The sequence below is a fragment of the Pseudomonas sp. DC1.2 genome (assembly GCF_034351645.1).
Taxonomy (GTDB): domain Bacteria; phylum Pseudomonadota; class Gammaproteobacteria; order Pseudomonadales; family Pseudomonadaceae; genus Aquipseudomonas.
On record NZ_CP133782.1, the window covers coordinates 3,681,487 to 3,796,829 of the forward strand.

The 115,343-nt window shown below is 59.1% G+C and carries 83 protein-coding genes, 2 tRNA genes and 3 rRNA genes (2 of these 88 only partly in view); 49 read left to right on the top strand and 39 right to left on the bottom strand.

Annotation, left to right across the window (positions count from 1 at the left end):
• The 6 genes from RHM68_RS16560 to RHM68_RS16585 all read right to left on the bottom strand — a co-directional run.
• A protein-coding gene (locus RHM68_RS16560; protein ID WP_322216691.1) for a non-ribosomal peptide synthase/polyketide synthase crosses the window boundary here: on the bottom strand, nucleotides 1-11,690 show its 5' portion. Its footprint begins 1,927 nt before the window's first position; 11,690 of the gene's 13,617 nt are visible here — the first part of the coding sequence; it begins with the start codon at nucleotides 11,688-11,690; its stop codon lies off the left edge, out of view.
• A 13-nt stretch (nucleotides 11,691-11,703) separates the two neighbouring features.
• Complete coding sequence (locus tag RHM68_RS16565) at nucleotides 11,704-19,533, bottom strand: non-ribosomal peptide synthetase (RefSeq protein ID WP_322216693.1); 7,830 nt, start codon at nucleotides 19,531-19,533, stop codon at nucleotides 11,704-11,706.
• Nucleotides 19,530-22,931: an amino acid adenylation domain-containing protein gene (locus RHM68_RS16570; protein ID WP_322216695.1), complete on the bottom strand. Its 3,402-nt coding sequence runs from the start codon at nucleotides 22,929-22,931 to the stop codon at nucleotides 19,530-19,532. The genes RHM68_RS16565 and RHM68_RS16570 overlap by 4 nt, the downstream gene beginning before the upstream one ends.
• Before the next feature lie 287 nt (nucleotides 22,932-23,218).
• Nucleotides 23,219-24,211 (bottom strand): TauD/TfdA family dioxygenase, encoded by a 993-nt coding sequence (locus RHM68_RS16575; protein WP_322216697.1) that lies wholly within the window; start codon nucleotides 24,209-24,211, stop codon nucleotides 23,219-23,221.
• Nucleotides 24,212-24,252: 41 nt separating this feature from the next.
• Nucleotides 24,253-24,993, bottom strand: a complete 741-nt coding sequence (locus RHM68_RS16580; RefSeq protein WP_322216699.1) for a thioesterase II family protein — start codon at nucleotides 24,991-24,993, stop codon at nucleotides 24,253-24,255.
• A 94-nt stretch (nucleotides 24,994-25,087) separates the two neighbouring features.
• Nucleotides 25,088-26,260, bottom strand: a complete 1,173-nt coding sequence (locus RHM68_RS16585) for an MFS transporter (protein WP_322216701.1) — start codon at nucleotides 26,258-26,260, stop codon at nucleotides 25,088-25,090.
• A gap of 230 nt (nucleotides 26,261-26,490) precedes the next feature.
• Between RHM68_RS16585 and RHM68_RS16590 the strand changes: the two genes are divergently transcribed.
• From RHM68_RS16590 to RHM68_RS16605, 4 genes are all read left to right on the top strand, one after another.
• Complete coding sequence (locus RHM68_RS16590; protein ID WP_322216703.1) at nucleotides 26,491-27,291, top strand: SDR family oxidoreductase; 801 nt, start codon at nucleotides 26,491-26,493, stop codon at nucleotides 27,289-27,291.
• The gene (locus tag RHM68_RS16595; protein ID WP_322216706.1) at nucleotides 27,284-29,110 is read left to right on the top strand and encodes a glycoside hydrolase family 15 protein; all 1,827 of its coding nucleotides are present in this window, start codon (nucleotides 27,284-27,286) and stop codon (nucleotides 29,108-29,110) included. The genes RHM68_RS16590 and RHM68_RS16595 overlap by 8 nt, the downstream gene beginning before the upstream one ends.
• A 182-nt stretch (nucleotides 29,111-29,292) precedes the next feature.
• Nucleotides 29,293-29,682: a hypothetical protein gene (locus tag RHM68_RS16600; RefSeq protein WP_322216708.1), complete on the top strand. Its 390-nt coding sequence runs from the start codon at nucleotides 29,293-29,295 to the stop codon at nucleotides 29,680-29,682.
• Between the two features lie 81 nt (nucleotides 29,683-29,763).
• Nucleotides 29,764-30,666, top strand: a complete 903-nt coding sequence (locus tag RHM68_RS16605) for an alpha/beta hydrolase (protein WP_322216710.1) — start codon at nucleotides 29,764-29,766, stop codon at nucleotides 30,664-30,666.
• On the opposite strand, the gene RHM68_RS16610 is transcribed toward RHM68_RS16605, so the two are convergent.
• Nucleotides 30,635-31,618 carry a GlxA family transcriptional regulator gene (locus RHM68_RS16610; RefSeq protein ID WP_322216712.1) on the bottom strand — a complete coding sequence of 328 codons (984 nt, stop codon included), beginning with the start codon at nucleotides 31,616-31,618 and terminating at the stop codon, nucleotides 30,635-30,637. The genes RHM68_RS16605 and RHM68_RS16610 overlap by 32 nt on opposite strands.
• Nucleotides 31,619-31,708: 90 nt before the next feature.
• Between RHM68_RS16610 and inhA the strand changes: the two genes are divergently transcribed.
• The gene (gene inhA, locus RHM68_RS16615; protein WP_322216713.1) at nucleotides 31,709-32,404 is read left to right on the top strand and encodes an isonitrile hydratase; all 696 of its coding nucleotides are present in this window, start codon (nucleotides 31,709-31,711) and stop codon (nucleotides 32,402-32,404) included.
• A 547-nt stretch (nucleotides 32,405-32,951) separates the two neighbouring features.
• Here inhA and RHM68_RS16620 read toward each other — a convergent pair.
• Entirely contained in the window at nucleotides 32,952-33,431 is a 480-nt protein-coding gene (locus RHM68_RS16620) for an SRPBCC family protein (RefSeq protein WP_322216715.1), read from the bottom strand.
• 261 nt (nucleotides 33,432-33,692) lie between these two features.
• Here RHM68_RS16620 and RHM68_RS16625 point away from each other — a divergent pair, with 261 nt between their 5' ends.
• Nucleotides 33,693-34,094, top strand: a complete 402-nt coding sequence (locus tag RHM68_RS16625; protein ID WP_322216718.1) for a lysozyme inhibitor LprI family protein — start codon at nucleotides 33,693-33,695, stop codon at nucleotides 34,092-34,094.
• A 117-nt stretch (nucleotides 34,095-34,211) separates the two neighbouring features.
• Here RHM68_RS16625 and mrdA read toward each other — a convergent pair whose 3' ends face one another.
• The 6 genes from mrdA to RHM68_RS16655 form a co-directional block, all read right to left on the bottom strand.
• Entirely contained in the window at nucleotides 34,212-36,104 is a 1,893-nt protein-coding gene (gene mrdA / locus RHM68_RS16630; protein ID WP_322216721.1) for a penicillin-binding protein 2, read from the bottom strand.
• Between the two features lie 303 nt (nucleotides 36,105-36,407).
• Nucleotides 36,408-36,523: ribosomal RNA gene (gene rrf, locus RHM68_RS16635) — 5S ribosomal RNA — on the bottom strand.
• 168 nt (nucleotides 36,524-36,691) lie between these two features.
• A 23S ribosomal RNA gene (locus RHM68_RS16640) occupies nucleotides 36,692-39,583 on the bottom strand.
• Nucleotides 39,584-39,819: 236 nt separating this feature from the next.
• Nucleotides 39,820-39,895: transfer RNA gene (locus tag RHM68_RS16645), tRNA-Ala, on the bottom strand.
• Nucleotides 39,896-39,925: 30 nt separating this feature from the next.
• Nucleotides 39,926-40,002, bottom strand: a tRNA-Ile gene (locus tag RHM68_RS16650).
• Between the two features lie 83 nt (nucleotides 40,003-40,085).
• Nucleotides 40,086-41,624: ribosomal RNA gene (locus RHM68_RS16655) — 16S ribosomal RNA — on the bottom strand.
• Together the 16S, 23S and 5S rRNA genes with 2 tRNA genes alongside form the textbook arrangement of a ribosomal RNA operon.
• 668 nt (nucleotides 41,625-42,292) lie before the next feature.
• Here RHM68_RS16655 and rhtA point away from each other — a divergent pair.
• Both rhtA and RHM68_RS16665 read left to right on the top strand, forming a co-directional pair.
• Nucleotides 42,293-43,180 (top strand): threonine/homoserine exporter RhtA, encoded by an 888-nt coding sequence (rhtA, locus tag RHM68_RS16660; RefSeq protein WP_322216722.1) that lies wholly within the window; start codon nucleotides 42,293-42,295, stop codon nucleotides 43,178-43,180.
• 167 nt (nucleotides 43,181-43,347) lie between these two features.
• Nucleotides 43,348-43,629, top strand: a complete 282-nt coding sequence (locus RHM68_RS16665; protein ID WP_322216725.1) for a hypothetical protein — start codon at nucleotides 43,348-43,350, stop codon at nucleotides 43,627-43,629.
• Here RHM68_RS16665 and RHM68_RS16670 read toward each other — a convergent pair.
• Nucleotides 43,616-44,194, bottom strand: a complete 579-nt coding sequence (locus tag RHM68_RS16670; RefSeq protein WP_322216728.1) for a TetR/AcrR family transcriptional regulator — start codon at nucleotides 44,192-44,194, stop codon at nucleotides 43,616-43,618. The genes RHM68_RS16665 and RHM68_RS16670 overlap by 14 nt on opposite strands.
• A gap of 92 nt (nucleotides 44,195-44,286) precedes the next feature.
• On the opposite strand from RHM68_RS16670, the gene RHM68_RS16675 reads away from it, so the two are divergent.
• Both RHM68_RS16675 and RHM68_RS16680 read left to right on the top strand, forming a co-directional pair.
• Nucleotides 44,287-45,015, top strand: a complete 729-nt coding sequence (locus tag RHM68_RS16675) for an SDR family oxidoreductase (RefSeq protein ID WP_322216730.1) — start codon at nucleotides 44,287-44,289, stop codon at nucleotides 45,013-45,015.
• 36 nt (nucleotides 45,016-45,051) lie between these two features.
• Complete coding sequence (locus RHM68_RS16680; RefSeq protein ID WP_322216734.1) at nucleotides 45,052-45,642, top strand: 2-hydroxychromene-2-carboxylate isomerase; 591 nt, start codon at nucleotides 45,052-45,054, stop codon at nucleotides 45,640-45,642.
• A 50-nt stretch (nucleotides 45,643-45,692) separates the two neighbouring features.
• Here the strand turns inward: RHM68_RS16680 and RHM68_RS16685 are convergent, their stop codons facing one another.
• From RHM68_RS16685 to RHM68_RS16700, 4 genes are all read right to left on the bottom strand, one after another.
• On the bottom strand, nucleotides 45,693-47,501 hold the full coding sequence (locus tag RHM68_RS16685; protein ID WP_322216737.1) for an aminopeptidase P family protein: 1,809 nt from the start codon (nucleotides 47,499-47,501) through the stop codon (nucleotides 45,693-45,695).
• Between the two features lie 53 nt (nucleotides 47,502-47,554).
• Nucleotides 47,555-48,721 (bottom strand): cysteine desulfurase family protein, encoded by a 1,167-nt coding sequence (locus RHM68_RS16690; protein ID WP_322216739.1) that lies wholly within the window; start codon nucleotides 48,719-48,721, stop codon nucleotides 47,555-47,557.
• Between the two features lie 162 nt (nucleotides 48,722-48,883).
• Nucleotides 48,884-49,498: a LysE family translocator gene (locus RHM68_RS16695; RefSeq protein ID WP_322216741.1), complete on the bottom strand. Its 615-nt coding sequence runs from the start codon at nucleotides 49,496-49,498 to the stop codon at nucleotides 48,884-48,886.
• A gap of 101 nt (nucleotides 49,499-49,599) precedes the next feature.
• Entirely contained in the window at nucleotides 49,600-49,869 is a 270-nt protein-coding gene (locus RHM68_RS16700; RefSeq protein ID WP_322216743.1) for a hypothetical protein, read from the bottom strand.
• 422 nt (nucleotides 49,870-50,291) lie between these two features.
• Here RHM68_RS16700 and msuE point away from each other — a divergent pair, with 422 nt between their 5' ends.
• From msuE to RHM68_RS16720, 4 genes are all read left to right on the top strand, one after another.
• On the top strand, nucleotides 50,292-50,855 hold the full coding sequence (gene msuE, locus RHM68_RS16705; RefSeq protein WP_322216745.1) for an FMN reductase: 564 nt from the start codon (nucleotides 50,292-50,294) through the stop codon (nucleotides 50,853-50,855).
• A 10-nt stretch (nucleotides 50,856-50,865) separates the two neighbouring features.
• On the top strand, nucleotides 50,866-52,011 hold the full coding sequence (gene ssuD, locus RHM68_RS16710) for an FMNH2-dependent alkanesulfonate monooxygenase (RefSeq protein WP_322216749.1): 1,146 nt from the start codon (nucleotides 50,866-50,868) through the stop codon (nucleotides 52,009-52,011).
• Between the two features lie 120 nt (nucleotides 52,012-52,131).
• Nucleotides 52,132-53,319, top strand: coding sequence for an acyl-CoA dehydrogenase family protein (locus RHM68_RS16715; RefSeq protein WP_322216752.1), 1,188 nt, complete (start codon nucleotides 52,132-52,134; stop codon nucleotides 53,317-53,319).
• Between the two features lie 25 nt (nucleotides 53,320-53,344).
• Nucleotides 53,345-54,448: a sigma-54 dependent transcriptional regulator gene (locus tag RHM68_RS16720; RefSeq protein ID WP_322216755.1), complete on the top strand. Its 1,104-nt coding sequence runs from the start codon at nucleotides 53,345-53,347 to the stop codon at nucleotides 54,446-54,448.
• Here the strand turns inward: RHM68_RS16720 and RHM68_RS16725 are convergent.
• Nucleotides 54,445-54,810, bottom strand: coding sequence for an antibiotic biosynthesis monooxygenase (locus tag RHM68_RS16725; protein ID WP_322216757.1), 366 nt, complete (start codon nucleotides 54,808-54,810; stop codon nucleotides 54,445-54,447). The genes RHM68_RS16720 and RHM68_RS16725 overlap by 4 nt on opposite strands.
• A gap of 94 nt (nucleotides 54,811-54,904) precedes the next feature.
• On the opposite strand from RHM68_RS16725, the gene soxR reads away from it, so the two are divergent.
• From soxR to RHM68_RS16770, 9 genes are all read left to right on the top strand, one after another.
• Complete coding sequence (gene soxR, locus RHM68_RS16730; protein ID WP_322216759.1) at nucleotides 54,905-55,369, top strand: redox-sensitive transcriptional activator SoxR; 465 nt, start codon at nucleotides 54,905-54,907, stop codon at nucleotides 55,367-55,369.
• A gap of 233 nt (nucleotides 55,370-55,602) precedes the next feature.
• Nucleotides 55,603-56,814: a PepSY domain-containing protein gene (locus RHM68_RS16735; protein ID WP_322216761.1), complete on the top strand. Its 1,212-nt coding sequence runs from the start codon at nucleotides 55,603-55,605 to the stop codon at nucleotides 56,812-56,814.
• Complete coding sequence (locus RHM68_RS16740) at nucleotides 56,811-57,353, top strand: thiamine pyrophosphate-binding protein (RefSeq protein WP_322216764.1); 543 nt, start codon at nucleotides 56,811-56,813, stop codon at nucleotides 57,351-57,353. The genes RHM68_RS16735 and RHM68_RS16740 overlap by 4 nt, the downstream gene beginning before the upstream one ends.
• Nucleotides 57,350-57,685, top strand: coding sequence for a hypothetical protein (locus RHM68_RS16745; protein WP_322216766.1), 336 nt, complete (start codon nucleotides 57,350-57,352; stop codon nucleotides 57,683-57,685). The genes RHM68_RS16740 and RHM68_RS16745 overlap by 4 nt, the downstream gene beginning before the upstream one ends.
• 2 nt (nucleotides 57,686-57,687) lie before the next feature.
• Entirely contained in the window at nucleotides 57,688-58,263 is a 576-nt protein-coding gene (locus tag RHM68_RS16750; RefSeq protein WP_322223823.1) for a DUF6162 family protein, read from the top strand.
• 34 nt (nucleotides 58,264-58,297) lie between these two features.
• Entirely contained in the window at nucleotides 58,298-59,227 is a 930-nt protein-coding gene (locus tag RHM68_RS16755; protein WP_322216768.1) for a metal ABC transporter substrate-binding protein, read from the top strand.
• Nucleotides 59,224-59,967: a metal ABC transporter ATP-binding protein gene (locus RHM68_RS16760; protein ID WP_322216770.1), complete on the top strand. Its 744-nt coding sequence runs from the start codon at nucleotides 59,224-59,226 to the stop codon at nucleotides 59,965-59,967. Before RHM68_RS16755 ends, RHM68_RS16760 begins: the two co-directional genes overlap by 4 nt.
• Nucleotides 59,967-60,866, top strand: coding sequence for a metal ABC transporter permease (locus tag RHM68_RS16765; RefSeq protein WP_322216773.1), 900 nt, complete (start codon nucleotides 59,967-59,969; stop codon nucleotides 60,864-60,866). Before RHM68_RS16760 ends, RHM68_RS16765 begins: the two co-directional genes overlap by 1 nt.
• On the top strand, nucleotides 60,867-61,772 hold the full coding sequence (locus tag RHM68_RS16770) for a metal ABC transporter substrate-binding protein (protein ID WP_322216775.1): 906 nt from the start codon (nucleotides 60,867-60,869) through the stop codon (nucleotides 61,770-61,772).
• Nucleotides 61,773-61,922: 150 nt separating this feature from the next.
• Here the strand turns inward: RHM68_RS16770 and RHM68_RS16775 are convergent, their stop codons facing one another.
• The 5 genes from RHM68_RS16775 to RHM68_RS16795 form a co-directional block, all read right to left on the bottom strand.
• Complete coding sequence (locus RHM68_RS16775) at nucleotides 61,923-62,150, bottom strand: MbtH family protein (protein ID WP_322216778.1); 228 nt, start codon at nucleotides 62,148-62,150, stop codon at nucleotides 61,923-61,925.
• Between the two features lie 82 nt (nucleotides 62,151-62,232).
• A complete protein-coding gene (locus RHM68_RS16780) occupies nucleotides 62,233-63,645 on the bottom strand; it encodes an aspartate aminotransferase family protein (protein ID WP_322216780.1) in 1,413 nt (470 codons plus the stop codon).
• Between the two features lie 142 nt (nucleotides 63,646-63,787).
• On the bottom strand, nucleotides 63,788-64,273 hold the full coding sequence (locus RHM68_RS16785) for a GNAT family N-acetyltransferase (RefSeq protein ID WP_322216783.1): 486 nt from the start codon (nucleotides 64,271-64,273) through the stop codon (nucleotides 63,788-63,790).
• A 150-nt stretch (nucleotides 64,274-64,423) separates the two neighbouring features.
• Nucleotides 64,424-65,749 (bottom strand): ATP-binding protein, encoded by a 1,326-nt coding sequence (locus RHM68_RS16790; RefSeq protein WP_322216787.1) that lies wholly within the window; start codon nucleotides 65,747-65,749, stop codon nucleotides 64,424-64,426.
• Nucleotides 65,746-66,426, bottom strand: coding sequence for a response regulator (locus RHM68_RS16795; RefSeq protein ID WP_322216790.1), 681 nt, complete (start codon nucleotides 66,424-66,426; stop codon nucleotides 65,746-65,748). Before RHM68_RS16795 ends, RHM68_RS16790 begins: the two co-directional genes overlap by 4 nt.
• 153 nt (nucleotides 66,427-66,579) lie before the next feature.
• Here RHM68_RS16795 and dsbD point away from each other — a divergent pair, with 153 nt between their 5' ends.
• The 3 genes from dsbD to dsbG are packed head-to-tail and all read left to right on the top strand — an operon-like array spanning nucleotide 66,580 to nucleotide 69,931.
• A complete protein-coding gene (gene dsbD / locus RHM68_RS16800) occupies nucleotides 66,580-68,322 on the top strand; it encodes a protein-disulfide reductase DsbD (protein WP_322216793.1) in 1,743 nt (580 codons plus the stop codon).
• Entirely contained in the window at nucleotides 68,322-69,188 is an 867-nt protein-coding gene (locus RHM68_RS16805) for a TlpA disulfide reductase family protein (RefSeq protein WP_322216795.1), read from the top strand. Before dsbD ends, RHM68_RS16805 begins: the two co-directional genes overlap by 1 nt.
• Nucleotides 69,164-69,931, top strand: coding sequence for a thiol:disulfide interchange protein DsbG (dsbG, locus tag RHM68_RS16810; RefSeq protein ID WP_322216797.1), 768 nt, complete (start codon nucleotides 69,164-69,166; stop codon nucleotides 69,929-69,931). The genes RHM68_RS16805 and dsbG overlap by 25 nt, the downstream gene beginning before the upstream one ends.
• A gap of 39 nt (nucleotides 69,932-69,970) precedes the next feature.
• Here dsbG and RHM68_RS16815 read toward each other — a convergent pair whose 3' ends face one another.
• Both RHM68_RS16815 and RHM68_RS16820 read right to left on the bottom strand, forming a co-directional pair.
• Complete coding sequence (locus RHM68_RS16815; protein ID WP_322216799.1) at nucleotides 69,971-70,783, bottom strand: alpha/beta fold hydrolase; 813 nt, start codon at nucleotides 70,781-70,783, stop codon at nucleotides 69,971-69,973.
• 363 nt (nucleotides 70,784-71,146) lie between these two features.
• Complete coding sequence (locus RHM68_RS16820) at nucleotides 71,147-84,142, bottom strand: non-ribosomal peptide synthetase (RefSeq protein ID WP_322216801.1); 12,996 nt, start codon at nucleotides 84,140-84,142, stop codon at nucleotides 71,147-71,149.
• A 382-nt stretch (nucleotides 84,143-84,524) separates the two neighbouring features.
• Here RHM68_RS16820 and RHM68_RS16825 point away from each other — a divergent pair, with 382 nt between their 5' ends.
• Complete coding sequence (locus RHM68_RS16825; RefSeq protein WP_322216804.1) at nucleotides 84,525-85,073, top strand: RNA polymerase factor sigma-70; 549 nt, start codon at nucleotides 84,525-84,527, stop codon at nucleotides 85,071-85,073.
• Between the two features lie 57 nt (nucleotides 85,074-85,130).
• Here the strand turns inward: RHM68_RS16825 and RHM68_RS16830 are convergent, their stop codons facing one another.
• The 3 genes from RHM68_RS16830 to RHM68_RS16840 all read right to left on the bottom strand — a co-directional run bounded on the left by RHM68_RS16830 (nucleotide 85,131) and on the right by RHM68_RS16840 (nucleotide 87,752).
• On the bottom strand, nucleotides 85,131-86,144 hold the full coding sequence (locus RHM68_RS16830) for a GNAT family N-acetyltransferase (RefSeq protein ID WP_322216806.1): 1,014 nt from the start codon (nucleotides 86,142-86,144) through the stop codon (nucleotides 85,131-85,133).
• 96 nt (nucleotides 86,145-86,240) lie between these two features.
• The gene (locus RHM68_RS16835; RefSeq protein WP_322216810.1) at nucleotides 86,241-87,035 is read right to left on the bottom strand and encodes an ABC transporter substrate-binding protein; all 795 of its coding nucleotides are present in this window, start codon (nucleotides 87,033-87,035) and stop codon (nucleotides 86,241-86,243) included.
• A 90-nt stretch (nucleotides 87,036-87,125) separates the two neighbouring features.
• Nucleotides 87,126-87,752, bottom strand: coding sequence for a TetR/AcrR family transcriptional regulator (locus RHM68_RS16840; protein ID WP_322216813.1), 627 nt, complete (start codon nucleotides 87,750-87,752; stop codon nucleotides 87,126-87,128).
• A 179-nt stretch (nucleotides 87,753-87,931) separates the two neighbouring features.
• Here RHM68_RS16840 and RHM68_RS16845 point away from each other — a divergent pair, with 179 nt between their 5' ends.
• From RHM68_RS16845 to RHM68_RS16880, 8 genes are all read left to right on the top strand, one after another.
• Nucleotides 87,932-89,734 (top strand): acyclic terpene utilization AtuA family protein, encoded by a 1,803-nt coding sequence (locus RHM68_RS16845; RefSeq protein WP_322216815.1) that lies wholly within the window; start codon nucleotides 87,932-87,934, stop codon nucleotides 89,732-89,734.
• 12 nt (nucleotides 89,735-89,746) lie between these two features.
• Nucleotides 89,747-90,616 carry an SDR family oxidoreductase gene (locus RHM68_RS16850; RefSeq protein ID WP_322216817.1) on the top strand — a complete coding sequence of 290 codons (870 nt, stop codon included), beginning with the start codon at nucleotides 89,747-89,749 and terminating at the stop codon, nucleotides 90,614-90,616.
• Between the two features lie 3 nt (nucleotides 90,617-90,619).
• Nucleotides 90,620-92,236, top strand: coding sequence for a geranyl-CoA carboxylase subunit beta (atuC, locus tag RHM68_RS16855; RefSeq protein ID WP_322216820.1), 1,617 nt, complete (start codon nucleotides 90,620-90,622; stop codon nucleotides 92,234-92,236).
• A gap of 71 nt (nucleotides 92,237-92,307) precedes the next feature.
• Nucleotides 92,308-93,465 (top strand): citronellyl-CoA dehydrogenase, encoded by a 1,158-nt coding sequence (gene atuD, locus RHM68_RS16860; protein WP_322216822.1) that lies wholly within the window; start codon nucleotides 92,308-92,310, stop codon nucleotides 93,463-93,465.
• Entirely contained in the window at nucleotides 93,462-94,259 is a 798-nt protein-coding gene (locus RHM68_RS16865; protein ID WP_322216824.1) for an enoyl-CoA hydratase/isomerase family protein, read from the top strand. Before atuD ends, RHM68_RS16865 begins: the two co-directional genes overlap by 4 nt.
• A gap of 106 nt (nucleotides 94,260-94,365) precedes the next feature.
• The gene (locus tag RHM68_RS16870; RefSeq protein WP_322216826.1) at nucleotides 94,366-96,327 is read left to right on the top strand and encodes an acetyl/propionyl/methylcrotonyl-CoA carboxylase subunit alpha; all 1,962 of its coding nucleotides are present in this window, start codon (nucleotides 94,366-94,368) and stop codon (nucleotides 96,325-96,327) included.
• Nucleotides 96,328-96,397: 70 nt separating this feature from the next.
• Complete coding sequence (locus RHM68_RS16875; protein WP_322216828.1) at nucleotides 96,398-96,949, top strand: exonuclease domain-containing protein; 552 nt, start codon at nucleotides 96,398-96,400, stop codon at nucleotides 96,947-96,949.
• A 61-nt stretch (nucleotides 96,950-97,010) separates the two neighbouring features.
• Entirely contained in the window at nucleotides 97,011-97,295 is a 285-nt protein-coding gene (locus tag RHM68_RS16880) for a pyrimidine/purine nucleoside phosphorylase (RefSeq protein WP_322216830.1), read from the top strand.
• 68 nt (nucleotides 97,296-97,363) lie between these two features.
• On the opposite strand, the gene RHM68_RS16885 is transcribed toward RHM68_RS16880, so the two are convergent.
• Both RHM68_RS16885 and RHM68_RS16890 read right to left on the bottom strand, forming a co-directional pair.
• On the bottom strand, nucleotides 97,364-98,170 hold the full coding sequence (locus tag RHM68_RS16885; RefSeq protein WP_322216833.1) for an MOSC domain-containing protein: 807 nt from the start codon (nucleotides 98,168-98,170) through the stop codon (nucleotides 97,364-97,366).
• 91 nt (nucleotides 98,171-98,261) lie between these two features.
• A complete protein-coding gene (locus RHM68_RS16890) occupies nucleotides 98,262-99,197 on the bottom strand; it encodes a chemotaxis protein CheV (RefSeq protein ID WP_322216836.1) in 936 nt (311 codons plus the stop codon).
• A gap of 444 nt (nucleotides 99,198-99,641) precedes the next feature.
• On the opposite strand from RHM68_RS16890, the gene RHM68_RS16895 reads away from it, so the two are divergent.
• The 3 genes from RHM68_RS16895 to RHM68_RS16905 all read left to right on the top strand — a co-directional run bounded on the left by RHM68_RS16895 (nucleotide 99,642) and on the right by RHM68_RS16905 (nucleotide 102,104).
• Nucleotides 99,642-100,112, top strand: a complete 471-nt coding sequence (locus tag RHM68_RS16895) for a hypothetical protein (protein WP_322216838.1) — start codon at nucleotides 99,642-99,644, stop codon at nucleotides 100,110-100,112.
• A 442-nt stretch (nucleotides 100,113-100,554) separates the two neighbouring features.
• On the top strand, nucleotides 100,555-101,448 hold the full coding sequence (locus RHM68_RS16900) for a sensor histidine kinase (RefSeq protein ID WP_322223825.1): 894 nt from the start codon (nucleotides 100,555-100,557) through the stop codon (nucleotides 101,446-101,448).
• On the top strand, nucleotides 101,445-102,104 hold the full coding sequence (locus RHM68_RS16905) for a response regulator transcription factor (RefSeq protein ID WP_322216840.1): 660 nt from the start codon (nucleotides 101,445-101,447) through the stop codon (nucleotides 102,102-102,104). Before RHM68_RS16900 ends, RHM68_RS16905 begins: the two co-directional genes overlap by 4 nt.
• Here the strand turns inward: RHM68_RS16905 and yegS are convergent.
• Complete coding sequence (yegS, locus tag RHM68_RS16910; protein WP_322216844.1) at nucleotides 102,088-103,005, bottom strand: lipid kinase YegS; 918 nt, start codon at nucleotides 103,003-103,005, stop codon at nucleotides 102,088-102,090. The two genes, RHM68_RS16905 and yegS, sit on opposite strands and share 17 nt — an antisense overlap.
• 323 nt (nucleotides 103,006-103,328) lie before the next feature.
• Here yegS and RHM68_RS16915 point away from each other — a divergent pair, with 323 nt between their 5' ends.
• Nucleotides 103,329-103,637, top strand: coding sequence for a hypothetical protein (locus tag RHM68_RS16915; protein WP_322216847.1), 309 nt, complete (start codon nucleotides 103,329-103,331; stop codon nucleotides 103,635-103,637).
• A 64-nt stretch (nucleotides 103,638-103,701) separates the two neighbouring features.
• On the opposite strand, the gene glp is transcribed toward RHM68_RS16915, so the two are convergent.
• Nucleotides 103,702-104,928 carry a gephyrin-like molybdotransferase Glp gene (gene glp, locus RHM68_RS16920; RefSeq protein WP_322216849.1) on the bottom strand — a complete coding sequence of 409 codons (1,227 nt, stop codon included), beginning with the start codon at nucleotides 104,926-104,928 and terminating at the stop codon, nucleotides 103,702-103,704.
• Complete coding sequence (gene moaB, locus RHM68_RS16925) at nucleotides 104,912-105,451, bottom strand: molybdenum cofactor biosynthesis protein B (RefSeq protein WP_322216851.1); 540 nt, start codon at nucleotides 105,449-105,451, stop codon at nucleotides 104,912-104,914. The genes glp and moaB overlap by 17 nt, the downstream gene beginning before the upstream one ends.
• 81 nt (nucleotides 105,452-105,532) lie before the next feature.
• Here moaB and mobA point away from each other — a divergent pair, with 81 nt between their 5' ends.
• Entirely contained in the window at nucleotides 105,533-106,135 is a 603-nt protein-coding gene (mobA, locus tag RHM68_RS16930; protein WP_322216853.1) for a molybdenum cofactor guanylyltransferase MobA, read from the top strand.
• A gap of 76 nt (nucleotides 106,136-106,211) precedes the next feature.
• On the top strand, nucleotides 106,212-106,433 hold the full coding sequence (locus RHM68_RS16935; protein WP_322216855.1) for a YgdI/YgdR family lipoprotein: 222 nt from the start codon (nucleotides 106,212-106,214) through the stop codon (nucleotides 106,431-106,433).
• A gap of 218 nt (nucleotides 106,434-106,651) precedes the next feature.
• Here RHM68_RS16935 and RHM68_RS16940 read toward each other — a convergent pair whose 3' ends face one another.
• The 3 genes from RHM68_RS16940 to RHM68_RS16950 all read right to left on the bottom strand — a co-directional run bounded on the left by RHM68_RS16940 (nucleotide 106,652) and on the right by RHM68_RS16950 (nucleotide 108,332).
• Nucleotides 106,652-107,542 carry a pseudouridine synthase gene (locus RHM68_RS16940; RefSeq protein WP_322216858.1) on the bottom strand — a complete coding sequence of 297 codons (891 nt, stop codon included), beginning with the start codon at nucleotides 107,540-107,542 and terminating at the stop codon, nucleotides 106,652-106,654.
• A 70-nt stretch (nucleotides 107,543-107,612) separates the two neighbouring features.
• Nucleotides 107,613-107,933: a transcriptional regulator gene (locus RHM68_RS16945; protein ID WP_322216860.1), complete on the bottom strand. Its 321-nt coding sequence runs from the start codon at nucleotides 107,931-107,933 to the stop codon at nucleotides 107,613-107,615.
• A 162-nt stretch (nucleotides 107,934-108,095) separates the two neighbouring features.
• A complete protein-coding gene (locus tag RHM68_RS16950; protein WP_322216863.1) occupies nucleotides 108,096-108,332 on the bottom strand; it encodes a glutaredoxin family protein in 237 nt (78 codons plus the stop codon).
• Between the two features lie 215 nt (nucleotides 108,333-108,547).
• On the opposite strand from RHM68_RS16950, the gene RHM68_RS16955 reads away from it, so the two are divergent.
• Entirely contained in the window at nucleotides 108,548-108,736 is a 189-nt protein-coding gene (locus RHM68_RS16955) for a hypothetical protein (RefSeq protein WP_322223957.1), read from the top strand.
• On the opposite strand, the gene RHM68_RS16960 is transcribed toward RHM68_RS16955, so the two are convergent.
• A complete protein-coding gene (locus RHM68_RS16960; protein WP_322216866.1) occupies nucleotides 108,733-109,941 on the bottom strand; it encodes an ammonium transporter in 1,209 nt (402 codons plus the stop codon). The two genes, RHM68_RS16955 and RHM68_RS16960, sit on opposite strands and share 4 nt — an antisense overlap.
• 308 nt (nucleotides 109,942-110,249) lie before the next feature.
• Between RHM68_RS16960 and RHM68_RS16965 the strand changes: the two genes are divergently transcribed.
• From RHM68_RS16965 to RHM68_RS16995, 7 genes are all read left to right on the top strand, one after another.
• On the top strand, nucleotides 110,250-110,564 hold the full coding sequence (locus RHM68_RS16965) for a YqjD family protein (RefSeq protein ID WP_322216868.1): 315 nt from the start codon (nucleotides 110,250-110,252) through the stop codon (nucleotides 110,562-110,564).
• A gap of 1 nt (nucleotide 110,565) precedes the next feature.
• The gene (locus tag RHM68_RS16970; RefSeq protein WP_322216870.1) at nucleotides 110,566-110,955 is read left to right on the top strand and encodes a phage holin family protein; all 390 of its coding nucleotides are present in this window, start codon (nucleotides 110,566-110,568) and stop codon (nucleotides 110,953-110,955) included.
• On the top strand, nucleotides 110,952-111,293 hold the full coding sequence (locus RHM68_RS16975; protein ID WP_322216871.1) for a hypothetical protein: 342 nt from the start codon (nucleotides 110,952-110,954) through the stop codon (nucleotides 111,291-111,293). The genes RHM68_RS16970 and RHM68_RS16975 overlap by 4 nt, the downstream gene beginning before the upstream one ends.
• A 126-nt stretch (nucleotides 111,294-111,419) precedes the next feature.
• Nucleotides 111,420-112,583 carry an EAL domain-containing protein gene (locus RHM68_RS16980; protein ID WP_322216874.1) on the top strand — a complete coding sequence of 388 codons (1,164 nt, stop codon included), beginning with the start codon at nucleotides 111,420-111,422 and terminating at the stop codon, nucleotides 112,581-112,583.
• Nucleotides 112,584-112,775: 192 nt separating this feature from the next.
• Entirely contained in the window at nucleotides 112,776-114,107 is a 1,332-nt protein-coding gene (locus RHM68_RS16985; RefSeq protein ID WP_322216877.1) for a deoxyguanosinetriphosphate triphosphohydrolase, read from the top strand.
• A 512-nt stretch (nucleotides 114,108-114,619) separates the two neighbouring features.
• A complete protein-coding gene (locus tag RHM68_RS16990; protein ID WP_322223827.1) occupies nucleotides 114,620-115,246 on the top strand; it encodes a response regulator transcription factor in 627 nt (208 codons plus the stop codon).
• Between the two features lie 8 nt (nucleotides 115,247-115,254).
• A protein-coding gene (locus RHM68_RS16995) for a transporter substrate-binding domain-containing protein (protein ID WP_322216880.1) crosses the window boundary here: on the top strand, nucleotides 115,255-115,343 show its beginning. Its footprint extends 3,556 nt past the window's final position; 89 of the gene's 3,645 nt are visible here — the first part of the coding sequence; its start codon is at nucleotides 115,255-115,257; the stop codon falls past the right edge of the window.

Below are 115,343 nucleotides of genomic sequence, written 5' to 3' on the forward strand. Positions count from 1 at the left end.
CCGTCCGGGCGCAAGCGCACCAGGTCGCCGGAGCGATAGAGCCGCTCGCCCGCGACAAAGGGGTTAGGCACAAAACGCTCACCGGTCAAATCCGGCCGACGGTGATAACCACGGGCAATCCCGTAGCCGCCGATATACAACTCGCCGCAAAAGCCTGGCGGCAATGGATTCAGGTCGTCGTCGAGGACGTACAGCGAGCGAGCGCCTACGGCTCGGCCAATCGGTGCATAGGCGGCTTCGCAGTGCTGACTGACCGGCACTTTCCAGAGCATCGGCGTGACCACGGTTTCGGTCGGGCCGTAGCCGTTGGTGAAGTATTCCGGGCGCAGCGCGGCCTTGACCTTTTCGAAGGTCTGGTCCGGCACCGCGTCGCCGCCGAAGCAGTAAATCCGCACCGGCGGCGGCGCGATACCGCTGTCGGCGGCGTATTCGGCCAGTTGCTTGAGGTAGGCCGGTGGGAAGCAGGCAATGGTGACGCCGTATTGGTGCAGGGCCGCGTAAGTCTGTTCGGGGGTCCACAGGCAGCCGTCACGAATCACCAGGCGAGCGCCGCTGTACAACGTACTCAACCAGCGCTCATGCGCCCCATCGAAGGCGAACGACATGAAGTGCAACTCACAACTGCGGGTGTCCATCTCGTACAACTTGGCGATGGCCTGGCAGTGCATGCTCAACGGCCCTTGAGTGACCGCGACACCTTTTGGCCGACCGGTAGAACCTGAGGTGTAGACCAGATAGGCCAACCCTTGCTCTTGAACCCGGCACACCGGCGCCTCATCAGCGTAACGCGAGGCATCGAGATGATCGATTTCCAGGCGCAGCAGTCCCTCCGGCGCCGGTAACGTGGCCCGTAGGCTGCTTTGACTGAGCAGCAGCGCCATGCCTGAATCCTCGATCATGTACGCCAGTCGCTCCGGTGGATAATCGATGTCCAGCGGCACATAGGCCGCCCCGCTCTTGAGCACCGCCAGAAAGCTGACCAGCATTTCCAGTGAGCGTGGCAACGCTACGCCGATCACCACTTCGGGCCCTGCGCCGTGCTCGATCAGGCAGTGCGCCAATCGATTGGCCCGTTGCTCCAGCTCGCCGTAGCTCAGGCTCAACCCGGCGCACTGCAAGGCAATCGCTTCAGGCTGACGCCGGGCGTGCTGGCTGATCAGTTGCGGCAACAGCGTTGCCTGATGATCCGCCACAGGCTCGGCGCTCCAGGCCTGCATCGCCTGCCATTGCTCACCCGACAAACGCTGCAAATTACCCAGGCGTTCGTAAGGCGCGCTCATCATCGCTTCAAGGGTGTTTTCCAGGGTCAGGCGAATATTCTCGACCGCATCGGCGCTGAAATGGCTGCGCAAGTACAGGTATTCGATGGACAACTCGTCGCCGAGCATTACGGCCAAGTCCATTGGCACGTTGGTCACACCGTGGCCGATGGACTTACCGAAGGTCAGGTCAGTGTCGTTCTCTTCTTGCAGGCGATCATCGATCGGGAAATTCTCGAACACGATGATGCTGTCGAACAACGCCTGGCCACCCAGGTTCGACCAGCGCTGCACATCCGCCAGCGGCGCCTGGGAATAGTCGCGGATGTCGAGGTTGTAAGCCTGGACCTGGTTCAGCCAGTCAGCCAGCCGTTGATCCGGCTCGGGGGTCTGAATGATTGGCAAGGTGTTGATGAACAACCCGAGCATGTTGCCGACATTCGGCAAGCTTTCGGGGCGACCGGATACGGTGGCGCCGAACGTCACCGTGCGCTGGCCGGTATAGCGCTGCAACAGCAACAGCCAAGCCCCCTGAATAAGCGTATTGGGGGTAATGCGCAGGTCACGGCAGAACTGCAACAGCCGTGCGGTTTGCGGCACATTCCAGTTTGAGTAAATCGCCTCGTGCCCCGACACATCGACCGAGTGGCGCGGGTGAATGGACTGGCTCAACGCGGTAGGCTCGGTGACGGCCGCCAAGCGCGCTTTCCAGAACAGTTCCTGGGCATCCTGGTCCTGCGCGTGCAACCAGGCGATAAAGTCGCGATAGCGGCCATTCTCGCCGCTGACCATGCCCTTGGAGTAGAACTGCAACACCTCGCCAAACAGCCGCGAGCTGCTCCAGCCATCCATCAAAATGTGGTGACTGGTCCAGATCATCTGGTACTGCTCATCACTCAGGCGCAGCAACGTCAGTCGTTGCAAGCGCGCCTGGGACAGGTCGAACCCCAGCGCACGGTCCTCAGTGGCAAACTCGGCAATCTGCGTTTCGCTGACGCGCAGCTCGCGCCAATCGAATACCTGCATCTGCAACGCTGCGTGGACGTGAACGATCTGCAACGGCTTGGCCAGGCCGTCCTGCCAATGGAAGCTGGTGCGCAAAATGGCCTGACGCTCGATGACGTAGTCCCACGCCGCTCGGAAGCGCTCCACCTCAAGTCCCTTGATTGGCAGGCTGACCTGTTGCACGTACAGGCTGCTGCCGTTGTCCGACAGGGTGTGGAACAGCATGCCTTCCTGCATCGGCGACAGCGGGTAGATATCTTCGATGGTTGCCGCTGCGACGGGCAGTGCATCCAATTGCGCCTGATCGAGGCGTGCCAGCGGGAAGTCCGACGGCGTCAGGCCTCGCGTGCCGGGCTGGCAGCAATGCTCGATCACGGCACCGAGTTCCTCGGCGAAGTCATCGGCCAAACGCTGAAGGGTCGAAGGCTTGAAGGCCTGATCATTGGACGACCAGCCGAACTGCAATTGACCATTAAGCAACTGCACCTCAAGCTTCAGCCCATGGCGCGAAGACGACACGGCCGTGCCAGGGCTTTGCCCCGCCACCGTCCATAGGCTATCGCCAGCGGATTCGACACGGCGGTTCGGCACCTCGTCGAAGCTGAAACCGATTCGCGGCGCACCGACTGTTGCCGCGCCCTCGATGTGTTCGCGCAACACGCCGTAACCCAGCCCCTGATTCGGCACCGCACGCAGTTGTTCCTTGATCTGCTTGATCGAATCACCCAGCGGCTCGACCGTGGTCAGGCGCACCGGGAAATGCTGGTGGAATCCACCCACGGTGCGCGTCAGGTCCAAGTCTTCGCCCAACGCTTGGCGTCCATCACCTTCAAGCTCGACCACGTTTGAGGCCTGGCCACTCCAGCGTGAAAGAACGCGCGCCAGTGCCGTCAGCAACAGCTCACGGGGCTCAGTGCTGTAAGCGGCGCAGGCCTGTTCCAACAACGAAGGCGTGGCAACCTGGTCGAGACAACTCAACCGCGCTTCAGCGCCATTGAGGATCGGTGCGGGAACCCAACACCACTCAGCAGCCTCGACGGCGTGTTGTGCCTGCCAGAATGGCAACTGAGCCCGCAATTTTTGGCTGTGGCCGAAGTCCAGTACCTGTTCGCTCCAGCGTTTGAACGAGGCGGTTTTAGCCGGGAACACCAAGGCTTCGCCAGCCATCAGTTGCGTGCAGGCATGGTGCAAGTCCTGCAACAGCAGCGGCCACGCAACGGTGTCCACCGCCAACCAATGGCCGACCACCAGCAAACGCTGCTCGCCCTCGGGCAGTTCGAACAGCACCGCTCTCAGCAACGGCCCGTGTTCCAGATCAAGGTCGTGTTGCGCCTGTTCGGCCAGGGTCTGCAACTGGTCAATGTCCCTCACACGTTGCTGAAGCAACAGCGGCGCCGCGCCGGGCGGTGCCTCATCGCGATAGCGCGCGAGTCCATCCTTGAAGGTCAACCGCAAGCTGTCATGCTGCGCCAGCAACGCCTGCAACGCGTGTTCAACACACTCGGGCATCAGTTGCACCCGAGGTTCAAGCAACGCCGACCGGTTAGGCGGGCGCTGCTCCAGCGCGGCATTCACGTAGTCCTGTTGCAGCGGCAACAACGGCGTACTGCCGGTCACCGGCCCTTGATCGCGGGTGAGCCTCAGCGGATCGACACTCACCACCGTGGCCAAGCCTTGTACGGTCTGCTGCTGAAACAGGTCTTTGGGCGTGAAGCGAATGCCCAGTTGGCGTGCGCGGCTGACCACTTGAATGGAGATGATCGAGTCACCGCCCAAGGTGAAGAAGTTGTCGGTAATCCCCACCCGGTCGATTTTCAGAATGTCTTGCCAGACACCGGCAATCTGCTGTTCCAGCCCTGTGCGCGGTGCCACGTAATCGCGCTGTGCCTGATGGGTATCCGGCGTCGGCAAGGCCTTGCGGTCGAGTTTGCCGTTAGGCGTCAGGGGCAACTGATCGAGGAACAACCAGTGGGCGGGCACCATGTAATCGGGCAAGTGCGTGTTGAGTCCGGCCTTGAGTGAGTCACTCAAATCGTCCTGTTCCTGTAGGCTCAGGTCGGTCTGCGTCGGCACCACATAGGCCACCAGTTGTTGCCCACTGTGACCCTCCACCGCCAGCACCACGCCTTCGCGCACGCGGTCGTGGGCCAGCAGCCGAACTTCGATTTCCCCCAGTTCGATACGCAAGCCACGGACCTTGACCTGATGGTCGATGCGGCCGACGTATTCGATCAGGCCATCGTCGCGGTAGCGTGTCAGGTCACCGCTGCGGTACATCCGCTCGCCGTTGCTCGACGATGGGTCGGGCACGAAGCGTTCGGCAGTCAGGCCGGGGCGGAACAGGTAACCACGGGTAATGCCCTCACCGGCCAAGTACAACTCGGCGGCCACGCCGAGGGGCGCGGCGTGCAATTGCGCGTCCAGCAACTGCGCGGTGCTATTGACCAACGGCCGGCCAATGTTGGCCTGACCACCGGCTTCGCGTCGGGTCCAGGTCGAATACGTGGTGTCTTCGGACGGCCCGTACAGGTCGTAGACGTGTTGCACCGACGTGTCCCGATACAGCGTATCAACCAGCGTTTGCTTGAGCGGTTCGCCGGCCAGGTTGATGATGCGCACGCCCTGCGGAATTTGCCCGATGCGCTGCAACGCGGCGATGGCCGACGGTACCGTGTTGATCAGGCGAACCTGATCGCGCTCTGGCAAGTCCGGCAGTTCGAGGGCGTTACGGGCCATGAGGATCGAGCCGCCACGGGCCAGGGTGACGAAAATCTCCCACACCGACAAGTCAAAACACACCGACGTCGAGGCCAGCACGCCTTGCAGGTCTTCCTCACTGTAAACCTCGCGGGACCAGTGAATCAGCGCCTGTACGTTGCGATGCGCGATGGCCACGCCTTTGGGTTTACCGGTGGAGCCGGAGGTGTAAATCACGTAAGCCAAGTTAGCGCTGGCGCAGCGCACATCGAGGTTGTCCGCCGCCAGGTCGGTCACCGCGCTCACCCCGGCCTCAAGCAACACCACGTGGGCCTGGGTCTGCGGCCATTGCGCGAGCAACGCTTGCTGGGTCAGTAAGACTTTCGCCTGACTGTCGTCGAGCATGTACGCCACGCGATCCGCCGGGTAGTCGGGGTCCAGCGGCACGTAGGCGCCACCGGCCTTGAGCACCGCCATCAGTGCAATCACCAGTTCAGCCGAACGCGGCAGCGCCACGCCCACCCGTACTTCAGGACCAACGCCCAAAGCCACCAGACGCCGGGCCAGTTGATTAGCGCGGCGGTTGAGTTCGGCATAGCTCAGGGCAACACCGGCATGACTCAGCGCCATGGCGTGCGGCCGTTCCTGAACCTGAGCCTCAAAGCCCTGATGAATCAGTAACTGGGTCGGGTACGCGGCCTCAGGTGCATTCCACTGCGCCAGGCTGTGCTGTTCGGCACTGGGCAGTAGGCCGATCTCGCCCAACAACCGTTGCGGCGCTTCGAGGAACTGGCGCAGCACTTCTTGCAGATGACGGGCCAGGCCCACAATGCTGCGCTCGTTGAAATGCTCGGTGAGGTAGTTGAAGTCCAGGTTCAACACGTCGCTGGCACCGGCGATCAGGGTCAAGCCATAGTTGGTTTGTTCACGGTGTTCGAGGCCGCTGAAACGCAAGCCGCCGGGATTGGCCTCCAGGGTTTGCGAAACCGGGTAGTTTTCGAACACCAACAGTGTGTCGAACAGCGCCTCACCGCTGAGCTGGGCCAGGCGCTGAATGTCCTGCAACGGCGTCTGCTCGTAGTCGCGTAACAGTAGATTTTTGTCCTGCACGCTACGCACCCAGTCGCGGACGCTGAGGGTGGCTTGCGGCGTGGCGATCACCGGTAACGTGTTGATGAACAGCCCCAATTGTTGCTCGATACCTGGCAAATCCACCGGACGTCCGGACACCGTCGCCCCGAAGGCGACGCTGTCCTGCCCGGTATAGCGTTGCAGCACCAGCAGCCATGCGGCTTGCACCAGGCTGTTGAGCGTCACTTGTTGCTGACGGGAAAAACCGTTCAAACGCTGCGTAAACACCGCGTCGAAGTTCAGGCGATGCACGCCCTTGCCCGGTCCCGGCACGGTCTGCCCGTGACAGGCCGACGCCAATCGGGTCGGCTCGCTCAGCTCGGCCAGTTGCCTGCGCCAGAAGGTTTGCGCCGCGCCTTGATCCTGGCGTTGCAACCAGGCCAGGAAATCGCGGTAACGCCCTGGTGAACTCGGCACCGGATGACCGGCGTAATCCTGCAATACCTCGCCGAACATCAGCGAGTTACTCCAGCCATCCATGAGGATGTGGTGGCAGGTGAAAATCAACCGATGCCGATCCTGCGCGGTGCGCAACAGGCACAGGCGCAGCAACGGTGGGTTCTGCAAATCGAAGCCGCGCTCAAGGTCAGCCCGCGCCCGGCGCTCAAGGGCAGTGGCCTGGTCCGGCTCATCGCGAACGTCCACTTCCGGCATTTCCAGCGCTAACTGACGATGGATCACTTGCAGCGGCGTATCGAGACCGTCACGGCCCCAGATGAAACCGGCCCGCAACACTTCATGGCGATCCACCACGCGCTGCCAGGATTGCTGAAAGCGCGCGACGTCCAGCCCATCGATGTCCAGCAGCATTTGATAAACGTAGGCACTGGCATCAGCGTCGTACAGGCTGTGGAACAAAATACCCTGCTGCATCGGCGCCAGCGGATAAAGGTCCTCAATCTGCTGTGGCGCAATCGGCAGGCTGTCCAGATGGGCCTGGGACAAACCGGCCAGCGGCACATCGGACGGCGTCAGGCCGCCACGCGGGTGGCTCAGGCAATGGTCGATCAGTTCGCCCAACGCCACTTCATAGGCATGGGCCAAGGCGTTGATGGTCGCGTCTTCAAAGACATCGCCACTGTAAGTCCAGGTCAGGCTCAACTGGCCCTGATAGACGCGTCCGTCGATGGTCAACCAGTTGCTCATCGGCGCCTGCGGGTCTTGGCCGGCCCCCTTGTCTTCGGTGGCCGGCACCCAAAGGGCCGCCTCGTCGAAGTTGTTATCGAACTGGCCGAGGTAGTTGAACGTGACAGTGGGCTGTGCCAGGTCCTTGAGCGCCGCTTGCGCATCGGCGCTGCCGAGGTAACGCAACAGCCCGTAACCGATGCCTTTGTGCGGAATCGCCCGCAGTTGTTCCTTGATACCCTTGATCGACGCTTCAAGGCTGGCTTGGGGTTTGAGGCGTACCGGGAACATGCTGGTGAACCAGCCGACTGTGCGGCTCAGGTCGAGGTCGTCGAACACGTCTTCGCGGCCATGACCTTCGAGTTGCACCAGCACGCTGTCGCTGGCGGTCCATTGACACAGAACCTGGGCCAGTGCGGTCAGCAGCAAGTCATTGACCTGCGTGCGATAGACCGCCGGGGCCTGTTGCAGCAATTGCCGGGTGCGTGCGGCATCCAGGCGCGTGTCGACGCTGCGTTCAAAGCGGTTTTGCAACTGACCTTGCGGGTGGTCCAGCGGCAAGTCGGACGATGCTTCGGCCAGTTGCTCGCGCCAGTAACCCAGCTCGGCTTCGAGGGCCGCGCTGCGGGCATAGCCTTGCAGGTGTTCGCCCCAATCCTTGAACGCGGTGGTCTTGGCCGGCAGCCGCAGCACTCGGTTGGTGGTCAGTTGCTGATACGCGGTTTGCAGGTCCTCAAGCAGAATGCGCCACGATACGCCGTCTACCACCAAGTGATGGATCACCAGCAACAGGCGCTGGCTGGCATCCGGCAAGTCCACCAACAGCGCCTGGAGCAGCGGCCCGTTGTGCAGATCAAGGCTGCGTTGCAACTCCATGCACAGCGCCGGCAGGGTCTGGCTATCGGCCAAGGTGACGGTGCGCAGCAACACAGGTGGCTGATCGACAGTCGCATGCTCTTGGACCCAGCCACCGTCAGTGTCGCGATAGCGCAGACGCAAGGCGTCGTGATGCCGTTGCAGATGCATCAGCGATTGTTCCAACAGCCCTCTGTCCAGGTGCTCGGCGGGGGTCAGCAGGATCGACTGGTTCCAGTGCTGACGTTGGGGAATGTCGAGGCCGAAAAAATACTGCTGAATCGGCGTCAGCGGTGCAGCACCCAAGACGTCGCCCTGCATCGCCTGCACGGCGTCGCTCTGTTGCGCGACGGTAGCCAGGCGCTGCACGGTCTGGTGCTGAAAGATGTCCTTGGGCGAAAACTTGATGCCCGCCTGACGGGCGCGGCTGACCACTTGAATCGAGATAATCGAATCACCGCCCAACTCGAAAAAGTTGTCATTGAGCCCTATACGCTCGACGCTCAGTACGTCCTGCCAGATCTCCGCCAGACGCTGTTCAAGGTCACTGCGCGGTGCGGCGTAGGCCTCTTGCACCTGATGGGTATCCGGACTCGGCAACTGTTTGCGGTCCAGCTTGCCGTTGGCCGTCAGGGGCAGGCGTTCGAGGAACACCCAGCTCACCGGCACCATGTAGTCGGGCAAGGTCTCGCGCAGGTGCGCCTTGATCGCGTCGCGCACAGCGACGTGGGCATCGCCCACCAGCGCCTCGGTCGGCACAATCCACGTTGCCAATTGCTGGCCGCTGAGCCCTTCGACGGCGAGGACCACCGCCTCACGTACCGCCGGATGTTTGAGCAACCGGGTTTCGATTTCCCCCAGCTCAATGCGAAAACCACGGACCTTGACCTGATGGTCTATGCGGCCGATGTACTCGATTACACCATCGCCGCGCAGCCGTGCCAGGTCGCCAGTGCGGTACAGGCGCTCGCCGCATTGCGGGTTAAACGGGTCGGGCACGAAGCGGGCAGCGGTCATGCCCGGCTGATTCAGATAACCCCGAGCCAGGCCGGCACCGGCGATATACAACTCACCGATACAGCCTTGGGGCACCAGGTTGAGTGCGCCGTCGAGCAAATACCACGAGAGGTCGACAATCGGCTCGCCAATCGGGCTGCTGTGGCTTTGCTGCAAGTGCGTCATGGACAGCGGCCGGTAGGTGACGTGTACGGTGGTTTCGGTAATCCCGTACATGTTGATCAACGTCGGCGCGCGGTCGCCAAAGCGCTCGAACCACGGGTGCAGGCTCTGCACTTCGAGGGCTTCGCCGCCAAACACCACATAGCGCAGCGCGTTGTGGCGCGCGGAGGCACAGGCCACTTGCATCAGTGGCTTGAACGCCGACGGTGTCTGGTTCAATACCGTGACGTTTTCGTCGCACAGCAAGCGGTAGAACTCTTCCGGCGAACGGCTGACGTCATGCGGTACGACCACCAATTTGCCGCCATGCAGCAGCGCGCCGAAAATTTCCCAGACCGAGAAATCGAATGCGTAGGAATGGAACAGGGTCCAGCTGTCGTCGGGGCCAAAACCGAACCAGTGGTCGGTGGCGCTGAACAGGCGCATGACGTTGCTGTGAGGCAGCAATGCACCTTTGGGTTGCCCGGTGGAGCCCGAGGTGTAGATGACGTAAGCCAGGTTGTCCGGCGTGGTCTGGCATGCCGGGTTAACGCTATTGCCGCTGTGCAGCGGCTGGCTCAGGTCCAGACAGGCGAGCCCCTGTGGGATCGGCAACTGCGCCAACAAGTGGCCCTGGGTCAGCAGCAACGCGATGCCGCTGTCCTCGATCATGTAGCGCAGTCGGTCGTCGGGGTAGCTCGGGTCCAGTGGCACATAGGCGCCGCCAGCCTTCAGCACCGCGACGATGGCGACGATCATGTCCAGCGACCGCTCAACCGCAACGCCTACCCGCACCTCCGGACCGACGCCTTGGGCGATCAATCGATGTGCGTACTGATTGGCCCGACGGTTCAGTTCGGCGTAGGTCAGGCGTTGCCCATCGAACACCACCGCCACCGCGTCGGGATGACGTTCGGCCTGGGCTTCGAAGGCTTGCTGGAGGCACTGACTGACCGGGTGCTCGATCCGCGCCGGGTTCCAGTGCGCCAGCAACTGCTGTTGCCGAGCGTTATCCAGCAGGGGTAATTGTGCGATGCGCTGGGTCGGGTCCTGGGCAATCCCCTGCAACAGCAGAGTCCAGTCCTGGGCCAGACGTTCGAGTGTGGCGGCATCAAACAGGTCGGTGGCGTATTTTAACACCGCTTCGATGCCATGGGCCTGCTCGGTTGTGTTGAGTACCAGGTCGAACTGTGCGGTCTGGCTTTGCCATTCCAGCGGCTCGATGTGCAGCCCGTTCAGACGGGTTTCGACGCTGGCCCTGCGTTCCGCGGTGTGATTGAACATCACTTGGAATAGCGGGCTGTGACTCAGGCTGCGGCCCGGTTCAAGGGCTTCCACCAGTTGCTCGAACGGCAGGTCTTGATGAGCCTGGGCCTCTTGGGCTGTGTGCTTGACCTGACGCAGCAAATCGACAAAACGCGCCTGCCCGTCGACATCCGCCTTGAATACCTGGGTGTTGACGAAAAAACCGATCAGACGCTCTATTTCCACACGCCCACGGTTAGCCACTGGCACGCCGACGCGAATGTCGGCCTGGCCGCTGTAGCGGTGCAACAGGACCTGGAACGAGGCCAGCAACAGCACAAATAGGGTGACGTTTTGTTCTCGAGCAAAGGCCTTGAGGCTTTGGCTCAGCGCCGGGTCGAGAATCAGGTTGTGACTGGCCCCGGCAAAACTCTGCTCAACACTGCGTGCGCGGTCGGTGGGCAGTTCGAGCACCGGTTGCTCGCCACCGAGTTTCTCCTGCCAATAGGCCAGTTGACGCGCTTGCTCACCGGCCTCCATCCACTGCCGCTGCCACAGCGCGTAGTCGGCGTATTGAATCGGCAAGGGCGGCAGGCCAGCGTCGTGCCCGAGGTTGAAACCGGCGTACAACTGCACCAGTTCCTCAATCATCACTTGCAACGACCAATCGTCAGAAACAATGTGATGCAGGGTCAGCACCAGCACATGGTCATCAGGGGTGATCTGCAACAGTGCCGCGCGCAATAGCGGGCCGTTCTGCAAATCGAAAGTCTTCTGGCTCTGGGTCTGGACGAAGGCCTGGATGGACGCCTCCAGGTCAATCGCCTGTTCCGGGCTCAGGGGGTGGATCTCAAGGGTAAAGGGCCCTGCGGGCAGGACCACTTGCAAGGGTTGTTCGGCTTCCTGGGTGAACACCGTGCGCAAGGTTTCGTGACGTTCGGTCAGCGCTTGGAGGCTATTTTGCAACGCGCCAACGTCCAACAGACCCCGCAAGCGCAGGGCCGTCGGTATGTTGTAGGCCGCGCTGTGCGGCGCCCATTGCCACAAAAACCACTGGCGTTGCTGAGCGTAGGACAGCAACAACGGTTCTTCGGCCGTGCGTTTGAAAACCGGGGCAATGTCAAAAAGGTTGACACCTTTGCGCTTGAGCAGCACCGCCAGAGCCTTTCTTTGCTTAGCCGAAAGTTGTCCTACCGACTCGATTAACTCTTGCACGCGTTGTTCCCTCTCAAGAAATCAGTTTTTCCAGATCATCGAGGGATAGACGTTTGAGGGCCTCCAGGGATTTAGCCAATTCGTCCTGAACCGGCGATAAATCGACGCGCAAGGCTTCGATCCGATGGCAGAACGCGTGCAGTGTGTCGGCTTCGAACAGCGCCTTGAGCGCGACCTTATCCCCCAGGCGTTCCTTGATCCGAGTCACCACCAGCGTCGCCAACAACGAATGCCCACCGAGCTGGAAGAAGTTGTCGGTGAGGCCTACACGTTCTACCTCCAGCACCTCTTGCCAGATCGCCGCCACTTGCCGTTGCACATTGCTGTGCGGCGCTTCGTAGTGCTGCTGACTTGAACTGCCGCCCAGGGCAATCAGGGCCTTGCGGTCCAGTTTGCCGTTGGGGGTCAGCGGCACGGCATCGATCAGGTGCAAATGCCCCGGCACCATGTACGCCGGCAACCGACTGGCCAACGCCGCTCGCAACTGTTGCGCCAGCGCGGGAGAGTCCGCACCTGACTCCGACGGTACGACATACGCCTGCAACTGCTTGCCCGCCGTCCCGTCCTGGGCCAGCACCACGGCCTCTCGAACCTCGACCTGCTCCAGCAGACGCGCTTCGATTTCGTTCAGCTCGATGCGGAAGCCGCGAATTTTCACCTGATGATCGGCGCGACCGATGTACTCGAGGGTGGCGTCCGGCCCCTGGCGAACCAGATCGCCGGAACGGTAAAGCCGTTCGCCATTACCGGCGAACGGGTTTGGCACAAAGCGCTCAGCGGTCAGCCCCGCACGCATCAGGTAACCCCGGCTCACCCCGGCACCGGCCAGGTACAACTCGGCGGCCACACCGGCCGGCAGCACCTGCAACTGACTGTCGAGCAGGTACGCCACGGTGTTATCCAGCGGCCGCCCGATGTTCGCCTGCCCCTGCGCGGTGCGCAGGGTGAACGTCGAGTAAGTGGTGTCTTCCGATGGCCCGTACAGGTCATAGACCTGCTGGATCGAGGGGTTCGCGTAGAGCGTGTCCACCAACGTCTGCTTGAGCGGCTCACCGGCCAGGTTGAGGGTGCTGACCGACGCGGGAATCTGTCCGGCACGCTGCAATGCAGCAATCGCCGACGGCACCGTATTGATCAGCGTGACCCGCTCGCGGGCTGGCAAATCGGCCAGCGCCAGGGCGTTGTCGGCCAAGACCATGCAACCGCCACAGGCCAGGGTGACGAAAATTTCCCAGACCGAGAGGTCGAAGCAAATCGAGGTCGAGGCCAGCACGCCGCGTAATTGCTCAGGGCGATACACACCCTCGGACCACTGGATGAGCGCGGCGAGGTTGCCATGGGTTATCGCCACGCCTTTGGGCTGGCCAGTGGAACCCGAGGTGTAGATGACATACGCCAGGTTCTGCCCCTCGATGCCGATGGAAGGTGCCGTAGACGGGAACTCATGCAGCCAGTCAGGCCGTGCTTCAACCAGCAGCACCTGCGACGACAACGTCGCGGGCAGCAGCGCCTGTGCCACCGGTTCGGTCAGCAGCACTGCCGCGCAACTGTCCTCCAGCATGTGCAGCAAACGCGCTTGCGGATAGTCCGGGTCCAGCGGCACGTAGGCGCCGCCGGCCTTGAGAATCGCCAGCAGGCCGACCAGCATTTGCGGGGTCCGGCGCAGGCACACGCCGACCCGCACTTCGGGGCCGACGCCCAACGCTTGTAACTTGTGCGCGAGGCGATTGGCACGGGCGTCAAGGTCGCGGTAGTCGATCTGCTGATCGGCAAACAGAACCGCCGCCGCCTCTGGTTGGCGTCGAACCTGCGCGTCGATCCGCTCAAGTACCGTGCGCGAATCGCGCGGCATGACCAAGGCCTTGCCCCAGTCGATGGCAGCCTGACGCTCCTCGCCATGCAACAGGTGCAGCGCTCCCAACGCTTGCGTGGCGTCCGCGAGAAACTGCGTCATCAAGCTTTCAAGCTGAGCACTCAACCGGGCAATGGTCGGTGCGTCGAAACAGACCTGATCGAAGCTCACCCCCAGGCTCAGTTGACGACCGGTGACCGCCACCAGCGTCAGCGGATAGTGGGTCTGTTCCTGACGGCTGATGCTTGAAAACACCAGCCCTGTGGCCTGGCCCTGCTCCAGCGCTTCAGCCATCGGGTAGTTTTCGAACACCAAAATGCTGTCGAACAGCGCACCGCCCCCAGCCCAACGCTGGATCTCGTAAAGCGGCGTGTGTTCGTGCTCACGCAGGGCCAGGTTCAGGCCCTGCACCTGCTGCAACCACTGGCTGACCGTTAGCTCGGCGGACGGCGACGCCACCACCGGCAAGGTATTGATGAACAGGCCGATCTGTTGTTCGACGCCGGGTAAATCGGTGGGGCGTCCGGCCACGGTGGCACCGAAAGCCACGGTGGCCTGGCCGGTGTAACGCTGCAACAGCACCAGCCAGGCGGCTTGCATCAAGGTGTTGAGGGTGACTTTCTGTGCCCTGGCAAAACGGTTCAGGTCGGTGGTCAGTTGTTCACTGAAGACGTGCTGGTGATCGGCATAACCGCGGCTAAGTTGCTGCCCAGGCGCCATGGCACTGGCCAGCCGGGTCGGCTCTTCAAGGCGGGTAAGCGCCGACACCCAAAATGCCTGACTGAGCGGCGCGTCACGCTGCGCCAGCCACTCGATGTAATCGCGATAACGCCCCGGCGCCTTGGCCGGGGTGATGCCGGCGTAGCGCTGCAGCACTTCACCAAACAACTGCGAGGTGCTCCAGCCATCCATCAGAATGTGGTGGCTGGTGTAGATCAAGTGATGCTGCGATTCCCCGGTTTGCACCAACAACACTCGCAACAACGGCGCCCTGTGCAGTTCAAAACCATTGGCCAGATCGTCCTGTGCCAGCTGCGTCAACGCCGTATCAAGATCATGGCGAGCGCGCCAGTCATGCTCGACCCACGGCATCTGCACGCTCTGACGGACCAGTTGAACCGCGGCGGCGGCCGCGTCCGGCCAGACAAACACAGTGCGCAGAATCTCGTGCGCGTCGAGGGTTTGCTGCCAGGCCTGACGGAAACGTTCGGCATCCAGGTGCTGCACATCAACCCGCAACTGGTTGGTGTAGGCCGGGCCATCGGGCTCATTGATGCTGTGAAAGAGGATGCCTTGCTGCATCGGCGACAATGGGTACAGGTCGCTGATGTCGCGGGCCGGCACTGACAGCGCAGACAATTGCGCCTGGGTCAGGTCCACCAGCGAAAAGTCTGACGGCGTGACACCAGCCTGTTCGCTGTCACAGCAGTGTTCAATCAACTGTTCAAGCTCGTGACGATAAGCATCGGCCAGGGCCTGAATGGTTTGCGGGCGGTACATGCCCACGCCGAAGGTCCAGGTCAATTCCAACTCGGCGCCATACACCTGACCATCGATACTCAACCCATTGCCCAGCGGCGCGGCGGCGTCTTGGTTGGCCCCGGTACTTTCCCCGGTGGGCACGAACAACGCCTCCTCGGCGGCGTTGAATGCGCCGTCAAACTGCCCCAGGTAATTGAACGTCACTTGCGGCTGCCTCCATGCGCGCAAAGGCTCGTCCCGCGTCAGGTAACGCAGCACGCCATAGCCTATGCCTTTGCCCGGCACCGCACGCAGTTGCTCCTTGATCGCACACAGCGAGGTGCCGCGTTCGGTGTGCGGCGTCAACCGGACCGGGAACAGACTGCTGAACCAGCCGACCGTGCGGCTCAGGTCGAGGTCATCGAACAGGTCTTCACGGCCATGACCTTCGAGCTGAATCAGCACCGATGGGTGTTCACTCCAGTCACACAACACCCGCGCCAGCGCCGTGAGCAACAGGTCGTTGATCTGGGTCCGATAGGCGGCGGGCGCCACTTTGAGCAGTTTGTGGGTCAGCGCCTTGCTCAGGCGCGAGGTCACACGGGCCGCCTGAGCCTGGGTCTGGGTGGTCGTTGCAAAGTCCTGGGGCAGCGGCGTCTCGTCAGCGGCCAGGGTTTGTCTCCAATAATCGCGCTCCGCCCCCAGCACCTCACTCTGTGCGTAGCGATGCAGGTGCTCGGCCCACTGTTGCAGCGAGCTGCTTTTGGCTGCCAAGGCCAGGGCATTACCCGCCGCCAACGTCGTGTATGCCTGCTGCAAATCTTCGAGCAGGATGCGCCAGGACACGCCGTCCACCACCAGGTGATGGATGACCAGCAGCAAGCGTTGCGCACCGTCCGGCACGTTCACCAGCACCGCGCGCATCAGTCGCCCCTGTTGCACATCAAGGCTGCGTTGAGCGGTGCTCGCCAGCGCCGGCAGGTCCGCCAGCTCGTGGAGTTCTCGCACCCACAACAATTCAGGGTCGCGCTGAGCCTGGAACGTTGCCTGCCAGGCATCGCCTGCGGGCTGGAAGCTCAAGGCCAGCGCAGCGTGCTGCTCGATCAGGGCCAACAAGGCGTTGTGCAGGTGCCCGGCGTCCAGAGTTGTCTGCGGTTGCAGCATGACCGACTGGTTCCAGTGCTGACGTTCGGGGATGGGCAGCTCAAAGAAACGCGCCTGGATCGGCAGCAACGGCAGGTTGCCAGCGACCTGTTGCGTCACCTCGACCGTCGGCTTGGCCACGATCAGTTTCGCCACGGCAGCCAACTGGCCGATGGTCTGTTTCTCGAACACCTGCTTGGGGCTCAACTTGATGCCTTGGCGCTTGGCCCGGGCAATGATTTGCAGGCTGAGAATCGAGTCGCCGCCCAACTCGAAGAAGTTGTCGGTGCTGCCCACGCGCTCAAGCTTGAGCACCTGCGCCCAGATCGCCGCCAGTGTCTCTTCGACCTCACCCACCGGCGCGACAAAGCGCTGGGTGACCACGCCCGGCACCGGCAAAGCGCGTTTGTCCAGTTTGCCGTTGGCGGTAAGCGGCAGGTGTTCGAGCAGGACAATGTGCGCCGGCACCAGATAGTCCGGCAGGCAGGCCTGCAACTGCTGGCGCAGCCCCTCCACCGACACCGACCCGCGCGCAACACCTACGCAATACGCGACCAATTGCAGCCGCGACTCATCGCCGTCCAGCGCCAGCGCCAACACGACGGCGGCGCTGACGTCGTCGAACCCCAGCAGAACCTGGGCCACTTCTGCCGGCTCCACCCGATAGCCCCGGACCTTGACCTGATCATCGGCACGGCCGATGAATTCCAGCGCCTGCTGTCGGTTGCGTCGCACCCGATCACCGCTGCGGTAAACCCGACGGCCCGCCGCGCCAAAGGGATCGGGCACGAAGCGCTCGGCGGTCAGCCCCGGCTGCTGCAAGTAGCCCAAGGCCACGCTGTCGCCGCCGATGTACAACTCGCCAGCGACCTGATCGGCCACGGCGTTGAGCACATCGTCCAACACGTACACCTGCGCGCCCGGCAGTGGCGCGCCCACCGCAATGCAGCGGGCGCTTGGGTCGAGGTCGATGACCTCATGGGTCAATACGCCAACCGTGGTTTCGCTGGGGCCATAGTGGTTAATCAAACGACAGCCCGGCTTGAGCTGCCGGACCTGCGCCAGCAGCGCGGGCGAGCAAGCCTCACCGCCGACGATCAGTGCGTGTTGCGGCAACACGTCAGCGGGCCGCGAGGCCTGCAACAGCGCCGACAAATGCCCCGGCACAATTTTCAATACGCCCACCTGGTGCTCGGTCATGTACTCGGCAAAACGGTCCGGGTCAAAGCCCAACGCTTGCGGCAGCACGTGCAACAAACGCCCCGAACACAGCGCCCCGAACAACACGGTAAAGCCCAAGTCGGCCGCGTTGGTGGAGACCAGCGCCATGCTTGTGTCCGGTGCCAGCGCCAGGCGTTCCAGCGCGCCGCGCACGTAACTGGCCAGCGCCGCGTGGCTGACCAGCACCCCTTTGGGTTGCCCGGTGGAACCGGAGGTGTGAATCACATAGGCCGGCGAATCCGCCAACAGCGTCAACGCTGGACGGGTCGCAGGCTGGTCCTGCCAGTGCGGCGGCGCAAAGGCCACGCCTTGGCAACCGGATACCGCCAGGCTGGCGATGCGCGGGTCACCGTCGGCGCACAACAGCACCCGCGCCTGCGCCCTGCCGAGCATCTGCTGCAACCGCGCCTCGGGGGCCTTGACGTCCAGCGGCATGTACACCGCCCCGGCCTTGAAAATGCCCAGCACGCAGGTCAGCCAGTCCAGGGAGCGCTCCATCAGCACCGCCACCGGTTGGCCCTCGCGCACACCTTGAGCCCGCAGATAATGCGCGAGGCGATTGGCCGCCTGATCCAGCGCCTGAAAACTCAGGGTCTGCTCAAGACCTCGGGCCGCCAGTGCCTGGGGTTGCCGTGCGACTTCTCGTTCCCAGTGTTGCAACACCAGCAAGGCCGGCTCAGCACAGGCATCGGCGGCTGGCGGCGGCGTGGTTGCGACGCTGTGCAGCGGCGCTTGCGGGGCCTTCAGCAGCTCAGCGAACACACCGAGTAGCGCCGGGACAAACCCATCGACGGTCGAACGCCGGTAAAGGTCGCTGGCATAGGTGATTTGCCCATGGATCAGCGCGCCATCGTCGGTGATGTCCAGCGCCAGGTCGAAGTGGGTGCCGTCCTTATGCAGTGGGTATTCCGTAACGCTCAGGCCCGGCAACGCCAGCGAGCGCTGCTTGTGCATGCCCACGTTCTGGTTGAACTTGACCTGAAACAGCGGGTTATGGCCCAGGGTGCGCTCCTCCACCAGTTCATCCACCAGTTGCTCGAACGGTAACTCCTGATGAGCCTGGGCGCCGAAAGAGGCTTCACGAACCTGAGCCAGCAAATCATTGAAGCTAGCGCGTTCATCGACCTGGCAGCGCAGCACTTGGGTATTGACGAAGAAACCGATCAAGCCCTCGACTTCGGCGCGCCCGCGATTGGCGTTCGGTACGCCGACCCGAATGTCCCGCTGCCCTGCCTGACGTGACACAAACAACGAAAAACCGGCCAGTACCAGCATGAACAAACTGATGCCCTGGGCTCGGGCAAAACCGTTGAGTTGGCGGGACAGGTCCGAGCCAAAATCAAAGCTCAGGGTCTGGCCTTCAAAGCTCTGGGTCGGAGGCCGCGCATAATCCGCGGCCACGTCCAGTAGCGGGTGTTCGTCACCCAACTGCTGGCGCCAGTAGTCGAGCTGTCGCTCGCCTTCGCCGGCTTCTAGCCAGCGACGCTGCCAGATGGCGTAATCGGCGTATTGCAACGCCAGTTCTGGCAATGTCGGCTCGCGCTCAAGGCTGAAAGCCTGATAGCACTGCACAAACTCCTTGACCATCACGTCCATCGACCAGCCATCGGAGACGATGTGGTGCATGCTCACCACCAGCACGGATTCGTCCGCAGACAGGCAAAACAGGCTGGCGCGCAACAACGGACCGTGACGCAAATCGAAGGGCTGCGCGGTCACGGCCTGCACCCGTTGCGCCAGCTCGGCCTCTCGCTCTTGCGGGGCGTGACCGGATAAATCGATGCGTTGCAGCGGCACGTGTTGCTGATCGAGGATCACCTGAGCCGGCTGATCGCCGTCCGTCTGGAACACCGTGCGCAGCACTTCGTGGCGGGCCACCAAGTGCTCGAAGGAGCGCAGCAACGCCCCCTCGTTCAACTGCCCGTGCAAACGCAAACCGGCGGCCATGTTGTAAGCGGCGCTCTGTGGGTCGAGTTGCCACAGAAACAACAGGCGCTGCTGGGCAAACGACAGCGGTATCAGCGGGCAGTCATGACGACTGACGGGCAGGGGCAGCAGACTGAAATCCTTGCCCTCCTCCCGCAGTTTGGCCAGAAATAATCGACGTTGCTCCAGTGGCAAACCGACGAATCTTTTAGCAATACGCTGCGCCATGCTGCCACTCATACGTCAACTCCTTCCAGGGAACTCATGAACTGGTCCATATCGGACCAGTCGTTACTCGCAGCACCACCGATCAGTTGTGCCAACTCCAGCGCCAGATCACCCAGCAGCGGTTTTTCAAACAAGCTGCGCAACGGCAGGCTTACGCCCAATTGGTTTTTGATCCGGGCGATCACTTGCGCAGCCAGTAAAGAATGGCCGCCCAACTCGAAGAAGTGGTCGTCAAGACCGGCTTGGGGAACCTGCAACACCTCCCTCCAGATCTGCGCCAGGCAGCGTTCGGTCTCGGTGTGCGGCGCCCGATAGTCAGCCTGTAACTGACGTGGGTCGGGCGCCGGCAGCGCCTTGCGGTCCAGCTTGCCGCTGGGTGTCAGCGGCAAGTGCGGCAAGATCAGCCAGTGACTCGGCACCATGTAGTCCGGCAGACTGGCTTGCAACGAGGCGCGGACCTGCTGACGGAACGCCGCCTGCTCGGCCACGCTATCGAGCACGGCATCATCGGCGACCAGGTAAGCCACCAGTTGCAGCCCGGTGGTCAGCGTAAGGGCCAGCACCACCGCTTCGCGAATCCCCGCGCACTGCTGCAAGCGCGACTCGATCTCGCCCAACTCAATGCGGAAACCGCGAATTTTCACCTGATGGTCCACCCGACCGACGTACTCCAGCGCCCCGTCGGTCCGCCATCGGGTGCGGTCACCGGTGCGGTACAGGCGCTCACCGACAGCAAACGGATCGGCGATAAAGCGCTCGGCGCTGAGGGTCGGCTGCTGGTGATAACCACGGGCCAGGCCCGGACCACCGATGTACAACTCGCCCACCGCGCCTTGGGGCAGCACGTTCAAATCATCGTCGAGCACATACAGTCGGCGTTGAGCCAGACCGTGGCCGATCGGTATACCGCGCCACGACACGGCGTCGGGCGTCAGGGCGCTGCAATCGTGAATCGTCGAGACCACCGTCGCCTCGGTCGGTCCGTAGGTATTGAGCAGGCGCACATGGCTCAACCCGGCGCGCTGCCACAGGTGCAGACCCTCCACCGCCATGGCCTCGCCGCCCACGTGAATCTGGCGCAGGGCGCCGAAATGGGTGGGCGGGTTGGCCGCGTAATCCTGCACCAGCCAGTGCCAGTAAGCCGCCGGCAAATCGGCCAGGGTAATGCCGTGTTCGAGGATCACTTGATGCAGTGTCGCGCTGTCCCACAGCCGCGTATCGCGCAAAACCACGCAGGCGCCGTGGCACAGCGGCGGGAAAAATTGCTCGACGAAACCGTCGAAACTGCTCGTGGCAAACTGCAACACCCGGTCGCCTTCGTGCAGATCGCTGTAGTCGATGGCGCGCTCGATGAACTCGCTCAAGGCGCCGTGACTGACCGCGACGCCCTTGGGCCTTCCGGTAGAACCCGAGGTGTAGATCACGTAAGCCAGGTTCTGCGCGTCAACCGCCACCTGCGGGTTATCTGTTGCCTCATCGCATGGCAAACGGTCCACGCACAGGCAGTCGATACCCGCTAGATTCGGCAGACTGACCAGCGACTCACGGTCGGTCAGTAGCAGTTTCAAACCGCTGTCATCGAGTACGTGACGCAGGCGTTCGGCGGGTGTTTGCGGGTCCAGCGGCACATAAGCGCCACCGGCCTTGAGCACTGCCAGCAACGCGACCGCCAATTCTATTGAGCGACCGAGCGCCACCCCGACCAGTACATCCGGACCAACGCCGTGGGCGCGCAAATGATGGGCCAGGCGATTGCTGCGAATATTGAGCTCGGCATAACTGAGTGACGGCGCTTGATCCGTCGCCAGAATCAGTGCTGATGCGGCGGGAGTACGCGCGACTTGTGCTTCGAACAACTGCTGCACGCACGCCATTCTGGCCGAGGCTTGAGTGTGCTGGATCAAGCCTTCGCGTTCGTCTTCGGCCAGCATCGACAACGCACCCACGGCTTGCTGCGGATCGCGGCACACCGACGCCAGCAGGTTGTGCCAATGCCCGGCCAGCGCGGCGATGGTCGACTCGTCGAAGAGATCGGTAGCGTAGGTGAAGGCCGCAAACAACTGTTCGCCCTCCTCCCGTGTATCGAGCATCAAGTCGCTGGTGGCGGCGTGTTGGCGCCCGCTGCCGGCCAATTGTTCTTCACTCAAATAGCCCACCTGCAATCCACAGTCGAGCGTCACGTCGTGCAGGTCGGTCACCAAGGGCTGATGGTTGAACATCACCTGGAACAACGGGTTGTGGCTTTGGCTACGGGCCGGTTGCAGGGCCTCGAGCAACGCGTCGAACGGCAACTCTTGATGGGCCTGAGCACCGAGCGCCGCTTGGCGCAGGCTCTGCAACAGGTCGGCGAAACGGGTCTGCGCCGTGACCTCGCTGCGCAGTATCTGAGTGTTGACGAAAAAGCCGATCAAGCCTTCAGTTTCACTGCGGGTACGGTTGGCGATTAACCCACCAACGCGGATGTCGGTCTGGCCGCTGTAGCGGTGCAGCAAGGTCTTGAACGCCGCCAACAGCACCACAAACAGCGTCACCCCGTGGCGTTGAGCGAGGCTTTTCAGACCCTGACGCAGGCTTGCATCAATAACTTTTTCCAGGCGTGCGCCCTGATGGCTGGACTGGGCCGGATAGGCACGGTCGGTGGGCAATTCCAGGATTGGATGTGCTTCGCCCAACTGCTGACGCCAGTAATCCAGCTGACGTTCGCGCTCTCCGGCTTCCAGCCAACTGCGCTGCCACAGGGCATAGTCGCGATAGTGTACGGCGAGGGCCGGTAACGTCGGCTGCCGACCCGCAACCAAGGCGTCGTAGGTCCGCATGAATTCGTCGATGAGGATGTTCATCGACCAGCCATCCGCAATGATGTGATGCAGCGTCAGCAACAACACGTGCTCCTGCTCGGCCATGCGCAGCAAGCGCAGGCTCAGCAACGGCCCGTGTTGCAAGTCGAACGCCTGGGTGGCCTCGGCCACCATGTGTTGCTGCGCGCACGGCCAACGCTGGGCCTGGGGTAAGGCACTCAAGTCGCTGACCGCAAATGTCAGTGCGCTGGGCTCGGCCACTCGCTGAAAAGCCTGCTCGCCTTCTTGGCCGAAGGTGGTGCGCAGGCACTCATGCCGCGCCACCAGCAGACTGAACGCACGCTCCAGCGCCTCAGGCTGCAACGCGCCGTTCAGGCGTACCGCCATCGGCAGATTGTAGGCGGCGCTTTGCGGGTCTAACTGCCAGAGAAACCACATCCGCTGCTGGGCATAGGATAGGCCGTCGCGTTCCGTGGTGCCGACACAGGCGGTCATGGGGAGCTGCGCAAAATCAATCCCTTCGCGGGCCATGCCGGCCAAAAACAAGTGGCGTTTGTCCTGGGGCAATTCGATAAAACGGCGGGCTAGTTTCTGTGCGTCTGCGGCATTCATGCATGGGGTCCTTGCTGATCGGCGGCGTGACCAGGAGGCCCGGTCGTATCAACAAGAACGAATGGCAAACGCGATGATTTAGCGGTGTGGACAAAGACCGTCTGGACGGTCGCTGTCAGCGCCACACAACCGCTGAAGGCGCTACATCACCAATAGGCTGCGTCGTCACCACGGGTATTTCTGATGTCGGAGCCGACAGATCGGCTGAGCGCAACGCTGATGCGTTGCCAGAATCGCACCGGCGAATGGCCTGCCGCCTCTTGCGGATGGGCTCCAGCGCGCAGGGGTCAACTAATCCCGGACGCCTCCTGAGAATGCCCCTGGGCCATGGCCACAATCACTTTACGCGGGCCTTCGAAGGGCGCGCGCGCGTGGGCTGACAGCATGTTGTCGAGCATTAGCACATCCCCTTCCTGCCAGGCAAAGCTGATGGCGCAGTCGTCGAGAACGGCGCGGATCTCGCTAAGGACGGCGTCTTCGATGGGCGAGCCGTCACCGTAATAAACGTTACGCGGCAGGTCTTCTTCTTCGACAATATCCAGCAGGCTTTCACGCACCTGCGGCGGCAAATTGGAGATGTGGAACAGATGCGCCTGATTGAACCAGACGCTGTCGCCCGTCACCGGATGACGCGCCACGGCCTGGCAGGTCTGGCGGGTGCGCAACTCGCCGTCGTCCTTCCACTCGCAGAGGATGCCGTGAGCCTTGCAGTACGCTTCGGCCACGCCCCGGTCTTGCGTGTTGAATACGTCTTCCCAGGCCACATCCAGCCCGTTGCCGAAGTTGCGCACGTACATCAGGCCTTTACTGACGAAGCGCTCACGGATCGCCTGCGGGATACGGCGATACACTTCCCGACTGTCAGCAATCGGTGTTTCCCCACCCGACCTGGCCGCGATCATGCTGTAGAACCAGATTTTCATCGGCCAGTCGCGGGAGTAGGCCTGTTCGTTGTGCAGCGGAATGCGTTGATGCGCCGGGTACTCCGTCGAGGTATAGACCCCCTGGGTCACGTGGGTGCGTGGCGTCGAGCCGAACTCGTAGTTCAACAGTGGATGACCGAAGCCGGCCGCAAATTGACGAAACGGCTCGGCGCCGTCGAGCTGGAACCCGCGAAACAGAATGCCGCCGTCACGCAGCAAATGCTCATCCACCAGCGCACTCAATTCGTCGAATACCGCCAACAGGCTGGTATTGGGCTCAGTCGCCTCCACCAACAGCGGCAAGCGACCACGTTGCGGCAACAATGGCCGCACGGAAAATCCCCCAGCAACACCCATGACGGGCCTCCTGTAAATATTCGATAGGTGAACGGCGCGAGCTAAAAAACCGGCGCTACCGGCTGTGCATGCCGCCGATGATGGACGTCCAGATGGTTCTTGATAATCCGCAGGACCTTGGCTTCATGCTCGTGAATGAAGAAGTGTCCACCGGTCATCATGTCCACCGAGAAACTGCCGAGGGTTTCTTTGCTCCAGCCAATCAACTGTTCAGTGGTGGCCTTGTCTTCCTTACCACCGAGCACATGCACGGGGCACTTGAGCAACGGCCGCTGCATCGGACGAAACCGCCCGCACAGCATGAAATCGGCGCGTAGCACTGGCAGCGTCAGGCTCATCAGTTCCTGATTGCCCAGCACCTCTTCACTGGTGCCCTGGAAGGTTCGCAACTGCTCGATCAGTTGCTCGTCACTCTGGGCTTCAGCGAAGCCGCGATCGTAGTCGTTGCGCATGCTCGGGGCGGCTGTCCCGCTGGCGAACAATGCCACCGGTTCAGGGGCGCCAAGGGCGCGCAACGCGTGGGCCATTTCACAGGCGAGCAAGGCGCCCAGACTGTGTCCAAACAAGGCGTAAGGGGCCTGCAAGGTCGGTTGGTGTTCACGAGCCAACTGCAAGGCCAAGGCTCGCATGTCGGTTTGCAAGGGTTCGTCGTAGCGAGCACCGCGCCCCGGCAACTCCACCGGTTGCAGGTGCAGCCAGGGCGGCAATTGGCGCCGCCAGCGGCTGTAGACCATGGCGCTGGCGCCCGAATAGGGCAGGCACAGCAGTGTCAGTTTTGTCACCGCATTTACCTCAATGGGTTATCTGTAAAAGAGAACGGATGAGGCACCAGCGGAATTAGTCAGTGGATGCCGATAGGCGCTCACCGGCAGGCCTTCATTTCAAATGGCGAAAGCTCTGCACTGCGGATCCCAGTACCACCGCCCCGGCAGCTAGCGCGACCCAAAAGCCGCTACGTGCGCCGAACGCATCCACCAGCCACCCGGAGCTTGCTGCCCCTATCGCCACACCAATGCTCAACCCGGTGATCAGCCAGGTCAGCCCTTCGGTGAGCTTGGCCGGCGGTACGATTTGCTCGACCAGCGCCATGGCCACAATCAGCGTCGGCGCAAAGAACAGCCCGGCCACGAACACCGCCACCGACAGCCCGAGAATGTTCGTCGCCAGCAACAACGGTAACGTGGTTACCGCTGTCGCCACTCCGCCATACAGAAACAGGCGCGGCAGCGGCACGGTCGAGCGCAACGCGCCGAACGCCAGGCCGGCGAGGCACGAACCGATGGCGTACACCGACAGCACAATACTGGCCGCCGCCGGTTGCCCCGCCTGTTGAGCGAACGCAACGCTGACCACGTCCACTACGCCGACAATGGTGCCCATGGCCGTCATCAACACCATCAGCAGGCGAATCTCACCCGAGCGAATAATCGAGCCTTGGTGATGTTCTTCAGCGGGATGCACCGGCGGTTCAGTGGCGCGCTGTATCACAAATGCGCTGACCCCAACGGCCAACGCCAGCAAAGCCGCCAAGGGCCCGGCCTCAGGGAACGCCACCACGCACAGCCCCACCGACAGCGGCGGCCCGACAATAAAACAGACTTCGTCCAGCACTGACTCCAGGGCATACGCGGTTTGCAGCTGCGGCTGACCTCGATACAACTCCGTCCAGCGCGCCCGGACCATTGCCGACATGTTCGGCATACACCCGGCGAGCGCCGCGAACACAAACAGCGTCCATAACGGCGCTTGCAACCTTGTGCAAAGCAACAACGCCAGCAACGCTGTGCCGCCGAGCAACGCCGCCAAGGGCAAGACCCGGCCCTGGCCGAATCGGTCCACCAGCCGCGATACCTGCGGCGCGCAAAACGCCGTGGCCAGCGCAAACGTCGCGGCCACCGCTCCGGCTAATCCGTAACCGCCATGCACTTGCGAAAGCAGGGTGATCAGACCGATGCCGGTCATGGAAATCGGCATGCGCGCAACCATCCCTGCGATTACAAAGGCACGCGCACCTGGGGCGTTGAACAATTCGCGGTAGGGGTTCGCCATGGGATGGGCCTCAATCAGGGCGTGCAAGTTGCCACAAAGACGACTGGCGGGGAAAGTGTGAACGGTTTGCTGACGGTGCAGAGGCCGTCGTGAGCGGGGTCGCGCCCGTTAGGGGATGGGTGAACGCCACAGAGCCAGCCCGCCGAGGCATTCCACAAACCGTCGCAAATGAACTCTGCGCCACCCCACCAGTCAGCTAAATAAGCCCTCACTTCAAGGTGCCAACGCTGATGCAAATTTCCCTCGATCAACAAGTAGCCCTCATCACGGGTGCCAGTTCGGGCATCGGTGCCGGTGCGGCCAAAGCCTTGGCCGCCGCCGGGGCAGCGGTGGTGCTCAACTACAATTCGCAGGCTGGCCCCGCCGAGGAGCTGGCGCGGCAGATCAACGCACAAGGCGGTCGTGCCATGGCCATCGGCGCCGATGTCTCGAAAGAACAGGACGTGGAACGGCTGTTCGCCCAGACCGTGGACACCTTTGGCTCGCTGGACATTTTAGTCGCTAACTCCGGTATGCAAAAAGATGCGATGGCTGTGGACATGAGCCTCGCCGACTGGAATCAGGTCATTGGGGTCAACCTCACCGGCCAGTTCCTCTGCGCCCGCGCGGCCCTGCGCCTCTTCAATCAACAAGGCGTGCGCCCAGGCGTGTCGCGGGCTGCCGGCAAGATCATCCACATGAGTTCGGTTCATCAGCGAATCCCTTGGGCCGGGCACGTCAATTACGCTGCCTCCAAGGGCGGGGTCGATATGCTCATGCAGACCCTGGCGCAGGAGGTCAGCCACCAACGCATTCGCATAAACGGCATCGCACCGGGGGCGATTCGCACGGCGATCAACCGCGCGGCCACTGAAGGCGACGCGGCACAGGCGTTACTCAAACTGATTCCTTATGGCCGCATCGGGGATGTCGAGGACATCGCCAATGCAGTAGTGTTTCTCGCTTCGGATGCCTCTGACTACATCGTCGGCACGACCCTGTTCATTGACGGCGGCATGAGCCTCTATCCGGAGTTCCGTGGCAATGGTTGATCATCCCCTAGAACGACAAAGCCCCATCTCGGCTCACGGCATCATCGGCGATATGCGCTCCGCGGCGTTGGTCAATGACAAGGGCAGCGTGGATTTTTTCTGCTGGCCGGAGTTCGACAGCCCATCGATCTTCTGTTCACTGCTGGACAGCCCCGAGGCGGGCATTTTTCAATTGTCGCCGGACCTGCCAGACGCTCGCCGCGAGCAAATTTACCTGCCGGACACCAACGTGCTGCTCACCCGCTGGCTCGCCGAAAGTGCGGTGGTGGAGGTAACCGATCTGTTGCCGATCGGTGACAGTGCAGACGATTTACCGATTCTGATGCGCCGGGTACGGGTGGTCAGCGGCAAGGCGACAATGCGCATGCGGTGTGCCGTGCGGCATGACTACGCTCGCGCCGACACGCGCGCGCGCATGGACCAACAGGATGTCGCGTTCGAAGCGGCGGATCAGCCGGCGCTGCGCTTGTGCTCGGATCAGGTGATGCACATCGACGGCGCGTCAGCAGTCGCCGAATTCACCTTGGAGCAAGGCCAGAGCGCTGAGTTTCTGCTCGGTTGCATCAACGATCCCCGATTCAAAGAGGGCGCGGCGGCGCTGTGCCTTGAGCGCAGCCTGAAGTTCTGGCGCGACTGGATTGGCCAGTCAAACTATCGCGGCCGTTGGCGGGAAATGGTCAATCGCTCGGCCTTGGCCCTGAAGCTGCTGACCTCACGCAAACATGGCGCGATCCTCGCTGCCGCCACGTTCGGTCTTCCGGAAACACCGGGTGGGGAGCGCAATTGGGACTATCGCTACACCTGGATTCGTGACGCCTCGTTCACCGTCTACGCCTTTATGCGCTTGGGCTTTGTCGAGGAAGCCAACGCGTACATGGGCTGGCTGCGCGGGCGGGTTAGCGATTGCCACGGGCAGCCGATGAAGCTCAACATTCTCTACGCCATCGACGGTCGCCAGGAACTCCCAGAGAGCGAACTCTCGCACCTCTCTGGCCACGGCGGCGCAACGCCTGTTCGCATTGGCAACGGGGCTTACGATCAGATTCAGCTCGATATTTTCGGCGAGCTGATGGACGCGGTGTACCTGGTCAACAAATACGGCGATGCAATCTCTCACGAAGGTTGGCAGCACACGGTAGAAGTCATCGAGCAGGTCTGCGAAACCTGGCAAAACAAGGATGTCGGCATCTGGGAAATGCGCGGCGAACAGCATGACTTCCTGCATTCGCGACTCATGTGCTGGGTCGCCATGGACCGGGCCATTCGTCTGGCATCCAAGCGCTCCCTGCCCGCCCCGTTCGCCCGCTGGGATCAGACCCGCCAAGCGATTTACGCCGACATCTGGAGCAACTTCTGGAGCGAAGAGCGTGGCCACTTCGTCCAGTACAAAGGGGGTACGGCCCTCGACGGCTCGATGTTGCTCATGCCGCTGGTGCGCTTCGTCAGCGCCAAGGACCCACGCTGGCTTGCGACCCTGCAAGCCATCGAAAAAAACCTGGTGCGCGACGGCATGGTCTATCGCTACCGCAATGACGACACTCAGCTCGATGGCTTGGCCGGCAACGAGGGCGCTTTTGCCGCGTGCTCCTTCTGGTACGTCGAATGCCTGGCCCGCGCCGGCCAGGTGGACAAGGCGCATCTGGAGTTTGAGCAATTGCTGCGGTATGCCAACCCGCTGGGGTTGTATGCCGAAGAATTCGACAGCCACGCGCGACACCTGGGCAACACCCCACAAGCGCTGACGCACTTGGCGTTGATCAGTGCCGCGAGTTTTCTGGATCGGCAGTTGAGTGGAAAAAAAACCGAGTGGCAGCCTTGAGACGGCGTTAACGAGCCGGGGGGTGCGAGCCTACAAAAGATAAACAGAGCACTGTCGTTTACCACCCTGTTGATGATTCCGACACCCGGAAATACTTTGTTGCCAGCGCTGGCATCCCCCCCTAACATCTCTTACAACGGGCACAGCGGAGCTGTCCAAAAACCCGAATTCAAGGAACCTGAATGACCCAGCGCATCCATCGCAGCATCGACGCCCCATTCCGATCCGGCCTTAACCGAGATGAACTCTGGGAAAGCCACGACAAAGGTCTGATCAAGTGTTGGGAAATCGGCCGCCATCGCGCCGGCCGCTTCCCCACTCTCGCCCAACAATGTCTCGCCGGAGAACTGCCGGTGCTGGGTTGGAAAGGTGGAGTAAGTCGCAGCCTGAAAAAACTCGAAAAATTCGGTTCGCTGAAATACCTGGCGCAGTGGCAGGGATTACGCGGTGAGGATCTGGACATTGATCTGGGTGAGGAGCAGGCTTTGACCTGCTCGCGGACCCACATGGTGGTAACGTACACGCCGGACCGATCAAAATATTTTAATCAAATGGCAGAGGCGGACGCCTGAGCGCTGGACTGAACGGCGCCTTCGTGGCGATTTTACTTCGATCGTCTTGTTTTCCCTGACGATGCCTCAGTGGAGCTTTCCATGAATCCGGCGCCGGCCATTCAGTACGCTCAGTCGCCATCACTACAGATCGCTTACGAGGAACACGGGCCCAGCACCGGTGCCCCGGTCATCCTGCTCCACGGTTTCCCCTACTCGCCCCGCGCTTATGACGAAATCGCCGCTGCGCTCGCCATTCGTGGCTATCGCGTCATCGTGCCCTACTTACGCGGTTATGGCCCGACCCGCTTCAACAGCCCCAACACCCTGCGCTCCGGGCAGCAAGCCGCCCTCGCCCAGGACCTGCTGGACTTGATGGACAGCCTCGCCATTGAGCAAGCCGGGCTCTGCGGTTACGACTGGGGCGGACGGGCGGCGTGCATTGTCGCGGCGCTCTGGCCGCAGCGGGTTCGCTGCCTGGTGACCGGGGACGGCTACAACCTTCAGGACATTCCTCACGCACGCCAGCCACTGGACCCGCTCACGGAATATCGCCTGTGGTATCAGTACTACTTCCACACCCCACGTGGCGCGGAAGGTCTGAGCCAAAACCGCCGTGCGCTGTGCGAACTGCTCTGGCACCTGTGGTCACCGACCTGGGCCCGGAGCGCGGAGCGTTATCCGTTAACCGCACCCGCCTTCGACAATCCTGATTTCGTCGACGTGGTGATTCACTCGTATCGACATCGCTTTATGTACAGCCCGGGCGACCCGGCACTGGAGTGGATCGAAGAGGCTCTGACCCTACAACCGCCTATCAGTGTGCCGACGATTTCCCTCTGCGGCGCCGTCGATGGCGTCGGCCCGCCACCCGAGGTTGACGAAGACATCACGCACTTCACCGGCCCCTACGAACGCAGAGTGCTGGCAGGCGTCGGCCATAACATTCCCGAAGAAGCGCCCGACGCAACGATCAAGGCATTGCTGAACCTGTTGGAGCGCTGACGCTGAAACGTTCGCGATAGGCCTGAGGCGTCACGCCCATGGCCCGTAGAAAACTGCGACGCAACGTCTCTTCACAGCCAAATCCGCACTGCACTGCTACGCGCTTGATGGGTACGCCGGTATCGCTGAGCAACCGCCGCGCCGTCTCTACCCGAATCAGCTCGATGGCCCTGGCCGGTGTTTGGCCGGTGTCGGTGCGGTAGTGCCGAATGAAGCTGCGTTCGCTCATGCCGGCTTGTGAGGCCAACGTCGAGACGCCGAGGTCCATGGCGAGGTTTTCGCTGATCCAGGCGTGAAGTTCATCAAAACGGTTGCCTTCCTTTTGCAGCGCGAGGGTTACGCTGAACTGCGACTGGCCGCCTGGGCGCTTGAGAAACACCACCAGTTGCCGCGCAACGTCGAGGGCCACGGCGCGACCGAGGTCCTCTTCGACCATCGCCAGTGCCAGATCAATGCCAGCGGTCACCCCTGCTGAGGTCCAGACAGGGCCGTCGTTGATAAAAATTGGATTGGGTTCGACCTGTAGCCTTGGGTACATCTGCGCCAACTGTTCGCAGCGAGTCCAGTGAGTCACTACCCGCCGACCGTCGAGCCAGCCACTGGAAGCCAATAAAAACGCCCCGGTACACACTGACGACACCCGCCTACAGCCTGCCGCATGCTCGCGGACCCACGCCACCAACGACTGATCTTGTGCCGCCGAATAAACACCCCAGCCACCGGCGATGATCAACGTATCACTGGCACCCTCCGGCAACGGCTCGGCCAACAGCGCCAAACCCGCTGACGACATCACCGCACCACCACCGCTGGCAATCACCAACGGCACATAGGGCAGCGGTAAACCCTGCTGACGGGCAGCATCGTTGGCCGAAGCGAATACCTGCAAAGGACCCGTGACGTCGAGCAATTGCACATTGGCAAACGCGAGCACATGAATGGTTTTCGACATGGTTGGCGTGATTCGTGGGGTTATTGGCGTATACGCCAGATCCTACGAGCCTACAGTGAAGCCGTCCACCCACTTCATGAGACAAACACCATGACGTTGCAGATCGGCTTTTTATTGTTTCCACAGGTGCAGCAACTGGACCTGACGGGGCCCTACGACGTACTGGCCTCATTGCCGGACGTGAAGGTGCATTTGATCTGGAAGGACTTGGTTCCAGTCACGGCCAGCACCGGCCTAGTGCTGAAACCGACCACGACCTTCAACGATTGCCCGCCACTGGATGTGATCTGCGTTCCCGGGGGTAGCGGCGTCGGGCCACTGATGGAGGATGAGCAGACGCTAGCATTCATAAGGACTCAAGCGGCGAACGCACGTTATGTCACATCGGTTTGCACTGGCGCATTAGTACTCGCAGCGGCAGGGTTGCTGAGGGGTAAGCGGGCAACCACCCATTGGGCGTATCAGGATTTGCTCGCGCCACTGGGAGCGATTGCAGTAAACGATCGGGTGGTACGCGATGGCAACTTGCTGACCGGCGGAGGGATCACAGCGGGGATCGATTTTGCCCTGACCCTGGCCGCGCAATTATTCGATAACGACACGGCGCAACTCGTGCAATTGCAGCTTGAATACGCGCCTGCGCCGCCGTTTACAGCGGGCACGCCTGAAACTGCACCGCCGCACATTGTGGAAGAAGCTCAACGGCGTGCGGCGCAATCGATCCAACAGCGCAAGCAGATCACCGAGCGCGTAGCCGCCAAACTCGATCAAACGTCGAGAAGCTGATACCCGATGACAGCAGTTGGCGGTCAAGACACGTCGCAGCACCTGCCGTCAAAAACAGCAGGGTATTTCGATTCCTGTGAAACAAAAAAACCCGCCGGAGCGGGTTTTTCCAAGACCATTACGACTCCCTGTCGTCAGCAATCCTTGCTAGTGGCCGATCATCCGTGACCCTGAGCACTTCCTGTGCTTCAGTTGATGGGGCTAGATTAAACGTATCGCCAACGCTTAAAAAGAGGACATTCTCGCGACAACGTGTAAGCCATTAACCATAAGCCAGTCTCTTCCCTGATCGAATTCCTACACGGGTCGACTGGATTTTTTTCCAGACGAAAAAAAACCCGCCGAAGCGGGTTTTTCCCAAGACCATTACGACTCCCTGTCGGCAGCAATCCTTGCTTATGGTCGATCATCCGTGATCCTGAGCACTCCCTGTGCTTCAGTTGATGTAGCTAGGTTACGCTTCGGATCCAATACGCACTAGACGACATAGCTACCAGTGCGTGTAAGACATTCGCTATAGAACGTCTTCCGAAAACCCTTAGAGATGTCAGGTGTTGAGTACGTGGGTCGTTGAGGCAAGGAACTGTTCGATATTGCTCATCTGCTCGTCCCAACCACGGCTGTCCATGCGGAATGCCTTGAGCCGACGATGTTGAGGGATGTGATCGAAACCCGACTCGGTAACTTTTAGCAGGGTACCGTTATTCATGTCTTCAAGCTCGAACGTCACCAACGTGGTGGGCTCCTGTGAATAGTCGACGTCGGGCTCTACAGCATAAGGGTGCCAACGAAACGAAAACACCCGCTCAGGCTCGACCCGCTCCACCAGAACATTCCACCGTATATGTTCATAACCGGGATATGTCACTTGTCCTTGGGTCCACTCACCGGCCACAAACCGCATGCCGTCGAGTGACACACCAAACCATTGTCCAAATGCTTCGGCGTTAGCCAGAACGCGCCAGACTTGAGCGCGCGGTGCCTGAAGCAGGATCTTCCTTTCGATGCGATCTGATGCTGGGTTCATAAGTCACCTCCTGCAGTGAACAGTAGGCCCGAAAGACCACAAGACCAACCTTAAAGTTGTATCAAGCGGGCGTGGCCGCCGTTCTAAGCGTCTGGACGGAGCCCCTCAGAGCACTGATAGGCACGTGTTAAAGTGCGCGATATTCAACATTCAGACCCAGGACCAACAATGCAAGTTTCCTCGGTGCGTGGCACAGTTCCTCACCTGCCACCCTCTTCGCTAAACTGCACTTTCATTGCCACTCTCACAGCGAGAATCTCCATGCACCCACGTGTTCTTCTGGCCTTGGCGCCATTGCTGTTCACCACCTTGGCCAATGCCATTGACTGCGCTAACGCCACCGACCAGAGCACTATGAATCAGTGCGCGGCGCAGCAGAACAAAGTAGCAGACAAGGAGCTGAATGCGCTTTACCAGCAGATCACTGCGCGGTTGAAGGACAGCCCAGACACCAAAAAACTATTGGTTGGGGCTCAGCGAGCGTGGGTGGCGTTTCGTGATGCCGAGTGCGAATTTACGGCTTCTGGGGTGGTGGGGGGCAGCATGTATCCATTGATCCACAACAATTGCGCTACTGACTTGACCAAGGTGCGGGTCGAGGCGTTCAAGCAATATTTAAAGTGTCAGGAAGGTGATATGAGTTGCCCGGTTCCAGGGGCTTGATGCTTTGGCGTTGATCAGGACGGCAAAGCAACCGAACTAGCCCACGCAGTTGAATGGCAAATTATTGCTGAACAAAGGCTTGTTCTGACATTTAGCGCCGGAACAAGCCTTGGTCACTTAAACGTGAGGGTCGCCCGGCAGTTTAACTGGCGTGGCGTATTGAGGTTTCAGATGGCCGTCCTGATCGAGTAACCAGGCATCCATAATCTCTCTTACCACTGGCCCCGCAACACGCCCACCGGCCTCGCCGTTTTCAATCATCACCGAGATAACAATCTTCGGGTGCTCGGCCGGTGCAAAACCTACAAACAAGGCGTTGTCGCGGTTACGCTCGAGGGTTTTCGCGCGGTTGTAACGCTCGCCCTGCTTGATCGCCACCACCTGTGCCGTACCACTCTTGCCAGCGATACGGTACTGCGCGCCGACCGCTGCCGCCCGAGCAATACCGCGAGCATCGTGCATCACCATTTGCATGCCGTGGTTGACCTGTTCCCAGTCACGCGGATCCTTGAGCAGGATGTTCGGCATCGGATGCTCGTCAACCGGCGCCACACCATCCACCGTCTTGGCCAGGTGCGGGCGGTTCCAGACCCCCTTGTTGGCAATAAGCGCTGTCGCTTGGGCCAACTGCAATGGCGTGACCTGCATATAACCCTGGCCAATGCCCAAGATTACTGTTTCACCTGGGAACCACGGTTGACGGCGTGTGGCGCGCTTCCACGCCTGGGATGGCATCAGACCTGCCGACTCTTCGAACATGTCCAGGGAAACCTTCTCGCCAAGACCGAACATCGCCATGTAGTCGTGCAGACGGTCAATGCCCAGCTTGTGCGCTAGGTCATAGAAATAGGTGTCGTTGGACCGCATGATTGCCGCATCCATATCCACCCAGCCGTCACCGCTGTGGTTCCAGTTGCGGTACTTGTGATCAAAGTCAGGCAGTTGGTAATAACCCGGATCGAAGACCCGAGTCTGCGGAGTGACCACGCCGGCGTCGAGCCCGGCAATGGCGACTTCCGGCTTGATGGTCGAGCCCGGCGCGTAGAGACCACGCAACACGCGGTTGAACAGCGGTCTGTCGATAGAGTCGTGCAGCGCCGCATATTCCTTGAAGCTGATGCCGGTGACGAAGAGATTAGGATCGAAACTAGGCTTACTGACCATGGCCAATACTTCGCCTGTCGACGGATCAAGCGCCACAACCGAACCACGGCGATCCCCCAGCGCGTTCTCGGCGGCTTCCTGAAGTTTGACGTCCAGGCTCAAAACGATGTTTTTGCCTGGAATCGGATCGGTATGCTTAAGCACCCTCAACACTCGGCCTTGGGCGTTGGTTTCGACCTCTTCGTAACCTACGTGGCCGTGCAGCTCGGACTCATAGAATTTTTCGATACCCGTCTTGCCGATAGATTGTGTGCCACGGTATTCCACCGTATCCAGGGCCTTGGATTCTTTCTCGTTGATGCGACCGACGTAACCAATGGAGTGGGCAAAATGCGCACCCATTGGGTAATGGCGCACGAATTGTGGCTCAACATCGAGGCCCGGCAAACGGAATTCGTTGACCGCAAGCACAGCGATTTGCTGTTCGGTGAGTTCGTAGAACAGGGTGACCGGCACGAACGGATGACGCGCCTGCTTCATCGCCTTGTCGAAAAGCGTCCGGTCCTCGGGCGGCAGACGCAGAAGACTGACCACCTCATCCAGTTCCTCTTTGACATCGGAGGCGCGCTCACGGGTAATGGTCAGGTTGAAACTGGGTCGGTTGTCCGCCAGTACCACGCCGTTACGATCATAAATCAACCCACGGGTCGGAGTGATCGGCAAGACGTGAACACGATTGTTTTCAGAGATCGTCGAGTGGTAATCAAACTCGACGACTTGCAACACATACATGCGCACGACCAGCGCGCAAGTGATGGCGATCACAAACAAAGCACAGGCCATCAGTCTTTTATTGACCAGACGCTTTTCTTTTTCGTGATCCTTTATAGGTATCGGTTCGGGCATTTCTGCAGCAGCTCTTTGACAAAAAAAGGGGGCCGGTCCGTGGGGTTGAAATCAGTCCGTTAAAAAACGAGCTGCACCATACCAAAAACCGCGCTGCCACTTTAGCGCGATTTACTCGAAAGGTTGTCCTTGAAGGCCAAAACGACAGTCGGATGCGTTTGAAGTGAAGGAGAATTCGTGACTTTTTCTCAACTTTGATGGGCTGATTCATGCCTTTTTAGCAGTTGTGGAGAAAAAGGTACTTTCCTGGGCGCAAAAACAAAACCCCTACCTGCATAAGCAGATAGGGGTTTCGGAATTTAATCTTGACGATGACCTACTCTCACATGGGGAAACCCCACACTACCATCGGCGATGCATCGTTTCACTACTGAGTTCGGGATGGGATCAGGTGGTTCCAATGCTCTATGGTCGTCAAGAAATTCGGTAGCCAGTGCGTCAGCCCTTACGGGTAACACGCCAGCGAATGGGTATGTAATAGATTTGTGTGTTTGATCGCAAACTTTCGACTTGTGTCGTCTTCACACACCGCAATCTGGTGCTTTTTCGCCCTTGGGCTCAAAGCCTGCAAATTGCTTGGGTGTTATATGGTCAAGCCTCACGGGCAATTAGTATTGGTTAGCTCAACGCCTCACAGCGCTTACACACCCAACCTATCAACGTCGTAGTCTTCGACGGCCCTTCAGGGGACTCAAGGTCCCAGTGAGATCTCATCTTGAGGCTAGTTTCCCGCTTAGATGCTTTCAGCGGTTATCTATTCCGAACATAGCTACCCGGCAATGCCACTGGCGTGACAACCGGAACACCAGAGGTTCGTCCACTCCGGTCCTCTCGTACTAGGAGCAGCCCCTCTCAAATCTCAAACGTCCACGGCAGATAGGGACCGAACTGTCTCACGACGTTCTAAACCCAGCTCGCGTACCACTTTAAATGGCGAACAGCCATACCCTTGGGACCGGCTTCAGCCCCAGGATGTGATGAGCCGACATCGAGGTGCCAAACACCGCCGTCGATATGAACTCTTGGGCGGTATCAGCCTGTTATCCCCGGAGTACCTTTTATCCGTTGAGCGATGGCCCTTCCATACAGAACCACCGGATCACTAAGACCTACTTTCGTACCTGCTCGACGTGTCTGTCTCGCAGTCAAGCGCGCTTTTGCCTTTATACTCTACGACCGATTTCCGACCGGTCTGAGCGCACCTTCGTACTCCTCCGTTACTCTTTAGGAGGAGACCGCCCCAGTCAAACTACCCACCATACACTGTCCTCGATCCGGATAACGGACCTGAGTTAGAACCTCAAAGTTGCCAGGGTGGTATTTCAAGGTTGGCTCCACGCGAACTGGCGTCCACGCTTCAAAGCCTCCCACCTATCCTACACAAGCAAATTCAAAGTCCAGTGCAAAGCTATAGTAAAGGTTCACGGGGTCTTTCCGTCTAGCCGCGGATACACTGCATCTTCACAGCGATTTCAATTTCACTGAGTCTCGGGTGGAGACAGCGCCGCCATCGTTACGCCATTCGTGCAGGTCGGAACTTACCCGACAAGGAATTTCGCTACCTTAGGACCGTTATAGTTACGGCCGCCGTTTACCGGGGCTTCGATCAAGAGCTTCGCGTTAGCTAACCCCATCAATTAACCTTCCGGCACCGGGCAGGCGTCACACCCTATACGTCCACTTTCGTGTTTGCAGAGTGCTGTGTTTTTAATAAACAGTCGCAGCGGCCTGGTATCTTCGACCGGCATGGGCTTACGCAGTAAATGCTTCACCCTCACCGGCGCACCTTCTCCCGAAGTTACGGTGCCATTTTGCCTAGTTCCTTCACCCGAGTTCTCTCAAGCGCCTTGGTATTCTCTACCCAACCACCTGTGTCGGTTTGGGGTACGGTTCCTGGTTACCTGAAGCTTAGAAGCTTTTCTTGGAAGCATGGCATCAACCACTTCGTCGTCTAAAAGACAACTCGTCATCAGCTCTCGGCCTTAGAATCCCGGATTTACCTAAGATTCCAGCCTACCACCTTAAACTTGGACAACCAACGCCAAGCTGGCCTAGCCTTCTCCGTCCCTCCATCGCAATAACCAGAAGTACAGGAATATTAACCTGTTTTCCATCGACTACGCTTTTCAGCCTCGCCTTAGGGACCGACTAACCCTGCGTCGATTAACGTTGCGCAGGAAACCTTGGTCTTTCGGCGTGGGTGTTTTTCACACCCATTGTCGTTACTCATGTCAGCATTCGCACTTCTGATACCTCCAGCAAGCTTCTCAACTCACCTTCACAGGCTTACAGAACGCTCCTCTACCGCATCACCTAAGTGATACCCGTAGCTTCGGTGTATGGTTTGAGCCCCGTTACATCTTCCGCGCAGGCCGACTCGACTAGTGAGCTATTACGCTTTCTTTAAAGGGTGGCTGCTTCTAAGCCAACCTCCTAGCTGTCTAAGCCTTCCCACATCGTTTCCCACTTAACCATAACTTTGGGACCTTAGCTGACGGTCTGGGTTGTTTCCCTTTTCACGACGGACGTTAGCACCCGCCGTGTGTCTCCCATGCTCGGCACTTGTAGGTATTCGGAGTTTGCATCGGTTTGGTAAGTCGGGATGACCCCCTAGCCGAAACAGTGCTCTACCCCCTACAGTGATACATGAGGCGCTACCTAAATAGCTTTCGAGGAGAACCAGCTATCTCCGAGCTTGATTAGCCTTTCACTCCGATCCACAGGTCATCCGCTAACTTTTCAACGGTAGTCGGTTCGGTCCTCCAGTTAGTGTTACCCAACCTTCAACCTGCCCATGGATAGATCGCCCGGTTTCGGGTCTATTCCCAGCGACTAGACGCCCTATTAAGACTCGCTTTCGCTACGCCTCCCCTATTCGGTTAAGCTCGCCACTGAAAATAAGTCGCTGACCCATTATACAAAAGGTACGCAGTCACCCAACAAAGTGGGCTCCCACTGCTTGTACGCATACGGTTTCAGGATCTATTTCACTCCCCTCTCCGGGGTTCTTTTCGCCTTTCCCTCACGGTACTAGTTCACTATCGGTCAGTCAGTAGTATTTAGCCTTGGAGGATGGTCCCCCCATATTCAGACAAAGTTTCTCGTGCTCCGTCCTACTCGATTTCATGACTAAGAGATTTTCGCGTACAGGGCTATCACCCACTATGGCCGTACTTTCCAGAACGTTCCGCTAATCTCAAAGCCACTTAAGGGCTAGTCCCCGTTCGCTCGCCACTACTAAGGGAATCTCGGTTGATTTCTTTTCCTCAGGGTACTTAGATGTTTCAGTTCCCCTGGTTCGCCTCTTAAGCCTATGTATTCAGCTTAAGATAACCATCTTATGATGGCTGGGTTCCCCCATTCAGACATCTCCGGATCAAAGTCTGTTTGCCGACTCCCCGAAGCTTTTCGCAGGCTACCACGTCTTTCATCGCCTCTGACTGCCAAGGCATCCACCGTATGCGCTTCTTCACTTGACCATATAACCCCAAGCAATCTGGTTATACTGTGAAGACGACATTCGCCGAAAATTCGCAATTTAACTCACAAATTTTACCTTAGCCTGATCCGTTACCAGTGAAAGTAACGTCCAGTCTATCTTTCTATCACATACCCAAATTTTTAAAGAACGATCTAATCAAAGACTAGAAATCAACATTCACCATCTTAACAATGGAATGCTCATTTCTAAGCTTTACAATACAGAAGCAGTAAGTGGTGGAGCCAAACGGGATCGAACCGTTGACCTCCTGCGTGCAAGGCAGGCGCTCTCCCAGCTGAGCTATGGCCCCGTATCTCTACAGGCGTTTCCCACACAAAATTGGTGGGTCTGGGCAGATTCGAACTGCCGACCTCACCCTTATCAGGGGTGCGCTCTAACCAACTGAGCTACAGACCCAATTTCGGGCTGCTTCTAAATCGTCTTCTTCAATGAATCAAGCAATTCGTGTGGGAACTTATGGAGCAGCTGATGTCGTCGATTAAGGAGGTGATCCAGCCGCAGGTTCCCCTACGGCTACCTTGTTACGACTTCACCCCAGTCATGAATCACACCGTGGTAACCGTCCTCCCGAAGGTTAGACTAGCTACTTCTGGTGCAACCCACTCCCATGGTGTGACGGGCGGTGTGTACAAGGCCCGGGAACGTATTCACCGCGACATTCTGATTCGCGATTACTAGCGATTCCGACTTCACGCAGTCGAGTTGCAGACTGCGATCCGGACTACGATCGGTTTTCTGGGATTAGCTCCACCTCGCGGCTTGGCAACCCTCTGTACCGACCATTGTAGCACGTGTGTAGCCCAGGCCGTAAGGGCCATGATGACTTGACGTCATCCCCACCTTCCTCCGGTTTGTCACCGGCAGTCTCCTTAGAGTGCCCACCATTACGTGCTGGTAACTAAGGACAAGGGTTGCGCTCGTTACGGGACTTAACCCAACATCTCACGACACGAGCTGACGACAGCCATGCAGCACCTGTCTCAATGTTCCCGAAGGCACCAATCTATCTCTAGAAAGTTCATTGGATGTCAAGGCCTGGTAAGGTTCTTCGCGTTGCTTCGAATTAAACCACATGCTCCACCGCTTGTGCGGGCCCCCGTCAATTCATTTGAGTTTTAACCTTGCGGCCGTACTCCCCAGGCGGTCAACTTAATGCGTTAGCTGCGCCACTAAGAGCTCAAGGCTCCCAACGGCTAGTTGACATCGTTTACGGCGTGGACTACCAGGGTATCTAATCCTGTTTGCTCCCCACGCTTTCGCACCTCAGTGTCAGTATTAGTCCAGGTGGTCGCCTTCGCCACTGGTGTTCCTTCCTATATCTACGCATTTCACCGCTACACAGGAAATTCCACCACCCTCTACCATACTCTAGCTCGACAGTTTTGAATGCAGTTCCCAGGTTGAGCCCGGGGATTTCACATCCAACTTAACGAACCACCTACGCGCGCTTTACGCCCAGTAATTCCGATTAACGCTTGCACCCTCTGTATTACCGCGGCTGCTGGCACAGAGTTAGCCGGTGCTTATTCTGTCGGTAACGTCAAAACACTAACGTATTAGGTTAATGCCCTTCCTCCCAACTTAAAGTGCTTTACAATCCGAAGACCTTCTTCACACACGCGGCATGGCTGGATCAGGCTTTCGCCCATTGTCCAATATTCCCCACTGCTGCCTCCCGTAGGAGTCTGGACCGTGTCTCAGTTCCAGTGTGACTGATCATCCTCTCAGACCAGTTACGGATCGTCGCCTTGGTGAGCCGTTACCTCACCAACTAGCTAATCCGACCTAGGCTCATCTGATAGCGCAAGGCCCGAAGGTCCCCTGCTTTCTCCCGTAGGACGTATGCGGTATTAGCGTCCGTTTCCGAGCGTTATCCCCCACTACCAGGCAGATTCCTAGGCATTACTCACCCGTCCGCCGCTCGCCACCAGGTACAAGTACCCGTGCTGCCGCTCGACTTGCATGTGTTAGGCCTGCCGCCAGCGTTCAATCTGAGCCATGATCAAACTCTTCAGTTCAAACATCTTTGGGTTTTTAAGAAACCCTAAACTTGGCTCAGCAATCGTTGGTTACATCTTTGATTTCTCGCGGAGTAACTTGTGATGCTGATAATCTTGTTGACTATCAGTCTGACTCCACAAGCACCCACACGAATTGCTTGATTCAGTTGTTAAAGAGCGGGTGGTTAAGATCTTTCGTCTCAACCGAGGCGCGCATTCTACAGCAGCCCCTGTTACTGTCAAGCGGTTATTTTAAGAAGTTTCAAAGTTTCCTCTGCAACTTCAACCACTTGCGCTTTCGATCTCTCGTTAGCGGGAGGCGAATTCTACAGCGTTACTCGCTGCTGTCAACACCTCTTTTTCTCCGCTTTCGATCGAGAAGATCGAATCGTTTATAAGGCTAAAACACACTGCCTTATCAACTCCTTCTGGGCTTCGATAATCTGAAGCAGCTCGCTGTCGAAACCTACATAACTCTTTGTTTACCAAGGAGTTTTCCGTTTCGACTGCGCCGGAAGTGGGGCGAATTATAGACTTCCAGAATCTGCCGTCAACACCTAATTAGCCTTTTCTATCAAGAAGCGCAAAATGCCTGCTTATATATAGACGAGATCGAAACGAATGCGCAGTATATTGCCCATCACTTAAGCAATGCTTTCGCTTCCCACTTCGGACGATGCCACGCAATGAATGACCAGCCCCGCAGCCTTGCCTCGACCTTGTTCTCAGTGGGCCTGCTATTAATAGCCATGGCGTCGATCCAATCCGGTGCATCCTTGGCCAAAAGTATGTTTCCTATTGTGGGCGCCCAAGGGACTACGACCCTGCGACTGGTCTTCGCCAGCATAATCATGTTGCTATTACTGCGCCCATGGCGGGCGAACCTCACTGCAAAATCCCTTCGCACGGTAATCATCTACGGGATGGCACTGGGGGGGATGAACTTCCTCTTCTATATGTCATTGCGCACCGTTCCCTTGGGGATCGCGGTAGCACTGGAGTTCACTGGACCACTGGCAGTGGCTATCTATGCATCGCGTCGAGCAATCGACTTTCTGTGGATCGCACTCGCAGCCGTGGGCTTGATGCTATTGATACCGACAGGAGCGGCGAGCAATGGAATCGATTGGGTGGGAGCCGGCTACGCGCTGGGCGCAGGAGTCTGCTGGGCACTCTACATTCTCTTCGGCCAGAAGGCTGGCGCAGACAATGGGGTACAGACGGCAGCGCTGGGGGTAATGATCGCGGCGATATTTGTAGCGCCCATCGGCATTGTTCATGCCGGCGCAGCATTATTGACACCCTCCCTAATCCCAATAGCCATCGCCGTTGCCGTACTCTCCACAGCACTCCCCTACACCCTGGAGATGATCGCGCTGACTAGAATGCCCACACGTACCTTCGGCACTCTCATGAGCATCGAGCCTGCAATCGGCGCCCTCTCAGGCCTGCTATTCCTCCATGAGTTTCTTTCGCTGTCACAGTGGATGGCCATTTTGTGCATCATCCTGGCTTCCGTCGGCGCGACCATGACCATGGGCAGTAATGCAAAGCCAGCAGTCGCGGCGGATTGATACAGGATTTGAAGAAGCTATGGCATTTGTCGCGCACTTAGGCCATGTTTAGGACCGTAACCTAATGCCACAAATGGATTTTTTTCAAATAGGGATGTCGAAACGCTTCAAGCAAAAGCGAATACAGCCAGACTCGGGCGTAAGATCCGGGCCGCTAAGGGACAGCAATGAAACGAATTTTGATATTGATCGCCTTACTTGCAGTTGCGGGCTGTGCGGCGACCTCAAAAACCCAAGTCAAACACGGCAAAAAAGGGATCCACATCAACTGTTCAGGGCTCTCGTCCTCTTGGGACAAGTGCTACACCAGCGCTGCTGACTCCTGCGCACCCAAGGGTTACAAGGTAATCGCCAAATCGGGAGACGTTGTAGAGGAACCCGGGGATTATCCGTTTGGCCTTAACCCCGCCGGCTATACCAGTCGCAGCATGATCGTCATTTGTAAATAGGTGCGTGCTGCCCCGCCATCAGGCGGCCAATCTCATCGTGACTGGACTGCAACACAGTGCGCTGTATCTCTGGGGTGGCCAACATTCGCGCCACCACCAAAGCGCCGACGCATTGCGACAGAATCGCCCAAGCCAGGCTGTCGCTGCCTAGAATCTGCGCCCAACTCTCCTGAAGCTTGCAAATCCAGAGCTCCGCCTGCTGGCGCACCAACACATCTGAGCGAGCAATCTCCGCACCTAAAGCCGGAAGCGCACATCCGGACTCAGGGTGCTCGACATGGGCCATGCTCAGGTAGTGCTTCAGGCAACGCTCGAGCCTGAAACGATTCTGCTCGTCATGCCCGCCAAGACGAGCCAGGCTTTGGCACAACTCTCGTTCGACGATCGCCGCAAACAACTCGTCCTTCGACGAAAAGTGACTGTAGAACGCCCCACCACTCAAACCGATAGCCTTCATTAAGCCATCGACGCCAACCGTTGAGAAACCTGACTTCTTGGCAAGTAATCCACTGCTGTCCAGCAGCTTCTCTTTTGTTTCCAGCTTGTGATTGGATGAGTAACGCATTGCCTTGTCCTCAGAGTTGATCGCCTTGACGCTGGCCGGATCGTAGCATAACGTTCGTTTAGTTAACGATCGTTTAATAAAGAGGTCTACCTATGAATAACAAGAAGGTCGTATTGGTTGTCGGTGCAGGCGATGCTACCGGCGGCGCTATCGCCAAACGATTTGCCCAGGAAGGATTCATCGCCTGTGTGACTCGCCGCAGTGCCGACAAATTGCAGCCACTGGTGGATACCATCAAGGCCAGCGGCGGCCAAGCTCATGGTTTTGCCTGCGATGCACGTAAGGAAGAGGATGTGGTTGCGCTCATTGAGCAGATTGAAACCGAGATCGGCCCCATCGAAGCTTTTGTCTTCAATATCGGTGCCAATGTGCCTTGCAGTATTCTCGAAGAAACCGCCCGCAAGTATTTCAAGATTTGGGAAATGGCCTGTTTCTCAGGTTTTCTCAATGCACGTGAGGTCGCCAAGCGCATGGCGATACGCCAACGAGGCACGATCCTGTTCACCGGGGCCACGGCGGGTATCCGCGGCGCTGCCGGGTTTGCTGCCTTCGCAGGGGCCAAGCACGGTATTCGAGCCCTTGCACAAAGCATGGCCAGGGAGCTCGGACCGATGAACATCCATGTCGCTCATATCGTGGTCGACGGCGCCATCGATACCGATTTTATCCGCGACAGCTTCCCGGAAAAATATGCGACCAAGGACCAGGACGGCATCCTTAACCCCGAGCACATTGCCGAAAACTATTGGTACCTGCACAGCCAGCCACGGGATGCCTGGACCTTCGAACTCGACCTGCGCCCATGGAACGAACGCTGGTAAGCCCACCTCCACGACAATAAGCAGAGCGTACCGATCATGAGCAAAACCGTAGAGTTTTTTTTCGATCTTGGAAGTCCGGCCACTTATCTGGCCCATACACAACTACCGAAAATTTGTGCACAAACCGGCAGCCAGTTGACCTACATCCCGATGCTGCTGGGTGGCGTCTTCAAAGCCACCGGCAATGCATCGCCCGCGACCATCCCGGCAAAGGGCCGCTACATGTTTCAGGACCTGGACCGCTACGCGAAACGTTACGGCGTACCAATGAAGTTCAATCCGCACTTCCCGATCAACACCCTGATGCTGATGCGCGCAGTCACCGGCATGCAATTGCGCCACCCCGAACGTTTCGAGGCGCTAATCAATTGCCTGTTCAATGCACTCTGGGTTGAAGGCCGCAATCTCAATGATCCAGAAGCCGTCGCGGCGGTGCTGACGCAAAACGGTTTCGCCCCACATGAGGTGCTTGCACTAACGGCCGACGAGGAAGTCAAAACCGCTCTGAAGGACAACACCGAAAACGCGGTAAAACGCGGCGTGTTCGGTGCCCCCAGCATGTTTGTCGGTAATGAGTTGTTCTTCGGCCAAGACCGATTGGACTTCGTAGTGGAAGCGTTGAGTTAGATCTCGCTGAATGAGTCAGGCGCCTAACACAGCGCCTGAGTTCATTTGCGTCAGATAGCCACTGTACGGGTCTTCAACCATTCCAGCGCAGCGCCATCGAGCAATGGGCTCAAGCGCTCGCGCACTTCGGCATGATAGGCGTTGAACCATTGCTTCTCCTCCTCCGTCAACAGCGAGGATTCCAGGCAGCGTGTGTCGATAGGGCACAGGGTCAGGGTTTCGAATTTGAGGAATTCACCGAATTCGCTTTTGCCTGCCTCACGGTTCAACACCAGGTTCTCGATCCGCACACCCCAACGACCCGGACGGTAAGTGCCCGGTTCAATGGACGTGATCATTCCAGGTTGCATAGCGGTTTGCGGCGCAGCGGCAGCCTGATAGGCAATCACTTGCGGGCCTTCGTGAACATTCAGGAAATACCCCACACCATGACCGGTGCCGTGACCGTAGTCGACGCTTTCAGCCCAGATCGGCGCACGGGCGATGGCATCCAGCAACGGCGACAAAATGCCCCGCGGAAACTGCGCACGGGACAACGCGATCACACCCTTGAGCACCCGCGTACAATCGCGCTTTTGTTCGTTAGTAGGCGTCCCCACCGGCACCATTCGGGTAATGTCGGTAGTGCCGCCCAGGTACTGGCCGCCAGAGTCGATCAGTAACAGGCCATCGCCTTCGATCACCGCGTGTTCTTCTTCGGTGGCGTGGTAATGCGGCATTGCGCCATTGGCGTTGAACGCCGCGATGGTGTTGAAACTCAGCGACACATAATCTGGGCGCCGCATGCGGGCCGCCGTCAAGTGTTCGTCGATGGTCAGCTCGGTGACACGTTCGCGGCCCCACGCCGATTCAAGCCAGGCGAAAAATTCACAGAGTGCCGCGCCATCCTGTTCCATGGCCCGACGAATGTGTTCGGCATCGGCCAGGCTTTTTTGCGATTTGGCCAGGGTAGTCGGGTTCAAGCCTTCGAGCAGTTTCACGCCGCTGTTCAAATTTTCCAGCAAGCCGGCCGTCACACGCGCCGGATCGACTTGCAGGCTCACGCCGCTTGGAACAGAACGCAGGGCAGCAGCCACTTCGCTATAATCGCGCAGGCTCACGCCATCGCGTTCGAGAATCTCTCGCAGCTCAACATCGACCTTGCTCAACGCGACGAATAACGTCGCCTGTTCCTGACTAATGAGGGCAAAGGACACGAATACCGGATTGAACGAAACATCGCCGCCTCGCAAGTTGAACAGCCAGGCAATGTCATCGAGGGTGGCGATGAAGTGCCAATCGGCCCCACGTGCCTGAAGCGATTCTCGCAACGTAGCCAGTTTCTCGACGCGGCTCACAGTCGCCTGCGGCGGCAAGTGCTGATAGACAGGTTCGTTCGGCAGGCCCGGACGATCGCTCCAGACTTCGTTCAACAGATCGATGTCAGTACGCAGACGCGCGCCGCGCTCTTCGAGTTTGCTGCTCAGGGTACGCGCCGAGGCCACGGCCATCACCGCACCATCCACCGCCACTACCCCACCTTCCGGCGTCCGCTCAGCCAGCCAGTCCAGCGGGCTCGCCTGACCTGGTTGCAGCTTGACCAATTCGATACCGCTGCCCTCGAGTTCCTTGCTCGCTTGCTCCCAATAGCGGCTGTCCGCCCAGACACCGGCAGAATCCTGCGTGACGATCAAGGTGCCCACCGAGCCATAAAAACCCGACAGCCATTGCCGCCCCTGCCAGTAACCTGGCAGGTATTCCGAAAGATGTGGGTCGGCCGACGGCACCAGCAGGGCGTAAATACCCTCGCGGCTCATCAGTTCGCGGGTTTGCGCCAGGCGCTGGGGAACCAATCCATGGGTCAAAGGCTGCGTACTCATCGTGTCTCCTGCTAACCACTTCATTATTGTTCGGTGCCGATCAAAATCGGCGCTTAGGGACTGACCGCCCAGAATGCCGGTGCATCGGTGCAAGCCGCTTTAATCAGTTGAATCGCTTGATCGATGTCTTGCTCAGTAGTGAAACGCCCCAGGCTCAAGCGCAGGGTGCGACCGGCCAAACGCACGTCATGCCCAAGGGCCAATAACACATGGGAGGGCGCATTGCTGGCGGAGTTACAGGCCGACGTCGCGGAAAACGCTATCGAATGGCTCAACGCAGCCGAGTTGAACTCGCCCTCGCTGAAAGTCAGGCTCAGGGTGTGAGGGATACGCCGGGAGGGGCTGCCATTGAGACGAACGCCCGGAATGCTTAGCAGTTGCTGGAGCAAGCGTTCTCGCAGACGGACGATCGTGGCGTGCTCTTCCTCAAAAGATGTCGCTGCCAACGCAAAAGCCAGGCCCATGCCCGCAATCTGGTGAGTCGCCAAGGTGCCAGAGCGCAAACCGCCTTCGTGACCACCGCCGTGGATCTGTGCCTGCAAACGTTGCTGGGCACGAGGGCCGACATACAGCGCCCCGATGCCCTTGGGGCCGTAGATTTTGTGCGCCGAAAATGACATCAGATCCACTGGCAACTGCGCCAGGTCAATCGCCACTTTCCCTGCACCTTGCGCCGCATCCACATGAAACAGCGCATCACGATCACGCACCACCTGACCGATAGCCGGAATATCGTTGACGGTGCCCAGTTCGTTGTTGACCAACATCAGCGACACCAAGAAGGTGTCGGCGCGCATGGCTTCACTGACCGCTCGCGGAGTAATCAGGCCATCAGCGTCGGGCACCAGATACGTCACCGTGACGCCCGAGTCCTGCAACTGTTTAGCCGTGTCGAGAATCGCCTTGTGTTCAATCTGGCTGGTGATGATATGTCCACCGGACACACCACGGGCCTGGGCGACGCCTTTAAGAGCCAGGTTATTGGATTCGGTGGCACCGGAGGTCCAGACGATTTGCTCAGGCTGAGCACCGATCAGCTCAGCCACTTGCCGTCTGGCTTGCTCGACCGATTGACGAGCCTGTTGGCCAAAGGAATGGGAACTAGACGCGGGGTTGCCGAAGTTGCCATGGAAACCCAGACACTCGACCATGACCTTGATGACCCGCTCATCCACCGGCGTGGTGGCGGCGTAGTCGAAATACAACGCACGTTTATTCATAAAAGACTCGCAGAGCATGTTCCGGGATCAGGTACGCGGGATGTGGACACCAGCCATACCTGATTGGATGCCATAAAAGAAATACGACTTCGTTTCAAAGTGCGTAGGAACGCTCCTGAAGTCGAGCTTAACAGGCATCGGGCGCCGGATTGAAGCAATGCGTCAGCTAACGCTTTGAAGCAGCAGCGGATACAGCGAAATCACCAGCAACAGTGCCATGCCCCAGTTAAACAGGCGCAACCAGCGCGGATGACGCAGCACATTGCGCAACAGCGTGCCGCACGCAGCCCAGAGGCCCACGCTTGGCAGGTTGATCACGGCAAAAACCGCCGCAATAACAATCACGTTGGTGAAGTAGCCCTGCATCGGTGTGTAAGTGCTAACGGCGCCGATAGCCATGATCCACGCCTTGGGATTGACCCATTGGAACGCCGCAGCGCCCAGATAACTGATCGGTTTGCCCTTGCCGGCTTCGCTCTCGGAGACAGGACCCGAATGGGCGATTTTCCACGCCAGATATAGCAAGTAGGCGGCGCCAACATAACGCAACACGGTGTAAAGCAATGGGTAGCGTTGAAAGACTGCGCCCAAGCCAAACCCCACGGCCAAGACCAGCACAAAGAAGCCGCAGGTGATGCCGAGCATATGGGGAATGGTTCGGTTAAAACCGAAGTTCACACCCGATGCCAACAACATGGTGTTGTTCGGGCCGGGGGTGATTGAGGTGACGAGAGCAAACAGGGCGAAGCCCAGCAGCAGATCAAGCGAGAGTGTCATCGGTGGCAGCCAGTCAGGGTCAGTCAGGCATTGACCCTAACGCACGCCCGAAAGGAAACCCACGCACAGTTGCCTGAAAGTTCGAGCAGTACAGTCCTCGATCAGCTTGGACGACCGTGAAGGTGTACCGCGCGCTCGGCGTTCATTTCACCCCGGTTGTCGAAAACCAGAGATTTTTGTGGCGGGCCCAGTAACTCAGCTCTTTTGGCCTGGTATTCATCAAAGGACAACCCGCGACGACTCAAGGATTCCAGCGCCAGTTCCTGGGCTTCTTGTGCGCTGTAGGGACGAAGTTCAGGGGATTGGTGGGTGCCACACCCTGCGAGAACAGAGACGGTGAGCAGCAAAGAAACAGCGAGCAAACGGTTCATGGGAAGGTCCTGACGATCGGGTCTGTAGCGGTGGATGAAGGCTACGCCCGTGCACCCGACAGCAGAAATCAACACTCGTGATAGTCGGTATCGAGGTTAGTCAGCGATTGGCAGCAAACAGATCGCGCCTACAGGATAGGGAACGCCCGCATATTCTTTTAAGATCTAGAAATATCTATTTACGGTATTTTGAGGAATAACAAAGAGCCTCTATAACAACGCTAGCGCCTCATGCACTGTTGCCCACGCAACTGTCTGCCAGGCAACAGCCATTCAACAAACCCGTCTGAAAATCGCACAGTCCTTCATTCCGACAGTGCTGCACGCCCCTAAATACGGGGCCTCTATAGATTGGTACAGCTCTTGCTCAATTGGGTGACTACTCACTGCTCCCTGAGCAACTGTTTAAAAAGGAACTGATCATGTCGCGTCCATTGAAAGTGATTGCCCTCTCTGGAGGCACTTGGCGTCCATCTCGCACATTGGTGCTGACTCAGGCGCTATTGGCCGAACTGGCCACACAATTACCGATCGAGAGCACGTTGATCGAACTGGGTGACATCGCCCGGCCGCTGGGCGCGGCATTAGCACGCAACGAACTGAGCGCGGAGATCGAAGCCCAGTTGCAAGCCATCGAAAGCGCCGACCTGCTGATCGTCGCCGCGCCGGTGTATCGCGGTTCCTACCCCGGACTGCTCAAGCACCTGTTCGACCTGATCGACCTCAACGCGCTGATCGACACCCCGGTGCTGTTGGCCGCCACCGGAGGCAGCGAGCGTCATGCTCTGATGCTCGATCATCAGCTACGGCCTCTGTTCAGTTTCTTCCAGGCCCTGACCTTGCCGATTGGTGTGTACGCCACCGAAGCGGACTTCTCCAACTACCAAATAACCAGTGAGCCCTTGAAGGCCCGCATTCGTCTTGCTGCAGAGCGCGCTGCGCCGTTGTTCGGCGTATACCCCAAAAATCTGCTGAAAATCGCTTAAGGATCTCTTCATGGATGTTTTCTGGTTTCTGCCCACTCACGGCGACGGTCATTACCTGGGCACGACCCAAGGCGCCCGCCCGGTAACCCTCAACTATCTGAAACAAGTGGCCCAGGCCGCCGACAGCCTCGGCTACCACGGTGTGCTGATTCCCACCGGGCGCTCCTGCGAAGACTCGTGGGTGATTGCTTCGGCGTTGGTGCCATTGACTGAGCGCTTGCGTTATCTGGTGGCGATTCGGCCGGGGATCATTTCACCGACCGTGTCGGCACGCATGGCCGCGACCCTGGATCGACTGTCCAACGGCCGCTTGCTGATCAACGTAGTGACAGGCGGCGACCCGGATGAAAACCGTGGAGACGGGATCTTCCTCGATCACAGCGAGCGCTACGAAGTCACCGACGAATTCCTGCAAATCTGGCGCCGGGTACTGCAAGGCGAATCAGTGGATTTTGAGGGCAAGCACCTTAAAGTACAGAACGCCAAGGCGTTGTATCCGCCGGTGCAGAAACCCTATCCGCCCCTGTATTTCGGTGGATCATCCGAAGCGGCCCATGAACTGGCCGCCGAGCAAGTGGACGTTTACCTGACGTGGGGCGAGCCACCGGCCGCTGTAGCGGAAAAACTGGCGGATGTGCGTGAACGGGCAGCACGTAATGGGCGCACGGTAAAATTCGGGATTCGCTTGCACGTCATTGTTCGCGAAACCGCCGAAGAGGCCTGGAAAGCTGCCGACAAATTGATCGAGCACATCAGCGACGAAACTATCGCCGCCGCACAAAAGTCATTCTCGCGTTTTGATTCCGAAGGTCAGCGACGCATGGCCGCCTTGCATGATGGACGTCGCGACAACCTGGAAATTTCTCCCAACCTGTGGGCCGGTGTCGGCTTGGTACGCGGTGGCGCCGGAACGGCATTGGTCGGTGATCCGCAGCAAGTGGCGGCGCGAATCAAGGAGTACGCAGACCTCGGAATCGAGAGCTTTATTTTCTCCGGTTATCCACACCTTGAAGAAGCGTATCGCTTCGCTGAACTGGTGTTCCCGCTGCTGCCCGAACCCTATGCCAGCCTCGCTGGACGTGGGGTCACCAACCTCACCGGGCCGTTTGGCGAAATGATCGCCAATGATGTGTTGCCTACCAAAGCTACGGCCTGACCGCCTCGCCTGAATGTTTCCACGCGTTGCGTGGGAACGCAGGCCGTGACGCTCCGCGTCTCCAGAGGCATCCCACACAGAGTATGGGAACGATCAGTCGCCAGAAAGAAGGAACTCAGCGTGACTGCAAAACCACAAGGCACCCTGCTACCCCCCTTACACACCGCTCGCCGACTGGCTGCTAAGTTCGCGCTGACCGCCGTCGAACGCGACGAGCGCGGTGGCACCCCCAAAGTCGAGCGTGATGCCCTGCGCCACAGCGGCCTGCTGGCATTGAGCATTCCTGCTCAATACGGCGGACTCGGCGCCAGTTGGAGTGAAATCCTGGCTGTCGTCCGTGAGTTCGCCAAGGTTGATAGCTCCATCGCCCACGTCTTCGGTTTTCATCACCTAATGCTTGCCACTGTGCGCCTGTTTTCTCGGCCGGAGCAGTGGCAGCCGTGGTTCGAGCAGACAGCGCGCAAAAACTGGTTTTGGGGCAACGCCTTGAATCCGCTTGATACGCGTACCGTGGTGAAAAACCTCGGCGGCTGGCGAGAGTTTTCCGGCAAGAAAAGCTTCTGCTCAGGCGCCAGCGATTCACAAATGCTCATCGCCTCGGCGGTGGACGAAAACGCCGGCGGCAAACTGTTGATCGCCGCGATTCCCAGCGGACGTAGTGGCATCACCCTGCACAATGACTGGAACACCATGGGCCAGCGCCAGACCGACAGCGGCAGCGCGACGTTCGAGCGGGTACGGGTCGAAGAATCTGAGTTGCTGCTCGATCCGGGCCCCTTGAGCACGCCGTTCGCCTGCCTGCGGCCATTGATCGCACAGCTCACGTTTACCCACATGTTCCTCGGTATCGCCGAAGGTGCTTTCGAAGAAGCGCGGCAATACACGGTCACCGAGACCCGCCCCTGGCATAAATCCATCGCGCAGAATGTGCGTCAGGATCCTTACGTGCTGGGCCATTACGGTGAGTTCTGGGTGGCGCTCGAAGGGGTACGGTTGCTGGTGGAACGTGCCAGCGCATTACTCGACAAAGCCTGGGCCAAAGGCCCGAGCCTGGGCGCCGAAGAACGTGGACATCTGGCGACCGCCATTGCCACGGCCAAGGTCGCAGCAACCCGTAACGGCCTGGAGCTGTGCAGCCGGTTATTTGAAGTGACTGGCGCACGCTCGACCCACGCCTCCCTCGGACTGGATCGCCACTGGCGCAATCTGCGCACCCAAACCCTGCATGACCCGGTGGATTACAAACTCCATGAACTGGGTGACTGGGCGTTGAACCAGTCCCTGCCGATTCCCACTTTCTATTCATAGCCTTCCATCCATGGAGCGTGCCCCCATGCAGTTGTTGACCCTACCGCCCTCGCCCGCCCTGGCCACCTCGATCCGCGCCACGGCGCAGGTGTTCGAAGACCCGAAATCCCAAGCTTTGCTCGCGCACCTGCAACAGGTCGCGCCGAGTGAAGCCAGCGTGCTGATCATCGGCGAAACCGGCACCGGCAAAGAACTGGTGGCCCGCCACATCCACAACCTCAGCGCTCGCCGCAACCGGCCGTTCGTGGCGGTGAACTGCGGTGCATTCTCCGAGTCCCTGGTCGAAGCGGAACTGTTCGGCCATGAAAAAGGCGCTTTTACCGGCGCGCTGAGCGCCAAGGCGGGCTGGTTCGAAGAGGCGGACGGCGGTACGTTGTTTCTCGATGAAATCGGTGATTTGCCGATGGCGATTCAGGTCAAGTTACTGCGGGTCTTGCAGGAGCGAGAAGTGGTGCGACTGGGCTCGCGCAAGAGCATCGCGATCGACGTGCGAGTGCTGGCGGCGACCAACGTACAACTGGAGAAAGCCATCAACGCGGGTCACTTCCGCGAGGATTTGTACTACCGCCTCGATGTCGTCAGCCTCGAATTGAGCCCGCTGCGCGAGCGGCCCGGTGACATCCTGCCGCTGACGCGACACTTCGTCGAAGCCTACAGCCAGCGCCTGGGCTACGGCAGTATCACCATCAGCAAAGAGGCCGAGCTCAAACTGCGCAGCTACAGTTGGCCAGGCAATATCCGCGAATTGGAAAACGTCATTCATCACACACTGCTGATCTGCCGCAACAGCGTGATCGAACGCGATGACTTGCGCCTGTCGAACCTGCGTATCGAGCGACAGGACGATCATCACCCCCACATCGACGATTCACCGGAAGCCTTGCTTGACCGGGCGTTCCAAAAGCTCTTCGAGGAACAGGCCGGCGCGCTGCATGAGAAAGTAGAAGACGCTTTGTTGCGGGCCGCTTATCGCTTCAGTCATTACAACCAGGTCCACACCGCCGCATTACTGGGACTGAGCCGCAACGTCACTCGCACTCGACTGATCAAGATTGGCGAGCTGGCGGTGAACAAACGACGGCCCACCGAAAATGTGCAGGGCGAGCGGTTGATGCAGTTGTCGATCTAGTTCACGAGATTGCAGCACAATGCGTGGTCACGGCTGCGCTCCAGGCTGTGCAGTACCTGATACGAGCCGAAGGTAACTGTCTTCGCTTGATGGGTACGAAGCAGTTGCCAAAAATCCTGCTCGCCGCTTTCAAAACATCGGAAAGCGGCTTCGCCTGCCTCGCGAGATTGCCATTGCAGGTAGCTAAGCACCCGACGGCCATCGTCGCTGACCTGGATACTTGCACTCAAGAATCCGCTGTAATCCTGAGCCAAATGCTCTGTTTGCGCAGACAGCGCTGAAACCAGTGCCGACTGCCGATGTGGCTCGATTTCGAATTCGATCAGTTGGGTGAAACTACGATTTTTGTCTAACACCTGCATGAAGAGCCCCCCTCACGTGTAAGTCGGTTCTTGCGATTCGAAGGTGTGCAGGGTAAAACCTCTATCTAACTAGAGGTCAAGAGCCCTTTTAAAAATGATCACCCCGAAAAATCTGCACAAGGCACTCACTGTCGGCCAAGTGGCCGCTCGCAGCGGCGTGGCCGTTACTGCCCTGCATTTCTATGAAACCAAGGGATTGATCACCAGCCATCGCAATCAAGGCAACCAGCGTCGTTATCCACGCGAGGTATTGAGGCGGGTGGCCTTGATCAAAGTGGCACAGCGGCTGGGTATTCCGTTGTCTGAGATTGGTCAGGCGCTGCAGTCCCTGCCGGACAACCGCGCCCCGACGGCGGCCGACTGGCAGGTGCTGTCGGCGCAATGGAGTCGCGACCTGGATGAGCGAATCACTCAACTGACGTTGCTGCGCGACAAACTCAACGGCTGTATTGGTTGCGGGTGTTTATCGATGGAGGCATGTCCGTTGCGTAACTTTGGCGACGTCCTCGCAGCGCAGGGCTCGGGCGCACAGCTGTTGGAGTCAGGGACCCAGCGCTAGCGAGCGATCCGGCGAGCGCTCCCTCAGCGCGTCAAAAACTACGTTCATCCCGCAACAATCCACACGAATAAGAAACATTTACTTTCATATCCCCTTTCGGGTTTTTCGATGCTCATACGTCTTATTTAGATGCAGTCCGCCGCGTAGGCAAAAGCCACGGCCGGACTTTCCACGGACCACTCCGCTACGAAGCCCGTAGCCATGGTCCTTTCATCGAAACAAGACCCTTAATCATGTCGAAGAAATCCCGCTCAAAACTCTGGTTTCTGGTCCATAGCTGGCTGGCGTTGCCGATCTGGTTTTTCGTACTGATCGTCTGCGTGACCGGCACCCTGGCGGTGGTCAGCCAGGAAATCGTCTGGCTGGCCAACCCGCAAATGCGCGCCAGCCAGCCTTCTGACGACGCACAGCGGCTCAACTACGACCAGATCATCGCGGCCATCAAAAAGGCCGAACCCAACACGCTGGTCGAGAGCATCAATCGTCCCGACGAATCACACTTCGCCCTCGACGTCGCCGTCAGCTACCCCGACGGGCGATCCGTGACGGTGTATGTCAACCCGTACAGCGGCGTCATTCAGGGTGTTGCCCCTCAGTTCAACTTCAAGGCGTTCACGCGCGCCCTTCACGGTTGGTGGCTGGTGCCCTTCACCAACGGCTTCAGTTGGGGCTGGTACCTGGTGTCGTTTCTGGGAGTGCCACTGCTGGCCTCACTGGTCACCGGGCTGGTGGTCTACAAACGTTTCTGGAAAAGCTTTTTTCGCCCGACATTGCGTATTCGCCATGGCGCTCGAATCTTCTGGGGCGATTTTCATCGACTCAGCGGTATCTGGTCGATCTGGTTCATTGCCGTGATCTCGATCACCGGCGTCTGGTTCCTGATCAAGGCAATCCTGTTCGACAACCAGATTTCGATCACCACCGAACCCGTGGTATCGGTCGTCTCCCGAGAAAGCGTGCCCTTGACCCGCGATGGTAAACCCGCGCCCATGATCAACCTGGAACAGGCCATTCAGGTGGCGCAGGAGAAAATTCCGGGGCTTGAAGCCAGTTTCATCAGCCTGCCGAGCAATGCCTACAGCCACCTCTCAGTGGGCGGTCGAAGCTGGTATCCATTGATGTTCCAGACCGCAGAGGTCAACCCCTACAACGGCGATATTGCCAGTACCCGGCTACTGTCCGACCGCTCCAGCCTCGAATTCGTCACCGAATCGATGCGGCCCTTGCACACCGGAGACTTTGGCGGAATCTGGATCAAGCTGATCTGGTTTTTCTTCGGGCTGCTGCTGAGCATGATGGTGCTAAGCGGGCTGTTGATTTGGACCAAACGCACTGCGCTGGCGACGGCCAACGCGTTTAGGCGCAGCAACAACCCGCCGCGTACCTCCACGCTTTCGACACCGCAACCGACCCTCAACACACAGACACCGGAGGGCAACCTGTGAGCAAGACGACCCTTGCACCGGCGCCCTCCCACGTGCGCCGACTGTGGCGAAAGTGGCGCTTGCACCTGAACATTCTGTTGTTGCTGATCCCGCTGGGCTTCATGCCCAAGTATTTTGCCGACGCGTCACTGTTTCGCGGCGACAACGGGCTAGGCGAACGGGAAATCGGCAACATACCGGTCGGCCCCTGGAGCCTGCGCCTCGCCGAGTTGCACAACGAAGGGCCACTCCTGACAGGCCCCGCCGGCTACATGAAAGCCTTTAACGCAGCGCTGTGTGAGCGTTGCCGCGATCAGGTCAAGGCGACTTACCTGCGCATCGGCAAACCCCGCAGCTTGCGCGCCGCCGGGGTGATTTTCTTCGGCACGCCCTACCGCATGGGCGCGTCGTTACCCGTCCCGGCAAAGACCAAAACGGATGCCGAACTGTGGATCACTCTCGAAGGCTGGGACGGCAGCCTGCATCAAGCCTCTATCCCTCTGAGCCAGGCGTCCCCGGCCACGGTGGCCTGGCTGAACAAACAAGGTGGCAAACCATGATCAAGACGTTACGCCCACTGAGCGCCCTATTGTGGGTGCTTGGCGCCGGTTTCAGCGCCAGCGCCCTGGCGCACAACCCGATGTGCGAATGCAAAGCCATCGACGCCGAACAGATCCGCTGCACCGGCGGCTTTTCCGACGGCAGCGGCGCGCCGGGGGTGACACTGGATGTGATCGGCTACGACGAATCCATTCTGGTGCCCGGCAAGCTTGGCGCCGATTCAACCCTGACCTTCAAGAAGCCCAGCGCGGAGTTCTACGTGCTGTTCGACGCGGGTCCCGGCCATGTGGTCGAGATCGACCAAGCCGACATCGAGGCACCCGGAACATGAGTTTGACCACCGCCACCACGCACGTCGTCCGCCCCGCCGGCGCCGGCCATGAAACCCTCTTTGTGCTGTTGTTATGCCTGCTGATTCTAGCGGTCTCAGGCTCGGTGGTGGCTTGGCGCAGCGAGTCTCAAACAGTCACACGCGTGGGTGTTGATCAATTGGATGCCCGTCGTGACCTGAGCGCGGCCGAACAAGGTATTTACGCCGACCTGCGAGTAACCCTGGACGAAATCCACCTGCTGCGTCAGGAACAACAGACGCCACCTACGCCTGCGGGACTGGCCGACGAGGGCTTTGCGCCGTTTGTCCAGGACGCGAGTTCAGTGCGTCGTGGCGCCCATACCTGGCAGTTGCTCGGAGCCCAAGCCTACTTCGGTCAGAGCCAGACGAGGAGCGTGGCCGGTTCATTTCTGATGCGATTGAGCGCAAATGACGACGCTACGCCAGACATCTGGCTCAACCGTGGCAGCCCTCTCAACGCCCCAAACGAGTTCAGTGATGCCGCGCTCCAAAGCGCTGGCTGGCAGCAAATCGTCGCGCAATTCGACGCCGGCGTGACCCGCCAGCATCGGCACTGAACCCTCGCCTTCACCCGAGAGAAGATCGCTTCCTATGCCTATTTCATCTCAACGCAGCTCATTTTTTCGCCTGCTGCTAGTCGGCCTATTGGCCTGCCTGCTGGCGCCCCTGGCCAGTGCCGAAGAGGCCAAGCGCCTGCGCATCGGCATCACCCTGCATCCTTATTACAGCTACGTCGCCAACATTGTCGGCGACAAAGCCGAAGTAGTGCCGTTGATTCCGGCCGGCTTCAACCCCCACGCCTACGAACCCCGGGCCGAAGACATCAAGCGCATTGGTAGCCTGGACGTGATCGTGCTTAACGGCGTGGGTCATGACGACTTTGCCGACCGCATGATCGCCGCCAGCGAAACCCCGAACATCCCGGTCATCGAGGCTAATGAAAACGTGCCGCTACTGGCCGCCACCGGCACCGCCGCCCGGGGCGCTGGCAAGGTAGTGAACCCACATACCTTCCTCTCGATCAGCGCCTCCATCGCCCAAGTCAATAACATCGCCCGGGAGCTGGGCAAACTCGACCCGGTCAATGCCAAAACCTACACCCAGAATGCCCGCGCCTACGGCAAACGCCTGCGGCAGATGCGCGCCGACGCGCTGGCGAAACTGACTCAGGCACCTAATCCTGACCTGCGCGTAGCCACGGTCCATGCGGCTTACGACTACCTGCTGCGCGAATTTGGCCTTGAAGTGACCGCCGTGGTCGAACCAGCGCACGGTATTGAGCCGAGCCCCAGCCAGTTGAAAAAGACCATCGACCAACTGCGCGCTTTGGACGTGAAAGTGATCTTCTCCGAGATGGATTTCCCCTCCACCTACGTCGAAACCATCCAGCGTGAATCCGGGGTGAAGCTGTATCCGCTGTCGCATATTTCCTATGGCGAATACACCGCTGACAAGTACGAAAAAGAAATGACCGGCAACCTGAACACCGTCGTCCGTGCCATTCAGGAGTCCGGCTCATGACCGCTCACGAAACGCTAATCGCACACAACAGCGGCCCGACCCTCGACTTCGCCAAGGTTTGCCTGACACTGGGCCGCACGACGATCCTCGACCAAGTGACCTTCCAGGTTCAGTCCGGCACCGTGCATGCGCTGGTGGGCCCGAATGGCGGCGGCAAGAGTTCCCTGATCAAGACACTGCTGGGGCAAATGCCGCATCAGGGTCGCTTGAGTCTGCAATGGCCTGGCGAGCCTGGGGTCATCGGCTACGTGCCGCAAGCGCTTGAGTTTGATCGCGGATTGCCAATGACCGTAGATGATTTCATGGCCGCCATGTGTCAGCGGCGCCCGGCATTCCTCGGGTTGAGCAAACATTACGCGCCCGCGATTGGCGAGGCGCTGGAACGGGTCGGCATGCAGGACAAACGCAAACGGCGCATGGGCGCGTTATCCGGTGGCGAGCGGCAGCGGGTCTTGCTGGCCCAAGGGCTGATTCCGGCACCGCGATTGCTGGTGCTCGACGAACCGATGTCGGCCCTCGATGAGGCCGGCATTCAGGTGTTCGAACGGCTGCTGGACGATTGGCGACGCAGCGGCATCACCGTGTTGTGGATCGAGCACGATCTAGAGGCTGTCGGGCGGCTGGCGGATCGGGTCACCGGGCTCAATCGCCGGGTATTGTTCGATGCCACGCCGAAACAGGCGCTGACTCCGGAGCGCCTGCTGAGCCTGTTCTCGACCCATCCACGGAGCGCTGCCTGATGAGCTATGAAGCCTTTCGTTTGATGGTCCAGGGTTGGGCCTCTTCGGGTTATCTACCGGAAGCAATGGCCTATGGATTTGTGGTTAATGCGCTGCTCGCCGGACTGTTGATCGGCCCGGTACTGGGCGGCCTCGGCACGCTGGTGGTGGTCAAGCGCTTTGCGTTTTTCTCCGAAGCGGTAGGCCACGCGGCACTCACCGGTGTGGCGATCGGCATCCTCCTCGGCGAACCCTACACCGGACCTTACGGAAGCCTGTTCGGCTACTGCCTGCTATTCGGCATCCTGCTTAATTACCTGCGCAACCGCACCGGCCTGGCGCCAGATACGCTGATCGGAGTGTTCCTCTCCGTATCGTTGGCGCTGGGTGCCAGCCTGTTGCTGATACTGGCGGGCAAAATCAACGTCCATATTCTCGAAAACGTGCTGTTCGGCTCGGTGCTGACGGTTAACGGCAATGACTTGCTGGTACTGGCCGTCGTCGGTTCACTGGTCATGGCCCTGGCGCTGCCGCTGTACAACCGCATCATGCTTGCCAGTTTTAATCCGCAATTGGCGGCGGTGCGCGGTGTGGCGGTGAAGACCCTGGATTATCTGTTCGTGATTCTGGTGACACTGATCACCGTGGCCGCAGTAAAAGTTATCGGCGCGATTCTGGTCGGTGCGCTGTTGGTGATTCCAGCAGCAGCGGCGCGTTTACTCAGCCAATCATTGAAGGGATTCTTCTGGTGCTCGGTGTCGATCGCAACCGTCAGTACCTTATGCGGAATACTCGCGCCAATTGTTTTCGACCTGCCCATCCCGTCCGGCGCCGCAATCATCCTGGTGGCCGGTATCGCTTTCGCCCTGTCTGCCATTGCGCGCGGCGTCGTCCCCAGCCTGAAAGGGAATCTCGGATAAATGTCTTTTTCTCTGCGTCATCTGACCCTGACCATGGCCCTGTGCGGGCTGATCAACACGCCGCTGTTGGCTGCTGACGGGAGCAAACCCGTGCGTGTACTGGCGTCCCTGCCCATCACTTACGGGTTGGGCGAAGTCTTGCTCAAAGGCACCGACGTGACACTGGAACGCGCGGCACCGGCCAATCTGCCGGGCAGCCGCCAGACCGCCTACTTCACCGGTCGCGGGGCACCAGCGCTGGACAAACTGGCGGTGGACGCCGACGCAGTGATCGGCCTGCGTTCGCTCTGGGCCGATGACCCGCTCTACCCTGTCGCTCGCCGCAGCAACATCCGAATTGTCGAAGTCGACGCCGCGCGCCCGGTGGACGGAGCCCTGCCAGGCATCGCGGTGCAACCCGGCAACACGATTGACGGTTTGAACAGTCAGCCGTGGATGGCCAGCAACAACATGGGACGCATGGCCGATGTCATGGCCGCTGACCTGGTGCGCCTGGCGCCCAACGCCAAACCGAAGATCGACGCCAACCTGGCGGCACTCAAACAGCGCTTGCTCAAGCTCAGCGCCGACAGCGAGGCGCGGCTAGCCAGTGCAGACAACCTCACGGTGATGAGCCTGAGTGATCACTTCGGCTACTTGATCGGCGGGCTCAACCTGGAATCGGCCGGCCTCGATGCCCGGCCGGATGCCGAGTGGACGCCTGAAGCGCTGAAGCAGCTGGGCGCGATGCTTAAGGAACAGGATGTGGCGGTGGTGCTGCATCATCGTCAGCCGCCGGAGGCGCTGAAAGCGGTCATTATCGAGGCGGGGAGTCGGCTGGTGGTGTTGAGTACCGATGCCGAGGATCCGGTGGCTGAACTGGAGGGGAATGTGGATCTGCTGATCAAGGCGTTAAGCGGGGCCTGACGCCAGTAAGTGAGATCGCTCTCTCACCGGGAACGATCACAACCCGCTTCCAATGTACAAAAGCCCGCTGAACGTTAACCGTTCAGCGGGCTTATCGTTGCCTCTCTTCCGGGGATGCAGGCAAAGAAACTCCGCGTCTCACTCAACAATTCAATGAGTCGCTGCCGCCTGTTCTTGCATTTTCTGACGCAAACTCAGCGGACGCATATCTGTCCAGACTTCTTCGATATAGGCCAGGCACTCTTTTTTAAAACCGCTCTTGCCCACAGTGCGCCAGCCTTGTGGCACGGCTTTGTAGTCAGGCCAGATCGAGTACTGTTCTTCGTGATTAACCACAACCTGAAAGAGGATGTCCTCGCGGTCGAATACTGACGTCATGGTGTCTCTCCATCGCTGTAAGGGTTGGCTGCACGGCGTGTGCAACCGGTTTGTAGAATGAACGTTCAAGGCGCCAGGAAATTTAGAGGTGCGCGGTGGCGGCGGCCAGAGCCCTGCCGAAGATCTCGGCCACCTGATCGATTTCGGCGGCGGTAATCACCAGTGGCGGCAGGAATCGCACCACCGCGCCATGGCGACCACCCAGTTCAAGAATCAAGCCGCGCTTGAGGCACTCACGCTGCACCAAAGGCGCCAGGCGCCCGAAAGCCGGCGGATGACCTTGAACATCAGGCGTACCCTGCGGGTCCACCAACTCGACGCCAAGCATCAAGCCGCGCCCGCGAATGTCACCCATCTGCGGGAAGTCTCGTTGCAGGAGACGCAGGTGTTCATGCAAACGCTCACCCATGGTGTTGGCGTGCTCACAGACGTTGTGTTCAGTCAGGTAACGCATCACCGCGGAGCCCGCGGCCATGGCCATTTGGTTGCCACGGAAGGTTCCGGCATGAGCACCCGGCAACCAGGTGTCGAGCCAGTCTCGATAAACCACCACCGCCAATGGCAGACTGCCGCCGATGGCTTTGGACAGCACCACCACATCGGGAATGATTCCCGCGTGTTCGAAGGCAAACATCTTGCCGGTACGGGCGAAACCGCTCTGGATTTCATCGACGATCAGCGCGACGCCCGCTTTCTCGGTGATACGCCGCAAACCGCGCAACCAGTCCAGATCCGCCGGAATCACGCCACCCTCGCCCTGCACTACCTCGACGATCACCGCGGCAGGCAACTGCACGCCGGCCTCCGGGTCGTTGAGCAGGTTTTCCAGGTAGTTGAGGTTCACCTGCACCCCTTGCGCACCACCGAGCCCGAACGGGCAGCGGTAATCGTAGGGGTAAGGCATGAACTGCACGCCGCTGCTGAGCAATGCGCCCAAGGGCTTTTTCGGCCCCAGACTGCCCATCAGGCTCAGGGCGCCCTGGCTCATGCCGTGATATCCGCCCTGGAACGACAACACGGTGCTGCGACCCGTGGCCGTGCGCACCAGTTTCAGCGCCGCTTCCACAGCATCGGTGCCGGTAGGACCACAGAACTGGATCTTTGCTTCAGCCGCCAACGCGGGCGGTAGCAGGCCGAATAGGTCCTGAACGAACTGATCCTTGACCGGCGTCGTCAGGTCGAGGGTGTGAAGCGGCAATTCATCGGCCAGCACTTGCTGGATCGCCTCAATCACTGCGGGGTGGTTGTGCCCCAGCGCCAGCGTGCCGGCACCGGCCAGGCAATCAATGAAACGTCGGCCTTCGACGTCCTCAACATAGATGCCCTTGGCCCGTTTGAGGGCCAGGGGAATCCGTCTAGGGTAACTGCGGGCGTTGGACTCTTGCCGGCTCTGACGAGCCAGCAGTGCCGTTTCGTTGAACTGATAGAGCGTCTCGGCAGGCAGCGGGGCGACCCGGGCCGGTTGATCTTCGATAAGGCTGGTAGCGACTGACATCTCTCGATCCCTCAATACGCTGTTGATAGTGACCAAAACTGCACACCCGACAGTGCGCACACCTATTACGGGGCGCACTTGCAGGTTTTCCTGTTCTGGAAACGCATCAGCGCCTCAAGGATTTACACCCTCGATCAGCTTTCTAGGAAGGAGGCGCGAGCGCCTTGTGCATGGGAATGGCTTGCAACCCCGCGACGGTGAAGGTGGGGGCACAGGCGAGGTAGCCCAGACGGCGGTAAAACGCCTCGCTGGAGCAGGTGCTGTTAAGTTGCGCCTGGAGCAAACCGCGACTGAGCAGCCAGGTTTCCAGGTCGTGGACCAAGGCCTGCCCGGCGCCTCGGCGGAACCATTCGGGCTGGACGTAGCAGAAGGCGAGCCGACCATTGATCGCGGCCATGCCGACACCGATGGGTTTGCCCTGTAACAACGCGAGGTTCAGGTACAACCGCGGATCGGTGAGCCAGCTCTGTATGTGTTCAGCGGATTTGTTGTGAGTCCAGGCCGCCACGATCTTCGGGTCATTGCGATGGTCCAGCGCGCAACCCACCCGGATCGAACGTTCGACAATCCGGCTGATAATGCCGGCATCGGCGGAGCTTGCCTGACAGATCTGTAAAAGTGCATCCATAGCGCTACTACCTCAATCCATTGAGTAAAAGCTGCCGGGACGATAGCGCCAGTGCTGACACAAAGGCCAATGGAGAGACGTTACATTTGGTGTGCGGCAAAGGTTCGTCGTGGCAGCGCGCTCACGGCCACAACGAAGCGGTGCAGTGGCTCAGACCGACTGCAATGGCATGGTTAACTCAACCCGCAATCCATCCGGCCGACTGTCAAAATGCAAGGTGCAGGCGCAGCGCTGAACGATCGCCTGCACAATCGCCAGACCGAGGCCGCAGCCGGTGCTTTGACCGTTGCGCCAGAAGCGTTGGGTCAGGTGTTGCAGATCGTCCGCGGCGATGCCCGGGCCGTGGTCGCGGACCACAAAGCGCACGCGATTACCGGTGGTTTCCAGGCTGAGTTCTACCGCGCCTTCCGCTGGAGTGTGGCGCAGGGCGTTGTCCAGCAGGTTGCGCAAAGCAGCAATCGACAGCACTGCCGGCATTTGCACCGGGGCCTCAGAGAACGCGCCCGGCAACTGCAATTTGATGCGTTGCCGGTCACCGCTGGCGGCGTCCTGGATCGCCAGTTTCGCCACCTGTTCGGCGCTGCACTGCACACCGTCATCGAACGACAGGCTGCCCTCGACTCGCGCCAACAGCAGCAATTGTTCCAACGTGCGGTGCAGCCGGTCGGCACCTTCCTCGGCTCGAGCCAGGGATTGATCGCGGGCAGCGCCCTCTGTCATGCGCGCCACTTGCAGGTGGGTCTTGATCGCCGTCAGGGGACTGCGCAGTTCGTGCGCCGCGTCGCCGGTCAATCGACGCTCACGCTCGATGGTCTTGCCAATGCGCTGAAACAACTGATTCTGGGTGTCGAGCAAGGGTTGCAATTCGCTAGGCAATGGCTGGATCTGTAACGGCTCAAGCGAGTCGGCGCTGCGCCGCATCAGTGCATCACGCATACGGTTGAGCGGCGCCAACCCCTGGCCGATGCCGAGCCACAGCAGGCATAGGCAGCCCAGCAATGCCACGCCCACCGGTACTGATGCGGCCAACAGCACCGACATGTTCAAGGCTTCGCGCTCGATTTGCCGGTCCGCCGTGGTAATACGCAAATCGCCACGTGCCAAGGTGAAACTGCGCCACGGCGCGCCATCGATCATCTGATCGTGAAAACCCATCTTCTGCGCTTCGAGGGTTTGTTCGGGATCACTGTGACTGCGAGCAAGGATCTCGCCGCGCAACGAACTGACCTGACAGGCCATGCCACCGGGAATGTTCAATTGCTCAGCACTGAAATGGGTGCCCTCGCCTTTGCTCGGCAACGCCGGCAATTGCTCCAGCAACCCGGCGACCATCCGGGCGGACGCCACCAGCCGTTGGTCGAGGGAAAACATCATCTGGTTACGCAGGTCGCTGAGCATCCAGGCCGCTGCCAGCGCCCAGATCAGCGCGAACGCGGCGCCCAGAGTCAGGCTCAGGCGCAGACGCAGGCTCATCACTTCGAGGATTCCCCGCCATCAGCCGGCCCAAGGCGATAACCCAGGCCACGCACCGTCTCGACAATGCCGTTACCGAGTTTGCGTCGCAGGTGATGGATATGGACGTTGAGGGCGTTGCTTTCCAGCTCATCGTTGAAACCGTAGACGCTGTCTTTCAACTGCTCGGTGGACAGCACGCGTCCACGGTTATGCAGCAAGGCCTGCAACAACGACTGTTCGCGCCTTGACAGGTCCACCGATTGGCCGCCGAGCAGGGTCTCGCGGCTGCTGGGGTCGTAGGTCAAGGCGCCATGTTCGATCAGGTTGACGCTGCGCCCCGCGACCCGGCGCAACAAGGTGTGCAAACGCGCGGCGAGTTCGCGCAGGTCGAACGGTTTTAACAGGTAATCATCCGCCCCGGACTGCAAGCCATCGACACGATCGGTCACCGAGTCTCGCGCCGTAAGAATCAGCACCGGGGTTTCCAGACCACCGTGGCGCAACTGCTGCAACAGCTTCAAACCATCTTCATCGGGCAGGCCGAGGTCAAGTACCATGACGTCAAACTCAGCCACTTTGAGCATCGCCCGGGCCGCCGACGCGGTGGCAACATGCTCCACCGTCAGGCCCTGGGCGGTAAGGCCAGCAACGATGCCGCTGGCAATCAGCTCATCGTCTTCGCAGACAAGTACATGCATGGTGGGCACCGTAAAAAAAACTGATTAGGCCGTTGGCCGATTAAGCGGACATTATGCCCCCGAGCGCCGTCGCCACAAGACCGTGAGGGTTAATCATCGGTTAATCGCCGCCCACCATTGTGCTCCTCACTTGCAAAGGGATAAGGCTTACCCATGCGTCGACTGTTTTTACTCTTTGTTCTCTTGATGTCAGGCGTGGTGTACGCCGGGACCAATCCATTCGAGAACAAACCCGAATTCCTGCCGGTGGGCAAGGCGTTTATCTTCACCTCCGAACGCCTTGAGACCGGTGAAACCCAGCTCTATTGGCAAATAGCTGACGGTTACTATCTCTATAAGCAGCGCCTGAAGTTCGACGGATTGTCCGCGCAAGTCACTCCCGCACTGCCTGAAGGAGAAGCGCATAACGACGAGTTCTTCGGCGAGCAGCAGGTTTATCGCCAAGGCCTGGAGCTGAAGATTCCGGCAGGCGCGACCGGGCAAATCAAGGTGGGTTTCCAGGGCTGCGCCGATGCGGGCTTGTGTTATCCGCCGCAAACGCAGGTCGTGGACCTTGGCGGAACATCGACCACATCTGCCACGCCTGCCACGCCTGCCACCCAAGAGGCACCTGACCAAGCCTTGGCCAGCAACCTGCAACAACGGGCGCTGGGCTGGAGTCTTTTGGTGTTCTTCGGGTTGGGACTGTTACTGGCCTTTACCCCGTGTACGCTGCCGATGCTACCGATCCTCGCGGGCTTGATTGTCGGCAGCGGTGCCACGCCCAAACGCGGTTTCGCCCTGGCGAGCAGCTACGTGATCTGCATGGCGCTGGTGTATGCCGCAATGGGCGTGCTGGCAGCATTGCTGGGCGCAAACCTTCAAGCACTGCTGCAAAACCCTTGGTTGCTGGGCAGTTTCGCGGCGGTGTTTGTGCTGCTGGCGTTGCCAATGTTCGGCTTCTTTGAGCTGCAATTACCGGTGGCCGTGCGTGACCGCCTGGAAAACGTCTCGCGCAATCAGCGCGGCGGCAGCTTGATCGGTGCCGGTGTACTGGGCGCCTTGTCCGGCCTGTTGGTCGGCCCGTGCATGACCGCACCGCTGGCCGGCGCCCTGCTCTACATCGCACAAAGCGGTAATGCGCTGCACGGTGGGCTGATTCTATTCGCCATGGGCATCGGCATCGGCGTACCACTTTTGTTGCTGGTGACTGTCGGCAATCGCTTCCTGCCTAAACCTGGCGCCTGGATGAACCTGCTTAAAGGCGTGTTCGGCTTTCTGTTTCTCGCCACAGCGCTGCTGATGTTACGCCCGGTGCTGGATGAATCACTGTGGATCGGCCTGTGCGGGGCATTGCTGCTGATCGCTGCCTTCAGCGCCTGGAAGCAGGCAGAAGGTTTTGGCCGCGTGGCCCACCTGTTTGGCGCCAGCGCGTTGTTGCTGGGTGTATGGGGCAGTCTGCTGCTGGTGGGTGCCGCCGGAGGCAGCAACGATCTATTAAAACCGTTACAGATTTACCGTGCCGACGCTTCCAGCCCTACCGCCCACGACGCTTTCAGCACCGTCAAGGATCCTGCCGCCCTACAGCGGGAACTGGACGCGGCCAAGGCGCGGGGGCAATGGGTGCTGCTGGATTACTACGCCGACTGGTGCGTGTCGTGCAAAGTCATGGAAAAACAGGTCTTTGGTCAACCCAAGGTGCTCCAGGCCTTGAGCGACGTGCGCTTACTGCGGCTGGACGTCACTGACGACAATGCCGCCAGCCGCGAACTGCTTGAACGTTATAAAGTGCCAGGGCCACCGAGCCTGCTATGGATCGGTGCCGACGGCCAAGAACGTCGCAGCCAGCGCATCACCGGCGAGGTCAATGCCGACACCTTCCTGCAACGCTGGACAGCCACCCGAGATGCCCGCTAATGCTGACCTTTACCCTCGGCACCTTTGCCATCGCGCTGAATCATCTGCTGCTGATCAGTGCGCTGGCGTTGGCAACTTTTGTCGGCTGGCGGGTGGCCAAGCGCGGCGGTGAAAACCCCGAGTCGGTGCTGTTCAGCTTATTCCTGCTAGGCATGCTGGTAGCGCGGATCAGTTTCGTCTTCGCCTATTGGGCGCAGTATCGCAACGATCCGTGGCAGATCATCGACCTGCGCGACGGTGGTTTCCTCGCCTGGCCTGGGGTGACCGTACTGTTACTCGCAGCCTTGTACCGAGGCTGGCATCGCCCAGGCCTGCGCCAGCCGCTGGGTTTTGGCGTGGGTAGCGGTTTGGCGTTCTGGCTGCTGGCGACGTTCTCCCTGAGTCTTTACGAGCAAGGCACACACCTGCCGGAAATCACCCTGCGCAACGCTGCCGGTGAAACAGTGCAATTGGCTGACTATCAGGGCGGGCCGTTGGTGATCAACCTGTGGGCCACTTGGTGTCCGCCATGCCGCCGGGAAATGCCGGTGCTGGAAAACGCTCAAAAACAGCGGCCGGACCTGACGTTCTTATTCGTCAACCAGGCCGAAAGCATGCAAAGCGTCGCCACTTACCTCGAAACCCAGGGCTTGAGCCTGTCTAACGTGCTGTTCGACGGCAGCGGCCGATTGGGTCAAGCGGTGGGCTCAATGGCGTTGCCGACGACGCTCTTTTATAACAACGAGGGTCGCCTGCTGGGCAGCCACCTGGGCGAGCTGTCACAAGCCAGTCTGGCCCGCGCCCTGGAAAACTTTGAAACCCCGAATCAGGCCGTTTCGGCCACGTCCCCAAGGAAATTGCCATGCCCCGCCTCCGCCACCTGCTGACCTTGACCCTGGGTGCAGCCCTACTGCAACTGCCGTCGGTGCAGGCCGAAGAACTGCCTGAGGCAATCAAGAAGATCGAAGCCAAGGGCGCGAAAATCGTCGGTCAATTCGATGCGCCCGATGGTTTGCGCGGTTATGCGGCGCAGTACCAGAACCGCGGAATGGCAATGTACCTGACGCCGGACGGCAAACACGTGTTGCTGGGTAATCTGTACGACGCCGACGGCAATGACCTGAGCAGCGCCCCCTTGCAAAAACTGGTTTACGCGCCGATGTCCAAGGAAGTCTGGGGCAAGATGGAAGCGAGCAACTGGATCGCCGATGGCAGCAAAGACGCACCCCGAGTCGTCTACCTGTTCAGCGATCCGAACTGCCCTTACTGCAACATGTTCTGGGAGCAGGCGCGGCCATGGGTCAATGCCGGCAAAGTACAACTGCGACACATCATGGTGGGCATCATCCGTGAAGACAGCCCGGGCAAATCCGCCGCGCTGCTGGCCGCCCAAGACCCACAAAAAGCCCTGCAAGAACACGAGAAGGCCGGCAAGGCCAGTTCACTTAAGGCCTTGAAAGACGTGCCGCCAGCGATTCAGGCGAAACTGGCGGCAAACATGAAGTTGATGGAAGAGCTGGAGTTGTCCGCCACACCCGCGATTTTCTACAGAGATGACAAGGGCGAGTTGCAACAACAGCAAGGTGCGCCGTCGCCAGACAAACTGCTGAAGATTCTCGGGCCGAAGTAGCCGTCACGACTGTTCCCAGGCCAAGCCTGGGAACAATGCTTACCGATGCGCGGCCAAAAACTTCAGCAAAGCTGCTGTGACAAACTCGGCATTCTCCAGATTGGAGATATGCCCCGCCTCCGGCACCAACACGCAGGGGCAACCGATTAACTCGGCCATCTCTTGAGCTTCCGAGGCCGGTCGCGGTTTGTCCTGATCACCACACATCACCAGCGTGGTTTGCGGGTTGAGCTCGTGCAGGCGCGGCAACAGATCATCACGACCAAAGGTAATCCGCCCCATCGGCACAATGCTTTGGCGTAGGCGTTCAGCCGGCAGCGCAGCCAGCGCCGCATGGAACTGCTGATACAGCGCGGACTGCGGATCGATCCCCGGCCGGAAAAAGATCGGCACCACGATGTCCAACAATGTCGGCGAAATCATGCCGGTGTCTTCGATTTGCTTGAACAGCGAGAAATAATACTGACGCGTCGGCTCCGGCTCGACACCGAGGTAGGTGTCCATCAGCACCAAGCCGTTGATCCGCTGCGGTGCCGACAACGCCAGACGCGCGCCCCACATGCCACCGACCGACAAGCCGACCAGCGTGAACTGCTCAATCTGCAAATAATCGAGCAGTGCCAGCGCCTGGCGTGCAATGTCATCCAGCGACAAGGTTCCGTCAGGCAACGGCCCGGATTGTCCATGCCCCCAGAGGTCGAGGGCGATCACCCGATACTGCTGCGCCAATGCCAAAATTTGCGGCGTCCACATGGCCTGGTCCCACAGGTAACTGCCGGCGAGCAGCACCGCGGGGCCTGAGCCTTGGTCAGTGTAATGAAGTGATTGTCCATCGACGGTCAGGAAGGGCATCGGATGTCTCCTTGATTAGGGTCATGATCAAAAAAGCTTTGGCAGACTGAGCCGATGAGGATCTTCCGTCAACCGTTGAGGTGTCTGTACCGGCCCTTTCATCGATGAAGTCAATCGCCGCCCCCGCACCGATGCACTCAATCAATCCCCCATCTGACGGCGCCCAAACACGCCGACGACGACCTGATCGCTTCGATCTACGGCCATAACGTGGGGGCGCCTTATACGCTGGACATCGAGTCGATTAGTTGAATGAAGAAACACCCGTTCCCCCGCGCAAGCAGCCCCGCGCCCACCCCGAACCTGTGTCCACAGGACGGCGTAGGCGCGCAGTCAGCAAGCGACCTCTGTGACGCTCAAGCCCTAAAAGCCCTCCAATTGCGCCATCAAATCATTCAACCGATCGACCTTCTCTTCAGTCATATCACTGGCGGCCAACCCATCGATGTACTCGGCCAACGCCTCCACCGTGTTGCACTCGAACATTGCGCGCAGGGGTACGTTGCGTTGCAGGGCTTTTTGCACGCGCGAGGCGATTTGCGTGGCCAGCAGCGAATGACCGCCGAGTTCGAAGAAGTTGTCGCGGAGGCCGACCCGCTCCACCTTCAACACCTGCGCCCAGATATCGACCAGGGTCTGCTCCAGCTCGTTGCGAGGCGCCAGGTAGTCCTGGCTTTGTAACTGGCCAATGTCCAATGTCGGTAGCGCCTTGCGATCAAGCTTGCCGTTGGCATTGAGCGGCAGCTTGTCCAGCCACAACCAGTGCAGCGGCACCATGTAGTCTGGCAGTTCGGCACGCAGGCGTTGCTTGATGCCCTCCAGTCGTTCGCTCAAGTTGAGCATCGCATCCGCCGCGCCACTGCTTCCCACCAGATACCCCACCAAGTGCTTACCGTTGGCTCCTTCCTGCACACCGACCGCCGCATCGCGGACCTCCGGTTGCTCATACAGACGCGCTTCGATTTCCCCCAATTCGATGCGGTAACCACGAATCTTTACTTGGTGGTCGATGCGACCGACATATTCCAGCACGCCGTCACTGCGCCGCCGGGCAAGGTCGCCGGTACGATACAAACGGTCCCCCGGCGCGCCAAACGGGTTTGGCACAAACACCTGAGCCGTGCGCAGCGGATCGCTGACATAGCCGCGCCCAACACCGATGCCGGCGACACACAACTCGCCCACGGCGCCCATCGGCACCAGTTCCAGCGCGCCATCGAGCAGGTACAAACGGTTGTTGTCGGTCGGCGTACCTATCGGCAGATAGCTACCGCGTGTCGAGGCCAGGTCAACACGGAAAAACGCCACGTCGTCCGAGCATTCAGCCGGACCGTAGGCGTTGACCAGCCCAATCTCCGGGTAGCGCAACAGCCATTGCTGCGCCAGTTCCGGCGGCATTGCTTCACCGGTCGGTAGCATCCAGCGCAGACCGTCGAGGCTCATGTGGTCTTGGGCGAGCATGCCTTGAATCATCGACGGCACGCTTTCCAGCACCGTGATGCCCTGACTCTGAACGTGCGCCAGCAAACCCTGCGGATCGTGGGCGAAGGTGTTCGGCACGATGTCCACCCGAGCGCCAAACAGCGGTGCGGCGAGGAACTGCCAGACCGAAATATCGAAACTTTGCGAGGCCGTCTGGGCGATCACATCGGCGCCGCTAAGGTTCAGGTAAGGCACCTTGCTCAACTGGTTATTCAGCATGCCGCGCTGCTCGACCATCACGCCCTTGGGCAAACCGGTGGAGCCCGAGGTGTAAATCACGTAGGCCAGGTTATTCGGGGCGCTATAGATGCCTGGGTTTTGCAGCGACCCATCGCTCGCCTGCACCTCTTCCCAGACCAGCAAGCGAGGCCGATTGGCGCACCCCAACGCGTCCAGCAATTCAACAGCCTGTTCCCGGCAGGCCTGCGTACACACCAGTAGCGGCGTGCGGCTCAGGTCGATGATCCGGCTCAGGCGTTGGCTTGGCAGACTCGGGTCCAGTGGCAGGTAACCGGCGCCGGCCTTGAAGCTGCCGATGATCATACCCAGCAAGTCGAGGTTACGTTCAGCCAGCAACGCCACCGGTTGATCCGGTCCGACACCCGCCGCCAGCAACGCATGACCGAGACGGTTACTGCGCCCGTTCAGCTCGCCATAGCTGTGCTGTTGATCCAGGCAACTGGCGACGATCCGTTGCGGATGCTGGGCCACCTGGGCCTCGAACAATTCGACGTAGCTGTGTGCCAGCGGGTAGTCATGTTCACTCTGGTTGCAACCATGGATCAGGAAGCCCTGTTCCTCGGCCCCCAACAGCGGCAAGTCGGCCATGTCGCCATGGAAGCCTTCGACCAGTGCCAGCAGCAACCGTTTGAACTCACCGAGCATGCGTTCGACGCTGGACTCATCAAAGTAGCGTCGGTCGTAGGACAGGTGTAAACCAAGGTCATCTCCCGGATAGCAGACGGCCGTCAGCGGGAAGTTAGTGTGCGTGCGACCCGAATCCGAGGTCGCATTAAGGCTGTGCGCACGGTCCAGCACCGACACTTCAACCGGCGCGTTTTCGAACACAAACAGGCTGTCGAACAAGGGCTGCCCCTTGGGTAACTCGCTGCTGTCCTGGATCGTGACCAGCGGCAGGTATTCGTACTCGCGCAGTTGCATGTTGCTGTCGAGCAAGTCGCCAAGCCACTGACGAACACTGCACGGCTGATCGTCTTCAGGCATTTTTACCCGCAACGCGACACTGTTGATGAACAGGCCAACGGTGCGTTGCATCTGCGGCATGTCCACCGGACGCCCAGCCACCGTAACGCCGAACAGCACGTCACGATCTCCGCTCAGGCGGCGCAGAACCAGGGCCCACGCCGCTTGGGCGAAGGTGTTGATGGTCAACTGATGAGCCTGGGCCAGTTCACGCAGTTGCGCGCCGTGCCGTGCATCAAGCCGTGTGTAGCGGTCGCCGACGATCATGCCGCCGCTATCACCCGCGTGTTCACGCAGCAACGGTCGGTCACTCGGAATCGGCGTGGTGCGCTCGAAGCCTTGCAGGTTGGTTTTCCACCACTGCCGCGCCTCGGCCAGACTTTGGCGTTGCAGCCAGCCTATGTAATCGCGATAACGCGGCGCAGCCGTCAGTTGCGCGTCCCGCCCTTCGCCCAGCGCGGTGTAGAGGTCGAAGAAATCATTCATCAACAGCGAACGGCACCAGGCATCGATGAGGATGTGGTGGTTGCTCATCATGAACCAGTAGCGTGCCGCGCCGACCTTGATCAGCCGCAGGTGGAACGGTGCCTGGTTGAGCAGATCGAACCCGGCCTCACGCTCGCTTTTGAGCAACGCCTGCAATGCCGGCTCTTGCTCCGTTTCAGCGACAGCTGTCCAGTCGAGGTACTCGATGGGTGTGCTGCCGGGTTTGTGGATCACTTGCAGCATGTCTTCGCCCACGTTCCAGCAGAACGACGCACGCAAGGCTTCGTGACGGGCGATCACTGCTTGCCAGGCGTGGGCAAAACGTTGCGGGTCGAGTTCACTGTTGATGCGATAGCGATCCTGCATGTAATAGAGGCCAGTGCCCGGCTCAAGCAGGGTGTGCAGTAGCATGCCCTCCTGCATCGGCGTCAGCGGGTAGACGTCTTCGATAACCGCCGCTGGCACCGGCAGTGCATCCAGTTGCGCCTGGGTCAACTTGGCCAGCGGAAAGTCCGACGGCGTCAACCCGCCCGCCTCGGCGCTGAGGCAATGTTCAATCAGCCCCTGCAACTCAGCGAGGTAGTCATCGGCCAGATCGGTGATGGTTTGTACCTCATAACGTTCGGCGCTGAAGGTCCAGCGCAGCATCAGTTCACCGCCATACACCTGACTGTCGATACTCAGTTCGTTGGGCAGCGGTGCGTGAGGATCATGGGCGGCACCGACCGGCTCATCGAGTGGGCGCAACAACGCGTCGGCACCGAAGCTCTGGTCGAACTGGCCGAGGTAGTTGAAGGTGATCGGCGCTACCGGCAGTGCCGCCAGGGTTTGACGGCACAGGTCATCCGCCAGATAACGCAGCACGCCATACCCCAAGCCTTTGTGAGGCACCGCGCGCAGTTGTTCTTTGATCGCTTTGATCGAAGCTCCCTGCCCGCTCTCTGGCGTCAGGCGCAGCGGGTAGGCACTGGTGAACCAACCGACCGTGCGGCTCAGGTCGATCTCGTCGAACAAAGTTTCGCGACCATGCCCTTCAAGCTGGATCAGTGTCGACTCATGACCACTCCAGCGGCACAGCACCCGGGCCAATGCGGTCAGCAGCAGGTCATTGACCTGGGTGCGATAAGCGCTCGGTGCCTGTTGCAGCAATTGGCGTGTGCGCTCGGCATCCAGCCGCACACTGACGGTGTGCGCATGACGATTCTGCTGTCCGCCCTGCGGACGGTCGCACGGCAGTTCAGCGCTTGGTCCGGCCAGTTGTGCCTGCCAGCCGCTCAGTTCTTCACGCAAGGATTCGCTGCTGGCATACGCCTGCAAACGTGCGGCCCACTCTTTGAATGCACTGGTTTTGGCCGGCAGTTTGACCGACTGCCGAGCGTCCAGCTGACGGTAGACCGTTTGCAGATCGTCCAGCAACACGCGCCAGGAAACACCGTCCACCACCGCGTGGTGAATGGCGATAAACAACCGTTGCTGGCCTTCAGGCCCCTCAATCAGCAAGGCACGCATCAGCGGGCCTTGCTCAAGGTCGAGGCTGCGCTGGGCATCGGCGAACAGCGCAGTGCATTTATCCATCGCCGTGACGCGAACCTGCCACAGCACCGGGCTGTTACTGACCGCTTGATGCGCGGCGTGCCATCGCCCATCAACTTGGGTGAAGCGCAAGCGCAAGGCATCGTGTTGCTCGATCACTGCCAGCAGCGCGTGCTCCAGGCGATGCGGCTCAAGCGTCACGGTCGGTTCCAGCAGCAACGCCTGATTCCAGTGCTGGCGCTCGGGGATGTCGGTGTCGAAGAACCAGTGTTGGATCGGCGTCAAACGCGAGTCACCGGTGAGTAAGCCTTGTTCAGCGGTGACCTGCTGGGTGCGGGTCGCCACGCAGGCCAACGTCTGCACCGTCTGGTGCTGGAACAGGTCACGCGGGCTGAAGTGAATACCCTGCTGCCGCGCACGGCTGACCACTTGGATCGACAGGATCGAATCACCGCCCAACTCGAAGAAATTATCATTGAGGCCGACCTGCGCCACGTTCAGCACGTCGCACCAAATCCCGGTCAGTGTCAGCTCAAGCGCATTGCTCGGCGCCACGTAATGCTGACGGTTCAGCTCCAGATCCGGCGCTGGCAGTGCGCGACGGTCGAGTTTGCCATTGGCGGTCAGCGGCATGCTGGCCAGCAGGATAAGGTGGGTCGGCACCATGTAATCCGGCAGTTGCGATTTGAGCTGCGCTTTGAGGACTTCGCGCAGCGCGGCCTGCTGTGTTTCGTTCCGTTCGGCGATGTCGGTCAGCAGATAGCCAATCAGTTGTTTACCGCTAGGTGTATCCAACGCCAGAACCACGGCTTCACGAATCGACTCATGTTCCAGCAGCCGGGTTTCGATTTCGCCCAGTTCGATGCGAAAACCACGGATTTTCACTTGATGGTCGATCCGTCCGAGGTATTCCACCAGACCATCGGCACGTTGGCGCACCAGGTCGCCGGTGCGGTAGAGACGCCCGCCGCCAACGGCGAAGGGGTCCGCGACAAAGCGCTCGGCGGTCATGCCCGGACGCTGGTGATAACCCTGCGCCAGGCCTGCGCCGCCGACGTACAACTCGCCGGTCGCGCCGTGCGGCACCAAGGCCAGATCGGCGTCGAGGATATACGCCACTCGCGCACCAATCACGCTGCCAATCGGCACACTGGCGAGGCCTTCTTCCAAGACTTCGGGAGCCAGACTGGCCAGTGGCATGACCACCGTTTCAGTCGGGCCGTAAGCGTTAAAGAACAGGCTCGGTTTGAACACCGCACGAATCCGCGCCAAGTGTTCACCGGTCAGGGCTTCACCGCCGGTAATACACATGCGCACCGGCAGGGTTTCGCCTTGGGTCGCCAGCCACTGCGCCAACTGGCTGCCGTAACTGGGGGTGAAGCCGAGGATGTTGATGTGATGCCGACGAATCAGAGTGCAGATTTCTTCGGCGTCCCACTGACCTTGAGCGCGTAACACCACGTGCGCACCGCTCAACAACGGCACCCACAAACGTTCGGTGGCGGCGTCAAAGTTGATCGAATAGAAATGCAGTTCGCAGTCGTCCGGGCGCATGCCGAAACGCTCGATCACGGCTTGGCAGTGCATCGCGATTTCACCGTGGGAGACCACCACGCCTTTTGGTTTGCCAGTGGAGCCCGAGGTGTAAATCAGGTACGCCTGATGCTGTGCCAGGCTGATAAAAGGTAGCTCGCTGGCCGGATAATTAGCCAGTTCGGCGGCATCTTCTTCGAGGCACCAGCGGGCCACGGTCGAGGGCAATTCACCGAGCGCTTTGAACATCGTGGCGTCACTCAGGAGCAGGCCGATGCCGCTGTCTTCGATCATGTAATGCAGACGATCGAGTGGGTATTCCGGGTCCAGCGGTACGTAGGCGCCGCCGGCCTTGAGGATCGCCAACAGGCCGATGACCATTTCCAGCGAACGCTCCAGCGCCAGGCCCACCCGGACTTGCGGCCCCACACCTCGCTCGCGCAGCATCCAGGCCAGGCGATTGGCACGGCTGTCGAGTTCGGCGTAGCTCAGGGTATGCCCGGCGAAAGTCAGGGCCGGCGCGTCTTTGCGCGCCAGCGCTTGCTCGCTGAACAGATGATGAATGCACTGGTCCAGACGATGTTCACCCGGTTCGACGCCGAGGCTGTCCAGCAGCGTTTGCTGCTCCGAGGCGTCGAGCAACGGCAGCTCGCTGAGGCGTTGCTGCGGATCGGCCAGTAAGGCTTCCAGCAGATTGCGCCAATGACCGGCCATCCGTGCGATGCGCGGCTCGTCAAACAGGTCAGTGCTGTACGTCAGGCAGCAGCCGAGGCGATGATCGAGGTCGGTGACTTCCAGGTTGAGGTCGAACTTGGTCGCCCGGGCATCGTTGGCCAAGTACTCAACCGTCATCCCGGCCAAGGTGCGGCGCTGCTGGAATTCCCAGCGCTGGACGTTGCACATCACCTGGAACAACGGGTTGTACGCGGCGCTACGCGGTGGCTGTAACGCTTCTACCAAATGGTCAAACGGCAGGTCCTGATGAGACTGGCCTTCGATCACGGTGTGGCGAACCTGCTCGAACAACTCACCCACCGACATGTGTCCGTCGAGCTGACAACGCAGCACTTGGGTGTTGAGAAACGCCCCGATCAGCCCTTCGCTTTCTGGACGAATGCGGTTGGCGACAGGTGCGCCGATCCGCAGGTCAGTCTGGCCGCTGTAACGGTAAAGCAGCACGGCCAGGGTGGCGGTCATGGTCATGAACAACGTCAGACCGTTTTGTGCGTTGAAAGCACGAACACGGGCCGCGAGGTCATCGCTGAGGTCGAAACGAAACAGTTCACCCTGATGACTTTGTACCGGCGGGCGTGGGCGGTCGGAGGGCAATTCGAGCAGCGGATGTTCGCGCCCCAACTGCGCCGTCCAGTAGTCGAGCTGGCGCTGACGCTCACCGGACTCAAGCCACTGACGCTGCCAGACGCTGTAATCCAGGTACTGCACCGGCAGCGGTGGCAGCGGCGATTCGCGGTCATCGACAAAGGCTTCATAGAGCGCGCTCAGCTCACGAGCGAAAATATCCATCGCCCAGCCTTCGGTCACGATGTGGTGCAACGTCAGCACCAAGTAGTGTTCCTGCTCGCCGGTTTTGACCAGACAAACGCGCAACAGCGGACCGGTTTCCAAATCAAAGGGCTTATGCGCTTGGTCATCGGCCAGTTGCTGAACCTGTCGCTGACGGCCATCGGCATCCAGCGCGGTCACGTCTTTCCACTGCATGCGCAGGCGGGTTTCAGCCTGCACCTGTTGTCGCGCCACGCCATCGACGCTCGGGAACGTGGTTCGCAGGGTTTCGTGACGGACGATCAGCGCTTGCAGCGCCGCGTCGAAGCACCCGACGTCTAGCACTCCGCGCAGCCGCGCCATGCCGCCGACGTTGTAGGCCGGGCTGTGCGGCTCCATCTGCCAGAGGAACCACATGCGCTGCTGGGAATAGGACAGCGGCACCGGTTGGCTGCGATCAACACGCTCTATGGCCGGCTGTTGGTTGGTTTGGCCGCTGACCTGGATCAATCTGACCTGTTCGGCGAACGCACCCAGCTCGCTGTTTTCGAACAGCGCCCGCAGGGGTAATTCGACATCGCAGGCCTGACGGGTGCGAGAGATGATTTGCGTGGCCAGAAGCGAATGACCGCCGAGGGCGAAGAAATCATCGCGCATACCGATCTGGTTTTGGCCCAGCACTTCACGCCAGATGCCGGCGATTTGTTGCTCCAGTTGAGTGACCGGCTCAACGTGCTCACGAACCTGCCACTGCGGTTCCGGCAAGGCCCGGCGGTCAAGTTTTCCGCTGGGGCTCAGAGGCATCTCATCCAGACGCATGAGCTGCGCCGGGACCATGTACTCAGGCAGCTCGGCGGCCAGTGCGGTTTTCAGGCGCGCGGTTTGCGCGTCTTCAGTTTCGGTTGAGTCGGTGGCGGTGTAGTAACCGATCAACTGACCGCCAGCGGCTGTTTCGCGCAACAGCACCACGGCTTGCGCAACACCGTGCTGAGCCAGCAGCCGCGCTTCGATTTCTTCCGGCTCAACCCGCAAGCCACGCAGCTTGATCTGCTGGTCGAGGCGGCCGAGGTATTCGATTACACCGTCGGCGGTCCAGCGCACACGGTCGCCGGTGCGGTACAAACGAGCGCCCTGCTCGCCCAATGGGTCGGCGATAAAGCGTTCGGCAGTCAGAGACGGACGCCCGAGGTAACCCCGGGCCAGGCCAATGCCGCTGATGCACAGCTCCCCCGGCACGCCGACCGGAACTGGATTGAGGTCGGTGTCGAGCACTCGGCAGATAACGTTAGTCAATGGCCGGCCAATCGGCGAGCGCTCGCCATCAGCCAGGGTGCAATGCCAATGCGTGACGTTGATCGCAGTTTCCGTCGGACCGTAGCGGTTGTGCAATTGCACCGCCGGCAGTTGTTCCAGCACGCGGTTGCGCAGTTCGGCGGGCAAGGCTTCGCCACCGGAGAATAGGCGGCGCAAGCTGGTGCATTCGCCAGTCAGCGGTTCTTCGATGAACAGCGCCAACAGGGGCGGCACAAAGTGCAACGTGGTCACGCCGTACTGCTGAACACGCTGTGCGATGCGATGCGGATCGCGGTGTTCACCCGGTTCGACCATCAGCAAACGCGCGCCGGTGATCAGCGGCCAGAAGCATTCCCACACCGACACATCGAAACTGATCGGGGCTTTTTGCATCAACACGTCGGTTTCATTCAACCGGTAGGTGTTCTGCATCCATTGCAGGCGTTCGGCGAGGGCGGCGTGAGTGTTGCCGACGCCTTTCGGCTGGCCGGTCGAGCCCGAGGTATAAATCACGTAGGCGAGGTTGTCACCGTGCAGGTGCAACCCCGGCGGCTGGCTCGGCCAGTTTTCCAGGTGCAGGGTGTCCATGGCGATCACGCTGACACCCTTGGTGACCGGCAAGCGCTCGAGCAACGCGGTTTGCGTCAACAGCAATTCGACGCCGCTGTCGCGAAGCATATAAGCCAGGCGTTCGGCCGGGTAGTCGGGGTCCAGCGGGACGTAGGCGCCCCCCGCTTTGATGATTGCCAGCAAGCCAATCAGCAGTTGCGGCGAACGCTCGGCGGCAATGGCCACGCAGACATCCGGACCGACGCCTTTGTCGCGCAGGTAATGCGCCAAGCGGTTGGCTTGGGTGTGCAGTTCAGCGAAGTCCAGCTGGCCGCCGTCCCAGATCAGCGCTGTGGCCTGCGGGGTCAGACGCAATTGCTCATTGAGCAGTTCTGGCAGCCATTGGCTGGCGGGCGTGCAGGGTGCTTCGCTCCATGAGGCTTGCTGATCGTGCTCGCCTGAGGTCAGCAGTTGCAGGTCGCCAATGGCTTGCTGCGGACGTTCGCAGACTTCGCGCAACAGGTTAGTGAAATGCTCGGCCAGGCGCTTGATCGTCGCGTCTTCGAACAATTCGCTGGCGTAGTCGAACGACAACGTCAGGCGCCCTTTTCGATCTTCTTCGCTGTGCAGTTGCAGGTCGAATTTGGCTTCGCGGCTGTGCCAAGGCAGTTCTTCGGCGAGCAACCCCGGCAACCGACGCAGCGCACTCAAGTCACGTTGCTGGTGGTTAAACATGACTTGGAACAAGCCAGACTCGCGAGCTTGCGCGAAGGCCTCGAGCAGTTGTTCGAACGGCAAGTCCTGATGTGCTTGCGCGCCTAACGCTGCGTGGCGGGCTTGCGCCAGCAACTCAGCAAATGGCAACCGTGAATCAACCTCGGCACGTAACACGTGGGTGTTGATGAAAAAGCCAATCAGCCCCTGGGTTTCCAAACGCGGACGGTTGGCATTCGGCACGCCAATGCGAATGTCGCGCTGGCCGCTGTAGCGATGGAGCAGCGCCTGGAATGCCGCGAGCAACAGCATGAAAGACGTCGCCTGATGAGCCTGGGCGGTCTGGTGGACCGCCTCGCTCAGGCCCGCACTCAATCGCAGACTATGCCGGGCAGCGCGGCGGGTGCGCAGTGCCGAGCGCGCGCTGTCGGTGGCCAGGTTCAACGTCGGATGTTCGTTCCCCAACTGCGCTTTCCAGTACGCCAGTTGGCGCTCGCCCTCGCCTTGTGCCAGCCATTGACGCTGCCAACTGCCATAGTCGGCGTACTGGGTTGGCAAGGCTGCAAGGCTGGCGGTCTGGCCTTGGGAAGCCGCGGCGTATAGGCGCGAGAACTCGTCGATCAACACATTCAGCGACCAGCCGTCGGCGATGATGTGATGCATTGTCACCAGCAGTTGGTGCTCTTCGTCGTCCAGGCGCACGCACGTCACCCACAGCAGCGGGCCTTGCTCCAGATCAAACTGTCTGCGCGCCTCATCCTCACGAATCTGCTGCGCACGGGCTTCACGCTCAGCGCCTGGCAGGTCACTGATGTCGATCACTTGCAGGTTGAATTCAGCCCGAGCATCAACCTGTTGCAACGCCACGCCATCACGCTCGAAGAACCGCGTGCGCAAGGATTCGTGGCGTTCAATCAGCTGTTGGAAACTGCAGCGCAACGCATCTTCGTTAAGTTCGCCGCGCAGGCGTAACGCGCCAGGGATGTTATAGGCGCTGCTCTGTGGGTCGAGTTGCCAGGTGATCCACAGACGGTTTTGGGCAAGGGATTGCGCTAGCGCGTGGGTGCGTGGCAGCGCGGTGATCGCGCTCTGGGCGACGCCGCCTTCCTGTTGCAGCCGAGCGACGGCCTCGGCGAAGGCGCCGAGGGTAGGGGCTTCGAACAGCAGGCGCAGGTTCAGCTCAAGGTTGAGTGCGTCACGCAAGCGTGCGACCACTTGCGTGGCGGCGATGGAGTTGCCGCCGAGCAGGAAGAAGTGGTCGTCGGCGTTAATCTGTTTAACGCTAAGTTGCTCACCCCAGATCTGCCCGATCAGGCGTTGCAACTCCGAACCGGATTCAGTTGGTGCGTCGTGCTCGGCAATGGCCGATGGGAACCGTGCGTAACTGTCGAGGCTACCGTCTGCCAGCCGATTGCGACACGCCGAGCGTTGCAATTTACCGCTGGAGGTCTTCGGCAGCGCCCCTGGGTTTAGCAGCACCACCACGCTTGGCGCCTCCTGATACGCCTCGGCTACCACTTGGCGGATGGCATTGATCAGCGCCTCGGGCGCAAGAACTTTCTGCACGCTGCGGCTAATTTCCGCTGCAATGCCGATGCCCTCCTGGCCGTCGATGCAGACGGCGAACGCGGCGACACGGCCTTTGCGCACCACCTCGACGTCACGTTCGATGGTCCGCTCGATGTCCTGCGGGTAGAGGTTGTGACCGCGAACGATCAGCAGGTCTTTCAGGCGTCCGGTGATGAACAGTTCGCCATCGCGTAAAAACCCCAGGTCGCCGGTGCGCAACCAGGTACGGCCCGCGTGCTGGACAAACGTCGCGGCGCTGGCCTCGGGGTTGCGCCAATAACCGCAGGCGATGCTTGGCCCGGCCGCCCATACTTCGCCGACAGCATTGTCGGCAAGTTCACTGAGTGCGACCGGATCGACTATCAGCACCGCGTGATCCGGCTGACTGATACCGCAGCTCATGATCGCGCTGCCCTCGCCCGCTTCGACACGGTTGTGCGCCAGCGCCTGATCGTCTACGCGCAAGACCGGGATACCCCGACCGCGAGGACTGCCCGCCACAAATAACGTGGCCTCAGCCAAGCCGTAAGACGCCATGAAGTTGTCCGGGGTGAAACCACACACGGCAAACTTTTCAGCGAAGCGCTCAAGGGTGTCTAGGCGAATAGGTTCGGAACCGGAATACGCCACCCGCCAGCCGCTCAGGTCAAGGCGTTCCAGGGCGGCCTCGCTGACCCGTTCGCTGCACAGTCGATAGGCGAAGTCCGGCCCACCGCTGATGGTGCCGCCGTATTCGCTGATCGCTTCCAGCCAGCGCAACGGCCGACCGAGGAAGTAAGCCGGGGACATCAATACGCACGGGACGCCGCTGAAAATCGGTTGTAACAACCCACCGATCAGGCCCATGTCGTGGTAAAGCGGCAACCAACTGACGATCACATCGTTCGGGTTCAGATCAATCCCGAAACCGTGGCGGATCAGCCGTTCGTTGGCAACCAGGTTGCCATGACTGACTTGCACGCCTTTAGGCAACGCAGTGGAGCCGGAAGTGTATTGCAGGAAGGCAATGTGATCGTCAGCAAGGTTCGGCGCGACCCAGCGCGCAGCGAGCGCGCGGTCGAGGGTATCGACGCAGAGCAGTGGCGGCGCACCTTCGATGTGCAGCAAATCATCGCGCAGGTCGGCGCTGGTCAGCAGCAAGCGGGGTTGCGCGTCGGCAATGATCGACAGCAGACGTTCCTGGTGATGGCGACGCGTCGATTCCGGCGGATAGGCCGGCACCGCGATCACACCGGCATACAGGCAACCGAAAAACGCCGCGACGTAATCCGCACCGCTGGGAAACAGCAGGACCGCGCGATCGCCGAACTCAGCCTCGGCCTGCAAGGCACCCGCAATGGTTCGCGCTCGCTCATCGAGCTCGCGATAACTGAGCACCACAGTTTGCTCCTGGGTTTCGGCGAGGAAACGCAAGGCCACCCGATCCGGCGTCAGGGCCGCGCGGCGCTGAAGGGCTTGGACCAGGGTGCTGGGGAGTTCGAACGCGTCGGTCATGAGTTTTCCTGCCTGAATTCGGCTTGCAAGTTGGAATCGGTTTTCGGCCCGCACGCCGCACTGATGGCGTGAAGGACACGGTCTTCGCCGACCGCGCAAGGCATTGGGAATACGGGTGTTGGCGGCACAATGCAGCCGCAACCATTCACCAATGAGAACGGATGACCTGCTGAAATAATTAGTCGCCAAGCTGCAACGCCGAAGGATCTCTGCGCCGACAGTGCGTCAATGTGGCGCAGTACACACTTCGCTCTTTTATAGAGCATTAATTCTCTTTCTCAATTGACAATCATTATCATTCAACATAATTTGTCGCTCGATGTGTGGGGCGCCCCCCTGACGTTTGTCGTCCCACAACCCTAATTGCAGCAAGGTGATTTCCATGACGGAACAAGTATCCACAAGCAGGTGCGATTCACCGCTACTTCAAGCCTTCGTCGACAATCGGCTGATCCTGGTCAAAATTGCAGCGCGCATTACCGGCTGCCGCTCACGTGCCGAGGACGTGGTGCAGGATGCGTTCTTCCGGTTGCAGTCGGCGCCGCAGATCACCTCTTCGATCAAGGCGCAGCTCAGTTATCTGTTCCAGATCGTGCGTAATCTGGCGATTGATCACTACCGCAAGCAGGCACTGGAACAGAAATATTCGGGCCCCGAAGAGGAAGGTCTGAACGTGGTCATACAAGGCGCATCGCCGGAAATTTCACACATCAATTTTTCGACGCTGGAACACATCGCCGACGCGCTGACCGAGCTGCCCAGCCGTACCCGCTATGCCTTCGAGATGTACCGTTTGCACGGCGTGCCGCAAAAGGACATCGCCAAGGAGCTAGGTGTTTCACCGACCCTGGTGAACTTCATGATTCGCGATGCGCTGGTGCATTGCCGCAAAGTGTCGGGCAGTCGTGCGGATACGTTTGCTCGTCGCTAAAATCGGAAACCCTGCGCAAGCGGACTCAAGATCGCAACGAACCTTGAGTCCGACTCTTCATGCCAACGGGCACCGATCAAAAAACCGCTCACGTCCCAGTACCATCAACGCGGCGCGCTTGTGCGGGAAGTCGAATTCTTTCTCGCAATGAAAACACTGGTTGTGCAGATGCCCGATCATCCTCGCGTTGTCAGCGCGAGGCTCGGCCACTACGCGCTGCGTGCGCGAATCGTCGAGAAACAGGTAATGCACTAACGCCGATAACCAGCTCGCGACCTTGTGTGGGCCACGGTGAGTTTCTTCGCCCACCAGCATGTGAATACCGCGGTCGTAATCACCGGCGTCATAGAACGGTGCGAGGCGATCTTCCTTGACCCAGTAGGCCTCAAAGTAGGCAAACGGCTGATCATCGAAACAACCGATCAGCATCAAGGTATGCGGGTCGGCAGCCAGTGTGCTCAGGTACTCACGATGCTTTTCCAGACTGCCCTCTTCCGCCCAGAAACTCGCGACTCGCGGGCTGTTCTGCCAGCGATTGAAACGCTCCAGATCCTGCTCGATATCCACCGTGCGCAAGGACACCCACGCACCGAGTCGCGTATCGAAACGGCGGTAGACTTCGCCTCGTGGCTTGACCGGGCGCAGCGGATGACCCTTGCCGCCACTGATGACCCTTTGCTGCGGGTAGTTGCCAGTGATCAAGGGGCCCAGCCAGGGTTGCGGCAACTGCCAGAACAATGTGCGCTCGCAGCGATACTCACCCACGCCCTCGGTTGGGATGAGCAGACCGCTGAGCAAGGCTTCGGTGGGAGCCTCGTCAAGGCGCCAATCCAGATGCTGGCACTCCCGGTCATGAGCAAACAGCCAATAGCAGGTCGACCAAATCGTCAGGTCTTCAGGATGGCCGAAGCTCTGCGCCACCTGCACTTGCCACTCAGGCTCACCGCTCAGGTGCAGATCGACCAGCGGCTGCCCTTCCAGACTGAGATGCAGACGGCTTTGAGTTTTTTCGGCGCCAAGGCGGCGTCCCGACGGCAAGGTCAGGACGCTCAGGTAGTTCAGATCGGACATGGTTCGCGCTCACGGTAATCGTCGACAGTTCAACGAGGTGACGTGAGCCGCAGCGGAAAATTTAAGAAAAGTCGGCAGCGCGATCTGAGACAGGTCTCAGGCCTTGGGTACAGGCACCACGGCAATCTTGTACGGCTGGAAAATTTTCAATATCTGTCCGTTGTCCCGCAACCCTTGCAGCAATTTCCCAAATGCCTCGCCACTGATGGGCGCCGTCGGGCGAATCAGGGCGTAGTGGTGATAGATCTGATCGACACGCTGGGACACCAGCAACTGATCGCCGACCTTATTGTTACGCAACAGGTAATCGCTCAAGTAAGAGCGGGTGACCAGTGCAATATCGGCGCGCCCGCGCAGGACCATCAAGAGGTTGCTGTCATGGGAATAGGTCAACGTGGCGTTGTAGTTCTGTGTGAGAAATTTAGGATCGGCATTGAAGTTGGCGAACTCATAGTGATAGCCGCTGAACAGCGCCAGGCGCTTACCTGTGAGGTCGGCAAAGTAACTCTCCCGGCGATCGGCCTCGCGTTGTGCGACAAAAATCTCTGCGTCTTCCAGACCCATATCGACGCTGGTATGGGGAATGTCCTTCCAGCCCCAATCGGGGTTCTCGAAGATGGCCATGTCCACTCGGCCTTGCTGGAAGTCACCGAAACGCCGTGGAATGGAAGTCGGCACGAGCACAAATTGATAGTCGTTTTGCAACTGATTCAAGGCGTCCACTAACTGGGGAAGCAGCCCTGTATCGGCACCAGACTCGGGACGCACGGTGTAGGGCGGAAAATGCGCGGCGCCTACTCGCACCAGTTGCGCGGCCTGGGAGGGCAATCCCCACAGCGCGGTAAGCGCAGCCAGCAAATACCCAACGAGCGGACGACTTGGCAAAGACATCAAAACAAACTACTCCAGAAAAATACTCATCAATGCATTCAAGCTAGGCGGTTTCGCCGACTTAGCCAGTTTCAAGCGGAGATAGACGGCTCAAGGGTTTTTTTCCAGCACAAGAATCAACGCTTCATCGGCCAATTGATCGAGACTCATGCTGCCATCGGCCCGAAACCAGGTAGTGGTCCAGGACAAGGCGCCCGTCAGGAAACGTCGAGTGATGAACACGTCACCGCGAATAAATCCGGCCTCCTTGGCCTCACCCAGCACCTGTAGCCAGATTTCTTCATACATATCGCGCAGCGCCAACACCCTGGTTTGTCCTTCTACTGACAGCGAACGCCATTCGTAAACCAACACCGCCATGGCCTCGCCACTGCCGCCCATGATCGACTGCAACTCACAGCGAATCAGCGCCAGCACTCGTTCGCGAACGGTATTGGCATCGCCCAGCGCCGCGTGCATCAACGCCGTGTTGTAGCGAATGGTTTCCTCCATCACAGCCCGCAAGATCTCGTCCTTGCTTTTAAAGTGATGAAAAATACTGCCTGACTGAATACCCACAGCGCCGGCCAGATCGCGCACGGTGGTACGTTCATAGCCTTTATTACGGAACAAGTGAGCCGCCACTTGCAGCAGTTTGCCGCGGGCGCTGTCCGGGTCGGTCAATTGGCCGCTATCGACCAATTCGCGCATCACCCTCAGGGCTTTTTGCTCGTCCACCCGTTATCTCCTACAGTCGATCAGTCAAAAGCGCTGCCCCAGCGTTAAAACATCTGGGCTGCGCGGGCAATTTAAGCTGGCGAAGGCGACCAAGCAAGCGCTCGGGATGAAGATATTTCAGGCGTTTACAAACCAAGCGCTTGCTTGGTAGTCTCGACGCACTTCTGTCGGAGGTGGTTATGGAATGGACTGCGCCAAAAAAAATTCGCATCGGTTGCGCCAGCGCTTTTTGGGGCGACACCTCGACCGCCGCCGCGCAGTTAGTGGACGGCGGGCGACTGGACTATCTGGTGTTCGATTATTTGGCCGAAATCACGATGTCGATCATGGCCGGTGCGCGAATGAAGGAGCCACAGGCGGGCTATGCCAAGGACTTCGTTGAAGTCCTTGGGCCGCTGCTCACCCAGATCGACGAACGGAAAATCCGCGTTATCAGCAACGCCGGCGGTGTCAACCCGCAGGCCTGTGCCGCCGCGCTGCAAGTGGCCTGCGACAAGGCCGGTGTCGCGTTGAAGATCGCGGTACTGCTGGGCGATGACTTACAACCGACGCTCAAAACCCTGAACCGCCAAGGGGTCCAGGAAATGTTCAGCGGCGCGCCCTTGCCGCCGATGTGTGTCTCGACCAATGCCTACCTCGGCGCACCGGGCATCGTCGAAGCCCTGCGCCTGGGCGCTGACATTGTCATCACCGGGCGGGTGGTCGACAGCGCCGTGGTCAGTGCAGCGCTGGTGCATGAGTTCGGCTGGTCTTGGCACGATTACGACAAACTGGCCCAGGCGGCACTCGCCGGGCACATCATCGAGTGTGGCGCCCAATGTACCGGCGGTAATTTCACCGACTGGCGCGACGTACACGATTACGAGCACATTGGTTTCCCCATCGTCGAAGTCAGCGCCGACAGCCAGTTCATTGTCAGCAAGCCGGACGGTAGCGGTGGATTGGTCACGCCCCTGACCGTCGGCGAGCAATTGCTGTATGAAATCGGCGACCCACGGGCTTATCGGCTGCCCGATGTCATCTGCGACTTCAGCCAGGTAATACTTCAACAGCAGGGTAAAAACGCGGTCCAGGTACACGGCGCAAAAGGCTTGTCGCCGACCGATCAGTACAAAGTCAGTGCGACGTACCTGGACGGTTTTCGCTGCACCGCCAGTTGCCTGATCGCCGGGATCGACGCTGTCGCCAAAGCACGGCGGGTCAGCCAGGCGATCATCAATAAGACCTCCGAAATGTTCCGCCAGCGCGGCTGGGCGCCCTACAGCGAAGTGAACATCGAACTGCTGGGCAGCGAGGCGACCTATGGTCCACACGGCCAGCGCCAGGACAGCCGTGAAGTGGTGATCAAGCTCGCCGTGCGTCATCCGAGCAAACAGGCGCTGGTGCTGTTCTCCCGAGAGATCGCCCAGGCCGCCACCGGGATGGCGCCGGGGCTGACCGGGATTGTCGGCGGCCGGCCGGCAGTGTACCCGCTGATACGACTGTTCTCGTTTCTGATCGACAAAACCGCTTGCACCCTGGGTGTCGAGATTGCCGGGGAGTGCCACCCGTGCGCCCTGCCGCAACTCGACCCGCTCGACACCGATGACCTGCCGGCGCCCCACATCCTGCCCACGCCTCAAGGCCTGGCCGACGCCAGCGTAGCGCTGATCAAACTCGCCGTGGCGCGCTCCGGCGACAAGGGCAACCACAGCAACATTGGCGTCATGGCCCGCCAGCCCGAGTATTTGCCATGGATCGCCGAAGCCCTGACGCCCGAAGTGATCGTGGACTGGATGAGCCATGTCCTCGACCCGATTCACGGACGGGTCGAGCGCTGGTATTTACCCGGCACTCACAGCCTGAACTTTCTGCTGGAAAACGCCCTCGGTGGCGGTGGCGTGGCCAGCCTGCGAATCGATCCGCAAGGAAAAGCCTTCGCTCAGCAACTGCTGGAGATACAGATTCCGGTGCCCCAGCGCATCGCCGACCAGGTCAACTAGAGGACCGCTGCCATGGCTTACGACTCGATTTTCAAAACGGACCTGTTCGCCGGCCAAACCATCATTGTCACTGGCGGCGGCAGTGGCATCGGGCGCTGTACCGCCCATGAACTGGCAGCCCTGGGCGCCCATGTGCTGTTGATCGGGCGCAAGGCCGAGAAGCTGAAAACCGTTGCCGCGGAAATCACCGAAGACGGCGGCAAGGCTGACTGGAGGGTCTGCGATATTCGTCAGGAAGACGCGGTCACACAGCTGGTCAGCGAACTGATCCGCGAGCACGGTCCGATCCAAGGCCTGGTGAACAACGCCGGCGGCCAATACCCCTCGCCCCTGGCCTCGATCAATCAGAAAGGTTTCGAAACCGTCCTGCGCACCAACCTGGTGGGCGGCTTTTTGATGGCCCGTGAGGTGTTCAATCAATCCATGAGCAAACACGGCGGGAGCATCGTCAACATGCTCGCCGACATGTGGGGCGGCATGCCCGGCATGGGCCATTCGGGCGCGGCACGCTCCGGCATGGACAACTTCACCAAGACGGCCGCGTTTGAATGGGGTTACGCCGGGGTGCGGGTCAACGCGGTGGCCCCTGGCTGGATCGCCTCCAGCGGCATGGACACTTACGAAGGCGCGTTCAAAGCGGTGATCCCGACCCTGCGCGAACACGTGCCACTCAAACGTATCGGCACCGAGTCGGAGGTCAGCGCGGCGATCGTTTTCCTGCTAAGCCCCGCCGCATCATTTGTCAGCGGCAGCACCTTACGCATCGACGGCGCCGCCAGCCTTGGCGGACGAGCGTGGCCAATGCACAAGGCGCAGAACAGCGAGTCGTACAACGGTTTCCACCGGGCGTACTTACCCGATGTACTCAAGGATAAGGAATAGAGCATGCCGGTGATTCAGTCGCAACTCGACCCACACAGCGCACCGTTCGCACAGAACCGCGTGGCGATGCTGGCCGGTATCGAGCAGGTGCGTCAGCTCGAACAAAATCTGCTGAATAAGGCGATTGAGGCCAAGGACAAATTCGACAAACGCGGACAACTGCTGCCCCGGGAACGCCTCAATCTACTGCTCGATCCTGGCGCGCCGTTCCTTGAACTGGCAAGCCTGGCCGGCTACAAGTTGCACGACGACAAGGACGGCAGTTCGGCCGGTGGCGGGTTGATTGCCGGGATCGGGTACGTCTCCGGCGTGCGGGTACTGGTGATCGCCAACAACAGCGCAATCAAGGGCGGGACCATTTCCCCCAGCGGTTTGAAAAAATCCCTGCGCCTGCAACAGATCGCCATGGAAAACAAACTGCCGGTGATCACCCTGGCCGAGAGCGGCGGAGCCAACCTCAATTACGCGGCAGAGATTTTCGTCGAAGGCGCGCGCAGCTTTGCCAATCAGGCGCGGATGTCAGCCATGGGCTTGCCGCAGATCACCGTGGTGCATGGTTCAGCCACCGCAGGCGGAGCCTATCAGCCGGGGCTGTCGGATTATGTGGTGGTGGTGCGCGGCAAGGCCAAGCTGTTTCTCGCCGGCCCACCGTTGCTCAAGGCCGCTACCGGTGAAGTGGCCACGGATGAAGAGCTGGGTGGCGCCGAGATGCATGCGCAAATCGCCGGGACCGCCGAATACCTGGCCGAGAACGATGCCGACGCTGTACGTCAGGTGCGCGAAATTGTCAGCCTGTTGTCATGGAATACACGCTTACCGACACCGCCCGAACGGTACTGGGAAGACCCGCGCTACCCCATCGATGAACTGCTGGGGCTGATTCCCGATGACGCCAAAAAACCCTACGACGTGCGCGAGATCATCGCGCGGATTGCCGACGGCTCAAACTTCCTTGAATTCAAGGGCGAATTCGACCAGCAAACCGTCTGCGGCCATATGCAGATCCAGGGCCGCCCCTGCGGGTTCATCGGCAACAACGGTCCGATCACCCCCAAGGGCGCGAGCAAGGCCGCGCAGTTTATTCAGCTCTGCGACCAGAGCCGAACAGCGCTGCTGTTCTTCCACAACACCACCGGGTTTATGGTCGGCACCGAGTCGGAGCAGCAAGGCGTGATCAAGCACGGCGCTAAAATGATTCAAGCCGTGGCGAACGCCAGGGTACCTAAACTCACCATCGTCGTCGGCGGTTCCTATGGTGCCGGCAATTACGCCATGTGCGGTCGCGGCCTCGATCCGCGCTTCATCTTTGCCTGGCCCAACAGTCGCACCGCCGTAATGGGCGGCGCACAGGCCGGCAAAGTGCTGCGGATCGTTACTGAAGCCAAGCAGTTGAAAGACGGAATCGTGCCGGACCCCAAAATGCTCGACATGCTGGAACAAGTCACCGCACAAAAGCTCGACAGCCAGTCCACCGCGCTCTATGGCAGTGCCAGTTTGTGGGACGACGGGTTGATCGATCCGCGCGATACCCGAACGTTGCTTGGGTATTTGCTGGATATCTGTCACGACGCGGAGGTTCGGCCACTGCAAGCCAACAGTTTTGGTATCGCCCGTTTTTAATGACGCAGAGCATCTAAGGCTGCACTTCCACGCAGAACGTGAGAACGATCAGGACCAGGAGAACAACAAAAATGATCTTCACCCAAGAACACGAAGCACTGCGTCGCACCGTCCGCCAATTCGTTGATCAGCAGATCAACCCACACGTCGATGAATGGGAAAAGGCCGGACGTTTCCCGATCCACACCATTTTGCGCAAGGCCGGTGACCTCGGTCTGCTGGGGATCTCCAAACCGGAAAAGTTCGGTGGAATGGGCCTGGACTATAGCTACTCGATTGTCGCCGCCGAAGAGTTCGGCACGATTCACTGCGGTGGGATTCCTATGTCCATCGGCGTTCAGACCGACATGTGCACCCCGGCCCTGGCCCGCTTCGGTTCCGATGAACTGCGAGAAGAGTTCCTGCGCCCGGCGATCAGCGGCGAGCAGGTGGGTTGCATTGGTGTCTCGGAAGTCGGCGCCGGCTCCGATGTTGCCGGGCTGAAGACCGCCGCTCGCAAGGACGGTGAGGACTACGTGATCAACGGCAGCAAAATGTGGATCACCAACTCGCCAAGCGCTGACTTCATTTGCCTGCTGGCCAACACATCGGACGACAAGCCTCACATCAACAAGTCGCTGATCATGGTGCCGATGAACACCCCTGGCATCACTCTCAGCTCGCACCTGGACAAGCTCGGGATGCGCAGTTCGGAAACCGCCCAAGTGTTTTTCGACAACGTGCGCGTACCACAGCGCAACCGCATCGGTCACGAAGGGGCGGGGTTCATGATGCAGATGTTGCAGTTTCAGGAAGAACGGCTGTTCGGCGCGGCGAACATGATCAAGGGCCTGGAATACTGCATCGACAGCACCATCGACTACTGCAAGGAGCGCAAAACCTTCGGCAATGCGCTGATCGACAATCAGGTAATTCACTTTCGCCTGGCCGAACTTGCAACCGAAATCGAATGCCTGCGGGCATTGGTCTACCAGGCCACCGAGCAGTACATCAAAGGTCAGGATGTTACCCGCCTCGCGTCGATGGCCAAGCTCAAGGCCGGGCGCCTGGGTCGGGAAGTCAGCGACAGTTGCCTGCAATACTGGGGCGGCATGGGGTTCATGTGGGATAACCCGGTAGCCCGGGCCTACCGAGATGTGCGGCTGGTGTCGATCGGTGGCGGTGCCGACGAAATCATGTTGGGCATCATTTGCAAACTCATGGGCACCCTGCCTGGGAAGAAAAAATGAACGCACTGCCAGTCTGCCAAACCCTGTTGCTCGACCACCATAACGGTGTCCTGCACATCACCCTGAACCGGCCCGAAAGCCGCAACGCCATGAGCCTGCACATGGTCGCCGAACTGCGTGCGGTGCTGGAAGCGGTGCGTGATGACCGAGAGATTCGTGCGTTGGTGATAAGCGGGGCCGGCGGGCACTTTTGCGCGGGCGGCGACATCAAGGACATGGCCCATGCACGCGTCGAGGGCCCGACCGCTTACCGCGATTTGAACCGCGCGTTCGGGGCTTTGCTGGAAGAGGTGCAACACGCGCCGCAAGTGGTGATCACGGTACTTCAAGGCGCGGTACTTGGCGGTGGTTTTGGCCTGGCCTGCGTCAGCGACGTCACCCTGGCCGACCATCAGGCGCAATTCGGCCTGCCGGAAACCAGCCTAGGTCTGTTACCGGCGCAAATTGCACCGTTCGTGGTCCAGCGCATTGGCCTGACCCACGTCCGTCGATTGGCCCTGACAGCTGCACGGTTTGACGGTAAGGAAGCGAAGCGATTGGGTCTGGTGCATTTTGTCGAGCACGACCCACAAGCCCTGGCCGAACGCCTCGATGATGTTCTGGCCCATGTGTTGTGCTGCGCGCCTGGGGCGAATGCGACGACTAAAAAACTCTTGCTGGCGAGTGTCGGTCAGCCCTCGGGAGCGCTGCTGGATCAAGCGGCCGAATGGTTCAGCGACGCGGTAACCGGCGCCGAGGGGGTCGAGGGCACGATGGCTTTTGTGCAAAAACGTAAACCGGGTTGGGCTCCCTGAAAGGATCGCGGCAAACCCGCGCACAGGGGAATGCCTTCCAAATGCAGGAGCGGGTTTACCCGCAATGAGGCCATCACCTTCACCGCACAACTACAGGGAAACGCCCATGCCCGGACTCAACAAAATACTGATCGCCAACCGCGGTGAAATCGCCTGTCGCCTCCAGCGCACCGTTCAGGCTTTGGGCTACCGCACTGTTGCCGTGTTCAGCGATGCCGACGCCGATGCGCTGCACGTGCAGATGGCCGACGAAGCCGTAAACATCGGCCCGGCCGCGGTTCAGCAGTCCTACCTGAATATTGCGGCCATCATCGACGCAGCCCGGCGTACCGGCGCCGACGCTATCCATCCCGGCTACGGCTTCCTCTCGGAAAACGCCGAGTTCGCCCGCGCCTGCCAACAGGCCGGCCTCACCTTCATCGGCCCCAGCCCTGAAGCCATCGCGCTCATGGGCAGCAAACGCCTGTCCAAACTGGCCATGCTGGCTGCAGGCGTACCGTGCATCAAAGGCTATCAGGGCGCCGAACAGGACGACGCGACCCTGTGCCGCGAAGCCGAACGCATTGGTTACCCGCTGATGATCAAGGCCAGTGCCGGGGGCGGGGGCCGAGGGATGCGCCTGGTGTCCGACGCCGATCAGCTGCTGGCACATCTACGCAGCGCACGCTCCGAGGCACAGCACGGGTTTGGCAGCGATGAATTGATTCTTGAACAAGCCCTGATCGATCCACGCCACGTAGAGGTTCAGTTGTTCGGCGACCAGCATGGCAACCTGATCTACCTCGGCGAGCGCGATTGTTCGATCCAGAGGCGCCATCAGAAAGTGATCGAGGAAGCGCCCTGCCCGGTGATGACCGCCACATTGCGCAAAGCCATGGGTGAAGCAGCGCTAAAGGCTGGGCGCGCGGTGAATTACGTAGGCGCCGGCACCGTGGAGTTTTTGCTTGACGGCAGTGGCCAGTTTTATTTTCTGGAGATGAACACCCGACTCCAGGTGGAACACCCGGTAACCGAGTTGATCACCGGGCTCGATCTCGTGGCCTGGCAACTGCATATTGCCGAAGGACTGCCATTACCCTTGCGTCAAGAGCAGGTTCAACTCAACGGCCATGCCATTGAAGTACGCCTGTATGCCGAAGACCCCGCCCAAGGGTTTCTACCGCAAACCGGGCGTATCGCGGCGTGGGAGCCGGCGCTGCAAGGCAATGTGCGAATCGACCATGGCCTGATTGAAGGCCAGGACATCAGCCCTTTTTATGACCCGATGCTGGGCAAGCTCATTGCCCACGGCGCCACTCGCGAAGAGGCCCGGCGCAAGTTGCTGCGGGCGGTTCAGGACAGCGTGCTGCTGGGCGTACAGACCAATCAGCGCCTGCTCGCCAACTTGCTGGAACACCCGAAGTTCATCAGCGGCGAGTTCAGCACCGGGTTTATCCCGACTTACTTTGGCGATCATGCTTGCCTACACCGTTATGCCCCGAGCGCAGAGGAGCTGGCGATTGCCGCCGCTTTGTTCCATCAAGCCTCAGCGCAGCGGCATCCGGCGCCTCTGGCGGGTTGGCGCAGCAACGCCAGCGTGGCGCTGCACTATCGAATCGGCCTGGACGACCAGAACTGGCCAGTGAAAATCAACGCCGTACAGGGTCAACCCTATCGGATTGAAGTCGGCGAGCGGCTGATTGAGTTGCAGGTGATTCATTGCGACGGCGCTCGGGCCACGCTGCAACTCGACGGTATCCACCAACGCCATGCCTACCGTTTCGAGGGCGGAAAACTTTTACTGTTCTGCCGACCGGGTAGCCTGCAACTGGTCGATCGGACTCAGGCGCCGGTCGTCAGTCACGCCCACCTAAGCTCTGGCACGCTCAAGGCGCCAATGGACGGGGCGATTGTCGACGTGCTGGTCAGTGAGGGCTGCACGGTCAGTAAAGGTCAGTTGCTGGTGGTGCTGGAGGCCATGAAAATGGAGCATCCACTCAAGTCAGGGATCGACGGGGTGCTCAGGCGCTTGCAGGTAAAGGTCGGCGATCAGGTAAAAAATCGTCAGATTTTGTTAGAGGTCGAATAAGCCGCTAGGCGGATCCGCCGGGTTTGGCTACGCTCAACCCCATCAAGACGCGGATACCAGGAACCCTGCAATGCCTCACTGGCTGGTGATTGACTTGGAAGCCACCACCGATGAAGGCGGCTGGCCAATAACCGAAATGGAAATCATCGAAATCGGTGCCACCCTGGTGGACCGTTCGGGCCGGGAGCTGGATCACTTCCAGCGCTTCGTGCGACCGTTGCGACGCCCCCTGCTGACACCGTTCTGCCGGGAGCTGACCCACATCACCCAAGCCAACATCGACGGCGCCCAACCCCTGAGCGCGGTCTGGGCTGCGTTCGAACGTTGGTTGGGCCAGCATCATTCGCGACTCGAAGGATGGGCCAGTTGGGGTGATTACGACCGCAAACAATTGCTTCAGGAATGGCAACACCTACAGCTCGACAGTGCCCTGAGCCGGGTGCCGCACATCAACCTCAAGCAGCGCTTTGCCAAGGCCCGTCGACTAGATCGTCCATTAGGCCTCAACGGCGCCTTGCAACTGGCAGGCATGCAGTTCAATGGCCAACAACATCGGGCGCTGGAAGATGCACGCAATACCGCACGGCTGTTGCCGCTGTCACTGCCCCCTCTAGACAGGTGACGGCACACGGGGCCTTGTGCATACTGGCCGGCCCTTTTTAGCCCTTTTCGAGGAATCGCCCATGTTTAAAGTCAACGAGTACTTCGACGGCACCGTCAAGTCGATCGCCTTTGGCACCGCAGAAGGTCCGGCGACCATCGGCGTCATGGCACCGGGCGAATACGAATTCGGCACCAGCCAGCGTGAAATCATGCACGTGGTGACCGGCGCCCTGACCGTCAAACTGCCAGACAGCGGCAACTGGGAAACCTTCGCCGCCGGCAGCCAGTTCAATGTGCCAGCCAATAGCAAGTTCCAACTGAAAGTAGCCGTCGACAGCGCTTATCTGTGCGAATACCGCGGCTAAACCTCGGGTCTACGGCGACAAAAAAATGCCCGTGTTCAAAACACGGGCATTTTTCATTCAAGGACTGTTTATTCGAGAACCGTCACCGGCATACCGACCTCAAGTCGACCATTGCCATCGTTGACCAGGTTCTGACCAAACATGGCGCCATCGGCTTGGGTACGGTAGTGCTGCAAGGTCGCCAATGGCTCGCGATCATCGCTACGCTCGCCGGTTTGCGGGTCGATAGTGGTCAGGATGCAGCGAGCGCACGACTTGACCACTCGGAATTCGACATCGCCAATGCGAATACGCTTCCAGCCATCTTCGGCATATGCCTCACTGCCCTCGATCACCAAATTCGGTCGAAAGCGCAGCATCTCCAGCGGCCGTCCGACCCTTTGCGATAAATCTTCCAATGAAGCCTGACCGATCAGCAACAACGGGAAGCCATCAGCGAAGGCGACTTGATCGTCATCCTTGCCGTAACCGGCTTGCGTGGTTCTTGCGCGCTCCAGCGGCACTTGTACCAACCGCGTCGGCTTGCCAATGAACTGACTTACCCAGGCACCCGCCTCGTCACCGGCATCGGGCACGCGCAACGTGTCACGCCAGATGGTCACGCCCCGCAGCTCGGCTTCGCTAGCTGGCAAAGCGATATCGATAGCGGGCAACCCGGGGGCGCTGAGGGTCAAACCACCGTCGGCATTCCATAGCGCCGACAACTGACTCATCTGTGCCACTGCGCGCTGGGTCAGGAAACGTCCACTGGCCTCGTCCACCAGCATCCAGCGTCGATCACCGTCCAGGCCCAGCTTGTCCAGGTGGACCTGATGCAGGGTTTCACCCTTGCCGGATTTCAACGGAAAACGATAAAGCGCGCTCAGACGCAGCATAGACAGCTTCCTGATCAGGAGAAAACGCCACCCTATACGAGCTTGCTCAGCGAATCAAAGGCTGACATGACGCCAGCCGTCTCCCCTGTATTCAGGCCGGCACGTTGTCGAGCATCAGACGCTGACGCACCACGTCTACCAGTTTGTCTGGCTGGAATTTGGACAGGAAATTGTCGCAGCCAACCTTCTTGACCATCGAGTCGTTGAAACTGCCTGACAGTGAGGTGTGCAGAACGACGTAAAGGCCACGCAAGCGAGGATCATTGCGGATCTCCGTGGTCAGTCGATAGCCGTCCATTTCCGGCATCTCTGCGTCGGTGAACACCATCAGTAATTTATCGGTCATCACCACGCCCGTATCGGCCCAGGCCTTGAGCATGTTCAGCGCTTTCAAGCCGTCCCGGGCGATGTGCATCTTCACGCCCAACTGGCCGAGGGTGTCACGCAATTGCGACAAAGCTACGTTGGAGTCGTCCACCAGCAGCACTTCACGGCCACGGGCGCGTTCCAGCACAGGGTCTTCGAGCTTTTCACGGGAAACCTTGGCGTTGTACGGGACAATTTCGGCCAATACTTTTTCCACGTCGATGATTTCAACCAACTGGTCATCGACCTTGCTGATGGCGGTCAGGTAATGCTGGCGACCGGCACTGGTTGGCGGCGGCAGAATGGCCTCCCAGTTCATGTTGACGATACGGTCGACGCCGCCCACCAGAAACGCCTGCACCGAACGGTTGTACTCGGTGACGATGATGGTACTGGTCGGACTGGGCACCAACGGGCGCATGCCGATAGCCTGGGACAGATCGATCACTGGCAGCGTCTGACCACGCAGGTTGACCACGCCACAGACAAATGGATGGCGCTGCGGCATCAGGGTCAATTTTGGCAGTTGCAGTACTTCCTGAACCTTAAAGACGTTGATTGCAAACAACTGCCGTCCGGCCAGTCGAAACATGAGAATTTCCAGGCGATTCTCACCCACCAATTGCGTGCGTTGGTCTACCGTGTCGAGAATGCCGGCCATTAATGACTCCTGGGCTTGTTTCTAATGAATTCACTAAAAGGAGTTATCGGCTGTTTTTGCAGGACCTTGACCCCCGTACAAAATGCCATTTTTGAGCATTGATGTCACATTAACATCATGCTTTACTGGCCACGCAGATTTCATCTGCTGAACCCCATTACGGCGCGACTCCGGTTTGCACGTTAGGTTCACCCGTGTAAGGGATTCCCCTAGTATCAATCAGGCCTAACCTGATATTCGCGATATCCAATAGCCATTAATGTGACCCCATTCTCACTGCATGAACGGAGTCAGGCTTTTGTGTGCGATCGCAGGTCAGTGGCCTTCCAACCTCTCGAAATCCCAAGCCAGCGCCCAGACGAGCCGCGGCGTGATCTCTCGCCGCCCAGCCCCCGTCGACACACACGGCATTCACTCATCTGATATGACGTTGTGGAGATAGGCATGCCAAACATCCCTAAAGAACGAGCACTGCGGCTTTCAGAGTTTCTTGTCGAAGCTGAAACATTACTGGCCAAATCCGAGGAATGCCTCAGCCACCTGCAGTTGATTTGCAACGATCAGGACGCCATTGACTGCATACTCAGCGCCCTGCTCAAACTGGCGAACAAGGCTGATGTGTTGGGACTTAAAGTGGTTTCGGACTTCTCGCTGCATATTCATGGCCTGTTGAACCATGCACAACACCACGCCTCTCTGCACGACGAAGCCCTAAGCGCACTAAAAGACTGTTTCACGCTGATGGCCTGGCAATTAGAACTAACCGATCAGCAAACCGGCCAGTTGAACCTGGATGACGGCGAACAGACCGCGCTAATCGAAGCACTCGCGTTTCAGGTAGGACACAGCCACTTTCAAACGCCCGCCAACGCCAAACCACTCACCCTCGCCTACTTCTCTGGGAGACGAGGTTAACATCGCCCAGTAACTAGTCGGTAGATCATCTATTGACCTGGTCAGGCTAATCACGACATTTTTCATTGATCTCAGACAATGCACATCAATAAAAAGATCAACTGGCTGACTTGTTCCATTTCTTGCACAAACAAAAAATCATATTTTTCCATTTTAGAATAACCGTCCAAAACTCCTTTAATTCCTTAAATTCCTGACGGTATAGACATATATAGCAAACGCGACCAGCGGTATCTTAAGTGTTACCATACCGCCGATTAGTTGACGTCAAATAATGGCACATTGATGTCACGCAAGCGCAATCCGATAAATCTTAAGGTCGGACTTTGCCAACTGGACTCACCCGTTGAAGTGGTGATTCAACTAACAGTTTTTCAGACAGAGATCTGTCAGACACCCTGACCGGTCTGCCCGCAGCGAACATTCATTGGCTCCATCCGCTATGTACGCCAGCCTCAAGTCAATCACCACGTGGCCACCCTCCCGAACAAATGCACGCCGGTTCACGCTCCTGCTATGCACATGCTCGACACTGGGCAGCCTGCTGGTCTACGGCCTGTCCGCACACCTGCCGCTGAGCCTGCTGATGGTTAACCTTGCCGTACTGACGTGCGTAGGGGTCGGTCATCGCCTGTCGCGCAAATCTATAAAGTTTCAGCCTCAAGAGCTGGCCGACCGCCTGCTGGAAGTTCAGGAGAATGAACGCCATCGACTCAGCCGCGAATTACACGACGACATTGGGCAGTTGCTGACAGCTGCAAAACTTCAAAGTGAATGGCTCAAGCGCAGGCTGCCCGAAGACCTCCAAGGCCAGTGCTCGGTGCTCTGCGATACCCTGGAAGAAACACTCAACAAGGTCCGAGATGTCTCCGCCATTCTGAACCCCAGGCAACTCGCCAGCCTGGGCCTGGAAGCCAGCCTGCGGGCCCATCTGCTCAAGACCCTGGCGAATACGTCAATACACTGGAGCCTGGAATGCCATCAGCGATTGACCGGTATTCCTGAGGAAATGGCGGTGGCTGCCTTCCGGATTACCCAGGAAGCAGTTACCAACATACTGCGCCATGCGCAAGCAACGAACCTTGTGGTCCGCGTGCAGCGTTTGCCCCAAGGGCTGGCGCTGTTGATCACCGATGACGGCTTGGGTTTTTCACCTTCGGCCCACCCAGGACGTGAGGGACAGCGCGGCATGGCGGGGATGTCGGAACGGGTGGAACAGTTGGGCGGCGATCTGACGGTGAACAGCGCGCCAGGCAAAGGCACTCAAATCGAAGCTCTTTTCCCCTGGGCGCCCCGCGCGCTTGAGCGGGCCAGTACGAATAAGGTTATCCGTTGACTTGTAACTTACTTCTGGTGGATGACCACTCGCTTATCAGGGCAGGTGTTCGCGCTCTGGTGCTGGATATTCCTGGCTACGCGGTAGTCGGCGAGGCTAATGACGGCTCGCAACTGCTCGAAATGGTCGAGAAACTGTGTCCGGACATCGTGCTGCTGGATATTTCCATGAAGGAAACCAGCGGTCTTGAGGCTTTGCAGCGACTAAAGCGGGTGCGCCCACACAGCAAAGTGCTGATCCTGTCGATGCATACCGACCCGACACTTATCATGCAGGCCCTGGAGTACGGGGCCCATGGTTATCTCCTCAAGGACACCACGGCCACCGAACTCGAACACGCCCTGGACGCCCTGCGTAACAACGAGCGCTATTTGAGCCCCGCCATTGCTCACACCGTGATCAACCAGGCACTCACTCGCGTGCAGAAGAACCAGTCGCAGCTCCCTGACAGCCATAACCTCACCGCGCGGCAGCTGGAAATCCTGCGGCTGATTGTGCGCGGCAAATCCACTCGCGAAATCGCCAACGGTCTAGGGTTGAGCATCAAGACCGTCGAAACTCACCGCTCACAGATAATGAAACGACTGCAAATTTACGACGTGGCGGGCCTGGTTTTATTTGCCGTGCGCGAGCAGATCATCAGTCTGGATGACTGACCGCGTGTGACGACCCCACCAGCGGCGAGTTCCGCGGCAAATGCACACGTAACGCTGCTGGGCGAATCGAAAAACGCAGACTCTCACCTTCCAGAGGCTCGCCATCAAGATTGATATGAAGCCCCTCAGACACCTTGATTTCCACCCAAGGCAATCGAGCTCGCACAAACATGTTGTCAATGCCAAAGCCATCGGTCAGCAGGTTTTTCAAGGTCCCGACCACCTCCTGCGGCGCCGGCAGAATACTGATATCCAACAGCCCATCGTCAATCAACGCCTCCGGGCACAGCACTCTGCCTCCGCCAGCTTGTCGGCCATTGCCGATCCCGAGAGCCAACAGTTCGCCACGCCAGTGAAAATCCGGCCCCTGCAATTCGCCATAGGCCGCATGTAGTTCACTAAACCGCGATAAGCCAGTAAACAAGTACGCAGCGCCGCCCAAAACCTTCTTCAAGTCTTCCGAGGTGTTGGCTGTGACCTGACTACCAAAGCCACCGGTCGCCATGTTCAGGAAAACCTGGCCACCTACCTCACCCAAATCGATGAGAGACGGAACGCTGTCCAAGAGATCAAGTGCTTCGACGGGCTCCAGAGGTACGCCAGCTGCGCGAGCAAAATCGTTGGCAGTGCCCAGCGGTAGCAGCACCAGACTGGCCTTTGTAGGGTTCACGGCCATGGCTTCGGCAATATCGCGTAACGTGCCATCCCCTCCGCCAGCAATCAGCTGCGTATACCCTGCTGCTAGCGCCTCATCGACCAGACGCTGGGCATCGCCCGCTTCCCACGTCAGTCGAACGGCCAGTTCCCAACCTTGCTCGCGCTTGCCCTCGACGGCTGCACGAACGTCCTCGTTGAGTGCCTGCTTGCCATGCAGAATCAATAGCGCCTTGCGCTCACTCATTGTTGTAACTCCCCTGGTTGGAATTCGTATGAGAGATGTTGACCTCACTGACACCCAAAAAAGCCGGAAGAACTTGAATTAATTCAAGCCCCCCGCCACCAGACGTCCTACAGAGCGGTATTTTTTCTTACACGTCGTGATGAATCGGCTCAATTGACCGATCCTGGCGTTTCGTACAACGTTGGGGGCCTGCGGTATCAATCATCAAAAAACACACAAGGATGTGCATGTAATGAATGGATTCACCCTAACGCAGCCCACTCACCTGATTAACAACGGAATCGACTGCGTCATTGCCGCTGAAACAGGGAGCACATTACTCCATGCAAAGCCATGACCTAAGGCTGCCGGTCAGTCCGGTTGCGCCCCTTGCCGAAAGCCGCACAAGCCATCAGGCTGAATTCAAAAGCAGCGCAAAACCACCTGGAGAAGCTGATATGGAACCTCGTGTTGTTGAACTCGAGACACACCTCAAGTACATCCGCAGAGACATGGATGAAGTTCGTGGGGACGTCAAAATCATTAAACACCGAATGGCCTACTCAGCTGGCGCCATCGCCGTGGTCCTGGGGCTTCTGGGGTGGATCGCCAATAGTCGATTCGACCAGCTCGTGGCACTGCTGGCTCGTTAGGCGTAACTCGCACGCAAGTTCCGGTTCAATTGACCGGGCTTGCGTGAAAAGCCTAAAGCAGAAATCAGTTCAGGATTTCGCTCAAAGGAATAAAGCTGACGTAATCACCCTCAATCAATGTGTGGTCCTCAAGCACTTCAACCAAACCTTCGGCCCAGGCAGCGCTGCGTAATACGCCCGAGCTCTGATTTTTGTAGAGCGTTGCTCGACCATTCTCAAGACGTCCGCGTAGGTACTCGCGCCGATTACCAGCCTTGGGCCATGCAAAACCTGCCTGTACCTGAAACTTCAAGGGTTCGACCTCCCTCACGCCGTGGCGACGTAAAAGATAGGGGCGAGCCAGTAATGCAAAGGTCACCAGGGTCGATGCAGGGTTTCCCGGGAGACCAATCACCGGCACACCTCGGAAATGTCCGAACGTCAAAGGCTTTCCGGGTTTGATGGCAAGCTTCCACAGTGTCAACTCGCCCGCTTCGCGCAAGGCGATCCCGAGAAAATCGGCTTCGCCCACCGACACTCCGCCAGTGGACAGAATCAAGTCGACATCTTTCAGCTCGCCCAAACGTGAACGAGTGATTGCCAGGTCGTCCGCCAGAATACCTGCATCGATGACCTCGCAGCCCAAACGCTGAAGCCAACTGCAAAGCAATACACGATTACTGTTATAGATCTGACCCGGCCCAAGGGTTTGACCCGGCTCGACTAACTCATCGCCAGTGGACAGGACTGCAACGCGCACCTTGCGCACTACTTCCAGCTCAGCGCACCCCAACGATGCAGCCAATCCCTGCTCAATAGGCCCAAGGCGAGTACCCGCAGGCAGGATCAACTCACCTACAGTAGTTTCCTGACCCCGTGGACGAATGTTCTGGCCACACGCCATGACCTCGCTGAAAAGCACGCGCTCATCCGCCTGGACGCACGCGTTCTCTTGCATCTCGACGCAATCGGCCCCTTCAGGGACAGGTGCGCCGGTGAAGATTCGAGCGCAAGTGCCTGGTGTAAGCGGATTAGGAGCCTGACCGGCGAAAATCTTTTGACTGACGACCATTGGCTCCCCTGTCCAATCGGACAGACGCAATGCATAACCGTCCATTGCACTATTAGGCCAAGGCGGTAGATCAAGTGTCGAGATCAAATCCTCAGCCAACACCCGCCCCTGAACTTGAGCCAACGGCAGGCGTTCACGCTCAAGAACCACTGACGCGTCGGCCATCTCCAACAAGCGTGCCAACGCCACCTCAACCGGCATCAAATTGCCTGTCTTGCCTGGCTTACCCGCGAGATTCACAGGGCGCCGCCTGTTTAAGGTGAGCCACGAAATTGCACGGGCGGTGCCGCGAGTCCAACTGCTCAGCCAGAATGCCGTCCCAACCTGTACGAACAGCATTGGTCGAACCCGGCAAGCAGCAAACCAGTGTGCCGTTGGCCAAGCCCGCCAATGCACGGGATTGCACGGTTGAGGTGCCGATATCCGCCACAGATATCTGCCGGAACAATTCCCCGAAACCATCGACCTGCTTGTCCAGTAAGCAGCTCACGGCCTCCGGCGTGCTGTCGCGCCCGGTAAAGCCCGTACCACCGGTAATCAGCACAACCTGCACGACATCGTCAGCAATCCAAGTGGCGACTTGCGCTCGAATTTTGTAGAGGTCATCTTTGAGCAACACTCGGACCGCCAGGTTATGGCCGGCAGCACTCAAGCGATCAACAAATACTTGGCCCGAGGTATCGGTCTCAAGCGTACGGGTATCGCTGACAGTCAGCACCGCAATATTGAGCGGTGCGAAAGGTACATCAGCCTTGGCTTTCATAGGCTCGTCCAGTTGTAGGGAAAACAGCCCGGTGTTATATCACAGCGCTTCGTTTTTTTGCCGCCCCCATAGAGAGCTGCCATGACCTCGAATACACCTTTACCACCCTGTTCGATTCTGCTCCTGGCGGGCGGGCGCGGCCAGCGCATGGGCGGGCAGGACAAAGGTTTACTGGAATGGCGCGGCGAACCGCTGATTGCCCACCTGTATCGCAAAACCCGTGCGCTAAGCGATGACCTCATCATCTCCTGCAATAGAAACCAGGAGCGGTATGCCCCTTACGCCGACCAACTCGTCGTTGATGACGACGTTGATTTTCCGGGCCCGCTGGCGGGTATCCGTGCGGGACTAAAGGCTGCCCGCCATGCGCAACTGCTGGTGTTGCCATGCGACGTGCCACAGGTTGATACGGCCCTGCTCAATAACATGCGCGATACCGCCCGGCAGCACCCAGACAGACCGCTTATGCTGCGGCACGGCGATCACTGGGAGCCACTGCTGTGCGTCATTCCCGTGACCCTTCGCGCCATGTTTGAAAAGGCCTGGGATGAGGGGGAACGCAGCCCCGGTCGAATCATGCGTCAATTAGGCGCCACCGCCCTGCCTTGCCCAGACAATGATCCGCGCCTGGCAAATCTCAACACACCCGAACTGTTAAGCGCACAAAACTCTGTGTCAGACTAACCGGCGAAGGAACTTGAGTGCGATGTATACGTCTCAAGCTCAGTTACCAAAAGCATTCATTTTCGGAGACACACTCATGACTCAACGGACTCTCGCCACATTCATGCTCGCACTGGGCCTCGCCGCACTTGCCGGTTGCGCATCGCCGACAGTGATCACCTTGAATGACGGTCGCGAAATCCAGGCCGTCGACACGCCTAAATTTGATTCCGACTCGGGCTTCTACGAGTTCAAACAACTGGACGGCAAGGAAACCCGCCTTAACAAGGATCAGGTTCGTACCGTTAAAGAGCTGTAATCTTCACGGTGACAACCGGATACAGAAAAGCCCGCTAGATCAGCCTGTGTGAAAACCTGGCAATCAGCTGGCCAATGAAAGAAAAATGCCCGTATCGCAAGATACGGGCATTTTTCTTATGTGCGATATGCAAGGTAAAAACCGCTGACAGAGCGCGCTGCTTGGCTGAGAGACCCTTTATCTTCGGATATCAGAAAAGCAGGGCGCAAGCCTCTTAATTACCACTGCAAGGTGATGGCGCTCTCGAAAGCTCGTGCCTCACCCGTGATCGGATCCCTGAACCGCAGTCCCTGAGCCAGTAACTTCAAGGGGTTTGCATAGTCGTCTTCGACGCCCTTGAGCACCTGCGGATAGAACGGGTCGTTGCAGATACCAGCGCCCAAGGCACTCATATGCACCCGTAACTGATGTTTCTTTCCCGTCACCGGATAAAGCGCGTAACGCCAGAGTTCACCGTTCCTCTCCCTGACCTCTATCGCCGTTTCGGTATTGCTGATGCCCGGACCTTCCTGCATCCGAAAGAACGGCTCGCCATCGACCAGTCGACTTTTATGGATCAATGGGAAAGACAGCTCAGGCAATGCCTTGGCGATTGCCTCGTAGCTCTTTTCAATTTTTCGTGCAGGAAACAGCGACTGATACGCCGAACGACTTTGAGGATTGGCGGAAAACAACACCAGCCCCGCCGTATGCCGATCAATGCGATGCAAAGGCACCAGATGCGGATTATCCAATCGCCGGATCAACCGTCGCAGCAGAGTCTGCTCCACATACTCACCCGCTGGCGTCACCGGTAAAAAATGCGGTTTGTCTGCCACCACCAAGTGCTCATCGGCATACAGGATAGACTCGACCACGGGGATCGGCTTTTCGTCCGGCACCTCACGAAAGTAATGAATCCGAAGGCCTTCCTTGTAAGGCAGATCAACGGGAATCGGCGAACCTTGTCCGTCGAGAACACGACCCCGAGCAATCCGGTCCAACCACTGTTCACGATCAATGGCGTGGAAGTGTTCGCAAAGGCAATCGAGTACGGTTGGCCAAGGGCCCGGCGGCAAGCAGAGGGTACTGGCCTGACTGTGTGCAGCAGAAAAAGACGAAGTGGACATACGAAGCTCTAACCCTCAATGCAGAGCGGCATTATCCAGCAGTGACCGGAGCGAGCCTAGAAGAGAATCCTCAGGCCGTTATCGGTTGCGTGCGCGCCGCAGCTTCGGTGAATTCTTTAAGCCAGCGCAACACATCTACCGCTTCCCAGCGACCTGGATCATAGAGCGCATACAACAACCCCTGATAACCCACGACGTCCAGTTGCCGGTGATAACCCGCACGCTGGAACAGCGCTTCGATTTCGGCGAAGCAGGTGTTGAAATGCAGTTTATTAAAGGGGGTTTTACCCTCAGTAACCAGGCCATCGAGACGCAACTCGACGACTGCCTCACGCACCACGTCCGCCGACATCCGGTTCACGCTGTTCTTCAATTGTTCGACGTTGACCACGGTTCATCCCCTGACTTACGAGACCACCTGCCCCATCCCGGAAGAAGGGAAGCACGACAGGCAATCCGAATAACTGTATGAACATACAGTAACCGAATAACCTCGCTTGCGCCAAGCGATGAAGCGAGAGGCGCGACGGGCGGATCATCGCCGCGCTAACCATTAACGTACAAACGCAACCACCTGATCGGCATCAAATGGCCAGTCCAGCTCGGCCCCCGTATCGACGCGTCGCAACACCGGAATCCTCAAGCCATACGCTTCAAACAATGCCTCTTCGGCGGCGATATCGACTAACTCCACCAACAGGCCATGCTCCACCAATGGCATCAGTTCGGCTTCGGCCAGTTCACAGAGGTGGCAACCCAAGGTGCCGAACAGCTGACATTCAGGGGGCATGACAAATCACCAGAGAAAATAGGGCTTTATTCTAGGCCCACCCTCAAGGGCCGTCGAGCCACTGGAACGAAGGCCCGTTGAGGCACAGCAAGCTGACTTCAAACTATTTAGGTAAACCCATGACGCAAACCCTTCACCGTCAATCTCGACGGGGCGATGCTCGCGGCTTTTTTACCTCTACGCTTGAATAACCCGAGCACGTCGTTGAAGTTCTTTTGTTTGCCAACCTGCTAATCACTATCGCCTCTTCGCGGACCGTTATTGCCCTGTTCCAGCGTCTGCAATTGCCACTCTCACTGGGCGTGCCGGCACATCAGGTACAGGATCGTATCGATCGGGTACGACATGATCGCTATCGCTTGCTGCACGACTTCTACCCCGACGCTGACGATGAGGAGAATTAATCCTGACTCACGGCGCCGATCTTATGCACGGACAAATCCGCCCCGTAATACTCTTCTTCCTGGCTCAAGCGCAGCCCATGGAAAGCCTTGATAGAGCCATAAACTGCAAATCCACCTACCAGCGCAACGAAGACGCCCAATGTGGTGCCGATCACTTGACTGATCAGGCTTACCCCACCCAAACCACCCAGTGCGCTCTGGCCGAAAATACCGCAAGCAATCCCGCCCCATACGCCGCACAAGCCGTGCAATGGCCAAACGCCCAATACATCGTCAATCCGCCATTTGCCTTGAGCAGCAGTAAAGCACCAGACAAACAATGCACCGGCAATTGCTCCCGTCACCAGCGCGCCCACCGGGTGCATCAAGTCAGAGCCAGCGCAGATCGCTACCAGCCCAGCCAGCGGCCCGTTGTGCAGGAAGCCTGGGTCATTGCGCCCGACAATCAACGCCGCTACGGTCCCGCCAACCATGGCCATCAGTGAATTCACCGCCACCAGACCACTGACACCTTGCAGGGTTTGCGCACTCATCACGTTGAAGCCGAACCAGCCGACGATCAAAATCCACGACCCCAAGGCCAGAAACGGAATGCTCGACGGCGCGAACGCCACAAGGCGCCCGTCACGGTAGCGGCCCTGACGCGGCCCGAGCAAGAGCACCGCCGCCAACGCTAACCACCCCCCCATGGCGTGGACCACTACGGAGCCTGCAAAATCATGAAAACTGGCACCGAAGCGCTCCAACAACCAAGCTTGCACACCAAAGTTGCCATTCCAGATCATCCCTTCGAAAAACGGATAGATGAACGCTACGATCAACGCCGTGGCACATAGCTGAGGCACGAACTGCGCGCGCTCGGCAATGCCGCCAGAAATAATCGCCGGAATCGCAGCCGCAAAGGTCAGCAAAAAGAAAAATTTGACCAGCCCGTAACCGTGATCAGCGTTGATCACCGCCGCTGGTTGCATGAAAGTGACGCCATAGGAAATCCAATAGCCTATAAAGAAGTAGGCGAGGGTCGAAATGGCAAAGTCGCTGAGAATCTTCGACAACGCGTTGACTTGGTTCTTCTGTCGAACGGTCCCCACTTCAAGAAAGGCGAAACCGGCGTGCATGGCCAGAACCATGACCGCACCGATCAAAATGAATAAGGTGTTGGAGCTGTGGACCAAATTGTCTACAGCGCTTTGCAGATTTTCCATGGAATGGGCAGACCTGATAGCTGAAAAAAGCACCAAAGCAGTTCACGCAAACCGCTGGCGCACCAAGTTATGACTCAATGGATTCAAGACCTTGATGCCAATGATCCGCCTTGGAGCACGAGCGCACTGCCTTTGCGCGAGTTTTGATTATTAGAGTTAGGGTTTTTCTGAAATCATGCCCGGCAACAGCGCAATGGCTCGGGATGACGCACCATGACGTAGCAAAAGTTGTACCAGTCATTTGTAGTGAACCTTCTCGCAGGGCTCATACTCGAACGAATCAGAACGCCACTTACGGAGATTTACCCATGGCCAGAATCAAGGCAAAGACTGCTCAAGAAATCCTGATGGAAGATTTTCAGACACTGGTCGGCGACACAGAACGATTACTGGAACACACCGCGTCACTGGCCGGTGATCAGGCTGACGAGTTGCGCGACCAGATTCACGACAGTCTGCTGCGTGCCAGGGAAACCTTGAAACTGACCGAAGACTCATTGCGCGAACGCGGCCAGGCTGCCGTGAACGCCACCGAAGATTACGTTCAGGCTAACCCGTGGCAATCGGTCGGGATCGCGGCAGGCGTGGGCTTCCTGATTGGCCTGTTGGCCACGCGTCGCTGATATGTCTATCGGCGAATCCGGCTCGTCCGCGACGGGCACAAGCTCCTCAACGCGGCGCCTCGGTGCCGCTTTTCTAGGCCTGTTGCACAGTCACGTCGAACTGTTCGGTATCGAACTGCAAGAGCAGAAGTCGCGCACGGTCAGCTTGTTACTATTTGCCGGCCTGGCGCTGGTCTTCGCCTTGCTGCTACTGGTGGGTTTGTCGGCACTGGTGTTGATTGTGCTGTGGGACACCTATCGACTGGCCGGCATCATTGGCCTTTGTGTGTTCTACACCCTCGCCGCTGTATTCTGCGCGATGCGTTTGAAAGCGGCGATTTTCGATGAGTCCTCGCCCTTCCACGGCACTCTGGAAGAACTGGCCAACGACCGGGAGCGTCTGCTGCCATGAGCCTGCCTAAACTACCTCACAACAGTTCCCGTGCTGAAATGCGCAAGGCGCTGATTCGCTTGCGCATGGAAATGCATCGCCAGGAAATTCGCCAGGAATCCAGGCAACTGCTACAACCTTTACAGCGTGCGCGCGCGATGACGCAAAACCTGCAGGGCGGTTTCGGCATTAAACATGCGCCACTGTGGGGCATGGCAGCCGTCACTCTGCTGGGATTTCTGACCGGCAAAGGTGCCAAAAGCGGTGGCATCAGTAGCCTCACGCGGCTGGTACAACTGGGAACCTCGCTGGGGCCGCTGATCAAATTGGTGATGCAGGGTTCCTCGCGCAAACACTAATCAGTCACTATCTGGCTGCATTCTTGCAACACCCTAGGTATGAACCTCTTTATCGAGAGGTTCGTTCCTGCGTGCCTAACCGGTGACCAGATTTATTCAAGAACAAGACCTTACTAAGGAGGCCTCGTGATCGACGGGCAACCGCTCGCCTGCTTTCAGCCGTTCATCGATACCGCCACCGGTCGTATCGCCGGGGTCGAGGCGCTCGGTCGTCTACGCCAGGCCGACGGTCAACTGACGTCAGTGGGGTCGCTATTCGCCGACCCGCGAACCCCCGCCGTAGCGCTGCGCCGTCTCGACCGGCAAATCCGCGATGACGCACTTAGCCGTTTACATGAAGCCCCCCCGGACTGGTTTCTGAGCTTGAACATGTCGCCGCGCTGGATCAGCCGCTTACGCCCGGATCAAGCGCTGCCGAGCCTCAAGCAACTGCTCCGGCATGGCGTCGACCCGAAACGCATCGTCTTCGAGATCACTGAATTGGGTGGCGACAGTCAGCGCCTGGCCGAAGTGGTCGCGCGTTACCGGCAAGCCGGTGCCCGGATCGCTATTGATGATTTCGGCGCCGGTTACTCGCAGCTCGACCGCGTACTGGCACTGCAACCCGATATTCTCAAACTCGACATGCGACTCTTTCAGGCCGCCGCGCTGGGAGGGCCGAGCAGCGAAGTGGTCAAGGCCCTGGCACAAATGGCCGAGAAAACCGGCTGTTGGATAATCGCCGAAGGGGTGGAGACCGAAGCTCAACTGAATTTTGCACTGGAGTGCGGTTCACGTTACGTGCAAGGCTTCCTGTTCGCCCGCGCCCAAGTGGACTTCTTTGAGACAGACGCTTTTGTCGAACGTTTCGCGCAGCTGCGCCAACGCTATGTTCAACAGAAACTGGCGGAACGTGGACGGTTGATGGACATGCGTCGACAGCTCTGCGAGCTGATGGCGATTCTACAAGAGTGGGCTCAGGCCCGTGCCCCTCTGAGCGCATTGCCTCAACTCGACGCATTCCCTTGGCTATTGCGCTTTTATCAATGCGACCGTCACGGCACACAACTGACGCCCAACCTTGAGTGGCGCAACAACGGCTGGGAGGCCGACAACCGCTACCTGGGCCATAACTGGTCATGGCGTCCGTACTTCTATCATTTACTGGCCGAGGGCTGGGATGAGCGCCGCCTGACGCTTTCAAACACCTACCGCGACGCCACCAGCAACCAGTACTGCCTGACCGCCGGACAATTTTTCGACAATGGCGAGCGACTGCTGCTCATCGACATCGACGCCGCCGGCTTGTAGTTCTGCTTGCAGGCGCTGATGCGAACCCGGAAGCTAGCGTCCTGTCTCACAAATACGTCCCTCTTTTGACGAGTGGCTGTGGGTCGTCAGGCGAGGAGCGGCGACGCAGCGTCACGGCAACCCACACCGTCAAGAAGGAACAGTACTGGCGAGCCAGGACACTCATCAGTCACCTGACGGAGAGAACCCGCCTTGGATTGGCAAACCCTGCTTACCCGCGAACGCCTTGGAAAGCCACTGCATAGCCCCGAAGAACTTGGCCGCAGCCCTTTCCACAAAGACCACGACCGCATTATTTTCTCCGGCGCATTTCGCCGATTGGGGCGCAAGACCCAAGTTCATCCGGTCTCCAGCAACGATCACATCCACACACGGCTGACGCACTCGCTGGAAGTCAGTTGCGTCGGCCGGTCCTTGGGAATGCGCGTCGGTGAGACCATCCGCAGTGCCTTGCCCGACTGGTGCGAACCCAGCGACCTGGGGATGGTGGTGCAATCGGCTTGCCTGGCCCACGACATTGGGAACCCGCCCTTCGGCCACTCCGGCGAAGACGCGATCCGTCATTGGTTCCAGCAGGCCGCCGGCCGTGGCTGGCTGGACGCAATGAGCGAAGTTGAACGCCATGACTTTCTCAACTTCGAAGGTAACGCCCAAGGCTTTCGGGTACTCACCCAGCTTGAATACCATCAGTTCGACGGCGGCACGCGGCTGACCTACGCCACCCTCGGTACCTACTTGAAATACCCTTGGACGGCCAAACACGCCGATTCCCTGGGTTACAAGAAGCACAAGTTCGGCTGCTACCAGAGCGAACTGCCATTGCTGGAGCAGATCGCCCACAAACTCGGTCTGCCACAAATCGAAGACCAACGCTGGGCACGTCATCCACTGGTGTACCTGATGGAAGCCGCTGACGACATCTGCTACGCACTGATCGACCTGGAAGACGGCCTTGAGATGGAGCTGCTGGAGTATGCCGAAGTCGAATCTCTGCTACTCGACCTGGTGGGTGATGACATTCCGCAAACCTATCGCCTGCTCGGCCTGCAGGATTCACGTCGGCGCAAACTGGCAATCCTGCGGGGCAAGGCCATCGAGCACTTGACCAACGCCGCCGCCCGCGCCTTTGTCGAACAGCAGGAAGCCCTGCTGGCCGGCACACTGCATGGCGATCTGGTGGAACACATGCACGGCCCGGCCAAACGCTGCGTGCTCAATGCCAAGGACATGGCGCGCAAAAAGATCTTTCAGGACAAGCGCAAGACCCTGCACGAAATAGGCGCCTACACCACGCTGGAAATCCTCCTTAACGCTTTCTGCGGCGCGGCACTGGAACAACACAACGGTCGCACGCCGTCCTTCAAGAGCCGGCGGATTCTCGACTTGCTGGGTAACAACGCGCCTGACCCTCACGGACCGCTGCATACGTCGTTCCTGCGCATGATTGATTTTATCGCCGGAATGACTGACAGCTATGCCAGTGAAATGGCTCAGGAAATGACGGGGCGCTCAACCCTGGGATAAAAACCAGGCATCAGCTGCTTCAGAGATTTCTGAACAGATGATGCCTGTCTCATGGCTTTACACCGCAGCCGGTTTTCACAGTGACCCGCTCGGGACTGCGCTGAGCAAACGTCGATTGTTCCTCACGAAAGAACTTTCAAACGCACCCGTCCACTGAAGCGACACCACAAGGTATCCAGTAAGTTATCGCTACTGGGCGCCCCCCCAAAAAAACCACTGAAATATTAAGACATCGGAAAACCACTAAACCAATTAAATATAAAATACGAAAGAAAAAACCACACCCTCAACCAAAACCAGAACAACCTATAACTTATATAACAAAATAAAATCAAACTATAGATTCGAAACATATTAGTCTTCTTCATTCGAAACCTAGTTCGTCCGTAGTCCACTTCCTTTTCTTGCGTAGGAATTATCCTATATTGCTGCTACAGCCCTGTCAGTTCATGCCCCTCTCAACTATCTGAGCTAAGGTGCGCGCTTTATTTGCGCTCGAATGGGACTTGATTATGAACTCTGTTTTTATTGTCGACGATCACCCCGTCATTCGCCTCGCTGTCCGCATGCTGCTGGAACACGAAGGTTATAAAGTCGTGGGCGAAACCGATAACGGGGTCGATGCCATGCAAATGGTTCGTGAATGCATGCCTGACCTGATCATTCTCGACATCAGCATTCCAAAACTGGATGGGCTGGAAGTTCTCGCTCGTTTCAATGCAATGAGCACTCCACTGAAAACATTAGTCTTAACGGCGCAATGCCCGACACTTTTTGGTATTCGCTGCATGCAGTCCGGCGCGTCAGGTTATGTGTGCAAACAGGAAGACCTTAGCGAGCTGGTAAGCGCAATCAAGGCGGTACTGTCCGGTTATAACTACTTCCCCAGCCAGGCGTTGAACCCGGTACGCCCCGATGATGCGCGTTATGCCGAGCTTGAATTGTTCAAATCAGTCAACGACCGAGAGCTAATGGTATTGCAGTTGTTTGCCCAGGGACGTACCAACAAGGAAATTGCCAAGGGCATGTTTCTAAGCAACAAGACTGTCAGCACTTATAAAAAACGACTCATGCAAAAACTCAAGGCGCAGTCGCTGGTAGAGCTCATCGAGATGGCAAAACGTAACGCGTTAGTGTGAGAGACAGGATGCCCAGTCGTTTAAAGGACTATCTAATAACATTGAGCGCAGGATTATGCCTGAGCACCTCCGTGCCCGCGGCACAAAATCTGGCGGC

Bases quoted from the DNA above. Each gene is read 5' to 3' on its own strand.
- RHM68_RS16565 (WP_322216693.1), bottom strand. From the start codon at position 19,533: ATGAGTGGCAGCATGGCGCAGCGTATTGCTAAAAGATTCGTCGGTTTG.
- RHM68_RS16570 (WP_322216695.1), bottom strand. From the start codon at position 22,931: ATGAATGCCGCAGACGCACAGAAACTAGCCCGCCGTTTTATCGAATTG.
- RHM68_RS16575 (WP_322216697.1), bottom strand. From the start codon at position 24,211: ATGGGTGTTGCTGGGGGATTTTCCGTGCGGCCATTGTTGCCGCAACGT.
- RHM68_RS16585 (WP_322216701.1), bottom strand. From the start codon at position 26,260: ATGGCGAACCCCTACCGCGAATTGTTCAACGCCCCAGGTGCGCGTGCC.
- RHM68_RS16590 (WP_322216703.1), top strand. From the start codon at position 26,491: ATGCAAATTTCCCTCGATCAACAAGTAGCCCTCATCACGGGTGCCAGT.
- RHM68_RS16595 (WP_322216706.1), top strand. From the start codon at position 27,284: ATGGTTGATCATCCCCTAGAACGACAAAGCCCCATCTCGGCTCACGGC.
- RHM68_RS16600 (WP_322216708.1), top strand. From the start codon at position 29,293: ATGACCCAGCGCATCCATCGCAGCATCGACGCCCCATTCCGATCCGGC.
- RHM68_RS16605 (WP_322216710.1), top strand. From the start codon at position 29,764: ATGAATCCGGCGCCGGCCATTCAGTACGCTCAGTCGCCATCACTACAG.
- RHM68_RS16610 (WP_322216712.1), bottom strand. From the start codon at position 31,618: ATGTCGAAAACCATTCATGTGCTCGCGTTTGCCAATGTGCAATTGCTC.
- inhA (WP_322216713.1), top strand. From the start codon at position 31,709: ATGACGTTGCAGATCGGCTTTTTATTGTTTCCACAGGTGCAGCAACTG.
- RHM68_RS16620 (WP_322216715.1), bottom strand. From the start codon at position 33,431: ATGAACCCAGCATCAGATCGCATCGAAAGGAAGATCCTGCTTCAGGCA.
- RHM68_RS16625 (WP_322216718.1), top strand. From the start codon at position 33,693: ATGCACCCACGTGTTCTTCTGGCCTTGGCGCCATTGCTGTTCACCACC.
- mrdA (WP_322216721.1), bottom strand. From the start codon at position 36,104: ATGCCCGAACCGATACCTATAAAGGATCACGAAAAAGAAAAGCGTCTG.
- rhtA (WP_322216722.1), top strand. From the start codon at position 42,293: ATGAATGACCAGCCCCGCAGCCTTGCCTCGACCTTGTTCTCAGTGGGC.
- RHM68_RS16665 (WP_322216725.1), top strand. From the start codon at position 43,348: ATGAAACGAATTTTGATATTGATCGCCTTACTTGCAGTTGCGGGCTGT.
- RHM68_RS16670 (WP_322216728.1), bottom strand. From the start codon at position 44,194: ATGCGTTACTCATCCAATCACAAGCTGGAAACAAAAGAGAAGCTGCTG.
- RHM68_RS16675 (WP_322216730.1), top strand. From the start codon at position 44,287: ATGAATAACAAGAAGGTCGTATTGGTTGTCGGTGCAGGCGATGCTACC.
- RHM68_RS16680 (WP_322216734.1), top strand. From the start codon at position 45,052: ATGAGCAAAACCGTAGAGTTTTTTTTCGATCTTGGAAGTCCGGCCACT.
- RHM68_RS16685 (WP_322216737.1), bottom strand. From the start codon at position 47,501: ATGAGTACGCAGCCTTTGACCCATGGATTGGTTCCCCAGCGCCTGGCG.
- RHM68_RS16690 (WP_322216739.1), bottom strand. From the start codon at position 48,721: ATGAATAAACGTGCGTTGTATTTCGACTACGCCGCCACCACGCCGGTG.
- RHM68_RS16695 (WP_322216741.1), bottom strand. From the start codon at position 49,498: ATGACACTCTCGCTTGATCTGCTGCTGGGCTTCGCCCTGTTTGCTCTC.
- RHM68_RS16700 (WP_322216743.1), bottom strand. From the start codon at position 49,869: ATGAACCGTTTGCTCGCTGTTTCTTTGCTGCTCACCGTCTCTGTTCTC.
- msuE (WP_322216745.1), top strand. From the start codon at position 50,292: ATGTCGCGTCCATTGAAAGTGATTGCCCTCTCTGGAGGCACTTGGCGT.
- ssuD (WP_322216749.1), top strand. From the start codon at position 50,866: ATGGATGTTTTCTGGTTTCTGCCCACTCACGGCGACGGTCATTACCTG.
- RHM68_RS16720 (WP_322216755.1), top strand. From the start codon at position 53,345: ATGCAGTTGTTGACCCTACCGCCCTCGCCCGCCCTGGCCACCTCGATC.
- RHM68_RS16725 (WP_322216757.1), bottom strand. From the start codon at position 54,810: ATGCAGGTGTTAGACAAAAATCGTAGTTTCACCCAACTGATCGAATTC.
- soxR (WP_322216759.1), top strand. From the start codon at position 54,905: ATGATCACCCCGAAAAATCTGCACAAGGCACTCACTGTCGGCCAAGTG.
- RHM68_RS16735 (WP_322216761.1), top strand. From the start codon at position 55,603: ATGTCGAAGAAATCCCGCTCAAAACTCTGGTTTCTGGTCCATAGCTGG.
- RHM68_RS16745 (WP_322216766.1), top strand. From the start codon at position 57,350: ATGATCAAGACGTTACGCCCACTGAGCGCCCTATTGTGGGTGCTTGGC.
- RHM68_RS16755 (WP_322216768.1), top strand. From the start codon at position 58,298: ATGCCTATTTCATCTCAACGCAGCTCATTTTTTCGCCTGCTGCTAGTC.
- RHM68_RS16760 (WP_322216770.1), top strand. From the start codon at position 59,224: ATGACCGCTCACGAAACGCTAATCGCACACAACAGCGGCCCGACCCTC.
- RHM68_RS16765 (WP_322216773.1), top strand. From the start codon at position 59,967: ATGAGCTATGAAGCCTTTCGTTTGATGGTCCAGGGTTGGGCCTCTTCG.
- RHM68_RS16770 (WP_322216775.1), top strand. From the start codon at position 60,867: ATGTCTTTTTCTCTGCGTCATCTGACCCTGACCATGGCCCTGTGCGGG.
- RHM68_RS16775 (WP_322216778.1), bottom strand. From the start codon at position 62,150: ATGACGTCAGTATTCGACCGCGAGGACATCCTCTTTCAGGTTGTGGTT.
- RHM68_RS16780 (WP_322216780.1), bottom strand. From the start codon at position 63,645: ATGTCAGTCGCTACCAGCCTTATCGAAGATCAACCGGCCCGGGTCGCC.
- RHM68_RS16785 (WP_322216783.1), bottom strand. From the start codon at position 64,273: ATGGATGCACTTTTACAGATCTGTCAGGCAAGCTCCGCCGATGCCGGC.
- RHM68_RS16795 (WP_322216790.1), bottom strand. From the start codon at position 66,426: ATGCATGTACTTGTCTGCGAAGACGATGAGCTGATTGCCAGCGGCATC.
- dsbD (WP_322216793.1), top strand. From the start codon at position 66,580: ATGCGTCGACTGTTTTTACTCTTTGTTCTCTTGATGTCAGGCGTGGTG.
- RHM68_RS16805 (WP_322216795.1), top strand. From the start codon at position 68,322: ATGCTGACCTTTACCCTCGGCACCTTTGCCATCGCGCTGAATCATCTG.
- dsbG (WP_322216797.1), top strand. From the start codon at position 69,164: ATGCCCCGCCTCCGCCACCTGCTGACCTTGACCCTGGGTGCAGCCCTA.
- RHM68_RS16815 (WP_322216799.1), bottom strand. From the start codon at position 70,783: ATGCCCTTCCTGACCGTCGATGGACAATCACTTCATTACACTGACCAA.
- RHM68_RS16820 (WP_322216801.1), bottom strand. From the start codon at position 84,142: ATGACCGACGCGTTCGAACTCCCCAGCACCCTGGTCCAAGCCCTTCAG.
- RHM68_RS16825 (WP_322216804.1), top strand. From the start codon at position 84,525: ATGACGGAACAAGTATCCACAAGCAGGTGCGATTCACCGCTACTTCAA.
- RHM68_RS16830 (WP_322216806.1), bottom strand. From the start codon at position 86,144: ATGTCCGATCTGAACTACCTGAGCGTCCTGACCTTGCCGTCGGGACGC.
- RHM68_RS16835 (WP_322216810.1), bottom strand. From the start codon at position 87,035: ATGTCTTTGCCAAGTCGTCCGCTCGTTGGGTATTTGCTGGCTGCGCTT.
- RHM68_RS16845 (WP_322216815.1), top strand. From the start codon at position 87,932: ATGGAATGGACTGCGCCAAAAAAAATTCGCATCGGTTGCGCCAGCGCT.
- RHM68_RS16850 (WP_322216817.1), top strand. From the start codon at position 89,747: ATGGCTTACGACTCGATTTTCAAAACGGACCTGTTCGCCGGCCAAACC.
- atuC (WP_322216820.1), top strand. From the start codon at position 90,620: ATGCCGGTGATTCAGTCGCAACTCGACCCACACAGCGCACCGTTCGCA.
- atuD (WP_322216822.1), top strand. From the start codon at position 92,308: ATGATCTTCACCCAAGAACACGAAGCACTGCGTCGCACCGTCCGCCAA.
- RHM68_RS16865 (WP_322216824.1), top strand. From the start codon at position 93,462: ATGAACGCACTGCCAGTCTGCCAAACCCTGTTGCTCGACCACCATAAC.
- RHM68_RS16870 (WP_322216826.1), top strand. From the start codon at position 94,366: ATGCCCGGACTCAACAAAATACTGATCGCCAACCGCGGTGAAATCGCC.
- RHM68_RS16875 (WP_322216828.1), top strand. From the start codon at position 96,398: ATGCCTCACTGGCTGGTGATTGACTTGGAAGCCACCACCGATGAAGGC.
- RHM68_RS16880 (WP_322216830.1), top strand. From the start codon at position 97,011: ATGTTTAAAGTCAACGAGTACTTCGACGGCACCGTCAAGTCGATCGCC.
- RHM68_RS16885 (WP_322216833.1), bottom strand. From the start codon at position 98,170: ATGCTGCGTCTGAGCGCGCTTTATCGTTTTCCGTTGAAATCCGGCAAG.
- RHM68_RS16890 (WP_322216836.1), bottom strand. From the start codon at position 99,197: ATGGCCGGCATTCTCGACACGGTAGACCAACGCACGCAATTGGTGGGT.
- RHM68_RS16895 (WP_322216838.1), top strand. From the start codon at position 99,642: ATGCCAAACATCCCTAAAGAACGAGCACTGCGGCTTTCAGAGTTTCTT.
- RHM68_RS16900 (WP_322223825.1), top strand. From the start codon at position 100,555: ATGTACGCCAGCCTCAAGTCAATCACCACGTGGCCACCCTCCCGAACA.
- yegS (WP_322216844.1), bottom strand. From the start codon at position 103,005: ATGAGTGAGCGCAAGGCGCTATTGATTCTGCATGGCAAGCAGGCACTC.
- RHM68_RS16915 (WP_322216847.1), top strand. From the start codon at position 103,329: ATGCAAAGCCATGACCTAAGGCTGCCGGTCAGTCCGGTTGCGCCCCTT.
- moaB (WP_322216851.1), bottom strand. From the start codon at position 105,451: ATGAAAGCCAAGGCTGATGTACCTTTCGCACCGCTCAATATTGCGGTG.
- mobA (WP_322216853.1), top strand. From the start codon at position 105,533: ATGACCTCGAATACACCTTTACCACCCTGTTCGATTCTGCTCCTGGCG.
- RHM68_RS16935 (WP_322216855.1), top strand. From the start codon at position 106,212: ATGACTCAACGGACTCTCGCCACATTCATGCTCGCACTGGGCCTCGCC.
- RHM68_RS16940 (WP_322216858.1), bottom strand. From the start codon at position 107,542: ATGTCCACTTCGTCTTTTTCTGCTGCACACAGTCAGGCCAGTACCCTC.
- RHM68_RS16950 (WP_322216863.1), bottom strand. From the start codon at position 108,332: ATGCCCCCTGAATGTCAGCTGTTCGGCACCTTGGGTTGCCACCTCTGT.
- RHM68_RS16960 (WP_322216866.1), bottom strand. From the start codon at position 109,941: ATGGAAAATCTGCAAAGCGCTGTAGACAATTTGGTCCACAGCTCCAAC.
- RHM68_RS16965 (WP_322216868.1), top strand. From the start codon at position 110,250: ATGGCCAGAATCAAGGCAAAGACTGCTCAAGAAATCCTGATGGAAGAT.
- RHM68_RS16970 (WP_322216870.1), top strand. From the start codon at position 110,566: ATGTCTATCGGCGAATCCGGCTCGTCCGCGACGGGCACAAGCTCCTCA.
- RHM68_RS16975 (WP_322216871.1), top strand. From the start codon at position 110,952: ATGAGCCTGCCTAAACTACCTCACAACAGTTCCCGTGCTGAAATGCGC.
- RHM68_RS16990 (WP_322223827.1), top strand. From the start codon at position 114,620: ATGAACTCTGTTTTTATTGTCGACGATCACCCCGTCATTCGCCTCGCT.